The sequence below is a fragment of the Streptomyces sp. NPDC014764 genome (assembly GCF_043082785.1).
Classification (GTDB): domain Bacteria; phylum Actinomycetota; class Actinomycetes; order Streptomycetales; family Streptomycetaceae; genus Streptomyces; species Streptomyces althioticus.
On record NZ_JBIBXY010000007.1, the window covers coordinates 330,521 to 439,970 of the forward strand.

The 109,450-nt window shown below is 73.5% G+C and carries 106 protein-coding genes and 2 pseudogenes (1 of these 108 only partly in view); 49 read left to right on the forward strand and 59 right to left on the reverse strand.

The window, feature by feature from the left end:
• Positions 1-118: 118 nt before the first annotated feature.
• Positions 119-874, reverse strand: coding sequence for a ferredoxin reductase (locus ACF1AG_RS20320; RefSeq protein WP_359603611.1), 756 nt, complete (start codon positions 872-874; stop codon positions 119-121).
• A 4-nt stretch (positions 875-878) separates the two neighbouring features.
• Positions 879-1,484, reverse strand: coding sequence for a sulfite oxidase-like oxidoreductase (locus ACF1AG_RS20325; RefSeq protein ID WP_391810143.1), 606 nt, complete (start codon positions 1,482-1,484; stop codon positions 879-881).
• A gap of 486 nt (positions 1,485-1,970) precedes the next feature.
• Here ACF1AG_RS20325 and ACF1AG_RS20330 point away from each other — a divergent pair, with 486 nt between their 5' ends.
• Positions 1,971-2,783 carry a putative protein N(5)-glutamine methyltransferase gene (locus ACF1AG_RS20330; RefSeq protein ID WP_391810144.1) on the forward strand — a complete coding sequence of 271 codons (813 nt, stop codon included), beginning with the start codon at positions 1,971-1,973 and terminating at the stop codon, positions 2,781-2,783.
• 152 nt (positions 2,784-2,935) lie between these two features.
• On the opposite strand, the gene ACF1AG_RS20335 is transcribed toward ACF1AG_RS20330, so the two are convergent.
• Entirely contained in the window at positions 2,936-5,005 is a 2,070-nt protein-coding gene (locus tag ACF1AG_RS20335; protein ID WP_359603575.1) for a SpoIIE family protein phosphatase, read from the reverse strand.
• 254 nt (positions 5,006-5,259) lie between these two features.
• Between ACF1AG_RS20335 and ACF1AG_RS20340 the strand changes: the two genes are divergently transcribed.
• From ACF1AG_RS20340 to ACF1AG_RS20350, 3 genes are all read left to right on the forward strand, one after another.
• The gene (locus tag ACF1AG_RS20340; protein WP_359603577.1) at positions 5,260-5,631 is read left to right on the forward strand and encodes a hypothetical protein; all 372 of its coding nucleotides are present in this window, start codon (positions 5,260-5,262) and stop codon (positions 5,629-5,631) included.
• 122 nt (positions 5,632-5,753) lie between these two features.
• The gene (locus ACF1AG_RS20345) at positions 5,754-7,769 is read left to right on the forward strand and encodes an FAD-dependent oxidoreductase (protein ID WP_391810145.1); all 2,016 of its coding nucleotides are present in this window, start codon (positions 5,754-5,756) and stop codon (positions 7,767-7,769) included.
• 31 nt (positions 7,770-7,800) lie between these two features.
• Positions 7,801-8,352 (forward strand): PadR family transcriptional regulator, encoded by a 552-nt coding sequence (locus ACF1AG_RS20350; protein ID WP_359603581.1) that lies wholly within the window; start codon positions 7,801-7,803, stop codon positions 8,350-8,352.
• A 179-nt stretch (positions 8,353-8,531) separates the two neighbouring features.
• On the opposite strand, the gene ACF1AG_RS20355 is transcribed toward ACF1AG_RS20350, so the two are convergent.
• Together ACF1AG_RS20355 and ACF1AG_RS20360 are read right to left on the reverse strand one after the other, a co-directional pair.
• Complete coding sequence (locus ACF1AG_RS20355; protein ID WP_359603583.1) at positions 8,532-9,068, reverse strand: hypothetical protein; 537 nt, start codon at positions 9,066-9,068, stop codon at positions 8,532-8,534.
• A gap of 172 nt (positions 9,069-9,240) precedes the next feature.
• On the reverse strand, positions 9,241-10,239 hold the full coding sequence (locus ACF1AG_RS20360) for a fibronectin type III domain-containing protein (RefSeq protein WP_391810146.1): 999 nt from the start codon (positions 10,237-10,239) through the stop codon (positions 9,241-9,243).
• A gap of 392 nt (positions 10,240-10,631) precedes the next feature.
• Between ACF1AG_RS20360 and ACF1AG_RS20365 the strand changes: the two genes are divergently transcribed.
• Positions 10,632-11,639 (forward strand): glycoside hydrolase family 75 protein, encoded by a 1,008-nt coding sequence (locus ACF1AG_RS20365; protein WP_391810147.1) that lies wholly within the window; start codon positions 10,632-10,634, stop codon positions 11,637-11,639.
• Positions 11,640-11,667: 28 nt separating this feature from the next.
• On the opposite strand, the gene ACF1AG_RS20370 is transcribed toward ACF1AG_RS20365, so the two are convergent.
• From ACF1AG_RS20370 to ACF1AG_RS20385, 4 genes are all read right to left on the reverse strand, one after another.
• Positions 11,668-12,078 (reverse strand): PTS fructose transporter subunit IIA, encoded by a 411-nt coding sequence (locus ACF1AG_RS20370; protein WP_359603589.1) that lies wholly within the window; start codon positions 12,076-12,078, stop codon positions 11,668-11,670.
• A gap of 1 nt (position 12,079) precedes the next feature.
• Entirely contained in the window at positions 12,080-12,697 is a 618-nt protein-coding gene (dhaL, locus tag ACF1AG_RS20375) for a dihydroxyacetone kinase subunit DhaL (RefSeq protein ID WP_359603591.1), read from the reverse strand.
• Positions 12,698-12,761: 64 nt separating this feature from the next.
• Entirely contained in the window at positions 12,762-13,754 is a 993-nt protein-coding gene (dhaK, locus tag ACF1AG_RS20380; RefSeq protein ID WP_359603593.1) for a dihydroxyacetone kinase subunit DhaK, read from the reverse strand.
• A gap of 569 nt (positions 13,755-14,323) precedes the next feature.
• Complete coding sequence (locus tag ACF1AG_RS20385) at positions 14,324-14,611, reverse strand: DUF1876 domain-containing protein (protein ID WP_391810148.1); 288 nt, start codon at positions 14,609-14,611, stop codon at positions 14,324-14,326.
• Between the two features lie 105 nt (positions 14,612-14,716).
• Between ACF1AG_RS20385 and ACF1AG_RS20390 the strand changes: the two genes are divergently transcribed.
• The gene (locus ACF1AG_RS20390) at positions 14,717-14,905 is read left to right on the forward strand and encodes a hypothetical protein (protein ID WP_359603612.1); all 189 of its coding nucleotides are present in this window, start codon (positions 14,717-14,719) and stop codon (positions 14,903-14,905) included.
• Between the two features lie 172 nt (positions 14,906-15,077).
• Here ACF1AG_RS20390 and ACF1AG_RS20395 read toward each other — a convergent pair.
• The 4 genes and pseudogenes from ACF1AG_RS20395 to ACF1AG_RS20410 all read right to left on the reverse strand — a co-directional run.
• Positions 15,078-15,206, reverse strand: a pseudogene (locus ACF1AG_RS20395) (hypothetical protein); the annotation flags it as partial.
• Positions 15,167-15,445, reverse strand: coding sequence for a CBS domain-containing protein (locus ACF1AG_RS20400; RefSeq protein WP_359603597.1), 279 nt, complete (start codon positions 15,443-15,445; stop codon positions 15,167-15,169). The pseudogene ACF1AG_RS20395 and the gene ACF1AG_RS20400, both read right to left, overlap by 40 nt.
• 211 nt (positions 15,446-15,656) lie before the next feature.
• Positions 15,657-15,860, reverse strand: a complete 204-nt coding sequence (locus tag ACF1AG_RS20405) for a hypothetical protein (RefSeq protein ID WP_391810149.1) — start codon at positions 15,858-15,860, stop codon at positions 15,657-15,659.
• Between the two features lie 31 nt (positions 15,861-15,891).
• The gene (locus ACF1AG_RS20410) at positions 15,892-16,188 is read right to left on the reverse strand and encodes a metal-sensitive transcriptional regulator (RefSeq protein ID WP_359603601.1); all 297 of its coding nucleotides are present in this window, start codon (positions 16,186-16,188) and stop codon (positions 15,892-15,894) included.
• A 112-nt stretch (positions 16,189-16,300) separates the two neighbouring features.
• On the opposite strand from ACF1AG_RS20410, the gene ACF1AG_RS20415 reads away from it, so the two are divergent.
• The gene (locus ACF1AG_RS20415; protein ID WP_359603602.1) at positions 16,301-16,888 is read left to right on the forward strand and encodes a rhodanese-like domain-containing protein; all 588 of its coding nucleotides are present in this window, start codon (positions 16,301-16,303) and stop codon (positions 16,886-16,888) included.
• 150 nt (positions 16,889-17,038) lie between these two features.
• Here ACF1AG_RS20415 and ACF1AG_RS20420 read toward each other — a convergent pair whose 3' ends face one another.
• A complete protein-coding gene (locus tag ACF1AG_RS20420; RefSeq protein WP_359603604.1) occupies positions 17,039-17,944 on the reverse strand; it encodes a universal stress protein in 906 nt (301 codons plus the stop codon).
• Positions 17,945-18,199: 255 nt separating this feature from the next.
• Between ACF1AG_RS20420 and putP the strand changes: the two genes are divergently transcribed.
• Positions 18,200-21,757 (forward strand): sodium/proline symporter PutP, encoded by a 3,558-nt coding sequence (putP, locus tag ACF1AG_RS20425; RefSeq protein WP_391810150.1) that lies wholly within the window; start codon positions 18,200-18,202, stop codon positions 21,755-21,757.
• 16 nt (positions 21,758-21,773) lie between these two features.
• Here the strand turns inward: putP and ACF1AG_RS20430 are convergent, their stop codons facing one another.
• Positions 21,774-22,706, reverse strand: a complete 933-nt coding sequence (locus tag ACF1AG_RS20430) for a zinc-binding dehydrogenase (protein ID WP_391810151.1) — start codon at positions 22,704-22,706, stop codon at positions 21,774-21,776.
• A 119-nt stretch (positions 22,707-22,825) separates the two neighbouring features.
• Between ACF1AG_RS20430 and ACF1AG_RS20435 the strand changes: the two genes are divergently transcribed.
• The 4 genes from ACF1AG_RS20435 (at position 22,826) to ACF1AG_RS20450 (ending at position 29,113) form a co-directional block, all read left to right on the forward strand.
• Positions 22,826-23,434: a TetR family transcriptional regulator gene (locus ACF1AG_RS20435; protein WP_359603607.1), complete on the forward strand. Its 609-nt coding sequence runs from the start codon at positions 22,826-22,828 to the stop codon at positions 23,432-23,434.
• 702 nt (positions 23,435-24,136) lie between these two features.
• Entirely contained in the window at positions 24,137-26,521 is a 2,385-nt protein-coding gene (locus ACF1AG_RS20440; RefSeq protein ID WP_387796992.1) for a phosphoketolase, read from the forward strand.
• Between the two features lie 235 nt (positions 26,522-26,756).
• Positions 26,757-28,091: a hemolysin family protein gene (locus ACF1AG_RS20445; RefSeq protein ID WP_359603609.1), complete on the forward strand. Its 1,335-nt coding sequence runs from the start codon at positions 26,757-26,759 to the stop codon at positions 28,089-28,091.
• The gene (locus tag ACF1AG_RS20450; RefSeq protein WP_359603610.1) at positions 28,088-29,113 is read left to right on the forward strand and encodes a hemolysin family protein; all 1,026 of its coding nucleotides are present in this window, start codon (positions 28,088-28,090) and stop codon (positions 29,111-29,113) included. Before ACF1AG_RS20445 ends, ACF1AG_RS20450 begins: the two co-directional genes overlap by 4 nt.
• 76 nt (positions 29,114-29,189) lie before the next feature.
• On the opposite strand, the gene ACF1AG_RS20455 is transcribed toward ACF1AG_RS20450, so the two are convergent.
• From ACF1AG_RS20455 to ACF1AG_RS20475, 5 genes are all read right to left on the reverse strand, one after another.
• Complete coding sequence (locus ACF1AG_RS20455) at positions 29,190-29,483, reverse strand: hypothetical protein (RefSeq protein WP_359605995.1); 294 nt, start codon at positions 29,481-29,483, stop codon at positions 29,190-29,192.
• 156 nt (positions 29,484-29,639) lie between these two features.
• Complete coding sequence (locus ACF1AG_RS20460) at positions 29,640-30,911, reverse strand: hypothetical protein (protein ID WP_391810152.1); 1,272 nt, start codon at positions 30,909-30,911, stop codon at positions 29,640-29,642.
• A complete protein-coding gene (locus tag ACF1AG_RS20465; RefSeq protein WP_391810153.1) occupies positions 30,908-32,158 on the reverse strand; it encodes a glycosyltransferase in 1,251 nt (416 codons plus the stop codon). Before ACF1AG_RS20465 ends, ACF1AG_RS20460 begins: the two co-directional genes overlap by 4 nt.
• Positions 32,159-32,311: 153 nt before the next feature.
• Positions 32,312-32,785, reverse strand: a complete 474-nt coding sequence (locus ACF1AG_RS20470) for a cellulase (RefSeq protein WP_387796985.1) — start codon at positions 32,783-32,785, stop codon at positions 32,312-32,314.
• 11 nt (positions 32,786-32,796) lie between these two features.
• Positions 32,797-33,303 (reverse strand): SigE family RNA polymerase sigma factor, encoded by a 507-nt coding sequence (locus tag ACF1AG_RS20475; protein WP_048456550.1) that lies wholly within the window; start codon positions 33,301-33,303, stop codon positions 32,797-32,799.
• 143 nt (positions 33,304-33,446) lie between these two features.
• Here ACF1AG_RS20475 and ACF1AG_RS20480 point away from each other — a divergent pair, with 143 nt between their 5' ends.
• The gene (locus tag ACF1AG_RS20480) at positions 33,447-33,947 is read left to right on the forward strand and encodes an NUDIX hydrolase (protein ID WP_391810154.1); all 501 of its coding nucleotides are present in this window, start codon (positions 33,447-33,449) and stop codon (positions 33,945-33,947) included.
• A gap of 174 nt (positions 33,948-34,121) precedes the next feature.
• On the opposite strand, the gene ACF1AG_RS20485 is transcribed toward ACF1AG_RS20480, so the two are convergent.
• Complete coding sequence (locus ACF1AG_RS20485; RefSeq protein ID WP_391810155.1) at positions 34,122-34,484, reverse strand: DUF6479 family protein; 363 nt, start codon at positions 34,482-34,484, stop codon at positions 34,122-34,124.
• A 146-nt stretch (positions 34,485-34,630) separates the two neighbouring features.
• Between ACF1AG_RS20485 and ACF1AG_RS20490 the strand changes: the two genes are divergently transcribed.
• From ACF1AG_RS20490 to ACF1AG_RS20500, 3 genes are all read left to right on the forward strand, one after another.
• Positions 34,631-35,002, forward strand: coding sequence for a ferredoxin (locus ACF1AG_RS20490; protein WP_037638103.1), 372 nt, complete (start codon positions 34,631-34,633; stop codon positions 35,000-35,002).
• Between the two features lie 118 nt (positions 35,003-35,120).
• Positions 35,121-37,298: a tetratricopeptide repeat protein gene (locus tag ACF1AG_RS20495; RefSeq protein ID WP_391810156.1), complete on the forward strand. Its 2,178-nt coding sequence runs from the start codon at positions 35,121-35,123 to the stop codon at positions 37,296-37,298.
• Between the two features lie 43 nt (positions 37,299-37,341).
• Complete coding sequence (locus ACF1AG_RS20500) at positions 37,342-38,946, forward strand: phytoene desaturase family protein (protein WP_391810185.1); 1,605 nt, start codon at positions 37,342-37,344, stop codon at positions 38,944-38,946.
• Between the two features lie 531 nt (positions 38,947-39,477).
• On the opposite strand, the gene ACF1AG_RS20505 is transcribed toward ACF1AG_RS20500, so the two are convergent.
• A complete protein-coding gene (locus tag ACF1AG_RS20505) occupies positions 39,478-41,235 on the reverse strand; it encodes a serine hydrolase (RefSeq protein WP_391810157.1) in 1,758 nt (585 codons plus the stop codon).
• Between the two features lie 324 nt (positions 41,236-41,559).
• Positions 41,560-42,861, reverse strand: a complete 1,302-nt coding sequence (gene paaK / locus ACF1AG_RS20510; protein WP_359605980.1) for a phenylacetate--CoA ligase PaaK — start codon at positions 42,859-42,861, stop codon at positions 41,560-41,562.
• Positions 42,862-43,159: 298 nt separating this feature from the next.
• On the opposite strand from paaK, the gene ACF1AG_RS20515 reads away from it, so the two are divergent.
• The 3 genes from ACF1AG_RS20515 to ACF1AG_RS20525 all read left to right on the forward strand — a co-directional run bounded on the left by ACF1AG_RS20515 (position 43,160) and on the right by ACF1AG_RS20525 (position 45,014).
• Positions 43,160-43,402, forward strand: a complete 243-nt coding sequence (locus ACF1AG_RS20515) for a DUF397 domain-containing protein (protein ID WP_359605978.1) — start codon at positions 43,160-43,162, stop codon at positions 43,400-43,402.
• Between the two features lie 115 nt (positions 43,403-43,517).
• Entirely contained in the window at positions 43,518-44,426 is a 909-nt protein-coding gene (locus ACF1AG_RS20520; protein ID WP_391810158.1) for a universal stress protein, read from the forward strand.
• Between the two features lie 90 nt (positions 44,427-44,516).
• Positions 44,517-45,014, forward strand: a complete 498-nt coding sequence (locus tag ACF1AG_RS20525) for a hypothetical protein (RefSeq protein WP_359605974.1) — start codon at positions 44,517-44,519, stop codon at positions 45,012-45,014.
• Between the two features lie 78 nt (positions 45,015-45,092).
• On the opposite strand, the gene ACF1AG_RS20530 is transcribed toward ACF1AG_RS20525, so the two are convergent.
• Entirely contained in the window at positions 45,093-47,057 is a 1,965-nt protein-coding gene (locus tag ACF1AG_RS20530; protein WP_391810159.1) for an N-acetylmuramoyl-L-alanine amidase, read from the reverse strand.
• A gap of 484 nt (positions 47,058-47,541) precedes the next feature.
• Entirely contained in the window at positions 47,542-48,681 is a 1,140-nt protein-coding gene (locus ACF1AG_RS20535; RefSeq protein WP_359603485.1) for an aminoglycoside phosphotransferase family protein, read from the reverse strand.
• 235 nt (positions 48,682-48,916) lie between these two features.
• Here ACF1AG_RS20535 and ACF1AG_RS20540 point away from each other — a divergent pair, with 235 nt between their 5' ends.
• Complete coding sequence (locus ACF1AG_RS20540) at positions 48,917-50,407, forward strand: hypothetical protein (protein WP_391810160.1); 1,491 nt, start codon at positions 48,917-48,919, stop codon at positions 50,405-50,407.
• A 48-nt stretch (positions 50,408-50,455) separates the two neighbouring features.
• On the opposite strand, the gene ACF1AG_RS20545 is transcribed toward ACF1AG_RS20540, so the two are convergent.
• Positions 50,456-51,871, reverse strand: a complete 1,416-nt coding sequence (locus ACF1AG_RS20545; protein ID WP_359603481.1) for a SpoIIE family protein phosphatase — start codon at positions 51,869-51,871, stop codon at positions 50,456-50,458.
• 319 nt (positions 51,872-52,190) lie between these two features.
• Positions 52,191-53,285: a chemotaxis protein gene (locus ACF1AG_RS20550; protein WP_391810161.1), complete on the reverse strand. Its 1,095-nt coding sequence runs from the start codon at positions 53,283-53,285 to the stop codon at positions 52,191-52,193.
• A gap of 111 nt (positions 53,286-53,396) precedes the next feature.
• Between ACF1AG_RS20550 and ACF1AG_RS20555 the strand changes: the two genes are divergently transcribed.
• Positions 53,397-53,801, forward strand: a complete 405-nt coding sequence (locus tag ACF1AG_RS20555) for a hypothetical protein (RefSeq protein WP_359603478.1) — start codon at positions 53,397-53,399, stop codon at positions 53,799-53,801.
• A 42-nt stretch (positions 53,802-53,843) separates the two neighbouring features.
• Here the strand turns inward: ACF1AG_RS20555 and ACF1AG_RS20560 are convergent, their stop codons facing one another.
• Positions 53,844-55,487, reverse strand: a complete 1,644-nt coding sequence (locus ACF1AG_RS20560; protein ID WP_359603476.1) for an alpha/beta hydrolase — start codon at positions 55,485-55,487, stop codon at positions 53,844-53,846.
• A gap of 272 nt (positions 55,488-55,759) precedes the next feature.
• Here ACF1AG_RS20560 and ACF1AG_RS20565 point away from each other — a divergent pair, with 272 nt between their 5' ends.
• Positions 55,760-56,428 (forward strand): chaplin, encoded by a 669-nt coding sequence (locus ACF1AG_RS20565; RefSeq protein ID WP_359603474.1) that lies wholly within the window; start codon positions 55,760-55,762, stop codon positions 56,426-56,428.
• 76 nt (positions 56,429-56,504) lie between these two features.
• On the opposite strand, the gene ACF1AG_RS20570 is transcribed toward ACF1AG_RS20565, so the two are convergent.
• Complete coding sequence (locus tag ACF1AG_RS20570; protein WP_359603472.1) at positions 56,505-56,990, reverse strand: nucleoside deaminase; 486 nt, start codon at positions 56,988-56,990, stop codon at positions 56,505-56,507.
• An 82-nt stretch (positions 56,991-57,072) separates the two neighbouring features.
• Here ACF1AG_RS20570 and ACF1AG_RS20575 point away from each other — a divergent pair, with 82 nt between their 5' ends.
• On the forward strand, positions 57,073-57,870 hold the full coding sequence (locus tag ACF1AG_RS20575; protein WP_387796970.1) for a GNAT family N-acetyltransferase: 798 nt from the start codon (positions 57,073-57,075) through the stop codon (positions 57,868-57,870).
• A gap of 105 nt (positions 57,871-57,975) precedes the next feature.
• Here ACF1AG_RS20575 and ACF1AG_RS20580 read toward each other — a convergent pair whose 3' ends face one another.
• Together ACF1AG_RS20580 and ACF1AG_RS20585 are read right to left on the reverse strand one after the other, a co-directional pair.
• Positions 57,976-58,239, reverse strand: coding sequence for a GlsB/YeaQ/YmgE family stress response membrane protein (locus tag ACF1AG_RS20580; RefSeq protein ID WP_354758925.1), 264 nt, complete (start codon positions 58,237-58,239; stop codon positions 57,976-57,978).
• 126 nt (positions 58,240-58,365) lie between these two features.
• Positions 58,366-58,809: an SPW repeat protein gene (locus ACF1AG_RS20585; RefSeq protein ID WP_359603468.1), complete on the reverse strand. Its 444-nt coding sequence runs from the start codon at positions 58,807-58,809 to the stop codon at positions 58,366-58,368.
• Between the two features lie 339 nt (positions 58,810-59,148).
• On the opposite strand from ACF1AG_RS20585, the gene ACF1AG_RS20590 reads away from it, so the two are divergent.
• The 4 genes from ACF1AG_RS20590 to ACF1AG_RS20605 all read left to right on the forward strand — a co-directional run bounded on the left by ACF1AG_RS20590 (position 59,149) and on the right by ACF1AG_RS20605 (position 63,145).
• Positions 59,149-60,054 (forward strand): glycoside hydrolase family 19 protein, encoded by a 906-nt coding sequence (locus ACF1AG_RS20590; protein ID WP_387796968.1) that lies wholly within the window; start codon positions 59,149-59,151, stop codon positions 60,052-60,054.
• Positions 60,055-60,146: 92 nt separating this feature from the next.
• Positions 60,147-61,523 (forward strand): phospholipase, encoded by a 1,377-nt coding sequence (locus ACF1AG_RS20595; protein WP_391810162.1) that lies wholly within the window; start codon positions 60,147-60,149, stop codon positions 61,521-61,523.
• Between the two features lie 101 nt (positions 61,524-61,624).
• Positions 61,625-62,017: a VOC family protein gene (locus ACF1AG_RS20600; RefSeq protein WP_359603465.1), complete on the forward strand. Its 393-nt coding sequence runs from the start codon at positions 61,625-61,627 to the stop codon at positions 62,015-62,017.
• Between the two features lie 48 nt (positions 62,018-62,065).
• On the forward strand, positions 62,066-63,145 hold the full coding sequence (locus ACF1AG_RS20605) for an adenosine deaminase (RefSeq protein ID WP_387796964.1): 1,080 nt from the start codon (positions 62,066-62,068) through the stop codon (positions 63,143-63,145).
• Here ACF1AG_RS20605 and ACF1AG_RS20610 read toward each other — a convergent pair.
• A complete protein-coding gene (locus tag ACF1AG_RS20610; protein ID WP_359744606.1) occupies positions 63,127-63,642 on the reverse strand; it encodes a DUF664 domain-containing protein in 516 nt (171 codons plus the stop codon). The genes ACF1AG_RS20605 and ACF1AG_RS20610 overlap by 19 nt on opposite strands.
• 14 nt (positions 63,643-63,656) lie before the next feature.
• Positions 63,657-64,553, reverse strand: a complete 897-nt coding sequence (locus tag ACF1AG_RS20615; RefSeq protein ID WP_391810163.1) for a LysR substrate-binding domain-containing protein — start codon at positions 64,551-64,553, stop codon at positions 63,657-63,659.
• 138 nt (positions 64,554-64,691) lie between these two features.
• Here ACF1AG_RS20615 and ACF1AG_RS20620 point away from each other — a divergent pair, with 138 nt between their 5' ends.
• Positions 64,692-65,684: an aldo/keto reductase gene (locus ACF1AG_RS20620; protein ID WP_391810164.1), complete on the forward strand. Its 993-nt coding sequence runs from the start codon at positions 64,692-64,694 to the stop codon at positions 65,682-65,684.
• Between the two features lie 295 nt (positions 65,685-65,979).
• Entirely contained in the window at positions 65,980-66,390 is a 411-nt protein-coding gene (locus ACF1AG_RS20625) for a hypothetical protein (RefSeq protein WP_359603456.1), read from the forward strand.
• 14 nt (positions 66,391-66,404) lie between these two features.
• Here the strand turns inward: ACF1AG_RS20625 and ACF1AG_RS20630 are convergent, their stop codons facing one another.
• A complete protein-coding gene (locus tag ACF1AG_RS20630; RefSeq protein WP_359603454.1) occupies positions 66,405-67,664 on the reverse strand; it encodes a streptophobe family protein in 1,260 nt (419 codons plus the stop codon).
• A gap of 349 nt (positions 67,665-68,013) precedes the next feature.
• Here ACF1AG_RS20630 and ACF1AG_RS20635 point away from each other — a divergent pair, with 349 nt between their 5' ends.
• On the forward strand, positions 68,014-68,469 hold the full coding sequence (locus tag ACF1AG_RS20635) for an ATP-binding protein (protein ID WP_359603452.1): 456 nt from the start codon (positions 68,014-68,016) through the stop codon (positions 68,467-68,469).
• Between the two features lie 86 nt (positions 68,470-68,555).
• Here the strand turns inward: ACF1AG_RS20635 and ACF1AG_RS20640 are convergent, their stop codons facing one another.
• The gene (locus tag ACF1AG_RS20640) at positions 68,556-69,440 is read right to left on the reverse strand and encodes a SigB/SigF/SigG family RNA polymerase sigma factor (protein WP_359603450.1); all 885 of its coding nucleotides are present in this window, start codon (positions 69,438-69,440) and stop codon (positions 68,556-68,558) included.
• Positions 69,441-69,715: 275 nt separating this feature from the next.
• Here ACF1AG_RS20640 and ACF1AG_RS20645 point away from each other — a divergent pair, with 275 nt between their 5' ends.
• Positions 69,716-70,150: a helix-turn-helix transcriptional regulator gene (locus ACF1AG_RS20645; protein WP_359603448.1), complete on the forward strand. Its 435-nt coding sequence runs from the start codon at positions 69,716-69,718 to the stop codon at positions 70,148-70,150.
• 36 nt (positions 70,151-70,186) lie between these two features.
• On the opposite strand, the gene ACF1AG_RS20650 is transcribed toward ACF1AG_RS20645, so the two are convergent.
• Positions 70,187-70,789: a ClpP family protease gene (locus tag ACF1AG_RS20650; protein WP_387796956.1), complete on the reverse strand. Its 603-nt coding sequence runs from the start codon at positions 70,787-70,789 to the stop codon at positions 70,187-70,189.
• Complete coding sequence (locus tag ACF1AG_RS20655; RefSeq protein ID WP_359603444.1) at positions 70,789-71,442, reverse strand: ATP-dependent Clp protease proteolytic subunit; 654 nt, start codon at positions 71,440-71,442, stop codon at positions 70,789-70,791. Before ACF1AG_RS20655 ends, ACF1AG_RS20650 begins: the two co-directional genes overlap by 1 nt.
• 235 nt (positions 71,443-71,677) lie before the next feature.
• Here ACF1AG_RS20655 and ACF1AG_RS20660 point away from each other — a divergent pair, with 235 nt between their 5' ends.
• The 6 genes and pseudogenes from ACF1AG_RS20660 (at position 71,678) to ACF1AG_RS20685 (ending at position 76,266) form a co-directional block, all read left to right on the forward strand.
• On the forward strand, positions 71,678-72,163 hold the full coding sequence (locus ACF1AG_RS20660; RefSeq protein ID WP_391810165.1) for a VOC family protein: 486 nt from the start codon (positions 71,678-71,680) through the stop codon (positions 72,161-72,163).
• Positions 72,164-72,237: 74 nt separating this feature from the next.
• Positions 72,238-72,567, forward strand: a complete 330-nt coding sequence (locus ACF1AG_RS20665) for a nuclear transport factor 2 family protein (RefSeq protein WP_252541473.1) — start codon at positions 72,238-72,240, stop codon at positions 72,565-72,567.
• A gap of 150 nt (positions 72,568-72,717) precedes the next feature.
• Entirely contained in the window at positions 72,718-73,644 is a 927-nt protein-coding gene (locus ACF1AG_RS20670) for a helix-turn-helix domain-containing protein (protein ID WP_391810166.1), read from the forward strand.
• A gap of 39 nt (positions 73,645-73,683) precedes the next feature.
• Positions 73,684-74,482 (forward strand): annotated as a pseudogene (locus ACF1AG_RS20675) (VOC family protein).
• Between the two features lie 30 nt (positions 74,483-74,512).
• Positions 74,513-75,220: a ribonuclease H gene (locus tag ACF1AG_RS20680; protein ID WP_359603437.1), complete on the forward strand. Its 708-nt coding sequence runs from the start codon at positions 74,513-74,515 to the stop codon at positions 75,218-75,220.
• A gap of 62 nt (positions 75,221-75,282) precedes the next feature.
• Positions 75,283-76,266: an aldo/keto reductase gene (locus ACF1AG_RS20685; protein ID WP_359603436.1), complete on the forward strand. Its 984-nt coding sequence runs from the start codon at positions 75,283-75,285 to the stop codon at positions 76,264-76,266.
• 10 nt (positions 76,267-76,276) lie between these two features.
• Here ACF1AG_RS20685 and ACF1AG_RS20690 read toward each other — a convergent pair whose 3' ends face one another.
• The gene (locus tag ACF1AG_RS20690; protein WP_387796953.1) at positions 76,277-76,618 is read right to left on the reverse strand and encodes a hypothetical protein; all 342 of its coding nucleotides are present in this window, start codon (positions 76,616-76,618) and stop codon (positions 76,277-76,279) included.
• Between the two features lie 140 nt (positions 76,619-76,758).
• Between ACF1AG_RS20690 and ACF1AG_RS20695 the strand changes: the two genes are divergently transcribed.
• Positions 76,759-77,256 carry a DUF6328 family protein gene (locus tag ACF1AG_RS20695; protein WP_359601479.1) on the forward strand — a complete coding sequence of 166 codons (498 nt, stop codon included), beginning with the start codon at positions 76,759-76,761 and terminating at the stop codon, positions 77,254-77,256.
• 21 nt (positions 77,257-77,277) lie between these two features.
• On the opposite strand, the gene ACF1AG_RS20700 is transcribed toward ACF1AG_RS20695, so the two are convergent.
• Together ACF1AG_RS20700 and ACF1AG_RS20705 are read right to left on the reverse strand one after the other, a co-directional pair.
• Complete coding sequence (locus ACF1AG_RS20700) at positions 77,278-77,703, reverse strand: SsgA family sporulation/cell division regulator (RefSeq protein WP_359601478.1); 426 nt, start codon at positions 77,701-77,703, stop codon at positions 77,278-77,280.
• Positions 77,704-77,806: 103 nt separating this feature from the next.
• Positions 77,807-78,778 (reverse strand): LLM class F420-dependent oxidoreductase, encoded by a 972-nt coding sequence (locus ACF1AG_RS20705; RefSeq protein ID WP_391810167.1) that lies wholly within the window; start codon positions 78,776-78,778, stop codon positions 77,807-77,809.
• 72 nt (positions 78,779-78,850) lie between these two features.
• Here ACF1AG_RS20705 and ACF1AG_RS20710 point away from each other — a divergent pair, with 72 nt between their 5' ends.
• Positions 78,851-80,287 (forward strand): serine hydrolase domain-containing protein, encoded by a 1,437-nt coding sequence (locus ACF1AG_RS20710; RefSeq protein ID WP_359601476.1) that lies wholly within the window; start codon positions 78,851-78,853, stop codon positions 80,285-80,287.
• A gap of 22 nt (positions 80,288-80,309) precedes the next feature.
• Here ACF1AG_RS20710 and ACF1AG_RS20715 read toward each other — a convergent pair whose 3' ends face one another.
• The 7 genes from ACF1AG_RS20715 to ACF1AG_RS20745 all read right to left on the reverse strand — a co-directional run bounded on the left by ACF1AG_RS20715 (position 80,310) and on the right by ACF1AG_RS20745 (position 88,799).
• On the reverse strand, positions 80,310-81,926 hold the full coding sequence (locus ACF1AG_RS20715) for a serine/threonine-protein kinase (protein WP_359601475.1): 1,617 nt from the start codon (positions 81,924-81,926) through the stop codon (positions 80,310-80,312).
• Positions 81,927-82,044: 118 nt separating this feature from the next.
• Positions 82,045-83,004, reverse strand: coding sequence for a threonine/serine dehydratase (locus tag ACF1AG_RS20720; RefSeq protein ID WP_387796947.1), 960 nt, complete (start codon positions 83,002-83,004; stop codon positions 82,045-82,047).
• A gap of 80 nt (positions 83,005-83,084) precedes the next feature.
• The gene (locus ACF1AG_RS20725) at positions 83,085-83,762 is read right to left on the reverse strand and encodes an AIM24 family protein (RefSeq protein WP_359601473.1); all 678 of its coding nucleotides are present in this window, start codon (positions 83,760-83,762) and stop codon (positions 83,085-83,087) included.
• Between the two features lie 78 nt (positions 83,763-83,840).
• Positions 83,841-85,220 (reverse strand): CAP domain-containing protein, encoded by a 1,380-nt coding sequence (locus ACF1AG_RS20730; protein ID WP_391810168.1) that lies wholly within the window; start codon positions 85,218-85,220, stop codon positions 83,841-83,843.
• A gap of 95 nt (positions 85,221-85,315) precedes the next feature.
• The gene (locus ACF1AG_RS20735; RefSeq protein WP_391810169.1) at positions 85,316-85,669 is read right to left on the reverse strand and encodes a UBP-type zinc finger domain-containing protein; all 354 of its coding nucleotides are present in this window, start codon (positions 85,667-85,669) and stop codon (positions 85,316-85,318) included.
• Positions 85,666-87,129: an ATP-binding protein gene (locus ACF1AG_RS20740; protein WP_359744567.1), complete on the reverse strand. Its 1,464-nt coding sequence runs from the start codon at positions 87,127-87,129 to the stop codon at positions 85,666-85,668. Before ACF1AG_RS20740 ends, ACF1AG_RS20735 begins: the two co-directional genes overlap by 4 nt.
• Positions 87,126-88,799, reverse strand: a complete 1,674-nt coding sequence (locus ACF1AG_RS20745) for an FAD-dependent oxidoreductase (RefSeq protein ID WP_387796941.1) — start codon at positions 88,797-88,799, stop codon at positions 87,126-87,128. Before ACF1AG_RS20745 ends, ACF1AG_RS20740 begins: the two co-directional genes overlap by 4 nt.
• A 233-nt stretch (positions 88,800-89,032) precedes the next feature.
• Here ACF1AG_RS20745 and ACF1AG_RS20750 point away from each other — a divergent pair, with 233 nt between their 5' ends.
• Positions 89,033-89,905, forward strand: coding sequence for a universal stress protein (locus ACF1AG_RS20750; RefSeq protein WP_359601468.1), 873 nt, complete (start codon positions 89,033-89,035; stop codon positions 89,903-89,905).
• Between the two features lie 14 nt (positions 89,906-89,919).
• Here ACF1AG_RS20750 and ACF1AG_RS20755 read toward each other — a convergent pair whose 3' ends face one another.
• From ACF1AG_RS20755 to ACF1AG_RS20765, 3 genes are all read right to left on the reverse strand, one after another.
• Complete coding sequence (locus ACF1AG_RS20755) at positions 89,920-91,152, reverse strand: DUF4032 domain-containing protein (RefSeq protein ID WP_359601467.1); 1,233 nt, start codon at positions 91,150-91,152, stop codon at positions 89,920-89,922.
• A 53-nt stretch (positions 91,153-91,205) separates the two neighbouring features.
• Positions 91,206-91,961, reverse strand: coding sequence for an MBL fold metallo-hydrolase (locus ACF1AG_RS20760; protein WP_359601466.1), 756 nt, complete (start codon positions 91,959-91,961; stop codon positions 91,206-91,208).
• Positions 91,962-92,230: 269 nt separating this feature from the next.
• Positions 92,231-92,869, reverse strand: a complete 639-nt coding sequence (locus ACF1AG_RS20765; protein ID WP_359601465.1) for an alpha-ketoglutarate-dependent dioxygenase AlkB — start codon at positions 92,867-92,869, stop codon at positions 92,231-92,233.
• A gap of 136 nt (positions 92,870-93,005) precedes the next feature.
• On the opposite strand from ACF1AG_RS20765, the gene ACF1AG_RS20770 reads away from it, so the two are divergent.
• Both ACF1AG_RS20770 and ACF1AG_RS20775 read left to right on the forward strand, forming a co-directional pair.
• A complete protein-coding gene (locus ACF1AG_RS20770; RefSeq protein ID WP_359601464.1) occupies positions 93,006-93,611 on the forward strand; it encodes a TetR family transcriptional regulator in 606 nt (201 codons plus the stop codon).
• A 47-nt stretch (positions 93,612-93,658) separates the two neighbouring features.
• A complete protein-coding gene (locus ACF1AG_RS20775) occupies positions 93,659-95,332 on the forward strand; it encodes an FAD-binding dehydrogenase (RefSeq protein ID WP_391810170.1) in 1,674 nt (557 codons plus the stop codon).
• A 19-nt stretch (positions 95,333-95,351) separates the two neighbouring features.
• Here ACF1AG_RS20775 and ACF1AG_RS20780 read toward each other — a convergent pair whose 3' ends face one another.
• The 3 genes from ACF1AG_RS20780 to ACF1AG_RS20790 form a co-directional block, all read right to left on the reverse strand.
• Entirely contained in the window at positions 95,352-95,702 is a 351-nt protein-coding gene (locus ACF1AG_RS20780; protein ID WP_391810171.1) for a DUF488 domain-containing protein, read from the reverse strand.
• 167 nt (positions 95,703-95,869) lie between these two features.
• Positions 95,870-96,127, reverse strand: a complete 258-nt coding sequence (locus ACF1AG_RS20785) for a WhiB family transcriptional regulator (protein ID WP_359601461.1) — start codon at positions 96,125-96,127, stop codon at positions 95,870-95,872.
• Positions 96,128-96,234: 107 nt separating this feature from the next.
• On the reverse strand, positions 96,235-97,455 hold the full coding sequence (locus ACF1AG_RS20790; RefSeq protein WP_359601460.1) for a saccharopine dehydrogenase C-terminal domain-containing protein: 1,221 nt from the start codon (positions 97,453-97,455) through the stop codon (positions 96,235-96,237).
• A 140-nt stretch (positions 97,456-97,595) separates the two neighbouring features.
• On the opposite strand from ACF1AG_RS20790, the gene ACF1AG_RS20795 reads away from it, so the two are divergent.
• On the forward strand, positions 97,596-98,333 hold the full coding sequence (locus ACF1AG_RS20795; RefSeq protein ID WP_359601459.1) for a TetR/AcrR family transcriptional regulator: 738 nt from the start codon (positions 97,596-97,598) through the stop codon (positions 98,331-98,333).
• On the opposite strand, the gene ACF1AG_RS20800 is transcribed toward ACF1AG_RS20795, so the two are convergent.
• Positions 98,299-99,195 carry a LysR family transcriptional regulator ArgP gene (locus ACF1AG_RS20800; RefSeq protein WP_359601483.1) on the reverse strand — a complete coding sequence of 299 codons (897 nt, stop codon included), beginning with the start codon at positions 99,193-99,195 and terminating at the stop codon, positions 98,299-98,301. The two genes, ACF1AG_RS20795 and ACF1AG_RS20800, sit on opposite strands and share 35 nt — an antisense overlap.
• A gap of 70 nt (positions 99,196-99,265) precedes the next feature.
• On the opposite strand from ACF1AG_RS20800, the gene ACF1AG_RS20805 reads away from it, so the two are divergent.
• Both ACF1AG_RS20805 and ACF1AG_RS20810 read left to right on the forward strand, forming a co-directional pair.
• Entirely contained in the window at positions 99,266-99,886 is a 621-nt protein-coding gene (locus ACF1AG_RS20805) for a LysE/ArgO family amino acid transporter (protein ID WP_391810172.1), read from the forward strand.
• 71 nt (positions 99,887-99,957) lie between these two features.
• On the forward strand, positions 99,958-101,256 hold the full coding sequence (locus ACF1AG_RS20810) for an MFS transporter (RefSeq protein WP_387796924.1): 1,299 nt from the start codon (positions 99,958-99,960) through the stop codon (positions 101,254-101,256).
• A gap of 31 nt (positions 101,257-101,287) precedes the next feature.
• On the opposite strand, the gene ACF1AG_RS20815 is transcribed toward ACF1AG_RS20810, so the two are convergent.
• Together ACF1AG_RS20815 and ACF1AG_RS20820 are read right to left on the reverse strand one after the other, a co-directional pair.
• Positions 101,288-101,743, reverse strand: coding sequence for a cyclic nucleotide-binding domain-containing protein (locus ACF1AG_RS20815; RefSeq protein WP_359601456.1), 456 nt, complete (start codon positions 101,741-101,743; stop codon positions 101,288-101,290).
• 369 nt (positions 101,744-102,112) lie between these two features.
• Complete coding sequence (locus ACF1AG_RS20820) at positions 102,113-102,343, reverse strand: hypothetical protein (protein WP_391810173.1); 231 nt, start codon at positions 102,341-102,343, stop codon at positions 102,113-102,115.
• A gap of 143 nt (positions 102,344-102,486) precedes the next feature.
• Here ACF1AG_RS20820 and ACF1AG_RS20825 point away from each other — a divergent pair, with 143 nt between their 5' ends.
• The 4 genes from ACF1AG_RS20825 to ACF1AG_RS20840 all read left to right on the forward strand — a co-directional run bounded on the left by ACF1AG_RS20825 (position 102,487) and on the right by ACF1AG_RS20840 (position 104,735).
• Positions 102,487-102,930 (forward strand): ATP-binding protein, encoded by a 444-nt coding sequence (locus ACF1AG_RS20825; protein WP_359601454.1) that lies wholly within the window; start codon positions 102,487-102,489, stop codon positions 102,928-102,930.
• 219 nt (positions 102,931-103,149) lie between these two features.
• The gene (locus ACF1AG_RS20830) at positions 103,150-104,004 is read left to right on the forward strand and encodes a SigB/SigF/SigG family RNA polymerase sigma factor (RefSeq protein WP_033276401.1); all 855 of its coding nucleotides are present in this window, start codon (positions 103,150-103,152) and stop codon (positions 104,002-104,004) included.
• Between the two features lie 49 nt (positions 104,005-104,053).
• A complete protein-coding gene (locus ACF1AG_RS20835; protein WP_359601453.1) occupies positions 104,054-104,275 on the forward strand; it encodes a DUF5133 domain-containing protein in 222 nt (73 codons plus the stop codon).
• 28 nt (positions 104,276-104,303) lie between these two features.
• Positions 104,304-104,735, forward strand: a complete 432-nt coding sequence (locus ACF1AG_RS20840; protein ID WP_359601452.1) for a hypothetical protein — start codon at positions 104,304-104,306, stop codon at positions 104,733-104,735.
• A gap of 403 nt (positions 104,736-105,138) precedes the next feature.
• Here ACF1AG_RS20840 and ACF1AG_RS20845 read toward each other — a convergent pair whose 3' ends face one another.
• The 3 genes from ACF1AG_RS20845 to ACF1AG_RS20855 form a co-directional block, all read right to left on the reverse strand.
• Positions 105,139-107,370 (reverse strand): FUSC family protein, encoded by a 2,232-nt coding sequence (locus ACF1AG_RS20845; protein ID WP_391810174.1) that lies wholly within the window; start codon positions 107,368-107,370, stop codon positions 105,139-105,141.
• 61 nt (positions 107,371-107,431) lie between these two features.
• On the reverse strand, positions 107,432-108,805 hold the full coding sequence (locus ACF1AG_RS20850) for an NAD(P)/FAD-dependent oxidoreductase (RefSeq protein ID WP_359601482.1): 1,374 nt from the start codon (positions 108,803-108,805) through the stop codon (positions 107,432-107,434).
• Positions 108,806-108,935: 130 nt separating this feature from the next.
• On the reverse strand, positions 108,936-109,450 hold the 3' portion of the coding sequence (locus tag ACF1AG_RS20855; protein WP_359601451.1) for a GAF domain-containing SpoIIE family protein phosphatase. It continues 1,207 nt past the right edge of the window; only the last 515 of its 1,722 coding nucleotides appear in the window; its start codon lies off the right edge, out of view; its stop codon occupies positions 108,936-108,938.

Below are 109,450 nucleotides of genomic sequence, written 5' to 3' on the forward strand. Positions count from 1 at the left end.
GCGGCTCCGGAACTCGTCTCATCACGTCGCGCGCGGAACTGGTGCGGGCCGGGTGCCCCCGCGGCGGGCGCGCGAAACGACGCGGGCCGCGGGTCCCCCGTACGGCGGTGAGGCCGGGTCAGCCGAAGCGCTCGATGCGGATGCGCTCCACCGGCTGACCGGCGGCCACCAGCAGCCGGGAGGCGTGCTCGGCGAACGAGTTGGAGCCGCACACATAGGCCTCCCACCCGCCGGGAGGCTGCTCGGCCAGGAGCGGCGCCACATGTGCGGCGGCCATACGTCCGACGGCCGTGCCCTCCGGGGCGCTGCGGGTGAACACCGGTGCGGTCTCCGGACCGTACTCGCCGGCGTAGATCAGGTCCTCGGGGCTCCGCGCCGACACCAGCAGGCGCAGGGGCAGGTTAATACCGCGGGCGCGGTGGTGCCGCACCATCGACATCAGCGGAACCACGCCGGAGCCGGCGCCCAGCAGCAGTGCGGGCCGGTCGCCCGGCCAGGCGAAGAAGCCGCTGAGCGGGCCGCGCATCTCGATCCGGTCGCCGGGACGGGCCACCGTGTGGAACCAGCCGGAGACCTCGCCGTCCCGCACATGGTCGAGGGTCAGCTCGATGTGCCCGGAGTCGTCCGGCGCCGAGGCGATCGAGTAGTGGCGCTGGGCCGTGTACCCGTCCTCCGAGACCAGCCGCACCAACAGGTGCTGGCCCGGCACATGCCCCGGCCAGCCCGGCACCGCGAACCGGAAGGTCGACACGCGGGGCGTCTCCCGGCGGATCTCCGTCAGCGTGGCCGTCCGCCACACCGACGCGGTCCGCTCGCTCACGCCGATGCGCCCGGGCACGGCGAACCGTGTGGCCGGCGTCGCCGGCCGCGTCATCTGCTCAGTCACCGGAGTACCGCTGTTCCTCCCACGGGTTGCCCCGCGCGTGATAGCCGTTGCCCTCCCAGAAGCCCGGCTCGTCGTGGTCCAGCAGCCGCAGCCCGGCGATCCATTTGGCGCTCTTCCAGAAGTACAGGTGCGGCACGATCAGCCGCGCCGGGCCGCCGTGCTCGGCGGGCAGCGGCTCGCCGCCGTACTCCCATACGATCCAGGCCCGACCGCCGGTCACGTCGGCGAGGGGGAGGTTCGTGGTGTACCCGGTGTGCGAGTACGCCACCACGTGCGAGGCGGACGGCAGAGGCCGGACCTGGTCCAGGAAGGCGTCCAGCGAGACGCCCCCGAACCGCACGCCGAACTTCGACCAGCCCGTCACACAGTGGATGTCGCCCTCGTACGCGTCGGCGGGCAGCGCGTGGGCCTGTCCCCAGTCCCAGGTGCGGGGCTCGGCCACCAGGCCGTCGATCCGGAAGGTCCAGTCCTCGGGCGTCAGGTCGGGGGTGACCTCGGCGGACAGGACGGGCCACTCGTCCCGCGCGTCGTACTGGCCGGGCGGCAGCCCGGGGTTGTGCACGCGGGGACGGCCGGTGAAGCCGCGGGTGATGTTCACGTGATCGGCGATTCCGTTGCGGGTGGTGCTGATGCGTTTCCTGGCCCAACGGTACGTGGTGTGCGAGAGGCGTGCGGTACGGGGCGGTGTGGCGCTGTGCGTCCGGGGCGAGGCGCGTTGCCGCCGATCCGCTGCCGTGGAGGGGCGGCTGCGGGCCGTGGTGGGCCGAGCGCACAGTTCCCCGCGCCCCTGCAGCGCGCTGCACCGGCTGCGGCGCAGTGAGGGCGGGCGAGGAGCCCGTACCCGCCGCCGAGCTGGGGGCCGTCGGCGGCTTGTCGCGCAGTTCCCCGCGGCCCTGGAGGGCGCCTCACCGCCGGGGTGATCGTCGGGTAAGGTTGCCGTCCGGCCGCGGACCGACCCGGCCTCGACCAGGGAGGTGAGACCCATTACCGCTTGTCAGGTCGGGTGCTCTCGCCTCGGAGCGACACGGTCCACCCGGAGCGGGTGACCACGGGAGCGCCCTTCGGACCCCGAAAGGCCAGGCTCTTGCCCCACCGTTCCGACCCTTCTGCTCATTCTCCCGTCCTCCCGTCCCGTGACGCGGTCGCGGCCACGCTGCGCGTGGCGGGCTGCGTCTTCGCCGAGGACGAGGCCGACCTGATCCTCGCCGCGGCGAACGGCGACCCCGGCGCCGTCGAGGGGATGGCCGCACGCCGCGCCGCCGGACTGCCCCTCGAACTCGTCGTCGGCTGGGCCGAGTTCGCCGGCCTGCGGATCTTCGTGGAACCGGGCGTCTTCGTACCCCGCCGGCGCACCGAGTTCCTCGTCGAGCAGGCGCTCACCCTCGCGCCGGACGCCTCCGTCGTCGTGGACCTGTGCTGCGGCTCGGGCGCGGTCGGCGCGGCGCTGACGGTCGCGCTGGGCGCGGCGGACCTGCACGCCGCCGACATCGACCCGGCAGCGGTGAGCTGCGCCCGCCGCAACGTCGCGTCCCTCGGCGGCCACGTCCACCAGGGCGACCTGTTCGACGCGCTGCCCGCGCGGCTGCGGGGCCGGGTGGACGTCCTCGCGGCCAACGTCCCGTACGTGCCCAGCGACGAGATCGCGCTCCTCCCCGCGGAGGCCCGCGACCACGAGCCCCGCGTCGCCCTGGACGGCGGCGCGGACGGCCTCGACATCCTCCGCCGCGTCGCTGCCGAGGCCCCGGGGTGGCTCGCCCCGGGCGGCCACCTCCTGATCGAAACGAGCCCGCGCCAGGCCCCGGAGGCCCTGTCGGCCTTCATCGAGTCGGGCCTCGAAGCCAGCCTCGCGGTCTGCCGGGAACGCGCGGCACGGGTGGTGACCGGCAGACGGCCGTAAGGGTGGGGCACGCCGACACGTCCGGACGCCGGCGTCGGGTGTCCCTCACGGCTGCGCCCGGCCCGTGAGCCAGAGACTCGGGCACGCGGCTCGGCGGCGCTCGGGGCCGGAGGTGGCCCGAGGCCCGTGACAGGGCGCCGCGCCCCGCGTTCTCAGTCCCCGGGTGCCGTCACCCGGGCGATCAGCAGGGCCACGTCGTCGAAGTTGTCCGGCTCGTGCAGCGTGCGGAGGAGGAGTTCACAGACGTCGTCCAGGGAGCGGGACGGGGTGTCGAGGAGGTCGAGGAGGCGGTCCAGGCGGGCGTCCAGCGGGTCCCGGCGGGTCTCCACCAGGCCGTCGGTGTAGAAGACCAGGCGGTCGCCCGGCTCCAGGTCGACCTCGGTCGTGGCGAAGGCGACCCCGCCCACTCCCAGCGGCACGCCCGTGGGCAGGTCCAGCAGCTCGGGCGTCCCGCCGGCGCGGATGCGGGCCGGGGGGAGATGACCGGCGTTGGCGATGACGCAGCGCCGCTCGCGGGGGTCGTGGACGGCGTAGACGCAGGTGGCGATGGCCTCGTCGAGTTCGACGGTGATGCGGTTCAGGTGTTCCAGCAGCACCGCCGGGTCGAGGCCCAGGGACGCCAGCGTGTGGGTGGCGGTCCGCAGGCGGCCCATCGTGGCGGCGGCCGGGATGCCGCTGCCCATCACGTCGCCGACGACGAGCGCCGTACGGTCGTCGTCCAGTGGGATCACGTCGAACCAGTCGCCGCCGACCTCGCTGGTGGCGCCCGCCGGCTGGTAGCGGGAGGCGACCTCGAGTCCGCCCGTCACGGACGGATGGCTGGGCAGCAGGCTGCGCTGGAGCGTGAGCGCGGTGTCGCGGGCGTTCTGGTACCAGCGGGCGTTGTCGATCTGCACGGCCGCCCGCGAGGCCAGCTCCCGGGCGAGCAGCAGGTCGTCCTCGTCGAACGGCCGGGGGTTGCGCGTCCGGATCAGGTCGATCGCCCCCAGCACCTCCCCGCGCGCGATCAACGGCACGGCCAGGTACGAGTGGACGCCTGCCCGGGCGAGTATCTCGGCGGCCTCCGGGGAGCGGGCGATCCGCAGCAGGTCCTCGTCCTTGGCCTGCGGCACCATCACCGGCAGCCCCGTGCGCACGCACTCGGTGATCAGCCGGTCCGGCGCGTACCGGATCACCTCACCCGGCGGGTCGGCGGCCGGCACGGCGTCGGACGCGTCGACCCAGCGCACCGCCAGCGCCCTCATCAGCGCCGGCTCGGCCGGGCCGAGGACGGTGCGCCGGCCCCGTACGACCGCGTCGAGCAGGTCCACCGCGGCCGCGTCGGCCAGCTCCGGGACGGCCACGTCGGCCAGCTCGCCGGACGTACGGTCCAGATCCAGCGTGGTGCCGATCCGCGCGGAGGCGTCGGCGATCAGCGCGATCCGGCGGCGCGCCGTCTCCGCCTCGGCGTTCGCCCGGTACTGGTCGGTTATGTCCACGACCGAAACGGCCACGCCCAGCACCGTGCCGAGGGCGTTCTCCAGCCGGTACAGGGACACCGTCCAGGCGTGGTCGGCGTCCGGGTCGGCCGGGGTACGGCCGGTCATCGAGCGGTCCACCACGGGACGTCCGGTCCGCAGCACCTCCCGGGCCGCCTCCTCGATGTCCGCCGCGTCCACCAGCGGCAGCACCTCCCGCATCGTGCGGCCCAGATGCTCGTCGGCCGTCAGGCCGTCCATCTGCTCCAGCGCCGGGTTCACCGACACGTACCGCAGATCCGAGTCGAGGACCGCGAGACCGATGGGGGACTGGGCGACGATCCGGGTGGACAGCGCCACGTCCTGCTCCAGCCGCCGCACCGTGGACTGGTCGACCGCGAGACCGAGGGCGTAGACCTGACCCTCGTCGTCCAGCAGCCGCATGTTGCGGAACTCCACCAGCCGGGTCCCGCCGTCCCTGCGCCGGATCGGGAAGGCCCCCGCCCAGCTCCGCCCGGTTCGCATGACCTCGGTGAACAGCTCCTTCACCAGGTCGAGGTGCTCCTCGTGCACCATGATCCGGGCGGCGTACCGGCCCAGCGCCTCCTGGGCGGTGTAGCCGAACAACTCCTCCGCCTGGGGACTCCACAGCACGATCCGACCCTCGGCGTCCAGGACGATCGAGGCCACGCGCAGGACGTCGAGCAGCCCGCTGGGACGCGCCGGACCGTCCCCGCCGGCCGGGAGTGACCACGCTGCGCTCATCCCACGCCCCGCCTTCGCCGAGTCCGCGGCACGCCGTCGCCGCGCCGCCGTCCCTTTGTTGTACCGCGCGCGAGGGCGATTTTCCGCCGCTCCTGCCGTCCCGTTCCTGCTCTCCCCCCATCCTGGCCGGTGACCGCGGCCACGTCATCGTGGAAGGAGCGCGCGGGGGGTGCGCGGGTAGTGCGTTCCGGCGTGCGGTGCTTTGCTGAGGTAGGGCGGGGGACGGTGGAGTGACCACGAGAGGAGCGATCACGATGGTCAGCGAGCCCACGCACCCGGAATCCGTGTCGGTCGAGATCAGCGGATGCAGCAAGGACGACGCCCGGATCGTCTTCGACACCCTGTGCGCCTGCTTCTCGTCGGACCGGTGCGCCGACGACGTGCCCGAGGAGCTGCACGAGACCCGGCCCACGGTCTGGCTCGGCACGTTCGACGTGGCCGACGCGGGCGAAGGGAAGGCCCGTCCCGCACGGCTGTCCTCCTCGGTCGACGCCGACGCGCACGGCGGCTACTGGGCGATCGACCGGTTCCGCACCACGCTGGACGACCTGTTCCGGGTGAGTGACCTGAGCAAGGTGTCCGGCGACCAGGAGCGCGAACTGCACGTCCGCCTCGAGAGCAGGTGAGTGCCTGCGGATGAGCCGGGACGGAACGCTGTGCCCTCCGTCACCTCCATTATGCAACTAGTTGCATAAGCCGGTGCGCGTGCCCTACAACTACAGGCACCACACCGCGCACGGAGGGCCAGATGAGCCGTTATCCCCACCTGCTGACCCCCCTGGACCTGGGCTTCACCACGCTGCCCAACCGGGTCCTCATGGGTTCCATGCACGTCGGCCTCGAGGAGGCCGAGGGCGGCTTCTCCCGCATGGCCGAGTTCTACGCCGCGCGCGCCCGCGGCGGCGTCGGCCTCATCGTCACCGGTGGCATCGCCCCCAACGACGAGGGGCGCCCCTACGAGGGCGGCGCCAAGCTCACCAGCGACGAGGAGGCCGAGCAGCACCGGGTCGTCACCGCGGCCGTCCACCGTGAGGGCGGCCGTATCGCCCTGCAGATCCTGCACTTCGGCCGCTACGCCTACCACCAGGACCTGGTCGCCCCCAGCCCCCTCCAGGCGCCCATCAGCCCCTTCCCGCCGCGCGAGCTCACCGACGCCGACGTCGAGCGGACCATCGACGACTACGTCCGCGCCGCCCGCCTCGCCCGCCAGGCCGGCTACGACGGCGTCGAGATCATGGGCTCCGAGGGCTACCTCATCAACGAGTTCATCGCCCGCCGTACCAACCACCGCACCGACCGCTGGGGCGGCTCCTACGAGAACCGGATGCGCTTCCCGGTCGAGATCGTCCGCCGTGTCCGCGAGGCGGTCGGCGACGACTTCATCCTGATCTACCGGCTGTCCATGCTCGACCTGGTGCCCGACGGCTCCACCCTGGACGAGGTCGTCGCCCTCGCCAAGGCGGTCGAGGCGGCCGGCGCCACGATCATCAACACCGGCATCGGCTGGCACGAGGCCCGCATCCCCACCATCGCCACCTCGGTGCCGCGCGGCGCCTACACCTGGGTCACCAAGCGGCTCATGGGCGAGGTGTCCGTCCCGCTGGTCACCACCAACCGCATCAACACCCCCGAGCTGGCCGAGCAACTGCTCGCCGACGGCACCGCGGACATGGTGTCCATGGCCCGCCCGATGCTCGCCGACCCCGACTTCGTCGCCAAGGCCGCCGACGGCCGTCCCGAGGCGATCAACACCTGCATCGGCTGCAACCAGGCCTGCCTCGACCACACCTTCAGCGGCCAGATCACCTCCTGCCTGGTCAACCCCCGCGCCTGCCACGAGACCGAGCTGGTGCTCTCCCCGACCCGCCGCCGCAAGCGCGTCGCCGTCGTCGGAGCCGGACCGGCCGGCCTCGCCTGCGCGGTCTCCGCCGCCGAACGCGGCCACGACGTCACCCTCTTCGACGCCGCGAGCGAGATAGGCGGGCAGCTCAACGTCGCCCGCAAGGTCCCCGGCAAGCAGGAGTTCGACGAGACCCTGCGCTACTTCCGCACCCGCCTCGCCGACCTCACCGTCGACGTCCGCCTCGGCACGCGCGTCACCGCCGACGACGTCACCGGGTACGACGAGGTCGTCGTCGCCACCGGCGTCAGCCCCCGCGTTCCCGACATCCCCGGCGTCGACCACCCGAGCGTCGTCGGCTACCTCGACGTCCTGCGCGACGGCGCGCCCGTCGGTGACCGCGTCGCGATCCTCGGCGCGGGCGGCATCGGCTTCGACGTCGCCGAGTTCCTCACCGACGGCGGCGACAAGGCGCACGAGGACCCCGGGACGTACCTCCGCCAGTGGGGCGTCGACCTCGACTACCGCGCGCCCGGCGGCCTCGCCGCCCCCGAGCGGCCCGCCCCGCCGCGCACCGTCCACCTGCTCCAGCGCAAGACCTCCAAGGTCGGCGCGGGGCTCGGCAAGACCACCGGCTGGATCCACCGCGCGGAGCTGCGGCACCGCGGCGTCACCATGGTCCCCGGTGTGCGCTACGACCGGATCGACGACGCCGGGCTGCACGTCACCGTCGGCGAGGAGAGCACCGTCCTCGAGGTCGACACCATCGTGCTGTGCACGGGGCAGGAACCGCGCCGGGACCTCTACGAGGAGCTGGTGGCGGCGGGCAGCCCCGTCCACCTCATCGGCGGCGCCGACGTGGCCGCCGAACTGGACGCCAAGCGCGCCATCAAGCAGGGCACCGAGCTCGCGGCGGCCCTCTAGGGCGGGCCCGTCCCGTCCCTAGGATGAGCGCATGTCACTCCCGCACGCGATCCTCACCGCCCTGCTCGAGAAGCCGTCGTCGGGACTGGAGCTGACCCGCCGCTTCGACCGGTCGATCGGCTACTTCTGGTCCGCGACGCATCAGCAGATCTACCGGGAGCTGGGGAAGCTGGAGGCGGAGGGCCTGATCCGGGCCCTCCCTTCGGAGCAGCCCGCGCGGGGGCAGAAGAAGGCGTACGAGGTGCTGGCGGCGGGGCGGGAGGAGCTGGCCCGCTGGACCGCGGCGGCGCAGGATCCCAAGCCGCAGCGGGACGCGCTGCTGTTGCGGCTGCGGGCCGCCGCCGTGGTGGGGACGGAGGGGCTGGAGGACGATCTCCGGCGTCACCGGGAGCTGCATGCGCGGCAGTTGGAGACGTACCGGGAGATCGAGCGGAGGGACTTCCCTCCGGGGAGGGGCGGGGCGGAGGATCGGCTGCGGCATCTTGTGCTGCGGGCCGGGATCGATCTGGAGACGTTCTGGACCCAGTGGCTTGATCACGCGTTGGCGGAGTTCGCGGAGTTGGATGTGCGGGGGCGGGAGTAGTCGCCCGGGTGCGGGTGCGTGCGGGGAGGGCTGGTCGCGCAGTTCCCCGCGCCCCTGGAGGGTGTCGCCCTTCCGTGGGTGTTGTCGTCCCGAACGTGAAACCCCCCGTGCCCTGAGGGCGCGGGGGGTTGTGACGGCGGCGGCCGGCCGGAGCGCGTCGGACGGGCGCCGACGCCGGTCTAGAGGTGGGTCGGGCGGGCCGTGTTGCGGCGCCGCAGGTACAGCACGGTGCCGAGGACGCCGGCGCCGACCAGCGCGCCGCCCGCCACCGCCGTGACCGTGCCGTAGTCCTTCGAACCGCCGCCGACCCCGCCCATCACACCGCGCGACGGCGACGCCGTGGGGGAGGCGGACGGGCTGGAGACCGGAGACACGACCACGGACTGGGTGCCCGCGGTGCTGCCGTTGGAGCACACCACGATCACCGTGTACGTGCCCGCGCTGACGTTGGACCAGGCCGCGGACTGGCCCGAGGACGTCCCGGACAGTGCCACCTGGCGGCCCTGCGAGAAGTTCGCCTGACCGCTGCTGAGCAGCGAGGCGGTGCCCCAGTGGCCGTTGATCTGGGTGCACGCGGTGGTGCTCACCGAGACCGTGTTCCCGGTGGTGCTGACGGAGATGCCGTCCGCGGCCGCCGGTCCGGCCGGCATCAGGGCGAGCGCGGCGGCGGCTGCCACGGTCGGTCCGAGGCGGAGCAGAGGCTTCGAGATGCTCATGTGGACTGCCTTCCGGCGGCACGGCCGGCGGTACATCCCTTGCGCCGCCGAGGTCGGGGAGCGCCCGTGCTGCCACGACGTCAGCCAACGGGCAGCCCGCCCGCCGCGCACTCCGGCCGCATCCGTGCAGGTGACGGGGTCCTCCGGGCGGCTCAGCGGGGCTGTGCCGCCGTCAGCCGCCGCTGCCCGTCGTCACCGTCCGCTCGGCCGAGAAGGCGCCCCACGTGCCGTCCGGCAGCAGCGCCCTGATCCGCACCCGGTGCGTGACTCCCGCCTCCTCGCCCGCGTAGAAGCGGTACGTGGCCCGGTCGCGCGGCGCCTCGCCGCCGTACACCAGCGAGGTGACGGGGCGTCCGTCCAGCCGCACCTCGTACTCGGCGACCGTCCCGTCGACGCGCGGCGGTGTCCACGAGAGCACGATGTCGTACGCCCCGCCCGACCTGCGGGCCGCCGCGCGGAAGTCGGTGGGAGCGGTGGCCGTCGCGCCGCCGTCCGCGCCGTCGGCGGTGGTGAGGCGGACGGTGGGGGCGGGCGGTGAGAGGTTGTCCGCCGCGTCCCGGGCGCGGACGGTGAAGACGTACCGGGTGCCGGGCCGCAGCCCCGTGACCACGGCAGCCGTCTGGTTGCCGCCCACGCTGTGGATCTTCGACGTGCCCTGGTAGATGTCGTACGACAGCACACCGCGGTCGTCCCGCGCCGCGGTCCAGGAGAGCTGGGCCGCCCGGCTGCCGGCCGCGCGTCCCTCCAGGGCCCCGGGGGCGGTGGGCGGCGCGGTGTCCGCCCGCGCCGCCGCGGGGGTCGTGGCCCGCACCTCCCGGCTGGGCGGACCGAGCCGCCCGTCCGCGTCACGGGCGCGCACCGTGAAGACGTAGGCGGTGGCGGGGCGGAGGCCGGTGACGTCCACCATGTGCGTGGATGCGGGCACCTGCTCGACCCTGGTGCGGCCCCGGTACACCTCGTAGCCGGCCACCACGGATCCGGCGGCGCGGTTCCACATGACGTGGACGCTGCGGGCGCTGCCCGCCTGTGCGGTGACGCCCGTGGGCGCCCCGGGCGGCCGTTCGCCGCCGGCGTCGTCCTGGCCGCCCCAGCGGCAGGAGACGGTCAGCAGCACGAGCGCGCAGAGCGCGAGCAGGCGGCGCGATGACGCGGTTGGGGTAACGCCACGCACGACTTCGCCTCCTGGGGGTCCACGGAGGACCGTTCCGCCGAAAGGTCCGTACCAATATGAGCTTGCTGACGCGCCCACATCAAGAGGGTGGTGCGGGTCGAATGCGGTGGCGGGTTACGTATCCTGGACGCCTTACGGGCCGAACAGCCCCTGAGAAGCGGGGTGTTCGAGCTCGAGGCGCGGACCGCTGTCGTCGCTGATCCCGCGCCGTCACGGGTGGCTGGACGGCCCGGGTGGACGCGCGCCCGGGTCTCCGGCGCCTTCCGCCTCCGTCGGCCCCCGGGTGCCCCGTCCGGCCCCTTTCGGGGCGGTCACCCTCCTCGCACTCGGGCGAAATGGGGCAAAGTGCCCTGGGTGTGCGTCCCTGTTCCCGACGAGAGGCTCATCTGACCGTGTCCCGTGTCCAGACGCTCACCGTCGCCGTGGCCGGCGTGGCACTGCTGGCCCCCTCCGCGTCCTCCGCCGCCGAGTCGGTCCACCTCCGGCCGTCCAGGACCGAGGCGCGGCGCGTCGCCGCCGGCCCCGCGGCCGGCTCCGCCCTCCCCACCGCCCTGGCGCACGTCGCCGTACCCCACCGGGGCCGCGTCGAGCCGGTCGCCCGGGGCGGCACGCGGGAGGTGCTGACGCGGGGCGCAGGCCCCGGCGGTCCGGCGGCTCCGGGACCGGCGACACCCGCGCCGGACGGCTCCGGTTCCGCGGTCGCGGATGGCGCGGCCTCGGACGCCGCCGCGTCCGACGCGGCGACGACCACGGGCTCCGCGGCCCCCGCCCCCACGGACGCCGGCCCCTCCCCGTCGGACCCCGGGCCCTCGGCCCCCGTCACCGCGGCCGACCTGCTGGCCCGGGTGAACGGCTGCACCCCCGTCTCCAAGGGCCGCTACCGCAAGGACCGCGGCCGCGCGGCCACCGTCCCGGTGTGCGGCACGCGCGAGGCGGTGTACTGGAAGGCGGACATGGACATCGACTGCGACGGCCGCCCGGGCCGCCACTGCAACGCCGCCACCGACCCGCACTTCTCCTCCTCCACGGCCTTCGCGCAGTCCGACGGCCGCGCGCTCAGCTCCGAGAAGCTGCCCTACGTCGTGGTCCCCGCGCCCAGCTCCCTCTGGGACTACCGCGAGCACGGCGTGCGCGGCGGATCGGTCGCGGCCGTCGTCTACCGCGACCGCGTCAGTTACGCGGTCGTCGGCGACACCGGCCCGGCCGACATCATCGGCGAGGCGTCCTACGCGGCGGCCAAGACCCTGGGCATCGACCCGGACCCGCGCTCCGGCGGTACCCCCTCCGGGGTGACGTACATCGTGTTCAAGAACAGCCGGGTCACCCCGCTGGAGGACCGGGAGGCCGCGGAGACCCGGGGGGAGCGGCTGGCCCGGGAGTTCGTCGACTCCGCGGACTGACCCCTCCGTACGGGACCCGCCGGGCACCTCACACCTTCCGGTACCCGTACGCCTCCGAGGCCGCCGCCGCCACCGCGGCGAGGTCAGCGCCCGTGGAGGCGGTGACCACCGCGGCCACCGCGCCCTCCAGGAACGGCGCGTCCACCAGCTGCGTGTTCTCCGGGAGTTCGTCGCCCTCGGCCAGCAGTGCCTTCACGGTGAGCACCGCGCTGCCCAGGTCGGTGAGCACCGCGACGCCCGCGCCCCGGTCCACGGACGCCGCAGCCGCCGCGATCAGCTCCGCGCTGGTGCCCAGCTCGCCGCTCCCGGTGCCGCCCGCGGGCGCGACCGGCACCGACGCGCCCGCTCCGGAGAGCCCTTGCGCCAGCTCCGCCACGGAGGCCGCGACCGCCGCGCTGTGCGACACCAGGACGATCCCGACCAGCTTCCCGTCGCTCACCTCACTCACCGCCGTCCGCGTCGCCGGGCCCGGCCTCCAGCAGGGCCGCGACCAGCAGCGCCGACGAGGTGGCGCCGGGGTCCTGGTGCCCGATGCTGCGGTCGCCGAGATAGCTCGCCCTGCCCTTGCGGGCGAGCATCGGCGTCGTCGCGACCGCGCCGTCCCGTGCCGCGTCACGCGCCGCCGCGAACGACTCGCCGAGCGCGTCCACCGCGGGAAGCAGCGCGTCGATCATCGTCTTGTCGCCCGGCGCCGCCCCGCCCAGCTTCATCACGGCGTCCACCCCGGCCCGCAGCGCCTCGGCCAGCTGCTGCCGGTCCACCTCGGTGGCCTCGCCCAGCGTCTTCCCGGCGCGGCGCAGCAGCGTCCCGTACAGCGGGCCGGACGCGCCGCCCACCGTGGACACCAGCACGCGTCCGGCCTGGGTGAGCACCGCGCCGGGCGTGGCGGGCGGCTCCTTGTCCAGCGCGTCCTTCACCGCCCGGAATCCGCGCTGCAGATTGCTGCCGTGATCGGCGTCGCCGATCTCCGAGTCGAGGGCGGTGAGCCGTTCCGCCTCGCTGTCCACGGACGCGGCGGTGACCGTCATCCAACGGCGGAAGAAGTCGGCGTCCAGCACGGGAACTCCTCGCGTGGTAGGTGACCGGGGCGCAGGCCCCGGTGCTGATCTGGCCCGGAGTGGATCACATACCCCAGCGCAGCCCGGGCGTACTCACCGGCGCGTCGTACAGACGCAGCAGCTCCTCGTCGACCTGGCAGAGGGTGACGGAGGCGCCCGCCATGTCCAGGGACGTGACGTAGTTGCCGACGAGGACCCGGGCGACCGGCACGCCGCGCTCGGCGAGGACGCGCTGCACCTCGGCGTTGAAGCCGTACAGCTCCAGCAACGGAGTGGCGCCCATACCGTTGACCAGCACCAGGACCGGGTTGCGCGGGGTGAGGTCGTCGAGGATCGCGCCGACGGCGAAGTCCGCGATCTCGCCGGACGTCATCATCGGGCGCCGCTCGCGGCCCGGTTCGCCGTGGATGCCGATGCCCAGCTCCAGCTCGCCGGCCGGCAGATCGAACGTCGGCGAGCCCTTGGCGGGCGTGGTGACCGCGCTGAGCGCCACGCCGAAGCTGCGGGAGTTCTCGTTCACCTGCTGCGCGAGCGCCGCCACCCGCTCCAGCGGCTGGCCCTCGTCGGCCGCCGCACCCGCGATCTTCTCCACGTACAGCGTCGCCCCGGTGCCCCGGCGCCCCGCCGTGTACAGGCTGTCGGTGACCGCCACGTCATCGTTGACCAGCACCTTCGCGACCTGGATGCCCTCGTCCTCGGCGAGTTCGGCCGCCATGTCGAAGTTGAGCACGTCGCCGGTGTAGTTCTTCACGATGAACAGCACCCCGGCGCCGCTGTCCACGGCCGCCGCGGCCCGCACCATCTGGTCGGGCACCGGGGAGGTGAACACCTCGCCGGGACAGGCCGCCGACAGCATCCCCGGGCCCACGAAGCCGCCGTGCAGCGGCTCGTGCCCCGAACCGCCGCCGGACACCAGGCCCACCTTGCCCGTCACCGGGGCGTCCTTGCGGACCACCACCCGGTTCTCCACGTCCACCGTCAGCTCGGGATGGGCCGCCGCCATACCGCGCAGCGCGTCCGCCACCACGGTCTCCGGAACGTTGATCAGCATCTTCATGGGTACCTCCTGGGGGCTGAGCAGGTGGGTCGTCGGACCTGTGGTGCCGGTCGGGCGGCCGGTGAAGGCGTCGCTGAGCTGTCGCAGGGCGACTGTGAAGCGGTAGGAGCCCTACAGGGGCAGTATCGGCCTTGCGCCCGAAGAGGGCACGTGAGACGGCGTCCGGCGAGCCGGACGATCTCGGCGGCCGACACGGCCACAGCTCAGGATCGGCCCTGCGCCGGTGCGTTCCAAGGGGGCGTCGCCGCCTTTCGCTCGCGGTGTCCCGTCACGGCGTGCACTCCCGCGGTCGTACGCGCGGCCGCGGAAAGACTCCTGCCGTGAGCCTGTGAGCCGTACCTTGCCCCGGCTGCGCCGCGGCATCCCCCGGCCCCAGCCGCCACCCCTCGCGAACGCCGTGGCTGCGGAATGGTGGGCGGTCCGGGCGCGTGGCCGTTACCGGCGCCGCTTGTGGGATTCGGCAGTCCCTTGGCGGGAGCGGCGACCGTGCTGCGGAGGCGGGAAGCCTGACACACGCGGCGGCGGGCCGGGGATCCGGCACGCCGCCTCCCCGTGCGCCGGGTTCTCGTTCACAGGGACCAGCCCAGGACCGGGCCGGTCTCCGCGCCGCTCGGCGCGTCCACGCCCTCGATGTCACGGTCCGCGATGTCGAGAAGCTGTCGGCCCAGGTCGCGCAGGGCGCGGCCCGCGGCCAGCTCGTCGCCGATCTCAGGGACGTCCGGGTCCGCCGGGTTCCGGTGGGCTGCGCCGTGACCGGCGAGGGTCGTCGTCCCGGTGTCGAGGGTGGCGCGCGCCTTCGTCGTTCCGTCCTCCTCGAAAAGGTGGAGACGGGTCTTCCATTCCAGGGTGTGCGACATGACTGCCTCCTCGATCGGGACGGCTCGGACGTGCCGGTCGCCTCATCTCCACCGTCCGGCTCCGGCGGACGCGAAGCAGGGGGCCGAAGGTCCCGGGAAACGTCCGTGGGACCCGGGTACCCCGGCAACCCCGGCGCCGGTCATGTCCCGGCCACCGTCTCCTCGGCCTCGGCGGCCGCCCAAGCCGCGCGGGCGGCGAGCCAGATCGACGATGTGGTCGCGGTCGACGACCAACTGTCGTACCGGATGGCCGACACGCCTCCGCCTCGTCGACGCCGCTGCAGCCTGCTGTGACGGTCACCACGCCATCCTCGACGGCCACGGCGAGCGCCCGCGACGTCAGCCGGAGCATCGTCCCGAGGACGTCCCTGCGCATCGCGCGCTCGATGTCGCCGTCGGTGCGCAGCACGGCCGGCAACAGGTCGCCGCGCGTGACGATGCCGACGATCCGCTGCTCGTCGTTCATCACCGGCAGCCGTTCGACCCCGTGCCCGGTCATGCAGGACACCTCGGCGACGGTGGCACGCGCCCTCGAGGTGACCGCGGGGGCGGTCATCACACCGCTCGCGGTGCGGGCCCGGCCCAGGCCGGGCATGCTGCTGAACAGGCGGACCGATCAGGGAAAGGCGTGCCGCGCGGCCTCGGCGCGTGAGGGCGGGAGCGCGCCAGGTCCGACGTGGAGACCAAGCCGATCACGCGGTCCCCCTCGTCCGTCACCGGAAGGCCGCCCACGCGGCGCTCCCCGAGTGCGAGAAGCAAGTCCTCGAGCGGAGTGCAGTGCGCGACGGTTACCACGTCCGCGGTCATGACGGCGCCGACCTCGGTGGCCTTCATCGCCGAAGCCCCTGGCCGCTCGCGGAGGCTGGCCCGGCCCGCACCTTCCGTCGCAGCACCGTCAACGCCCTCGCCGCACTGCTCCTGGCGCGCCGGCACGCTGGAGCGACTGGACTGGACTGGGCCGTGGCCGGACCCTTCACGGGGGCGGCCGTGCCCGGTGCCTCGGGGGCCGGTGGCCGTCCGCGCGGCTTCCGGGCAGCGTGCTGCGTCAGGCCTTCGCGGTGACGCCGTGAGGCCGTCCGCCGTCCGCGCGCAGCGGTCCCGTGGGCGTCAGCAGTCCCTCGCGGTGATGCTCCCGCGCGCCGGTGCCCCGCGCGGGCCGGACCGCGCCGGAGCCGGGCCTTTCGTACCGTCCGCGGATGTCGTCGACGCTCTCCGGCAGCCCGCCACGCCGCGCCTCAGTCGAGGCCACCGGCCGTGCGCGGGCCGCAGGCTCAGGGGCGTCACGCCAGTGACAGGAACAGCTTCTCCAGCCGGGCCCGCATCTGCTCCGCGCTCTCGCCGTTCTCCCCGTTCACGCGGCCGGACTCGATGTCCGCCACGCACCTCTGCAGGCCCGTGGCGATGATCGCGAAACCGGCCCGGTCCAGGGCGCGGGAGGCCGCGGCGAGCTGGGTGATCACGTCTTCGCAGTCGCGCCCCTCCTCGATCATCCGGATCACGCCGGAGATCTGACCCTGCGCCCGGCGCAGCCTGTTCAGCACGGATTTCAGCTCCGCGCCCGCGAGATCCAAGTCCACGTCCACTCCCTGACGAAATACCCCGTGGGGTACTCTACGTCCGCTTCCGCCGCCACGTCGAGCGACCGCCACCCCCCACCGATGGCCGAGAGAGAAGGAACACACACCCGCCATGACCACCCCCGTCACCCCGGACACCCTGACCGTCGCCCAGGCCGCCGCCCGACTGGACGGCTTCACCGTCATCGACGTCCGCACCCCCGCCGAGTACGCCGCCGGGCACCTGCCCGGCGCGGTGAACGTCCCCCTGGACCAGGTCAAGCGTGCCCTGCCCGAGATCCGGCAGGCCGCCGAGCGCGCCGACCTCCTCGTCGTGTGCGCCTCCGGGGCGCGCTCGGAGAAGGCGTCCGGAATCATCGCCGCCGACGGTGTGCCCGCCGCCACCCTCGCCGGGGGCACCACCGCCTGGGCGTCCGACGGCCGGGACCTCGAGCGCCCCGCGGCCTGCGACACCCGCGCGGTGTGGGGCATGGAGCGGCAGGTGCGCTTCACCGCCGGCACGCTGGTGCTGCTCGGTCTGGTGCTCGGCCTGCTGGTGCACCCGGCGTTCCAGCTCCTGTCCGCGGCCATCGCGGGCGGACTGGTCTTCTCCGCCCTCACCGACACCTGCGGCATGGCCGTCGTCCTCGGCAAGCTGCCACACAACCGCCCGCGCGGCACGAACCTCGAGGCCGCCCTCGCCGCGCTGCGGGGCAACTGACGCTCCCCTCCGCACGGGGACGTCCGGGCCCCGGCGCGGGACCCGTGGTCACTGGGACCGCGCCGGGGCCCGGAGGCGACTCGGCTTGCTGCTCGCGCCGGGGATCCCCGCACCGGACCCCGCTCGGGCCGGCCGGGGACGCCCCGCACCTCACGGCGAGGCTGATCCGGGCTGGAAATCCTGGCCGCCCCGTACCACCGCCACCGGCGACGGCGCGTGATGCAGCAGGGCCTGGCTGACGGACCCCAGCATGAGACCCGTGAAGCCGCCGCGCCCCCGCGCTCCGACCACCGTCAGCTGGGCGCCCCGGCCGGCCTCGATGAGGGCCTCGCGGGTGGGGCCGTGAACCACCCTCGGCTCCACCACGACATCGGGACGCAGTTCGCGATGGCCCGCCAGCGCCTCCGCAAGCAGCCGTTCCTCCGCCTCCGCGAGGGCGCCCGGCGGGCTCGCGTACGGCTCCGCGGGGTCCTGCGGCTCCGGCACGGGCGCGTTCCACGCGGTCCAGGCGTGCACGGCCACCAGCGTCGTCCCGCGCAGCTCCGCCTCCTGGAAGGCGAAGTCCACCGCCCGCTCGCCGGCGGCGGAGCCGTCCACGCCCACCACCACCGGACCCTCCGTGCGCACGTCGCCGCGCACCACCAGCACCGGACACCGCCCGTGCGCCGCCAGATGCACGGCCGTCGAGCCGACCATCAGGCCGACGAAACCGCCCATGCCGCGCGACCCGACCACCACCAGTCCGGCGGCCCTGGACTGCGCCTCCAGGACGGTGAGCGCCTCGCCCGTCACCACCGAACCGGTCACCTCCACCCCGGGCGCGGTGGCCTCGGCGCGCTCCACGGCCTCCGCCACCAGCCGCTCCACCATGGTCCGCAGCCCGCCCTCGGGCGGGCCGAGCGGGGAAGGGCCCAGCGGGACGTGCATCGCGGGCCACATGAACGCGTGCACCACCTTCAACGACGCGCCCCGCAGCCGCGCCTCCCGCGCCGCCGCCTCCACCGCGGCCAGGGCCGACGCCGACCCGTCCACTCCGACGACCACCACTCCGGCCACCGTGCCTCCATGCGTTCTCGTACCGGCCCCCACCGCTTCCGCAGCCACCTTCCCCCGGCCCGGCGCCTCCCGCATGGGCCGTCCGCCGTACGGCCGAGGGGCCGAGGATCCCCGTGACCGCACGGCCGGACGTCCCGGCGCCGGCGTTCCCCTGGTTGGAGTGGCATGACCTGAGTAGATTTGGCGCCGAAGTCATGTTTTGCCCGCCGGACCGAGGGTGTGCCGCGCATCGCGGGACTTCCGGGCGAGGACCACATGTTCCAGCTGAGCGCGCCGATCGTCGCCACGTTCGTCCTGTACGTGCTCGCCCTGATCGGGACGGGGATCCGGGCCTACACGCGCACGCACACCTTCGAGGACTTCGCCCTCGGCGGCCGCCGCTTCGGCCCCTGGGTGGCCGCGCTGTCCGCGGGCGCCAGCGACATGTCCGGCTGGCTGTTCCTGGCGCTGCCCGGCGCCGTCTACGCGGCCGGGCTCGGCTCCGTGTGGCTCCCCGTCGGACTGGCCGTGGGGACGTACCTGAACTGGCTGTTCGTCGCGCCACGCCTGCGGACCTACACCGAGCGCGCCGGGAACGCGGTGACCCTCTCCGGGTATCTGGAGGAGCGGTTCGAGGACCGCACCCGCATGCTGCGGCTGGTCTCCGCCGCGGTCACCCTCGTCTTCTTCACCGTGTACGTCGCCAGCGGCCTGGTGGCGGGCGGGCTGCTGTTCGAGACCGTCTTCGACCTGCGCTTCACCGTCGGCGTCACCCTCACCGGGCTGCTGATCGTCATCTACTCGTGCCTGGGCGGCTTCCTCGCGGTGAGCCTCACGCACGTGCTGCAGGCCTCGCTGATGCTGCTCGGCCTGATCGTGCTGCCTGCCGTCGCGATCGCGCGGCTCGGCGGCTTCGGCGCCCTCGGGGAGGCCCTCGACGGCAGACAGCCCGCGCTGCGCGAGTTCAGCTCCCGCGTCGCGTACTCGGGGGAGTCCTGGACGGCGGGGGGACCGCTCGGGATGGTGGCGATCATCTCGCTGCTCGCCTGGGGGCTCGGCTACTTCGGCCAGCCGCACATCCTGGCCCGCTTCATGAGCATCCGCAGCACCCGGGACGTCCCCGCCGCCCGCCGCATCGGCACCGGCTGGGTGGTCCTCGTCCTCACCGGCGCCACCCTCGTGGGTCTCGCCGGTATCGGCGAGCTGACCCCGGCGCTGTCCTCCCCGGACACCGTCTACATCGCGCTCAGCCGCCTGCTGCTCGACCCGTGGATCGCCGGCATCCTGCTGATCGCGGTGCTCGCCGCCATCGTGTCCACCGCGGACAGCCAGCTGCTGGTGTCCTCCGTGGCCCTCACCGAGGACTTCTACCGGGCGTTCCTCCACCGCCGGGCCCCCGATCGGGTGCTGGTCTGGGTGGGGCGCGCCACCGTCGTCCTGGTCATCGTGGTGGCGTACGTGATCGCCCTCAGAGGCGGCGGGCTGCTGAACATCGTCGCCGAGGCCTGGGCCGGGTTCGGCGCCGCGTTCGGCCCGGTCGTACTGCTCTCGCTGTACTGGCCCCGCATGACCTCGGCCGGCGCCATGGCCGGCATCGTCGCGGGCGCCGGCACGGTCCTGGCCTGGGACTGGGTCAACCCGCTGCTCGGCCCGTTCCGGACCGGCGTCTACGAGATGGTCCCGGGCGTCATCGCCGCCACGGTCGCCGCCCTCCTCTTCGGCCGGTACGTCGGGCGGCCGCCGAAACGCGCCTTCTGGCGGATGCCCGGCGGCGGCACCAGCTCGGTGGTGCTCACCCCCTTCCTCACCCGCGCACCCGTCGGCCTGGCCATGCTCGACACGGACCTGCGGTACGTGTGGGTGAACGAACCTCTCGCCCGGCTGATCCCCCTGGAGCAGCGCATCGGACGGCGCCTCACCGAACTGAAGCCGACCCCTCCCTACCGGCGCTTCGAGGAGCAGATGCGGCGCGTGCTGGAGACCGGCGAGCCCGTCATGGACTGGGAGTTCCGCAGCGAGGAGGAGGAGCCCAAGGACGCCCGCGCGGTCTCCGTGTCGTTCTTCGGCGTGACCGACCGGCACGACACCACCGTCGGCGTCCTGTACATGGTCGTCGACGTCACCGAACGGTGGCGGGCGCAGAGCAGACTCGCCCTGCTGAACGACGTCGGCGCCCGCATCGGCAGCACCCTCGACGTCCGCCGCACGGCGCAGGAACTCGCCGACGAGGCCGTGCCCACCGTGGCCGACTTCGTCGCCGTGGACCTGCTGGACACCGTGATGCGCGGCGAGGAACCCGCGCCCGGACCCGTCGGCCTGTCCCCGGTCATCCGCCGCGCCGGGCAGACGTCAGGGCGGGACGGCGGCTGCGGCGGCAGTCTCGCTCTCGGGGAGGCCGTCCGGCGCGCCCCCTCCTCGCCCGTCACCCGCTGCCTCATGGAGAGCCGCACCCTCGTCGAACGCACCCTCGACCGCGAGACCAGCCCCTGGGTCACCGAGGACCCCTCGATCGGCGCGTCCATCCTCAGGTACGGCTACGCCTCCCTGATGGTCGTGCCCGTCCGGGCCCGGGGCGTCACCCTCGGCGTGGCGACCTTCGCCCGTACCGAACGGTCCGGCCCCTTCGACGACGACGACGTGCGGCTCGCGGAGGAGATCGTCTCCCGCGCCGCGGTGGCCGTCGACAACGCCCGCCGCTACACCCGCGAGCGGACCGCCGCCCGCGCCATGCAGCAGGCGCTGCTGCCGCAGGCGCTCACCGGCGGCTCCGCGGTGGACGTGGCGTCCTGGTACCAGCCGGCCGACGCCCCGAACGGCGTCGGCGGCGACTGGTTCGACGTCATCCCGCTGTCCGGCGCCCGCGTCGCCCTCGTCGTCGGCGACGTCGTCGGACACGGCATGGACGCCGCCGCGACCATGGGACGCCTGCGCACCGCCGTGCGGACCCTCGCCAACCTCGACATGCCGCCCGACGAACTCCTCGCCCACCTCGACGACCTGGTCATCGGGCTGATGGGCGCCCACGACGACCACGAGCCCGCCGCCGCGGGCGCCGCCTTCCTGGGCGCGACGTGCCTGTACGCCGTGTACGACCCGGTCAGCGGGCGGTGCTCGATGGCCCGCGCCGGCCATCTCCCGCCCGTCCTCGTCAGCCCGGGCGGCACGGCCGAGGTCATGGACCTGCCGGCCGGGCCGCCGCTAGGGCTCGGCTACCTGACCTTCGAGTCGTGCGAGCGGGAGCTGGACGAGGGCAGCCTGCTGGCGTTCTACACCGACGGACTCGTCGAGACCCCGGACCGGGACATCGACGAGGGGATCGCCCGGCTGGGTGCCGCCCTCGCCGAACCGCGCCCCACCCTGCGTGAGATCGGGCGGGGCGTGGTCGACACCCTGCTCACCGGGCCGCCGCCGGACGACGCGGCGCTGCTGCTCGCCCGCACCCGCTCGCTGCCGGCGGACCGGGTCGCGTCCTGGGACCTGCCCAGCGACCCGGCGGCCGTCGGCACCGCCCGCACGGCCGCCGTACGGCAGCTGACGGAGTGGGGCCTGGACGACCTGGCGTTCACCACGGAACTCGTCGTCAGCGAACTCGTCACCAACGCCATCCGGCACGCGTCCGGGCCGGTCTCCCTGCGGCTGATCCGCGACCGCGCCCTGATCTGCGAGGTCGCCGACGGCAGCGGCACGTCACCCCGCCCACGCCACGCCCGCACCACGGACGAGGGCGGCCGCGGCCTGATGATCGTGGCCCAGCTGGCCCACAGGTGGGGGACCCGGCACACGGCGACCGGCAAGATCATCTGGACGGAACAGCCGTTCGTGGCGGAGTCCTGAGGGTGGACGGGGGCCGTCACTCCACGTCGAGGACGGCCTTGCCGTGCAGGCGCCCCTGGAGCAGTGGCTGTACGGCCTCCGCGTGGCGCGTCCAGGGGACGCGCAGGCTGATGCCCGGGTCGAGGCGGCCCCCGGCGACCTCGTGCGCCAGCCAGGTCAGGTCCGCGGAGAAGTCGGGGGCGGGGTCGCCGAAGAGGTAGAAGGTGCGGATCGACCGGTCGTGCCGCCCGCCGTCGCCGAGCAGGGCGTGCGGCGGCAGCACGGTGTCGGCCCCGGAGGAGCGGCCCACGCTGACGAGGGTGCCGCCGGCGCCGAGCGCGGCGAAGGCGTCGACGAGGTACGGCCCGCCGACGTTGTCGACCACGGCCGATACGGACCCCCGCATGGCGCCGGGCTCCGGGTGCACCTCGGAGGCGCCCAGTTCCCGCAGTTCCTCGGCCCGTCCGGGATCCCGGCTCACGGCGACGACGTGCGCTCCCGCACGGGCGGCCAGTTGGACGGCGTAACGGCCGACCCCGCCGGAGGCGCCGGTGACCATGACGCGGCGGCCGAGCAGCGGGCCGGTCCGGCGCAGGGCGTGCAGAGCGCTCAGCCCGGCCACCGGAAGGGTCCCGAGCGCGCCGGGGTCGGCACCCTCGGGTGCGGTGCCGATCAGGGCGGCGGGGACGGCCCGCAGCTCGGCCCATCCCGCATGGCCGACGGTGACGACCTGCTCACCCTCGGCCGGACCGGACCCGTCGGCCGCCGCCCGTACGACGACACCGGCCGCGTCCCAGCCGAGCCGGGTGCCGTCCGGGGTGTCGGGCCGGGTCGCGGTGTGGATCTCGCCGGAGTTCAGCGAGAAGGACCGCACCCGGACGAGCGTCTCGTGCGGGGCGGGCCGAGGGTCGGGCACGTCGGTCAGCGTGAGGTGTCCGGGTGAGGCGTGGTCGACGACGAGTGCGCGCACGGAAGTCCCTTCCGGGGTGTCGAGGCATGGAGTGTCGCTGCGGACAGAAAGTGCCACAGTGTGGCATGAGCGCCAGTAGAGCATATGCGCGTGTCGGGCGCATCCGCTACAGTGCGCGGATGGCACCGACCACTTCCTCGCCCGAGCAGCCCGCGACTCTGCGCGAACGCAAGAAGCTGCGGACGCGCAAGGCGCTGGCCGACACGGCCGTCACGCTCTTCGGCGAGCGCGGTTTCGACGGCACACCGCTGGACGCGCTGCTGGAGCTGGTGGAGGTCTCGCGGCGGACCTTCTTCCGGAACTTCCGCTCCAAGGAGGACGTGGCGCTCACGGCCGTCAAGGAGCTGTGGGACACGTATCTGGAGGCCGTGGACGCAGCCGAGAAGTCGGGACCGCTTGTCGACGTGCTCCTCGGCGCCATGCTGACCACCCTGGAGCGCATGGACGAGGACTGGTACCGGCGCTTCCCTCCTACGCTCCGCCTCGTCGCCGGCTCACCCGCGCTCGACGGTCACGCCCTGCGTCACTGCGCCGAGACCCAGGCCGAACTCGTCCGTCGGCTGGGCGTACCGGACTCCCTCGAGCTCCGTCTCTCGATCGAGTTCTTCGTGGCCGCATGGCGCTGCGCCCTCGACGAGTGGCTCCCTGACTGCCCCTCGGGTGAACTCCCGGTCATCCTGCGCCGCGCCTGCGCCTTGATGGGGCCGTCCTTGGCCCTGAAGCTGTGAGGGAGCCGGGGCCGGGGTCGGGGCCCGTCCCGCACCGGGACGAACCGCTGACGTGGAGACCGGGAACACCGGCGACGCCGTCATCGGCCGTGGGGCCGACGGCAGGAACACCGGCGGCTCCCTAAGGCGCTCCGCCGTCGGGGAGGAACGCACCCGCATGGCTCGCACGGCCCAATGGGTGTGACAGCGGGGCGTTCGGTCGGCCTGCCGGGGTGCCCGGCGCGTCCGGTTTGCTGCGCTCGCCCTGCCTGGCCCTCCGGCTCGGCCTGGCCGGCCCGGCCACCCGGCAGACTCGCCGGCCTGACCCGCTGGCTGAGCTCACCTGGCCCGCGCAGCTCGCGGGCGCGAGGACTGCCTGGCCCGCCACAGCCTGCTCCACCGCCTCATCGGCCTCCCGGCCTCCCCATGACCCCCATGGCCCTCCCGGCCCGCCGGGCCCGACCGCGCGCCGGCGGTCGGCAGGCCGGGGCCGCGGGCCCGGCCCCTGCGGGGACCTTGCCAGGGCGGCGCCCAAGGGCATCCCACCCGCGCCCGCGCCTCGCCCGGACCCCCGTCCGCCGCGCCGTGCCCCCTCAATGGCCCACGTTGCCCTGTCGGGACCTCCCCGTCCCGGGGAAGGTGAGGAGGGTACACACCTCCACGGACCCTCACGTGCCCCCGCCCTCACCCACCCCGACCCCCCCGACGTGGAAGGACACCACGATGTCCGTCGACACGCACCAGGCCTCCGACCCGCTCGGTGACGACGAGCTGAGGACGCTGGACGCGCACTGGCGCGCCGCGAACTACCTGGCCGTCGGCCAGATCTACCTCATGGCGAACCCCCTGCTCACCGAGCCGCTGCGCCCGGAGCACGTGAAGCCGCGCCTGCTCGGCCACTGGGGCACCTCGCCCGGTCTGAACCTCGTCTACACCCACCTCAACCGGGTGATCCGGGCCCGCGACCTGGACGCCCTGTGCGTGTGGGGGCCGGGGCACGGAGGGCCGGCCGTGGTCGCCGGGTCCTGGCTGGAGGGGTCGTACACCGAGACGTATCCCGACATCACCCGCGACGCTGCGGGGATGGGGCGGCTCTTCAAGCAGTTCTCGTTCCCCGGCGGCGTCCCCAGCCACGTCGCCCCCGAGACGCCCGGCTCCATCCACGAGGGCGGCGAGCTCGGCTACTCCCTGTCGCACGCGTACGGCGCGGCGCTCGACCACCCCGACCTGGTGGTGGCCTGTGTGGTCGGTGACGGCGAGGCGGAGACCGGGCCGCTGGCGACCTCCTGGCACTCCAACAAGTTCCTCGATCCCGTCCACGACGGGGCCGTCCTGCCGATCCTGCACCTCAACGGCTACAAGATCGCCAACCCGGCCGTGCTGGCCCGCATCCCCGACGACGAGCTGGACGCGCTGCTCAAGGGCTACGGTCACGACCCCCTGCACGTGATCGGCGACGACCCGGCCGCCGTGCACCAGTCGATGGCGCGCGCCATGGACGCCGCCCTCGACCGCATCGCCGCCATCCGGCGCGCCGCCCGCGAGGACGGCGCGACCGAACGCCCCCGCTGGCCGATGATCGTGCTGCGCACCCCGAAGGGCTGGACGGGGCCGGCCGAGGTCGACGGGCTGCCCGTGGAGAACACCTGGCGCTCCCACCAGGTGCCGCTGCCCGGCGTCCGCGACAACCCCGACCATCTGCGGCAGCTGGAGGCGTGGCTGCGGTCGTACCGGCCCCGGGAGCTGTTCGACGAGGACGGCCGGCCCCGCGCCGACGTCCTGGCCTGCGTCCCCGCCGGCGCCCGTCGCCTCGGCTCCACGCCGTACGCCAACGGCGGGCTGATGCTCCGCGAGCTGCCGATGCCGCCGCTGGAACGGCACGCCGTCCCCGTCGACAAGCCGGGCGCGACGATGCACGAGCCGACCCGCGTCCTCGGCGACCTCCTCCAGGACGTCATGCGGGCCACCGCGGACCGCCGCGACTTCCGGCTGGTCGGCCCCGACGAGACCGCCTCCAACCGCCTCCAGGCCGTGTACGAGGCGAGCGGCAAGGCGTGGCAGGCCCGCACGTACGACGTGGACGAGGACCTCGACCGGCACGGCCGGGTGATGGAGATCCTCTCCGAGCACACCTGTCAGGGCTGGCTGGAGGGCTACCTCCTCACCGGCCGGCACGGCCTGTTCTCCTGCTACGAGGCGTTCGTGCACATCGTCGACTCGATGGTCAACCAGCACATCAAGTGGCTGCGCGTCACCCGCCGCCTGCCCTGGCGCGCCCCGATCGCCTCCCTGAACTACCTGCTGACCTCGCACGTCTGGCGCCAGGACCACAACGGCTTCTCCCACCAGGACCCCGGCTTCGTCGACCACATCCTCAACAAGAGCCAGGAGGCCGTACGGGTCTACCTGCCGCCGGACGCCAACACCCTGCTGTCGGTGGCCGACCACTGTCTGCGCAGCCGCGACTACGTCAACGTGATCGTGGCCGGCAAGCAGCCCTGCTTCGACTGGCTGTCCATGGAGGACGCGCGGACGCACTGTGCGCGCGGCGCCGGCATCTGGGACTGGGCCGGCACGGAGACCGGCGACCGCGAACCCGACGTGGTGCTGGCCTGCGCGGGCGACGTCCCGACCCAGGAGGTCATGGCTGCCGCGCAGCTGCTGCGCCGGCACCTGCCCGAGCTGGCCGTGCGGGTCGTCAACGTCGTCGACATCGCCCGGCTGCTGCCCCGCGCGGAGCACCCGCACGGCATGTCCGACTTCGAGTACGACGGCCTGTTCACCGCGGACAAGCCGGTGATCTTCGCGTACCACGGCTACCCGTGGCTGATCCACCGGCTCGCCTACAGCCGTACCGGGCACCACCACCTGCACGTGCGCGGCTACAAGGAGATCGGCACCACGACCACGCCGTTCGACATGGTGGTCCGCAACGACCTGGACCGCTACCGGCTGGTGATGGACGTCATCGACCGCGTCCCCGGCCTCGCGGTGCGGGCCGCCGCGGTACGGCAGCGGATGGAGGACGTCCGCCTGCGCCACCACGACTGGATCCGCGAACACGGCACCGACCTGCCCGAGGTCGCCGACTGGACCTGGGACGGCTGACCCGAGCGGCACGCCCTCCGGCCGTGCCGCTCCTCCCCGCACAGGAAGGCACGCGCGAGCGGGATGTTTTGCGGGTCCTTTACAGTTGGCGTGTAAGCAGTCCATTCTGCTTCCACACATCTTCGTACTGTTCGAAAAGGAGCGACGGTCCCCCGATGGGTGATCCTCCCAGTAGTAGCCGTGCCACCACCCGCAGTCCGCGTCATGCGGCCGTTCAGGGAGCGGGGGTGGCACGGTGACCGAGATCCTGCTGCTCCTGCTCGCCCTGCTGCTGACGCTTGCCTGCGCGGTGTTCGTCGCGGCCGAGTTCTCCCTCACCACCGTCGAGCGCGCGGAACTCGAGCGCGCCGCGGACGCGGGTGAGCGCGGCGCGGCCGGTGCGCTGGCCGCCGTACGCCGCCTGACGGTCCAGCTGTCAGGCGCCCAGCTCGGCATCACGGTCACCTCCCTGGTGATCGGCATGCTCGCCGAGCCGTCCCTCGCCGCGCTGCTGCGCGGCCCGCTGCGGGCGGCCGGCCTCGGCTCCGCCGCCCCGACCGTGGCGACCCTGCTCGGCGTGGCCCTGTCCACGGTGGTGCTGATGGTGATCGGCGAGCTGGTCCCCAAGAACTGGGCCATCTCGCGCCCCGCGGCGGTCGCCAAGGTCGTCGCCGGACCGCAGCGCGCCTTCACGGCCGCGTTCGGCCCGTTCATCTCCCACCTCAACGGCACCGCGAACCGCTTCGTGCGACGCTTCGGCCTCGAGCCCGCGGAGGAGCTGGCGTCCGCCCGCACCGCCGAGGAGCTGGGCGCGCTCGCCCGGCACTCCGCCGCCGAGGGCGCCCTGGAGGCCGACTCCGCGGAGCTCTTCGTGCGCACCCTGCACCTGAGCGAGCTGACCGCCGAGAACGTCATGACCCCGCGCGTCGACGTCCGCGCCCTGGAGGTGCACGCCACCGCCGCCGACGCCGCCACGCTCAGCCACGCCACCGGCCTGTCCCGCTTCCCGGTGTACCGCGACAGCCTCGACGAGGTCGTCGGCACCGTCCACATCCGGGACGTGCTCGCCCTGGAGCCGGAGCGGCGCGCCGCCACGCCCGTCACCGAGCTGACCACGCCGCCGCTGCTGGTCCCCGACAGCCTCCCCGCCGACCGGCTGCTGGAACGCATGCGCTCCCACCGCGCCATGGCCGTCGTCATCGACGAGTACGGCGGCACGGCCGGCGTCGCCACCGTGGAGGACATCGTCGAGGAGGTCGTCGGCGAGGTCCGCGACGAGCACGACCCGGTCGAGGTGCCCGAACTGGCGCCCGCACTCCCCACCGACGACGGCCGCAAGGTGTGGGAGGCCGACGGCGGCCTCCGCCTCGACCGGCTCACCGCCCTGGGCCTCACCGCCCCGGACGGCCCGTACGAGACGGTCGCCGGACTGATCGCCACCCGCCTCGCCCGCATCCCCGTCACGGGTGACTCCGTGGACGTGGACGGCTGGCGGCTCGACGTGCTCGCGGTCGAGCACCACCGCGCCGACCGCATACGCGTCACCGCCCCGGCCCCCGTACGGGCCGAGGTCCTGGAGGAAGCCCGATGACCGTCCTGCAACTCGCCATCGGCCTCCTCACCCTGCTCACCAACGCGTTCTTCGTGGGCGCCGAGTTCGCCCTGATCTCGGTGCGCCGCAGCCAGATCGAGCCGCGCGCCCTCGCGGGCGAGAAGCGCGCGAAGATGACGCTCTGGGCGTTGGAACACCTGTCCGCGATGATGGCCACCGCCCAGCTCGGCATCACGGTGTCGTCGCTGGTGCTCGGCGCGGTCGCCGAACCGGCCATCGCGCATCTGCTGGAGCCGCCGTTCGAGGCGGTCAACGTCCCGGACGCGCTGGTCCACCCGATCGCGTTCGTGATCGCCCTGACCCTCGCCACGTATCTGCACATGCTGATCGGCGAGATGGTGCCGAAGAACATCGCCCTCGCCGCGCCCGTGCCCAGCGCGCTGCTGCTGGGCCCGCCGCTGGTGTGGCTGACCCGGGCGCTGCGGCCCTTCGTGTTCGGCATCAACGCCTTCGCCAACGTGCTGCTGCGGCTGCTGCGGGTCGAGCCGAAGGACGAGGTGGAGTCGGTGTTCACCGACGACCAGCTCGCCCGGATGGTCGTCGACTCCAGCGAGGCCGGACTGCTCACCCCGGCGGACGGGGAGCGGCTGCGGGACGCGCTGGAGCTGGGCACCCGCCCGGTCGGAGAGATCCTCGTCCCGGCCGGGAAGATGCACACCGTCGACCACACGGTCACCCCGGCGCGGCTGGAGCGGGTGGCCGCGGGTGCGGGCCTGTCCCGCTTCCCGGTCACCGGGCCCGACGGCGCGCTCCTGGGCTACCTGCACATCAAGGACACCCTCGGCGTGACCGAACGGGACCGCCCGTTCCCGCGCACGGCCCTGCACAAGGTCACCCGGGTCCGCATCGACACCCCGCTCGACGACACGCTCACCGCGCTCCGCGCGGAGGGCAGCCACCTCGCGGCGGCCGTCGGCGAGAACGGCAAGGTCATCGGCTTCGTGACGATGGAGGACGTCCTGACCGAACTGGTCGGCCCGGCGGCCCCGGCCCCGGCCTGACCTCGGTCCCGACGACACCTCGCGGCCCCGGCCGGACACCTGTCCGGCCGGGGCCGCGAGGCTGTGTCACGGGCCGTCACTCGTCCAAGCGCCGCCGCCGCTCGTTGTGCCAGGCGATCGCGCGGCGGATGTCGGGCTCGTCCAGGCCCGTACGGCAAGCCAGTTCGGTCATGCCGAGGACCGGCGGGCCGGCCGTCAGGACGCGGCCGATCTTGCCCGCCCAGAGTTCCTCCTGCACGAAGGGCCGCCGCCGGTAGGCGGTGCGGATCAGCTCCAGGTGCGCCTCGCAGCACGCGGTGACGCGGCGCAGGCCGTCGTGCAGGGGGTCGTCCGGGTGAACGGCCGAGGAGTCGGCCACATGCCCGCGCACCGCCTCCTCGACAGGGAACGTCCTCCCGCACAGATCGCACAACTCCGGTGCGACGGGGGCGGATCGACGGACGTGCTTCCTGCGTTTCCACATGGAAAGCTCCCGGTGGCCGACTGCGCTCAGCGTACTGCGCCGGACCGTCGCCCACCCGGTGGCCTAGGGCACGCCCAGCTCGAACAGCACGTACCCCGCGTACGACCCCGAGGCCACCGCCGCCGTGCCCAGCACCGCGGCCAGCACGGGCCCGCTCAGCCGCCGCATGGCCAGGGCGAGCGGCACGAACAGCGGGAACAGCGGCAGCAGATAGCGCGAGACGTTGCCGAAGTACTGCTGCGTGCCCATCACCGTCAGATAGGACAGCACCGTGTACACGACCAGCACGGACGGCGGACGCAGCCGCACCAGCAGCACGGTCAGCACCGGCACCAGCAGCACCACCCCGACGCCGATCGTGTCCTCCATCGGCATGGCGAAGAGGTAGTCGAAATGGCCCACCGGCACGGAGGTCAGCACGTCGAGGCTGTGCCGGCCCCAGTCGAAGGTGTGGCCCCAGGCGCCCTCCTGGAGCTTGGTGTAGCCGCCCCAGTCGCCCATCCGGTACCCCACCCAGGCCAGGTAGCCGGCCACACCGAGCGGGGCGATCACCACGGCGGCCAGCGGCTGCCGCCAGTCCTCCCGCCGCCGGACCACCGCGGCCAGCCCCGCGACGGCCAGCGCCGCGACCAGGGCGACCGCCGTCGGCCGGGTCAGCCCGGCGGCGAAGACCAGCACCCCGGCGGCCGCCCAGCGGCGGGTCGCGACGGCCCAGCACGCCCAGGCGGCCAGTGCCGTGTACAGCGACTCGGAGTACACCGCCCACTCCGTGCCCGACCCCGGCCACACCGCCCACAGGCCGACGGCGACCAGCCCCGCCCGGCGCCCGCCGAGACGCGCGGTCACGGCGTGGATGCCCAGCGCGGCGACGAACGAGCACACCACGGACACGGCCATCCCCGCGCCGTACGGGCCGAGTCCGGTGACCTCCGAGACCAGCCGCATCAGCGCCGGGTACAGCGGGAAGAACGCCGCCGAGTTGCCTTCCAGAGTGATCATCCCGGTCGCCCCGGGAACCGGCTCCAGAGCAGGGTCGTAGCTGTGCAGGGCGATCTGCTGGTACCACCAGCCGTCCCAGCTCCCCAGCACGTCCCACGGGCGTGCCCCGCCGCCGAACCGGGGGTGCTTCTCCCGGAAGTCGCCGGCCGAGTCCAGCAGCACCATGAAGACGGTGAAGCCCGCCAGCTTGAGCACGCCGTACACGGCGAGGACGGGCCCGAAGCGGGCGGCGAGACGGCGCAGTCGCTCGCGCGGGCGGCCGGGCGCGGGTTCGGCAGGCGCGGGGGAGGGGGTTGCCGCCGGTCCGGGCTCGCGGGCCGTCGCTGTGGCACTCATGAGGCGGAGGTTCCTGTCGTGCGGCGGGAGCGGCGGCCGGGGAGGACACAGGCGCGCAGCAGGTGGAAGCGGAGCAGGGCGGCGGCGAGGTTCGCGGCGGTCAGCACCGACAGCTCCGCGCCGGCGCCGGCGCCGGGGGCGGCGCGGTGCAGGGCGGCCAGCGCGGCGCCGGTGACGGCGAGACCGGCCAGCAGGGCCGTCAGCCCGCCCAGGTGATGGGCGGGCAGCCCCGCCCGTCCGCGCACGCCGAAGGTGAAGCGCCGGTTGGCCGCGGTGTTGAGGACGGTGCACAGGAGCAGGGCGAGCGCGTTGCCCGCCTGTGCCCCGGCGGCCGGCCGCAGCAGGAGGTACAGGCCGAGGTGCAGCAGCGTGGCGGCGGCGCCCACGGCGGCGAAGCGGAGCAACTGGGCGAGCCGGCCGGGCGGCCGGACCGGGGCGGTGCCGGCCGTCGTCGCGGCGCTGCCGAGCGCGGCCAGCGGCAGCCGTCCGTGCGCCAGGGCCCGCCCCAGCCGGGCCATGCCGCGCAGATCGGCGAGCGCCGTGGGGAGCAGGTCCACCCGGCTGTCGGGGTCGTCCACCCAGTCCACCGGCACCTCGTGGATGCGCAGCCCGGCCCGCTCGGCGATCACCAGCAGCTCCGTGTCGAAGAACCACTCGCGGTCCTCCACCATCGGCAGCAGCCGCTCGGCCACCTCCCGCCGGACCGCCTTGAACCCGCACTGCGCGTCGGTGAACCCGACGGAGAGCGTGCCGCGCAGCAGCCCGTTGTAGCAGCGGGAGATGATCTCCCGCTTCGGCCCGCGCACCACCCGGGAGCCCGGGGCGAGACGCGTGCCGATCGCGAGGTCCGAGTGGCCGGAGATCAGCGGGGCGACCAGCGGCAGCAGCGCCGCGAGGTCGGTGGACAGGTCCACGTCGAGATACGCCAGCACGGGGGCGGAGGAGCGGGACCAGGCGGTGTGCAGGGCGCGTCCGCGTCCCTTCTCCTCCAGCCGCACCCACTGGGTTCCGGGGAGCTCACCGGCCAGACGGGCGGCGATCCACGGGGTCCGGTCGGTGCTGGCGTTGTCCGCGACCGTGATCCGGAACGGGTACGGGAAGGTCTCCGCGAGGTGCGTGTGGAGCCGCCGGACGCAGGCTTCGAGGTCGTGCTCCTCGTTGTGCACGGGCACGACCACCTCCAGGACTGGCTCGGGGTGGGGGAGCCCCGGATCGAGGGGCCGTGCCGGCCGCCGGGCGGTTCTCATGAGGGCGGGTCCCTTTCCGGCGTACGCCTGGGGTCGAGGGGTGGAAGCAAGGTCGGTAGATCTTGGTATGGGCATGCCAAATGCGCCCGTCGGGTGGTCCGCGGTGCGGGAGGCAGAGGGATGCGGAGGCGGGTCCACTGCCGCCTCCGGTGGTCACCCGCTCGGCGGCGGGTAGGTCGGGGTGCCGTTCACGTCGGGTTCGGAGGTCCCGGACTCCGTCGACTCCGGGGGGTCGGATCGTGAGGCCGTCGAGCTGGGGTCCGTCATGGCCGGTCCGGTCGTCGTGGAGCCGTCCGGAGTGCCGGACTCCGTGCTCCGGGTCGGCGGCGCCGACGAGCTCGGATCCGCCGTGCCGGTGGGCCCGCCCGAGCGTGGGGGAGCCGTCGACCCGGTCGCGGGCAGCGGCAGGTCGGCCGGCGCGGGGCCGGAGCCGAGGTGCGGCAGGAACGCCAGGCCGACGCTCAGCCCGGCCACGGCGAGCGCGGAACCGCCCGCCCGCACCAGCACCCGCGTCCGGCGGCGGGCCCGGATGCCTTCGTGCAGGCGAGCGCGGTGACCCGGGTCGAAGGGGGTGTGCGCCCGGCCCTCGCGCATCATGCGTGTCAGCTCACGCTCGAAGTCGTCCATCGCTGCTCCCCTCACTTCACGGGCCGGGCGGAGTCGGACAGGATCTCCCGCAGCCTCGCCACACCGCGGGACGCGTGGGAGCGGGCAGTGCCCACGGGGCAGCCGAGGGCCTGCGCCACCTGACCCTCGGGCAGGTCCTCGTAGTACCGCAGCACCACGGCCGCCCGCTGGCGGGGCGTCAGCAGGGCCAGCGCCGCCTCGAGACGCGAGCGCTCGGCGACGGCCGCGGACACGTCGCCCGGTCCCGGACGGTCGGGAAGCTCACCCACCGGGCGTTCACCCCACCAGCGCCGGCGGGCCGAGCGGGCGGCCAGCCGCACCAGAACCTGACGGACGTACGCCTCCGGCGCCTGCTCGGCGACCTTCGGCCAGGCGAACCACAGCTTCACCAGGGACTCCTGCACCAGGTCCTCGGCGCGCTGGCGGTCGCCGCCGGTGAGGAGACGCGCGACATGCAGCAGCGCCGACCAGCGGGCGGCCACGAACTCGTCGAAGCCGTCGGCCCGAAACCGCTGCATCCCTTACCGCCCCGTGTCGTACAAGCCCTTGCATCTGGAAGAAGGCACTGGGGAGGGGGAAACGATGCAGCACAGTGCTGTGACCCGCCTCACGTCCGGAAACACGCATGACAGTGCCCGGAGGAACGCGTCAGGCTGATCCGATGCGCACACCCAGAAGAGCAGCACGCGTCGCAGTGCTGGACCCCGCGGGATCGGTCTTCCTGTTCCGCTACGACAACCCCGAGGTCGGCGTCCACTGGGCGATGCCGGGCGGCGGCATCGAGCCGGGCGAGTCACCGCTGGAGGCGGCCGAGCGGGAGGTGCGGGAGGAGACCGGGTGGAGCGACCTCGTGATCGAGGACGGCGTGCTGTGTCTGTGGGAGCACGACTTCACCCGGGCCGGGGTGCCCGTCCGCCAGCACGAGCACATCTACCTCGCGTACGCCCCGCACCGGGAGCCGGCCGGGGACCTCACGGCCGCGCACGCGGAGGACAGGATCGAGCGGTGGCGGTGGTGGTCACCGGCCGAACTCGCGGCCGGACACGAGCCGCTGTGGCCACCGCAGCTGCCGGAACTGCTGACCGAGGTGCGGAGGTCGGGCGCTCCGGCCACCCCGGTCGACCTCGGCTTCGTACCGAACGGGCCGGTCGTCGGGGCCTGAGCCGTGCGGCATGACACGGCGACCGCCCCGGGACAGGACGGCCTCTCGTGACAAGGCGCCCCACGCGACACGGTGGCCTCGTGCCGGTACACGCGGCGGCACGGTGACCTCGTGCGGCACGACGCCACGGTGACACGAGAACGGCCCCGGCGGATGCCGGGGCCGTTTCGCGGGTCAGTGGGCGCCGGGCCCGCCGCTGCCGAAGCCGCCGCTGCCACCCTCGTCCCAGCGGGGGCCGCCCTCGGCGGTGCCGGTGCGGGTGCCGGCGTTGCCGTGGCCCTTCAGCTCGTGCGGGGTCAGCCGCTCGTCGGTCCGGGGCATCGCCTCCGGCTCCCGGTGCTCCTGCACCTCGCGGACCGGGCCGCCTTCGGGCATCCGGGGCTGCTCGTCGGGCCGGGGCCGCCGGGAGTCGTTGTCGCGTACCTTGCGGCTGCCGAGCAGGAACATGCCGATCAGCAGGGCCAGGACCACGATCCCCGCCACCACCAGTCCGACGCCGAGGGCACCGCGTCCCGCCGCCAGGTCGGCTGTCTCCATCGCGTTCATCATGTCCTCGCGGGTACCCCGGGACCTCGCCCCGAACCAGCCCGCCCCCGACCGACCCGCCCACGGGAGGCCGCGGAACCCTCGCGGCGACGGGGCGGACCGGGTTTGACCCCCCGAACGGCGGCAACCCGCGCGGTGTGACGACGACATCGCAGGAGGAGCTGTTCCGGTTCCTGGAGGACCGGTTCGCCTGCGCCCAGGCCTGCACCGAGTGCGCCCGGGCCTGCGCGACCCGGGCCGGCCTCGTGGACCCCGACGGCGCCGAGAACCAGGAACTCGTACGACGCAAGGGCATCATGTGCGCGGAGGTCTGCGACGCGACCTGCCGGGTGCTGTCCGAGCAGAACCAGGCCGACGAGGCCACCATCCGGATGCAGGTCGAGTGGTGCCGACAGGTGTGCCTGGAGAGCGCTCACGTCTTCGACGGACACCCCGGCGCCGAGCGTACGGCGGAGGCCTGCCGCGCCTGCGCCCGGGCCTGCACCGAATTCCTCGACACCCTCAACTGACCCACCGCTCCCACACCGTCCCCGCCGCCCCCGGCCCCGTACAAACTCGGGCGAGTTGTCGCCATACTGGACGAGACAGGGGGAGGGCGGACGGACTACGACGGGGGCGGCGTAGGACATGGGGGACCACGAACGGCTGATCGGCGGCCGGTACAGACTGCTGGACCGCATCGGACGCGGCGGCATGGGGGAGGTCTGGCGGGCGCGGGACGATTCGCTCGGCCGGCAGGTCGCGGTGAAGTGCCTCGACCCGCTCGGCCCGCAGCGCGACCCGTCGTTCGGGCGGGTCCTGCGCGAGCGGTTCCGGCGCGAGGCGCGGGTGGCGGCCTCGCTCCAGCACCGCGGGATCACCGTGGTGCACGACTTCGGCGAATCGGACGGCGTGCTCTACCTGGTCATGGAGCTGCTCCAGGGCCGTGACCTCAGCCGGCTCCTGGAGGACGCCAAGCACCGTCCGCTGCCGGTCGACGAGGTGGTGGAGGTGGCCGCGCAGGTCGCCGCCGCCCTCGCCTACACGCACGACCAGGGTGTCGTGCACCGCGACCTGAAGCCCGCCAACATCGTGCGGCTCGACGACGGCACGGTGAAGATCTGCGACTTCGGCATCGCCCGCCTCGGGCACGACATCGGCTTCACCTCCCGGCTCACCGGCACCGGCGTCGCCATGGGCACCCCGCACTACATGTCGCCGGAGCAGATCGCCGGGGAGGAGGTCGACCGGCGCAGCGACCTGTACTCCTTCGGATGCGTGCTCTACGAGATCGCCACCGGCGTGCCCCCGTTCGACCTGGACGACGCCTGGGCGGTCCTCGTCGGCCACCGCGACACCCCGCCCCGGCCGCCGCGCAGCCACCGCGCGGACCTGCCCGGGCGGCTGGACCGCGTCATCCTCGACCTGCTGGCCAAGGACCCGGACGACCGGCCTGACGGCGCCCTCGAAGTCGCCGCGCGCATCGTCGAGTTGCGCTCCGCTCCGGACACGGCCGGACGCCCGGTGCCCCCCGGCCCTGCCGACGGCCCTCCCGCGGGACGCACGGCCGGCGCGGGACGCCCCGAACGGCTGCCGTCCTGGACGCGCGGCGTGAACGCCGTTCGCGCCGCCGGAGCCCCGCCGCACGCCTCCGCCGGTGCCCCCCGGCCCACCCCGTCGGCGGCCGTGCCCACCGCACTCGCCGAGCGCCACCACGCCGCCCTCCGCCTCGGCCGCATCGGACGCTGGGACGAGGCCGGCGAACTGCACGGCGAGGTCGCCGCCGAGCGCGAGCGCCTCCTGGGCCCGGAGCACCCGGACACCCTTGCCAGCCGTTACGAGGTGGCGTTCACCCTCAGCCGTACCGGCCGGCCCGCCGACGCCCTGCGCGCCTACAAGAACGTCGCCGAGGCCCGGATCCGCGTCCTCGGACCCGATCACCCCGACACCCTCGCCGCGCGCCAGGAGATGGGGTACGTCCTCGCCCAGCTGGGCCGCCCGGCCGACGCGCACCGCGTGTACCTGTCGGTGCTGGAGGCGCGCGAACGGACCATGGGCCCCGGCCACCCAGACACCCTGCGCTGCCGTCACAACCTCGCCTTCAGCCTCAGCAGACTCGGCCGCCTGGAGGACGCCCACACCATGGCGTGCGAGGTGGCCGGGGCGCGCTCCCGGGTGCTCGGGCCCGAGCACCCCGACACCCTCGTCACCCGCTGCGAGGTCGCCTACGTCCTCGGCCGCCTGGGCCGCTGGAAGGCGGCCCTGGAGACCTACCGCGACGTGGCCGTGATCCGCACCCGGGTCCTCGGCCCGGACCACGCCGACACCCTCGCCGCCCGGCACGAGGTGGGCGTCGCCCTCGGCCGCCTCGGCCGCGTCGGGCAGGCCCTCGACGTGTACCGCCGCCTGGTCGCCGACCGCACCCGGGTGCACGGCCCCCACGACCCCGGGACGCTGCGCGCCCGGCACGGCGCCGGCGTCAGCCTCGGCCGGCTGGGCCGGTGGACGGACGCCCTCGCCGAGTCCCGCGAGGTGGCCGCCCTGCGCGAACGGGTGCTCGGGGCGGAGCATCCCGACACCCTGGTCAGCCGCAGGGAGGTCGCCGTCGCGCTGGGCTGGCTGGGCGACTGGGCCCACGCGCTCGCCGAGTACCGGAGGGTCGCCGACGCCCGGGAACGGATCCTCGGCGCCGACCACCCCGACACGCTGGCCGCCCGCGAGGACGAGGCGCACTGCCTGGAGCGCCTCGGCCACCTGAAGGAGGCGGCGGACCTGTACGGGCGGGTGGCGTCGGCGCGGGGGCACGGCCTGGCCGGAGGCGCGTAGTCCGGTTCATGGCCGGCCCTGGCCCTCTCCCTCGCGGTCACCTCTGGCCGCGGACGATCATCACGTGTTACGAAGAGGCATGACCGCCGCTCAGGAGTCCCGGACGTACGACGTCGTCATCGTCGGAGGAGGCCACAACGGTCTCACCGCCGCCGCCTATCTCGCCCGTGCCGGGCGCTCCGTACTGGTGCTGGAGCGGCTGGACCACACCGGCGGCGCGGCGATCTCCACCCGCCCCTTCGCCGGCGTCGACGCACGCCTGTCCCGGTACTCGTACCTGGTCAGCCTGCTGCCCCGGAAGATCCTCACCGACCTGGGGCTCGACGTCCGGCTCGGCACCCGCAGCATCTCCTCGTACACGCCCACCGAGCGCGACGGCCGGCCCACCGGCCTCCTCGTCGGCGGCGGCGAGGAACGCACCCGCGAGGCGTTCGTCCGGCTCACCGGCTCCGACCGCGAGTACCGGTCCTGGCAGAGCTTCTACGGCCTGACCGGCCGGGTCGCCCGCCGGGTGTTCCCGACGCTCACCGAGCCGCTGCCCACCCGTGAGGAGCTGCGCCGCACGGTGGACGACGAGGAGGCCTGGCGGATCCTCTTCGAGGAGCCCCTGGGCGTCGCCGTCGAGGCCCGCTTCTCCGACGACCTGGTGCGCGGCGTCGTCCTCACCGACGCGCTCATCGGCACCTTCGCCGACGCCCATGACCCGTCCCTGAAGCAGAACCGCTGCTTCCTGTACCACGTCATCGGCGGCGGCACCGGCGCCTGGGACGTCCCGGTCGGCGGCATGGGCGCGGTCACCGACGCGCTCGCCGACGCCGCCCGCAAGGCCGGCGCCGTCATCGCCACCGGCCACGAGGCCGTACGCATCGAGACGGACGGCCGCACCGCCGAGGTCACCCACCGCACGGCCGACGGCGAGGGCGTCGTCACCGCGGGCCACGTCCTCGTAAACGCCTCCCCGGAGGAGCTGGCGCGGCTCACCGGCGACACGCCCCCGCCGCACGCCGAGGGCGCGCAGCTCAAGGTGAACATGCTGCTCAAGCGGCTGCCCCGGCTGCGTGACAGTTCCGTCGACCCGCGTGAGGCGTTCGCCGGCACCTTCCACATCGCCGAGGGTTACCAGCAGCTGGCCACCGCCCACGCGCAGGCCGACGCGGGCCGGCTGCCCGACGCGCCGCCCTCGGAAATCTACTGTCACTCGCTCACCGACCCGTCCATCCTCGGGCCCGAGCTCGCGGCACAGGGCTACCAGACCCTCACCCTGTTCGGACTGCACACGCCCGCGCGGCTGTTCGAGCGCGACAACGACGCGGTGCGTGAGGAACTGCTGAGGGCGACGATCGCCCAGCTGGACGCCCATCTGGCCGAGCCGATCGCCGACTGCCTCGCCACGGACGCCGACGGCCGCCCCTGCATCGAGGCCAGGTCGCCCCTCGACCTGGAACGCGACCTGGGGCTGCCCGGCGGCAACATCTTCCACCGCGACCTCACCTGGCCCCACGCCCAGGACGGCACCGGCCGCTGGGGCGTGGAGACGCTCCACGCCAACGTGCTGCTCTGCGGCGCCGGAGCGGTACGCGGCGGCGGAGTCAGCGGGGTGCCGGGCCACAACGCGGCGATGGCGGTGCTGGAGTCCGTCCAGGCCTGACGCCCTGGCGGGCCCCAGCCGCCTTCCCGGCACCGGCCGTCGGCCCTGCACCGGCCGCCTTCCCTGCGCGGGCCGCGTTACCGGCGGCACCGGCCGCCTTCCCGCACCGGCCGCGTTACCGGAGGAACCCGCCGCCTTCCCGGCGCGGGGGCTGCCTTCCCGGCACCGGTCGTCGGCCCGGCACCCGCCGCCTTCCCGGCGCGAGGGCCGCCTTCCCGGCACCGGTCGTCGGCCCGACGCCGGGTGGGGCGTCGGCGGGCAGGTTTTGCCTGCGAAGAGCCGCGCCCGTCGAACAGGCGGTCCGTCGTGAGCCGCCGGTGGACGACGAGGCCGGGCGGTCGGCCAGGTCCGTGATCGACAGGCTGACCGGGCGGAAGTCCGCTCAGTCGTACTCCCGACTCCTGTAGGCGGATCCGCGACGGATGGTGTCCGCCAGACGGCGTGCAGGCCGGGGCGTGCGGGCCGGGGCATGCGGGCCGGGGCATGCGGGCCGGAACCGTGGGTGACGCCCCGGCCGGCCGGGTGGCAACCTCAGCCGTCCTCCCGGCTCCAGCCCTCCGCGAGGAGCCGTGTCGCGTCGGCGGGGCGGGACTCGTCGAAGAGACGGCGGCGGCCCTTCTCGACGCGCAGGCCGTCGACGTAGGCGCCGCGCCCGACGTACAGCCGGTCCGTGGTGTACCGCCAGCGCACGACCAGGCCGGGAGCGGCCGGCAGGTCGGCGGTCAGGTCGTGCCAGACGCGGCCCGACCAGCCGGTGGCCGTGCCCGTCGGGTGCTGCTCGGCGGAGCCGCCCCGCCGCCGGGTCGTGAACGGCACCGGCTCCCAGGTCGTCCCGCCGTCCGCCGAGGACTCCAGCACCAGGACGTCGGCCTTCGGCTCGGTGTCCCACCACAGCGCGCAGCTCAGCCTGGCCGCGCCGGACGCGGTGTCCAGCGCCGGCAGCGCGAGGGTCGCGGTGGCCGCGCTCGCCATTCCCGAGAACCACGCCGTGCGCCCTCGTGCCGGGCGCACCGGCACCGCGCGGGCCAGCTGGTTGGCGGCAGCCACCCGGGGCGCCGAACCGGACCGCCAACTGCGCACCGGATGCACCGAGTTGCCGAGGACGACGAGGAAGGAGTCGGTGGTCGGGTCGAGCACCAGCGCGGTGCCGGTGAACCCGGTGTGCCCGGCCGTGCGCGGGGTGGCCATCGCGCCCATGTACCAGTGCTGGTAGAGCTCGAAGCCCAGGCCGTGCTCGTCGCCCGGGAACGCGGTGTTGAAGTCGGTGAACATCAGCTCCACCGACTCCGGCCGCAGGATCCGGTTGCGCCCGCTGACACCGCCGTCGAGCAGCGTCCGCGCGAGGACCGCCAGGTCCCACGCGTCGGAGAACACGCCCGCGTGACCCGCGACCCCGCCGAGGCTGTACGCGTTCTCGTCGTGGACCTCGCCCCACACCAGCCCCCTGTCCAGCCCGGCCCACGGCTTGCGGGCGTCCTCGGTGGCCGCGATCTTCGGCTTCCAGGACGCCGGGGGGTTGTAGCGGGTGCGGCGCATCCCGAGCGGCTCGGTGATCTCCTCGCGGAGCAGTACGTCCAGCCGCCGCCCGGTGACCTGCTCCAGCACCAGCTGGAGCGAGATCAGGTTCAGGTCGGAGTACAGGTACGTGGTGCCCGGCGGGCTCGCGAGCGCCTCGTCGTAGACGCGCTGCACCTTCTCCTCGTACGTCGGCGCCTCGTACAGCGGGATCCACGCCCGGAAGCCGGACGTGTGCGTCAGCAGCTGGCGTATCGTCACGTCCTGCTTCCCGGCCCGGCCGAAGTCCGGCAGGTACGAGGCGACCGGCGCCTCCAGCTCGACACGGCCCCGCTCGATCTGCTGCACGGCGAGGATCGAGGTGAACAGCTTCGACACCGACGCCAGGTCGAAGACGGTGTCCTCGGCCATCGGGATCCGCTGGTCCGGCGGGAACTCGACGCCGGTGTCGGTCTCCTCGTCGTAGGCCTGGTAGCGCACGGCCATGCCGATAGGTTTGTGCAGCGCCACCGTGCGTCCGCGACCGGCGAGCAGAACGGCCCCCGCGAACCAGGGGTGTTCAGGGGACGGCTGGAGGAACGCCTCGGCGTCGGTGACGAGTTGCTTCAGCGGACCGGGCAGCAGCCCCGCCTCCCGCGCCGACCCGTGCCGCAGCGCGGGTCGGCCGTCCCCGCGGGACGAGGCGGCCGCGGCGGCCGGATCCGCGGGCAGCGACGCGAACGCCAGCCCGCCTCCCAGAGCCAGCGCCCCCAACCCCACTTGACGCCTGCTCATCCCTCTCGCGTCCGCCATCCGTCCACCCTCCCGAGTCCGGTCCCCGAGCTCTTTGAAAGTAACTTCCGGGGATCATCGCGCCGAATGAAACTTTCCTGTCAGGGGTGCCGGATGTCAATGGCTGTGGACAGAGGAGCATGAGGCGCAGAAGGCCGTCGAACTGCCCCACCTCGCCCTGGACCGGCCGACCGTCGAACAGCTCGCCCTGCCGGACGTGTTCACGCCCGAGGAGCTGGACCGGCCGGTCACCGCCGCGGCCGAGCGGATCGTGACGGATGAGCGCATCCTGGCCGACGAGCGGTGACCCCGGCCTCCGGGTGAGGATCAGCCGCGCCGCTCCCGCAGATCCACGATCCGCCGGATCTTGCCCACCGATCGCTCCAGCGACTCGGGGTCGACGATCTCCGCCCCGACCGAGACGCCGATGCCGTCCTTCACCGCCTGCACGATCGACCGGGCCGCCGCCTCACGGGTCGCCGCGTCCGCATCCGGACGGGCCTCCGCGCGCACCGTCAACGCGTCCATACGGCCGCTCGTCGTCAGCCGCAACTGGAAGTGCGGCGCCACGCCCGGCGTGCGCAGCACGATCTCCTCGATCTGTGTGGGGAAGAGGTTCACCCCGCGCAGGATCACCATGTCGTCGCTGCGCCCGGTCACCTTCTCCATGCGCCGGAACACCCTGGCCGTGCCCGGCAGCAACCGGGTCAGGTCCCGCGTCCGGTAGCGGACGATCGGCATGGCCTCCTTGGTGAGCGAGGTGAACACCAGCTCGCCCTGCTCGCCCTCGGGCAGCACCTCGCCGGTGATCGGGTCGACGACCTCCGGGAAGAAGTGGTCCTCCCAGACGTGCAGCCCGTCCTTGGTCTCCACGCACTCCTGGGCGACGCCCGGGCCTATCACCTCGGACAGGCCGTAGATGTCCACCGCGTCGATCGCGAACCGCTCCTCGATCTCCCGCCGCATGTCCTGGGTCCACGGCTCGGCGCCGAAGACGCCCACCCGCAGCGACGTGGAGCGCGGGTCCACGCCCTGCCGCTCGAATTCGTCGAGCAGGGTGAGCATGTAGGACGGGGTCACCATGATGATGGACGGCTGGAGGTCCTGGATCAGCGTGACCTGACGTGACGTCATCCCGCCGGACGCGGGGATCACCGTGCAGCCGAGCCGCTCGGCGCCGTAGTGCGCGCCCAGCCCGCCCGTGAACAGGCCGTACCCGTACGCGATGTGCGCGATGTCGCCGGGCCTGCCGCCCGCCGCGCGCAGCGACCGGGCGACCATGTCGGCCCACATGGACAGGTCGTTCTCCGTGTAGCCCACGACCGTGGGGCGGCCGGTGGTGCCGCTGGAGGCGTGCAGCCGGCGGATCCGCTCCTGTGGGACGGCGAACATCCCGTACGGGTAGTTCGCCCGCAGGTCCGCCTTGGTGGTGAAGGGGAAGCGGGACAGGTCGGACAGTGAACGGCAGTCGTCCGGGTGGACGCCCGCCTTGTCGAAGGACTCCCGGTAGAACGGCACGTTCTCGTACGCGTGCCGCAAGGAGTTCCGCAGCCGCTCCAGCTGGAGGGCCCGCAACCCGTCGAGGTCGAGCCGCTCCGCCGGGTCCAGCAGGTCCGCCGCCTGAGTCATCAGGACCTTCCCTTCACCATCCCATTCCGGACGACCGATCATTCGGTCGTTTGCGTCGGGCCCCAGTAACGCAGCCGACCACCCTCCGGTGCAAGAGCCGGGCCTGCACTTCTCCCGGCGGATGGTGTCAGGGACACGGCGACCGCGACGCCCTGAGGGGCGCGGGGAACTGCGCGACAGGCTCCCACCGGCCCGCAGCCGTCACCGGCGCCCTTCCCACATCCCCCTTCCGCGGCCTGTCCGCAGGACAAACCCCTCGCTAGGCTGGCCGCCGACGGCAACAGGGAGGAGCACGGACGTGGCCGAGAGCACCACCCAGCGGCGCCCGCTCACAGGCTGGGACAAGCCCGAGCTGGACCTCAGCAACGCACAGTGGCAGTCCGGCAGCAAGGGTCTGGGCGACGTCCAGATCGCCTTCGTGGAGGGCTTCATCGCCATGCGCAACAGCGGCCGGCCGGAAAGCCACTCCCTGATCTTCACCCCTGCGGAGTGGGGCGCCTTCGTGTCGGGCGCACGGGAGGGCGACTTCGACCTGACCTGACGCGCACCGCCCGGCGACGTGTGCCGCGCGTTTTTCCGGACACGCGATCAGCAGAAAGCCGCGCCGGACCGTGAGGGACGGCGTGGACCCGATGCCGTATCCGGAGGCGAGGCACATGGACGACCAGCCGGTGGTCGCCGCGGTGGACGGTTCCACGGACGGACTGCGCGCCCTGGAGTGGGCCCTGGACGCCGCCCGGCGGCACAGGGCCACCCTGCGCGTCCTGCACGTCCGCGCGGACCCGCTCCGCACCCGGCAGGACCCGCAGGACACCGGGCCGCCCGACGCGGACGAGGACCCGGTGCTCGCGCAGGCCCGCGCCCGGGTGGACGAACTGGGCGGCACGCCGTCCGCCGAGTACGTCGTCACCGAGGGAATGCCGAGCGCGCTGCTGCCCGAGACCGGCACGGAGGCCCGGCTGCTGGTACTGGGCTCGCGGGGCCGTGGAGGCTTCACCAGCCTGCTGCTCGGCTCGAACTCCCTGGCCGCCGCCAGGGACGCCGGATGCCCGGTCGTGGTGGTGCCCCGGCCGGGACGCGGCGGCGAGGAGCGCGAGGAGTCGCCGGTGCACCGGGAAGGCCCCGTGGTCGTCGGGACGAGCGCCGACAGCCCCGACACGGCGACGCTGGACTTCGCCTTCACCGAGGCCGCCCTGCGCCGCTCCGGCCTGCGGGTCGTGACCGCCTACCCGTGGCCGCTGCAGACGATGCTGCTGCCCGGCGAGGTGGCGCCCGCGCAGGTCGACCAGGAGGCCGTGGAGCACGAGACGCGCGTCCTCGCCGAGGGCCTGCTCGCCCCGCTCCGGAAGCAGCACCCGGAAGTCGAAGCCGAGGCCGTCGTGGTGCCCGGGGACGCGGCCGGTCACCTGGTCGGCGAGTCCCGGGACGCCTCACTGGTCGTGGTGGGCCGCCACCGTCGCCGGCTGTTCGCGCCCGCCCGCATGATGGGCTCCGTCACCCAGGCGGTCCTGCTGCACGCGCACAGCCCGGTCGCGGTGGTCCCGCCCGCACCCGCCGAGGAGTGAGCGGGAAGCCCCGGACCGGGCGGGCGGACGAGGACCGCGGGGCTCCCGTCCGACCGTCCGAACCGGGCTTCGGCCACGTACCATGGCGGCATGTCGTTCCTCCGCCGCCGAAGCGCCACACCCGCCGGGCCCGAATTCGACGTACTGGCCATGGACCCGGGCGACTGGCCCGGCAACCTGGGCGCGGGTCTGCTGCCCGCCCCCGACGGAACCTGCCAGGGCGTTTTCCTGCGCTACGACCTGTTCGGCGGCCGCGGTCCCGCGATGATCATCGGCAACCTCCCCGAGGGCTCACCTGCGCGTGACGTCCCCGAGGGCGAGGTGCCCTTCGAGGTCGGTCAGCTGCTGCTGGCGCTGGAGAACGACGAGGAGGTCACCGTCGCCTCCACGGAGGACGTGCCCGTGATGCAGGGCGACAACCTGCTGATCGTGCGCCGCGTCAAGCTGTCCGAGAGCCGGATCTCCTGCGTGCAGTTCGACCGCAGCGACAACGTCCTGGTGACCATCGCCGCCTGGGACCGCCCGATCACCGACGACCTGTACGCCCTCCTCAAGCCGCTGCCGGCGGAGCTGTTCCAGCAGGGCTGACCCTACTCACGGACGATGACGGGCGCCCCCGGACCGCAGAGGTCCGGGGGCGCCCGTCGTGTGGTGCGCGCTCCCGTGTTACGACGGCACCACCGTCACGTCCGCGGCCCGCACGAAGCCGACGCGGTGGCCGAACTGGATCTCGTAGTACTGGTCCTTGCCGCGCACCACCTGGTGCGAGGCCGCGTCGAAGGTCACCGCGTAGTAGTACTCGCCCGGCACCTTGCCGCCGGTCACGTACCGCTGCCCGGCGAGCACCTTGTACGGCAGCGGCGACACCGTCTGCGCCGGCACCCCCTCCGGGTAGGCCGCCGCCTCCGGGTACGCGCGCCCGTACACGGGGACGGTGTCCAGGCCCTTGCGCGGGGTGATCACCTTGGCCTTGGCGGGCACGGCGGTGGGCTTCTCCGCCGGGTTCCGGAACCAGGCCTTCTGGCCGAGGTACCAGATCGCCGTCCAGTCGCCCCAGCGGTCCGCCACGGCGTACTGCTGGCCCGTGGACACCCGCGAGGACAGGTCGTTCACCCCGGTGGTGGGCGTGGAGCCGAGGCCGATGTCCTTGATGAGCGGGGAGTTCACGTCGTGGTCCGAGTACAGCCTCACCGCGCTCGACCCGTGCGGGGCGCAGGGCTCCCCGGCGGTCTCGCAGCCGGTGAACACCGGCCGGTGGGTGTCGTAGTCGGGCCGGATCGTGACGGCGCCGGCGTTCTTCGCGCCTGAGGCCTCGAGCGGGGCGCCGAGCAGTTCGAAGTAGTGGCGCCAGTCCCAGTACGGGCCGGGGTCGGTGTGCATGCCCGGGATGGTGGCCGTGGTGGTGCCCGGCACCGTGTCGTGGCCGAGGATGTGCTGCCGGTCCAGCGGGATGCCGTGCTTGTCGGACAGGTACTTCACCAGCCGCGCCGAGGAGCGGTACATGGCCTCCGTGTACCAGGCGTCCGGGTCGGTGAGGAAACCTTCGTGCTCCAGGCCGATCGACGCCGCGTTGACGTACCAGTTGCCCGCGTGCCAGGCGACGTCCTTCGCCTTCACGTGCTGGGCGATGTGGCCGTCGGTGGAGCGCAGGCTGTACTGCCACGACACGTACGTCGGGTCCTGGACCATGTCGAGGACGCCCTCCCAGGCGCCCTCCGTGTCGTGCACGACGATGTACCGGATCCGCTGCGAGGCGGGACGGTTCCCCAGGTCGTGGTTGCCGTAGTCGCCGTCGCCGAACTCCTCGTACGGCGCCGGGATCCACTCGCAGGACACCGTCCGCGGGCACTCCGTGCCGGCCGCGGAACCCTTGCGCAGCCCGGCGCGCTCCAGCGCCGACGGATCGGGCGCCAGATCCGGGCTCGCGTCCAGGGCGACCCGCTGCCCGGCGTCCGTGACCCGTTCCTCGCCGTCCCTGATCACCGCGAACACCTCGTTCGCGTACGCGGTCGCCGAGGCGCGGTCGTCGGCGCCGGAGAACAGCGCCACCGCCCCGAACCAGTCGGCCGGGTCGTCGCTGGCCGGCGCGCCCAGCCGGCGCTGCGCCTCGGCCAGCAGGGCGGCGCCGCCCGCCACGTTCGCCGCCGGGTCCTCGCGCAGCGTCCCGGCGTCCAGCCCGGTCAGCCGGGCCGCCCTCGGCAGGGTCGTCAGCCGGTCCGGCAGCTTCGCGGTGTCCGGGCCGAGCTCCGAGGGGCGCAGCGCGGGACGGGCGTCGTCGCCGCGCGGGTCCTCGGCGCCGGTGGAGTGGTGCCCGGCGGAGGCGAGCGCGGTCCGGGCGTCGGTCAGGTGCATCGGCCCGTAGCCACCGGTGACGCTCGGGGCGCCGCCGTGCGCGTCCCAGCGGGACTGCAGGTAGGAGACGCCCAGCAGCACGCTCTGCGGGACGTCGTACGCGGCCGCCGCGGAGGCGAACGCCTGTTGCAGCCGGGCGGTGGCCGGCGGGGCCGGGTCGGGCGCCGCGCCCAACAGGGGCAGCGTCAACGCGGCTGCGGCCAGGGCGCCGAGGGCGCCCCGGACGGCGCGTCGGGACGGCCCGGCCGCATGGCCGGGCTCGGTGGCGAGATCTCGCAATGCAGCCTCCTGTGGACGGTCGTGCGACCCGTCAGTGGTACCGGCAGGCCGATGATCCGTCAATCATGCCCAGGAGGGCGAGAATTACCTTGTCAATCGGGGTGTGGCGAGATTTCGTGGCGGGTCCCGGCGGACCTGCGGCGCGTCACCGGTCTATACCGGTGGCACGCCCCCGCGACGCCCGCGCCCTGGCTGTATACCGATGCCGGGAGACGGCCCCCGTGCCCACTGGAGAGGCCGCCTACGGCAGTCGTGCCGATGCCGAGGGACGGCCCGCAGGCACGCTGCGAGGGTGGGCGCCCGAAGGGTGCCGCCGCTTCGTCGAGCCGGCCGCGCGTTCCCGCGCCTGCGGTCGGCGTCGGGCCGGCGCCCTGACGGCTCCGTCGCTGTCGCGGCGGTCGAGGTGCGCGGCGCCCGTCACGGGCCTCCGGCCGTGCCGGAGATCAGGACCCGCACGGGTGCGCCAGCCGCAGCGGCCGTCGGCTCAGCGGGTGCCGACCGCCGCGCGCACGGCCTTCCGGGCCATCTGGCAGTCGTCGTGCAGCCGGCGCAGCAGCAGCCTCTGCTCCTCACCGGACGGCGTGCCACCCGGCTGGCCCCCCGCGGGCGCCGGCGCCGACTCGTGCATCGAACGCTGCACGGCCGTCTCGTAGGTGCGGATCTCCCGGGTCAGTACGAGCATGAGGTTCACCAGGAACGCGTCGCGCGAGGCGGGGCCCGCCGACTGGGCGATCTGGCTGATCTGACGCCGGGCCGCCGGGGCGTCCCCGAGCACCGACCACAGCGTCGCCAGGTCGTAGCCCGGCAGGTACCAGCCCGCGTGCTCCCAGTCCACCAGCACCGGACCGGCCGGTGAGATCAGGATGTTGGAGAGCAGCGCGTCGCCGTGGCAGAACTGGCCCATGCCCTGCCGGCCCGCCGCCACGGCGATGCCGTGCAACAGCTTCTGCAGGTCCCCGAGGTCCCGGTCGGTGAGCAGACCCAGCTCGTGGTACCGGTTGATCCGGGCCGCGTAGTCCAGCGGCGCGTCGAACGTCCCGGCGGGCGGCCGCCAGGAGTTGAGCCGGCAGATCGCGCCGAGTGCCGCCCTGATGTCCGCCCGGGGTGGCGCCTCCACCGGGTGCCGCTGGAGCGCCACCACCCGGCCGGGCAGGCGCTCGATGACCAGCGTGCAGTTGTCCGGGTCCGCTGCGATCAGCCGGGGCGCCCGCACGGGCGGACGCTGCCGGACGAACGAGCGGTATGCCGCTATTTCGTGCCGGATGCGCTCGCTCCAGGCGGGGGAGTGGTCCAGTAAGCACTTGGCGACCGCCGTGCTGCGGCCCGTCGTGCCGACCAGGAGGACCGACCGGCCGGTGCGGCGCAGCACCTGGACCGGCGCGAACTCCGGACAGATGCGGTGCACCGACGCGAGCGCCGTGCGCAGTTGCGCGCCCTGTGCGCCGGACAGGTCGAGCCTCCCGCTGAGCGGCTGGTTGCCCGGTCCCGCGAGACGCCGTGCGTTGCCCGCGCCGAGCACAGGGGCGGCCGCCGGGCGTGCGGGGGCGAGGTAGGGGCCGCTGTCCGACGGACGCGCACGCAGCGGCCGGGGCGGGGCGGACACGGAGGACGATGCTGCGTACATGGGTGATACAGATCCCTTCGTGTGCCTGCGACGTCAGCGCACCACCCAACCCGGCCGCCCGGCCGCACCCTGGGGGAATGCCCCTGCGGCGACGGGGTCGTGGTGGCGCGTTCCTACTCGACACCCGAGGGCCCCTGGCACACCATCTGGCGGACCCTGGCGAACCCTGGCGAATAGTCGCCCGGCACTGCCCACCGGGCTACTGTCAACTCAGCCGAGAACCTGGGGGCTTGACGTGAGCGGACAACCCAACACCCGGCTCGCGGACCTGTTCGGCCTGGCCGGCTGGTCCAAGGGCGAACTCGCGAGGCTGGTGAACCGGCAGGCGGCGGCCATGGGCCATCCGCAGCTGGCGACCGACACCTCCCGGGTGCGGCGGTGGATCGACATGGGAGAGATCCCGCGCGATCCGGTGCCGCGGGTGCTGGCGGCTCTGTTCACCGAGCGTCTCGGCCGTGTCGTGACCATCGAGGATCTCGGTCTGGTCCGGCACGGGCGTACGGGGAAACGGCCACGCGCCGGGAGTGCGGAACATCCCGACGGAATGCCGTGGGCGCCCGAGCGGACGGCCGAGGTCCTCACCGAATTCACGGGAATGGACCTCATGCTCAACCGACGCGGCCTGGTGGGTGCGGGCGCCGCCCTCACCGCGGGCTCCGCACTCAGCAGCGCCATGCACGACTGGCTGCACACCGATCCGGCTCTCACCGCAGACGCCCCCCGCCTGCACGATCCCCTGCACGCCGAACCCGCCGGGTTCGACCGCTACGAGGCCGCCCCCATCGGGTCGCAGGAGATCGAGGAACTGGAGCGCTCCGTGGAGGTGTTCCGTGCCTGGGACGCCGCCCGCGGCGGCGGCCTCCAGCGCAAGGCGGTCGTGGGACAGCTCAACGAGGTGGGCGGCATGCTCGCCTACCACCATCCGCCCCATCTCCAGCGGCGCCTGTGGGGCGTCGCCGCCAACCTGGCGGTCCTCGCCGGCTGGATGTCGCACGACGTCGGCATGGAACCGACGGCGCAGAAGTACTTCGTCATCGCCGCCCACGCGGCACGGGAGGGCGGCGACCGCCCGCGCGCCGGCGAGGCACTGTCCCGCGCGGCCCGTCAGATGGTGCACCTGGGCAAGCCCGACGAGGCGCTCGACCTGATGAAACTCGCCCAGTCCGGCTCGGGCGAGCGGGTGCTGCCGCGCACCCGCGCCATGTTCCACACCATCGAGGCGTGGGCGCAGGCGTCCATGGGCAAGGGCCAGGCGATGCGCCGCACCCTCGGCCGGGCGGAGGACCTGTTCGTCTCGGACAAGGAGGACGCGCCGCCGCCGAACTGGATGCAGCTGTTCAACGAGGCGGACCTGTACGGCATGCAGGCCCTCGCCTACCGCACGCTCGCGGAGTTCGAGCCGGGCGCGGCCGTCCACGCCCAGCACTACGCGGACAAGGCGCTGGCGCTGCGGGTGGACGCCCAGCAGCGGTCGAAGATCTTCGACTTCCTGTCGATGGCCTCCGCGTGCTTCATCGCCGACGATCCCGAGCAGGCCGACCGCTTCGCGCGGCTCGCCCTGGTGTCGATGGGCCAGAACTCCTCGCGCCGCACCTGGGACCGGCTGCGCCAGATGTACCGGCTGACCGCCGAGTACTCCTCGTACCCGAGGATCCAGGAGCTGCGGGAGGAGATCGAGCTGGCGCTGCCCAGGCCGCGGGGCAAGGGCGGGACCGCGAAGGCCTGAGGGGCACGCGGCCCTCGTCAGGGGTCACTTGTCACGTGCGCGCCCCTGTCAGGAGGCGACGCGCGCCACCAGCACACAGGCGTGCTCCGCACGCTCTCCTTCACCGAACTCCCGTACGACCTCCCGGACGCAGTCCTGGGCGGAACGGCCCCCGGCGAACCGGGGCGCCAGGGCGAGGAGCCGGTGGACGACGGCCGTCCCGGTGTGCCCGGGCACCAGGCCGTCGGTGTGCAGCAGAAGCAGGTCACCGACCTCGAGGGTCTCCTCGGCCTGCTCGTGTGCGGAGCCCGGGGCGGCGCCCAGCAGCGTCCCCCGCGGCGCGTCGAGCGCCCGCCCCGCCCGGCCGCGGTAGAGCAGCGGGGCGGGGTGGCCGGCCCGCGCCCACACCGCGGTGCGGGTGTCGTGCCGGTAGCGCAGGCAGACGGCGCCGGCCAGGACCGGCTGGGCGGTGGTGTCGAGCAGCCGGTCGAGGCAGTCGAGGAGGGGGCCGGGCGCGGTGCCGGCCAGCGCCATGCCCCGTACGGCGCCCAGCAGCATGGCCACACCGGACGCGGCGCCCACGCCCTGTCCGGTGAGCTCGCCGACGCCCAGCAGGGTCGCTTCGTCGGACAGTTCGAGGGCGTCGTACCAGTCGCCGCCGACCGACGCGTGCGTGGAGGGCGGCAGATGGGCGGCGGCCACGTCCAGGGCGCGCGGGCCGCGCCGCGGGAACCGCAGGGAGCCGTGCCACGCCGGTCGCACGGCCTCCTGCAGTTCGACCGCGAGCCGGTGCTCACTCCGTGCGGCGGCGTGTCGGTGCCGGTGCAGCGAGTCACGGGTCTCGCTCACCGCCCTTCGGCAGCGGCGCAGTTCGCTGACGTCGCGCAGGACCGCCCACATGGAGACGGTGCTCCCGTCGGCGCCGAGCACGGGTTCGCCCATCATGTGCACGGTCCGTATGTCGTCGGCCGCGTGCAGCACGCGGAACTCCCCGTCGATGGGGTGGCCGTCGACCAGGCAGCCGGTGACCATCCGGGTCAGCCGGGGCCGGTCCTCGTCGCACACGAGGGAGGGCAGTTCGTCGAGGGTGAGCGGGGGAGCGGCCGGGTCGCGGCCGAGGATCCGGTACAGCTCGCCGGACCAGCTCACCGCGTCGGTCAGGAGGTCCCACTCGGCGCTGCCGACCCGGCTGAGCAGGGCGGAGCGGGGCGGGGCCGGCGGCGCGGGCAACTCCTCGGCGGGCGCGGGCGGCGGGTCGTCGCGCAGCTGCGCCAGGTGCTCGTCCAGGTCGTCGAGCTGGTGCATCGCCAGGTCGTACAGCGCCCGGCGCCAGCGCTCCCGGGGGTCCCCCGCGTCGGCCGGGGTGTCGCGGCGGACGGCGTCGACATCGCCCTTGAGCCGCCGGGTCTGCGAGATGAGGGCGTCGACCTGGCCGCCTCCCGGCGGCCGGGAGGCGGGGCGGTCCGCGGAGAGAGGGGACGGCATGACGCACTCCGATGCGGGACGGTACGGCCTTCGGGCGGGCGGAGGGACCGTTACGACTGTTGCACAGCCCGCCACGGCCTGTAAGGGATTTGGCAACACACGATAAGGTGGTGCCTTTGGCATATGCCACCGTCTTCACGGAGTTACCTCGAGGTGATCACGAGATGCCCGTCGGACACCCCAACTCTCATGGTACGCAGGTGAACTGACGGGGCGTCAGGTGCCCCGTCGTGATTCACTCAAACGTTCGAGGATCGGGTGTCAGTTCGACGTCGGGACGCGGTGACCCGGTGATCTCTCCGCGTCCCGACGCCGCCCGTCAGTAGCGCAGCACCGCCGCCATGCCCTGTGCGTCCCCCAGTGCGCCGTCGGGCACGAACCGCACGTCGGCGCCGGTCTCCAGGCATTGCTCGACGATCTCGTCCACGATGTCCTCGCGGGCGTCGAGGTCGTCGTCCTCGGCGACGATCAGATGCTCACCGTCGTCACGGACGGTGATCCGGTAGTTCTCCTCGACGGCCAGCAGCCGGATCCGCCCCTCGCGGGCGTTCTGCCACAGCTCGTCGACACCGGCCGCGAACTCCTTGCGGCTGCGCGCGGACTCCAGCTCCCGCGCCACCTCCTCGGCGCGCTTGCGGTCCTGCTCCTCGAGCGCGGGCCGCACCGCCTGCCACACCATCTCCGGCGTCCCGTGCGCCAGTCCGCCGCGCGGCACCTGCACGGCGTCCTTGCAGACGCCGCCGAACTCGCACAGCAGCGACAGTGCCGCCGGCTCGCCGGTGATGTACAGCTGCCTCGGGTGGGCCCGCACCAGGGACGCCAGCGCCGTCGCCGCCTCCTTCAGGAAGCGACGGGTGTCCTCGTCCCGGTAGTTGCTGGGCTGGTCCCCGACCCGCTCCAGCCGCTCGGGGTCGAAGTTGGGCTCCTCACGGACCAGCGGGAAGCCGCCGGCGTGTTCCTCGACCACCCGGTCCGGGCCGCCGCTCCACAGCGAGGCCCGGTCGGCGGCGACGGACAGCACCCAGAACGGGCGCTCCGCCGTCTGCGCGGAGACCAGGTTGCGGGTCAGGAAGGTGTCCGAGAGCACCACGCGCTCAGGGACGCTGCGCGCCAGCGACCACACCTGGTGCTCGCCGGGGGCGGCGAAGATGACCAGGCCGTCCTCGGCGTGCGCCAGATCGACCTCGGCCAGGGCCCGGTCCAGCTGGGCGGCCACGTCGGCGCGCCGGTCCCGGGGGACCGCGGGATCGGACTCCAGCTTCTTCTTCGCCTCGGCCACCATGGTGCGCAGCCGCACCGCGTCCTCGGTGCTCAGCGGGTCGCGGCGGTGGGTCGGCGTCAGCACCGACACCGCCGGGTAGGGGCGCGGCCGACGGAGTTCGGCGAGGGCGGAGGGACTCAGATCGTGCTCCATGACAGCACCATAGGGCGGAATCCGCGGTAGGGCATTCGGGGCAAAATGCCCGCCGGGCGCGCTGCGGTCCTGCGGGCCGCGGGTGCACGCTGGTGGGGGAGGTGACCGCCGATGGCGCGTTTGGCCGTGGAGCGGGACGCGGACGGGTGGGCCGTCGTCGTCCGGCTGGCGTGGTGGGAGGCGCTGCTCGCCCGCCGCCGCGCGGTACGGGTGCCGCGGGCGTGGGTGGCGGCGGCCGGGGTGGAGCCCGACTGGTGGCGCGCGATGCGCGGTACGCCGGTGGTCGGGCGCTGCCGGCCGGGGCGGTTCTGCGTGGGGGAGCGGGAGCACGTGCTGGGCCGCGACTTCGTCGCCGTACGGGCAGGTGTCCCGGTGGTGGTCCTGGACCTGAGGCCCCCGGCGCCGTTCGTGCGGCTCGCGGTGTCCGTGCCGGACGCGGGGGAGGCCGCCGGGTCGCTGCGGTCCGGCGGGGACGCGGACGAGGAGGACGACGGTGTCGAGGAGGCCTCCGGCTGAGGACGGCGCCGACGGACACTCCGGCCGACGGGACGGCCCGCGTCAGATCCGGTCCTCGTCCTCCGTGCCGCAGGAGCTGCCGCTCGGCGGGAGGGAGCCGTAGAGCAGGAAGTCGTCGACCTTGCGGTGGACGCACTCGGACGAACCGTAGCCCGTGTGGCCCTCGTTGCGGTTGTCCAGCACCACGGCCGACGGACCCAGCCGCCTCGCCGTCTGCTCCGTCCAGTAGTACGGGGTGGCGGGGTCGCCGCGGGTGCCGACCAGCAGCATCTTCGGGGTGTCCAGGTCCTTGACCTTCTCCCGGATGTAGTCGGTCCCCCTGGGACGGCCGTGGCACAGCACCACCTGCGCCAGCCGGTACGGCCCGAACACCGGCGAGGCCTCCTCGTACGCGGCGCGCAAGCGGGCCAGGTCCCCGGTGAGTTGTTTCTCGTCCGGGCGGTCCGGGTCGTCGGCGCAGTTCACCGCCATCAGCGCCGCCGGGAGGTTGTCCAGCGGGACGTCCTCCTCGTCGGCGAGCGGCTCGTCGTCGCGTGCCGGGGCGGGAGCCGGGGACGGCGCGGGCGGCGGGGCGGGCACGGGGGCCGACCCGCCGGACGCGAGGGCCTCCACGCCGCTGGTGTCGCCGTCCTCCATGAGCTGGGCGAGCACCCGCTGGAGCACCGGCCACATCTCCTTGGTGTACAGGCCCTGCGCGATGGCGCCTGCCAGGTCCTGGCCGGTGAACTCGTAGCCGAAGTCGGTCGGCACGGGGGTGTCGTCGAGGGAGCGCACCAGGTCGACGACGTGCTCGCGGGCGGCGCGCGCGTCCTGCCCGAACGGGCAGGCGAGCTCCTCGGTGCACCAGGTGAGGAAGTTCTCCAGCGCCGTCTGCTGCCCGCGCGCGCTGGCCAGACCCTGCTCGGCCAGCGGCTCGGTCAGCGTGTCCACGCCGTCCAAGGCCATCCGGCCCACCTTGTCGGGGAACCGGGCCGCGTACACCGCGCCGAGCCGGGTCCCGTAGGAGAAGCCGAGGTAGTTGAGCTTCTTGTCGCCCAGCGCTTGACGCATCACGTCCAGGTCGCGGGCCACGTCGACGGTGCCCATGTGGGCGAGGACCGGGCCGGAGTGCTTCTCGCACTCGGCCGCCACCTCGCGCAACTGCCGCAGCGCGTCGCGCGGATCGCCCGTCTCCTCGCCGTCGGTCGCCTCCAGCGCACGGCTCGTCGCGTCGGCCCCGCAGCTCACGGGGGAGGAACGGCCCACGCCCCGCGGGTCGAACGACACCACGTCGTAGTCGTCGGTCAGACCGAGGAAGTCCTTGCGGCCGTACGCCAGGCCCTGCACCCCGGAGCCGCCGGGACCGCCGAAGTTCAGCACGACCGAGCCGCGCGGGTCGTCGGAGGACGCGCGGTAACGGGCGAGCGCCAGCTCCAGGCTGCCCTTGCCGGGGTCGGCGTAGTCGAGCGGCACGGTGAGCGTCCCGCACTGGAGGTCCTTCGGCAGCTCCGTGCCCTCGCAGGCCGCCCACTCGATCTCCTGGCCGTAGAACCGGCCCAGATCGGGTTCGTCGCGCGCGGTGGCCGTCAGGCCCGTCGCCAGCAGGACCAGCCCGACCGCTCCGGCCGCCGCGCCGCGCCGGAAGGAGGGCGGCAGCGCGTTCGCGTGGTGACCGCCCCGGAATCGCTCGGACAGCTCGCCCAGCATCGAAGCCTCCCAAGGCGCCCGACCGGCGCCCTCGCCCACCATAAGCGGGCCCCGCCCCGCCCGCCCGTCGGCCGTGCGGCGCCGGCGACGGGCCGCGTCCGTGCGTTCGGGCACCGCGAGTTCGACGGACTTTGCCGGAGGTTCGAACCTCGGGACCCCCTATGGGGTGAACCGGCTGCGGCATACGGAGGAGCCATAACCCGGATGCCACGCCCGCGTTCTACCCGGTGGCGGGCGAACGCTCGCGACCAAGTCTGGAAGGCAGGGAACTCATGCGAAGGGTGACCCGAAACGGTGTGATCGCCGTCGCCGCCGCGTCCGGCGCGATGGCCGTGGCGATGCCGGCGTACGCCGATTCCGGGGCGGAGGGCGTCGCGGCCGGGTCGCCCGGAGTGGCGTCCGGGAACAGCGTTCAGCTCCCGGTGCACGTGCCGGTGAACGTGTGCGGGAACACGGTGAACGTGGTGGGCCTCCTCAACCCCGCGGCGGGCAACACCTGCGTCAACGAGGACGTACGGCACGAGGCGGCTGCCGGTTCCTCCAAGGGGACGTCCGGCGCTTCCGGCACGTCGGGCGCGGCCGCCGAGGGCGACGCGCACGGCTCGCCGGGGCTGCTGTCCGGCAACGGCGTTCAGCTCCCGGTGCACGTGCCGGTCAACGTGACGGGGAACAGCGTGAACGTGGTCGGCATCGGCAACCCGTCGACGGACAACAGCTCCGTCAACGACTCCGGCGAGCGCCCGGAGCCCGCGCCCGAGCGGACCGTGCCGGCCCGCACCCTGCCCGCCCCCGTGGAAGAGCAGGAGGCGGCCCCCGCCGAGCAGGTCGCACTCGCCGAGACCGGAGCCGACCACACGGTCCCGGTGCTCGCCACCGGCGCCGCGATGTTCCTGGGCGGAGTCGCCCTGTACCGTCGCGCCCGGCTCCGCACGGGCGTCTGACCGCCCCACGGAAACGCTCCGCCCGCCCCCGCCCCCGGGTCCGCCGCGCGCCGGCCGAACCCGGGGGCGGGTCGCGTCAGCCGTTCCGTCGATGGAACCGCCGGTGCAGGGCGGCGATGTCGTCGGTCAGTTCCGGCACGGGTCCGTCAACGGTGACGTCCGGGGCGATCGCGGAGACCGGCAGCGGCCGCACGGGCGGCTCGGGAACTCCCAGCTCCGCCAGCCAGGACGTCAGCTGCTCGGACGAGGCCACGTACACGATGCGGCCCAGGCCCACCCAGGCGTGGGCGGCGGCGCACATCGGGCAGTGCTCGCCCGAGGTGTAGACGGTGGCGGCGGCCCGCTCCCCGGGCGCCATGTGTGCCGCCGCCCAGCGCGCCAGCTCGAACTCGGGGTGCCGGGTGCGGTCGCCGGAGGCCACCCGGTTGTGGTCCTCGGCGAGCACGGCGCCGTCCCCGGACACCAGCACGGAGCCGAACGGCTCGTCGCCCGCCGCCAGCGCCTCGGCGGCGAGCTCCACGCAGCGGCGCAGGTGGGGCAGTTCGTCGTCCCGTACGGCCATGGTCCCGTCCTTCCTGGGCGGCTTGATCGTCGGCAACGATAATCCCGTTGCCCGGCCGGGAGCCGGATGATGCACTCCCGGCATGCCTGCCACCACCGCACCGGCCGTCCTGCTCGCCCGCTACGACCGTGAGATGCGTCTGCACGCCCGCCCGGACGGACCCGATGTCGTCGTCGAACGCGTCGGCCGGGTGGTCCGCCGCACGGCCCCCGCCCACGGCTGGAACGGAGTCGTGTGGTCCGGCTTCACCGCGGCGCAAGAAGCGGACGAGGCGATCGCCGACCAGATCGCGCACTACACGTCCCGGCGCCTGTCCTTCGAGTGGAAGCTGTACGCGCACGACGAGCCGGCGGACCTGGGCGGCCGCCTCTCGGCGGCCGGTTTCACCGCCGAGCCGGACGAGACGCTGATGGCGGCGGAGACCGACGCGCTCGGCCCGGACAACGCCGTCCCCGACGGCGTACGCGTCGTCCCGGTCACGGACGCGGCCGGCGTCGACCAGGCCGCCGAGGTGCACGAACGCGCCTTCGGCGACGACGCGTCCCGCTTCCGCCGCCAGCTCCTCGACGCCTTGTCCGCCACTCCGGACACGGTCGCCGCCGTCCTCGCCCTCGCGGGTGACGTCCCGGTCAGCGCGGCCCGTATGGAGCTGACCCCCGGCACGAGCTTCGCGGGCCTGTGGGGCGGCGGCACGGTTCCGGAGTGGCGGGGCCGAGGCATCTACCGTGCCCTGGTCACCCACCGGGCCCGCATCGCGGCGGCCCGCGGCTACCGCGTCCTCCACGTGGACGCGTCCCCGCAGAGCCGCCCCATCCTGCGACGCCTCGGTTTCACCCCGCTGACGGTGACGACCCCGTACGTGTACGAGCCGCCCCGGTAGGCCGGGGCGCGGCCGGCCAGGACGCACAAGAGCGGTGACCGGCCCGACGGGGGTGGACACTCACCACCCGTGGGACAGTCACCGCTCCACGGCAAGCCCTCCGCGTCAGCGGTTCAGCTTGGCCCGGTCCAGGGCCGCCACGCCCACCGCCGCGAGCGCGATCTGGATCAGCCACTCCACCCAGTCGACGCCCTTGGTGTCCGCCACGCCGAGGGCCGAAGCGAGGGCCGAGCCGATGAGGGCGGCGGCGATGCCGACGAGGATCGTCCACAGGATGCCGATGCGCTGACGGCCCGGGACGACCAGGCGGCCGAGGACGCCGATCACGATGCCGATGACCAGGGCGCTGATGATGCCGTCGATCTCCATGTCTCCCCTTTCCCTGTCCTCCGCTGAGAAGCGTCTGCCCGCCGGCAGCGGCGGCAGTCGCACAGAAGGGGCCGGTCCGCGAGATCACGCGGACCGGCCGGGGGGAGGGAGAGTCGCCGTGGGTTCCTACGACGCCTTGGATGCCGCCCTGGCCGCCGTGGCGGCGCACGCGGTGCCCAGGATCACGGTGAGGGCGCCGATGACGACGTTGTTCCAGATCACCCCGGCGTCGGGGTTGGTGCCCACGACCCATGGAGAGATGATCATCCAGATGCCCAGCGCGCACATGGCTCCACTGAGGCCGTACATGCGTGAGGGGGCCGCCGTGAACCCGAGGGCCAGCAGACCGATCGCGATGCCGACGATCAGGTTGTGCGTCACGAGCGGTGGCTGACTCGTCGTGTAGTGGAGGATCCACGGTGACACTGCGCAGTAGAGGCCGAGCAGGAACACCGGGCCGTCCACGAAAGCGACGTCACGGCTGCCGAGGACGCGCTCGTAGCGTGCCCGCATCTCCGGTGCATCCGGATGGCTGGAAAGATCTCCACGCTGGTGTGAGACGTTGGCCATGGTCGTCTCCTTTGACTAGCAGGCCTGACCGCGTCTGGGTGCGGTATGCGGTACGCGCCGCGTATGTCCCATTGTGCTCTTATTTCCCCTTTATGTGTAATCGGGGGCGGGGTTCTTTCGCGTCCGCCGGCTGAAGGACTTCCTTCAGCGACATGTACGCGCCACTGTGACTGGTCCAGACCCTTGACTGGTACAGACCAAAGCGCTTGAGTGTGCTGCACACCCCCCACCACGGCCGCCCCCACGCCGTGACCGGCCCCGCCGGCGCGTGCGGGCGAGGTCTCGCCCCGGCATGTCCTCGTCGCGGGAGCGGCCGTGTTCCGCAAAGGAGTTGATCCCTTGTCGAGACGCCGTATCGCCGCCGTCACCGCAGCCCTCGTCCTCGCCGGAAGCGCGCCGATGCTGCTCCCCGCGGCGGCCACCACCGCCTCGGCCGCCACGACGGCCGCGTGTTCCAGTTACCCCGCCTGGGCCGCCGGGCAGTGGTACGAGGCGGGCGCGATCGTCCGCTACACCGACGGCAAGGCGTACATCGCCGAGCACGCCAACCCGGGCTACGACCCGACCATCAGCACCTGGTACTGGGAGCCCTACGCCTGTGACAACGGGCCCGGGACGCCCGTCGGGAACTTCGTCGTGACCGAGGCGCAGTTCAACCAGATGTTCCCGAACCGGAACCCCTTCTACACCTACAGCGGCCTCACCGCCGCGCTCAGCGCCTACCCCGGTTTCGCCAACACCGGCAGCGACACGGTGAAGAAGCAGGAGGCGGCCGCCTTCCTCGCCAACGTCAGCCACGAGACCGGTGGTCTGGTGCACGTGGTGGAGCAGAACCAGGCCAACTACCCGCACTACTGCGACTGGGGACAGCCGTACGGCTGCCCGGCCGGCCAGGCCGCGTATTACGGCCGCGGTCCGATCCAGCTCAGCTGGAACTTCAACTACAAGGCCGCGGGCGACGCGTTGGGCATCGACCTGCTGAACAACCCCTGGCTGGTGCAGAACGACGCGGCCGTCGCCTGGAAGACCGCCCTCTGGTACTGGAACACCCAGTCCGGTCCGGGCAGCATGACCGGCCACGCCGCCATGGTGAACGGGGCCGGCTTCGGCCAGACGATCCGCAGCATCAACGGCACCCTGGAGTGCGACGGCAGGAACCCGGCGCAGGTCCAGAGCCGGGTGACGAAGTATCAGCAGTTCACCCAGATCCTCGGGACGACCCCCGGCGGCAACCTGTACTGCTGACGCGGACGGCGCGACGTGGTGTCATGCACCTGACCGTGACTCCGGGCCCGCCCCGGAGTCACGGCCCGCCCCCTCCGGACGAAGGGAACCGCATGCGCACCCCCCACGCCCTGTTCGCCATCGCCGTCACGACCGCCGCGCTCGCCGCGGCGGCCGTGACGCCCGCGCCCGCCGCGCCCGCCGACGCCGTACCGCGGCCCGGCACGTACTACGTCCAGAACGCCGTCACCGGCCTCAACGCCGCCGACGCCTCCGGGACGGTCGAACAGCACCGCCCGCGCGGCAACGAGGACCGCCAGCAGTGGAGCCTGCGCCCCGACGGCGCCCACCACCTGCTGGAGAACACCGACACCCCCGGCGCCTGCCTCGGACGCGCCGGCGACCGGGCCCGCACCGTCTCCTGCGCTTCCGCCGAGGCGCGCTGGCAGATCACCCCGCTCGGCGCCGACCGGTACGCGCTCGCCGCCCCCGGCACCGACCGGCGCCTCACCGTCGCGCCCAAGCCCGTCGGCGCCACCCACCCCGCTCCGCTGTCGATCGGCGGCGCCGGCGACCTCGCCGCCTGGTACCTCACCCCCGCCGACGCGCCCGGGGGCCCCATGCCGCCCAGGGAGCAGCGCACCCTCGACGAGGTCACGTTCCTCACCGCCCACAACGCCTACGCGAACGGCGTCGACGGCGGTTTCGCCCCGCCCTTCGTCGACCTCTTCCCCAACCAGAGCCGGGGCATCGAACAACAACTCCGTGACGGTGTGCGCGGGTTCATGCTGGACATCCACCAGACGCCGGACGGCGCCATCCTCTGCCACAACAGCTGCACCCTGGTGCGCAGACCCGTCGCCCTGTGGGTCGACCTCCAGCGGATCACCGACTTCCTGCGCGCCCACCCGGACGAGTTCGTCACCGTCTTCCTGGAGGACTACGTCGACCCCGGTGTCCTGCGCGCCGAACTGGACCGCGTACAAGGGCTGTCGGACGTGCTCTACCGCCCCGACCGCACCGGGGTGCGGGAGAACGGCTGGCCCACCATGGGCGAACTGGCCGCTGCCGGACACCGGTTGCTGATCTTCACCGATCACAGCAAGGACGCCGACCGCTCGGCCGGGCTGACCCGGGACACCTTCGGCGTGATGTACCAGCGCGACTGGACCGTCGAGAATCACTGGTCCATGGGCCCGGGCATCGGCTCCTCCGACTGGTCCTGCTACAGCCGATGGTACGACGCGAACACCACGATCCCGCTCACCCGCACCGAGCCCGGCTTCCGGCCCCTCTTCGTCATGAACCACTTCCGGGACGCCGCCGTCGCCTCCACCGCCACCACCGACAACACCAAGCTCGCCGACCGCGCCCGCCGCTTCTGCCAGCCGGCCGCCCGCAAGAAGCCCACCTACCTCGCCGTCGACCGCTACGACCTGGGTGATCCCACGGCCGCCGTCGACGCGCTGAACACCTACACCTACCCGTAGCGGATCTCGTGGTCCCGCCCCGGAAGGGCCGCCGGGGCGGGACTGGCGTTTCCCGCAGTTTTACGTATAACCTCTCCGGTCAACCCCTCCGAGAGGTGACGATGAGACGCATTGCCCTGGTCACCCTCGTCGTCCACGACTACGACGAGGCGATCCGCTTCTACACCGAGGCCCTCGGCTTCCGGCTCGCCGAGGACGCGCCCCGGCCCGACGGCGGCCGCTGGGTCGTCGTCGAGCCGGACGCCGGGCACACCGGCGCCGCGCTGCTGCTGGCCCGCGCCGCGGGGGAGGAGCAGCGGGCCAGGGTGGGCGACCAGACCGGCGGACGTGTGGGCTTCTTCCTGCACACCGACGACTTCGCCCGCGACCACGCCCGCATGACCGCCGCCGGAGTGACCTTCCTGGAGGAGCCGCGCCACGAGCCGTACGGCTCGGTCGCCGTCTTCCAGGACCTCTACGGCAATCGCTGGGACCTGCTCCAGCCCGCCGGCTGACCCGCCACGACCCACCATGCCGAACCACACGCCGAGGAACCGCACGCCATGACATCTACGCGCATAGACGCCGACGTGATCCGTCGCCTCCCGAAGGCGGTCCTGCACGACCACCTCGACGGCGGTCTGCGCCCCGCCACGGTGGTGGAGCTGGCCGGGGCCGTCGGCCACACCCTGCCCACCACCGACCCGGACGAGCTCGCCGCCTGGTACGTGGAAGCCGCCAACTCCGGCGACCTGGTGCGCTACATCGCCACGTTCGAACACACCCTGGCCGTGATGCAGACCCGCGAGGGCCTGCTGCGCACCGCCGAGGAGTACGTCCTCGACCTCGCAGCCGACGGCGTCGTCTACGGCGAGGTCCGCTACGCCCCCGAGCTGAACACCCGCGGCGGGCTCACCATGGCCGAGGTCGTGGAGACCGTCCAGGAAGGGCTGGCCGCCGGCATGGCCAAGGCGGCCGCTGCCGGGACGCCCGTCCGGGTCGGCACGCTGCTGTGCGGCATGCGGATGTTCGACCGGGTCCGCGAGGCCGCCGACCTGGCCGTCGCCTTCCGTGATGCGGGTGTCGTCGGCTTCGACATCGCCGGCGCCGAGGACGGCTTCCCGGCCGCCGACCACCTCGCCGCCTTCGAGCACCTGCGCCGCGAGAACGTGCCGTTCACCATCCACGCGGGCGAGGCCCACGGGCTGCCCAGCATCCACCAGGCCGTCCAGGTGTGCGGCGCCCAGCGCATCGGGCACGGCGTGCGCCTCACCGAGGACATCCCGGACCTCGCGGGCGGCAAGCTCGGCCGGCTCGCCTCCTGGGTCCGCGACCGCCGTATCGCTCTGGAGATGTGCCCGACCTCCAACCTCCAGACCGGCGCCGCGACCTCGATCGCCGAGCACCCGGTCACCCCGCTGAAGGACCTCGGCTTCCGCGTCACCGTCAACACCGACAACCGTCTGGTCTCCGGCACCACCATGACCCGCGAGATGACCCTGCTGGTGGAGCAGGCCGGCTGGACCGCCGAGGACCTGCGCACGGTCACCCTCAACGCGGTGAAGAGCGCGTTCCTGCCGTACGACGAGCGCGTCGCGCTGATCCGGGACGTCGTCCTGCCGGGTTACGACGCGGCGCTCTGAAGCAGCCCCCGGGCGTAGGCGGCCTGTCCGACGTGCTGGAGGTCGTCGGACAGGACGCTGACCAGCCGTACGCCCAGGGTGACCGGCGGGTCCCAGTTCTCGTCCACGACGCGTTCCAGGTCCTTCGCGGTGAGCGTCCGCAGCGCGCCGAGGGTCTGCGCGTGGACGGCGTCGTGGTAGCCGGTCAGCAGGTCGGGGGAGTCCACGCGCACCTCGGCCACCTGCGCCGGGGTGTGCCCGAACCCGGTCGCGCCGCGTGGCAGGCCGAGCCCGAACCGCTTCTCCCAGCCGTCGGCGAGCCACACCTGGTCCAGGCCGAAGGCGTCCGCGACGTGGTCGTCCTGGACCCGGGTGAGATGCCACACCAGCCACGCGACGCTGTTCGCCTCCGGCGTGGGCCGGGCGGCGAGCTCGTCGGGCCCGAGCCCTCCAACGGCGGCGTGGACCTCTTCCCGGATGCGTCCGTAACCTTCGATGAGGATGTCCTTGGCATGCATGCCTCCAGACTCGCTCAGCTTCCGGCGTCACGCGCCCCGGTGTCCAGCAGCTCCATGAGCGCCCGGGCCGCCGGACTCGTGGCGCGCGGCGACGGCACCAGCGCCACCGTCTCGTACGCGGCCTCGCCGGTGTCCTTGAGCGGCAGCGCGGTGAGCGAGGGACGCTTGTGGCGGAAGTGGCGCGGCACCACCGCCACGCCGAGGTTCTCGTCGACCAGGTCGAGCAGGCTGTGCACGTCGTTCACCTCCAGAGCCACCGTGCGCCGTACGCCCGCGACCGCGAACGCCGCGTCGGTGGCGCGGCGCGGCCCCCAGTCGGGGTGGAAGTCGACGAACACCTCGTCGGCCAGGTCCCGCGGGGTGACCGGCGCCCCGGCGCGGGCGAGCAGGTGGTCGGGGTGGCACAGCACCGTCATCGGCTCGCCGGTCAGCGGCACGACGCGCAGCTGGTCCGGTTCGGCGTCGACGCGGTAGGCGAAGGCGAGGTCCAGCCGCCCGGCCGCGACCTCCTCGGCGAGCGCGGCCGAGCCCCACTGGCGCAGCCGTATCTCCACGTCCGGGTGGCGGTGGCGGAACGCGGCGAGCAGCTCCGCCACGTGCACCCCGGCGATGCACTGCTCCGTCCCCACCGCGAGGGTGCCGCGCAGCACCCCCTGCACCGCCGCGACCGCCTCGTGCGCGGCCCGCACCTGTGCCAGGATGCGTTCTGCCTCCGCGAGCAGCGCCCGCCCCGCCTCGGTCAGCGTCACCCTGCGGGTGGTGCGCACGAACAGCGGCGTCTGCAGCTCGCGCTCCAGCGCCCGGATGGACGCCGACAGGCCCGACTGGGAGACCATCAGCCGTTCCGCCGCACGGGTGAAGTGCTGGTCCTCGGCGACGGCCACGAAGTGCTGGAGATGGCGCAGTTCCATGATTGAGAAGCCTAGCCGCTGAATTGCATCGGATTCTTCTGTTGGACCACTCCCCGCAGGTCACGACAGAGTGGACGGGCGGTCCGACGAACCGCCACGACGAACGTCAAGACGTGTGCCAACCCCTCTGGAGTCGCGTTGTACACCGCACACCCCGACCGCTACGCGGACATGCCCTACCGGCGCACCGGACGCAGCGGCCTGAAGTTCCCCGCGCTCTCGCTCGGCCTGTGGCACAACTTCGGTCCCGACCGTCCGGCCGAGACCCAGCGGGCCATCCTGCGCCGCGCCTTCGACCTGGGCGTCACCCACTTCGACCTCGCCAACAACTACGGCCCGCCGCCCGGCGCCGCCGAGTCCGTCCTCGGCGAGGCCCTGAAGGCCGACTTCGCGCGGTACCGGGACGAGCTGGTGATCTCCACCAAAGCCGGCTACCTGATGTGGCCGGGTCCGTACGGCGAATGGGGTTCGCGCAAGTCCCTGCTGTCCTCGCTGGACCAGAGCCTCAGCCGCATGGGCCTGGACCACGTCGACATCTTCTACTCGCACCGCTTCGACCCGGACACCCCGCTCGAGGAGACGATGGGCGCCCTGCACACGGCGGTGCAGCAGGGCAAGGCGCTCTACGTCGGCGTTTCCAACTACAACGCCGAGCAGACCCGCGAGGCCGCCCGCATCCTCGGCGACCTGGGCACCCCGCTGCTGATCAACCAGCCCCGCTACTCGATGCTCGACCGCCGCCCGGAGGACGAGGGCCTGATGGACGCCCTCGACGAACTCCAGGTCGGCTCCATCGCGTACTCCCCGCTGGAGCAGGGCCTGCTGACGTCCCGCTACCTGGACGGCATCCCCGAGGACTCCCGCGCCGCGAGCGACAGCCCCTTCCTGAACACCGACGCCCTCACCGAGGAACTGGTGGGCCGGCTGCGCGCGCTCCACGACATCGCCTCCGCCCGCGGCCAGAGCCTGGCGCAGATGGCCCTGTCCTGGGTGCTGCGCGGCGGCCGCCTCACCTCCGCGCTGGTCGGTGCGAGCAGTCCCCGCCAGCTGGAGGACAGCGTCGCCGCCACCCGCAACCTCGACTTCTCCGACGAGGAGCTGACGCGGATCGACGCGATCGTCAAGCAGTAAGCGGCTTCCGTCACCGGCCGTCACCCCCGTCCACGGGGGCGGCGGCCGGTGCTTTCGTCTTCCGGCAGACCGGTCACCTCGGCCGATGCGCCCACCCGTGCCGTTTCGGCCAGGACGGGGCCCGCATATGCCAGGAGACTGGCCGGAAACACATGGTGACAGTGATTCAGCGGTGAACATACTCGACACGAGAGCGCTTCACACCGAGCGACTGCGCCCTCACGCACAGCACGCGAGCCACGGAGCGGGCAGCCGGCCCGGAACCGGCGGGCGAGCACGCAGCGGGGGAGGGAACGTGCACGACGAATTCCTGTGCCACGTCACGGCGTACGGGGTCTGCGACGGCCGGCGCATCGGGGTCCCGCTGGGCACCTACCGGGCCCCGACCCTCGCGCTCGCCCTGTGGTGGCTGCGTGACCGCGCCCTCTGGATCGCCGAGCGGCTCGACCCGCAGCCCGAATCCGAGCACTTACCCCCGGGCGCGCTCGTCCCCGTCGCCGACGACGTGACCGACGTGCCCACCGTGCTCCGCACCTGGTGCGGCGACGTCGACCGGCAGGAGGAAGTCGCCGAGGCGCTCGCCGCCGGACGGATGGTGCGGGTCGCCACCGGCGACGAAACGACGGAGTACGAACTCCTCGCCGAGTCCGTCGACGCCCTGCGGATGCAGCGGGCCGCCCGGGTGCTCGGCGTCCCGGTCGCCTGAGCCCGGACCGCCCGTCAGCGTCTCCACCGCCGCAGACCCCGTACGGCCCACGCCCCCGCGAACCCCGCCACCAGGCCCCACAGCAGGGCCAGTCCCAGCGCGCCCCACAGCTGCGGCTCCAGCAGCACCTGCCCGGTCAGCCCTTCGCCCAGGTCGCCGATGCCGAGCACCGACAGGCCGATCCGCGCGGAGACCCGGGCGGTCGGACCGACCGTCAGCACCGCCAGCGCCAGCGCCGCCGCCAGCCGCAGCGCGTGCTGCCAGGGCGGCACCCGGGCGGGAGAGGCGGCCGCCATGGCGCAGGCCGCACCGGCCACCAGCACCGCCGCACCCACCAGCAGCCACCACCAGCGGCCGCCGTCGTGGTCGACGAGCGAGCCCAGGTTCAGCTCCGAGACGTCCGGGGTGCGCAGCACCTCGTCCAGCACCTGCGGCATGGGCAGCCCGAACGGCCCCTGCACCCGGCCCTCCCAGGTCGCCCCCAGTCCCACGGTCAGCCCCAGCCAGGCCACGTTGGGCAACCCCAGCAGGATCACGGCGAACGTCTCGGCGGCGTGCCCCTTCGTGGCGGCCACGACCAGCGCGACGACCAGCGCCACGGCCACGGCGGCCAGCAGCAGCCCCAGCGTCGCGCGCGCCGCGGGCCGCGCCCCCGCCTGGAACCGCATCAGCTCGGGAGGCAGCGGCGCGCCGCGCGACACCAAAATCGCCACCACCAGCACGCCCGCCAGCCACACCAGTCCGATCAGCACGGTCGGCAGCACGTCCGCCGCGAAGCCGACGGTCGGCCTCACCCCGAACAGCTCGCCCAGATCGCCGAGCAGATCGTCCCCGAGGGACACCTCGAACGTGCGCCGGGCGGCCAGGGCCAGACCGAGGACGGCGAGCAGCCACAGCACCGCGATCCGCGCCGCCCACCCCGCCAGCCCGGGCGCGCCCACCACCGTCCGGCGGTGCAGCGGCCGCAGGAAGAACCAACCGAGCAGCAGCGCCCCGGTGAGGGTGACGGTCAGCGGGATCGCGGTCAGACCGCCCTCGGTACCGGCCAGACCGCCGGCGTCCCCGGAGAGCCGCACCGTCCCGCCGACGGCGAGCACCAGAACGGCGGCGAGCACCGGACCGAAGGCGCCCTCCGGAAGATCGGCGGCCCCGGCCGCCCAGACCCCCAGGGCCGCCACCACGGTCATCGCGGCCAGCGAGCCGACCACCGCGACCAGCGCGGGAACCCAGCCGTGCAGGGGGGACCGCGGAGGGGAAGGGGAGTGTGCGCTCACGCGAGCACGCTAATCAGCGGGGGCGTGGGGCGCCCGCCGACGGGGTCCGTCCGCGCGCTCGCCCTCGCCGGCTCGTCAGCGCGGAACTGCGCGACACCCCCTACGGTTACCGGGGTGCCGGGGGCTGCTCGTCGCCGGGAGCGGGCCGTGCGCGGCTGGTCGCGCAGTTCCCCGCGCCCTTGGGGGTGTTCCGTCGCGGCGCTGGAAAAGGGCCCCGCGCGCTCCGTCAGGCATACCCTCACCCCCCACGGGGAAGTCGATTCCGGATCAGTGGGACTGCCCCGCCCGACTCGGGGTACCAGGACCGGTGCGGATCGTCCGGCCGACCCGGCGTCGCAGAGAGAAACGCATGACCTATCGCTTGGACGGGGTAGTGATACCGACTGGTTTCGACGTGCCCGTGGAACCGCTGCGGCGGGCGGCACACTTCACCGGCGAGCCGGGCTGCATCGCCGAGGCGCGGCATTTCGCGGCGCAGTTCCTCGACCAGCTGAGGACCGAGTGGTGCGCCACGATCGACGCCAAGGCGGAAGGAGCCGTGCTGCTGGTGGTGAGCGAGCTGGTCACCAACGCCGACCGGCACAGCACCGGTCCGTACATCCTGGAGCTGGAGGGCACGGACACCACCCTCACGGTGGCCGTCTACGACAGCAACGGCACCCTGCCCCGCGTGTTCCCGCGCGACCCGCAGCGGATCGGACGCCACGGTCTGGAGATCGTGCGCGCGCTGGCGCAGGAGGTCGGCGTGGAACGCGTACCGGTGGGCAAGCGCGTCCGCGCGGTGATCGACCTCACCGGCGGCTGAACGACGGACACGCCCCTGTTCTCACAGCAGCGCCCCTGAAGCGTCAGGGGCGCCTTCGGTGTGCCGGGGGACGGTGGGCACCGCCGTCAGGCGCAGCCCAGCTCGCCCAGCATGCCCGTCCGCAGCCGGGTGATGATCCGCTTGATCAGCCGGGACACGTGCATCTGCGTGCAGCCCAGCCGCTCGCCGATCTCCGCCTGCGTGGCCTCCTCGACGAACCGCATGTGCAGGATCTCGCGGTCGCGGTCGCTCAGCTCCGCCATCAGCGGGGCCAGCGCGTGGAAGTCCTCCACCAGGGCCAGCCGCTCCTCCTCGACGCCGATGAAGTCGGCGAGGACGGCCTCACCGTGCTCCGGACCGTCGCCGGTGAGCGCAGCGTCCAAGGAGGAGGAGTTGTAGCCGTTCGCGGCGATCTGGCCCTCGACGACCTGCTGCTCGCTGATGTTCATCAGGGTCGCCAGCTCGGCGACGGTGGGCTCGCGGTCCAGCCGGCTCGACAGCTCCTCGCGGGCCTTGGCCAGCTCCACACGCAGCTCCTGCAGCCGCCGCGGCACGTGCACGGCCCAGGTGGTGTCACGGAAGAAGCGCTTGATCTCGCCGACGATGTACGGCAGCGCGAAGGAGGTGAACTCGACCTCGCGGGACAGCTCGAACCGGTCGATGGCCTTGATCAGGCCGATCATGCCGGTCTGCACGACGTCGTCCATGTCGTCGCCCCGGCCGCGGAACCGCCCTGCCGCGAAGCGCACGAGGGACATGTTCATCTCGATGAGCGTGCTCCGCGCGTACTGGTACTCGCGGGTGCCTTCCTCCAGCTCCGCGAGACGGCGGAAGAACTGCCGGGAGAGTTCGCGGGCGTCGCGGGGCGCGACGGCGCGCGGGTCGGCGGGATCGTGAAGGTCCTCGCTCCCGGCGGCCCCGGTGTGCCCGTCGACGGTCCGCTCCTGCGACCGGATCACGGCGGTCGTCATTGCCCTCTCCCCACGAACGTCATGGCTGCCACGAGACTGGAAGCACCCGGATACCCCGGTTCCGTGGACCTATGCCTGTCTTCTCCGTGACGGACCGCACACGACCGCTCGGGGAGACCCGGTCCGCACCGGCCGTCACGCCTGTCGTCCGATGGTACGGCCGACGGTGCGGCGCGGCACCATCAGGGCGGAGGAAAGTCGTCCGCTTCTTCGGCTTCACTCAGGGCGGAATCCCGCTCCCTTGCCCGCGGGAGCGGGATTCCTAGGCTGAGGACGTGACCGATCACGCGCCGAACGAAGCCCGCGTCATTCCCCTGCGACCCGGCCCGGCCGCCTCGGGCCCGCCGGCCCCGCCCGCCGCCGCGCCCAGAGAGCCGCTCTGGCGGCACCTCGTCGGCGACGTGCTGCGCAAGGAGCGGCAGGCCCAGGAGCGGACCCTCAAGGACGTCGCCGACGCGGCGCGGATCTCCATGCCCTATCTGTCGGAGGTGGAGCGCGGCCGCAAGGAGGCCTCCTCGGAGGTCCTCGCGGCCGCCGCCGGGGCGCTCGGCCTGGGCCTCGGCGACCTGCTCGCCCGCACGCACGCGGAGCTGGTCCGGGTCACGTCGCGCCGGTCCGCCGTCCCCGCCGGCTCCGTGCGGAACGGTTCCCTGCACGACGGCTCGGCGCGGAACGGCGCCGCGCACGGCGGGCTCTGCCTGGCCGCCTGAGCGGGACGCGCCCGCACCGCACGGCCCGGCGGCCGCTCACACCGGAGCGGGCCGCCGGGTCAGCACCTCGTCGGCCAGGCCGTACGCCACGGCCTCCTGCGCGGTGAACACCTTGTCCCGGTCCATGTCCGCCCGCAGGGTCGCCACGTCGTGGTGCGTGTGCCGGGCCAGCACCTCCTCGACCTGCGCCCGGATCCGGGTCATCTCCTTCGCGCGCAGCGCCAGGTCGGACGCCGTGCCCTGCATCCCGCCGGAGGCCGGCTGGCCGAGCAGCACCCGCGCGTGCTCCAGCACGAACCGGCGCCCCGGGTCCCCGCCGGCCAGCAGCACGGCCGCAGTGGACGCCGCCTGCCCCACGCAGAACGTGGAGATCGGGGCCCGCACGAACGTCATGGTGTCGTAGATCGCCATGAGCGAGGTGTACGAGCCGCCGGGGGAGTTGAGGTACACCGCGATCTCGTTCTCCGGCGCCTCCGACTCCAGGTGCAGCAGTTGTGCGACGACCACGTTGGCCACGCCGTCGTCGATCTCCGTGCCCAGGAAGACGATCCGCTCGGCCAGCAGCCTGCTGAACACGTCGTAGGACCGCTCGCCGCGCGCGGTGCGCTCGACGACGTTCGGAATCGTGTACGTCCCCATCAGCGCAGCCCCATCCTCGGTCGGGTGGCCGCCGGACGGACGTCGTCCAGCGAGTCCAGCACCCGGTCGACCATCCCGTACGCACGGGCCTGCTCGGCCGTGAACCAGCGGTCCCGGTCGCCGTCCCGCGAGATGGTCTCCGGGGTCTGGCCGGTGTGCTCGGCGGTGATCCGCTCGATGGTCCGCTTGGTGAACTCCAGGTTCTCCGCCTGGATCTCGATGTCGGCCGCGGTGCCGCCGATGCCGCCCGACGGCTGGTGCATCATGATCCGCGCGTTCGGCAGGGCGTAGCGCTTGCCGGGCGTGCCGACACAGAGCAGGAACTGCCCCATGCTGGCCGCGAAGCCCATGGCCAGGGTGGCGACGTCGTTGGGGATCAGCCGCATCGTGTCGTAGATGGCGAGCCCGGCGTGCACCGAGCCTCCGGGGCTGTTGATGTACAGGCTGATGTCGGTGCGCGGGTCCTCCGCGGACAGGAGCAGCAGCTGCGCGCACACCCGGTTCGCGGACACCTCGTCGACCTGGGTGCCGAGCACCACGATCCGTTGAGCGAGCAGCTGGGCGGCGAGGTGGTCGTCGAAGCGGGACGGCGGGGTGTCGCCGTCCTCCGCCCGCGGCTGGGCCGGCCCGGGGCCGGCGATGAGTGGTGACATGGACGCTCCCGTGGATCACTGGTCGGAGCACGGCCGGACGGCCGTGTGCGTCCACTGTCGGCGCGCGGGACCGCCGCCGGGGGAATCTCTGCCCGCGGCAGATTCGCCCAGGGCAGAGCGGTCACGGACGGGCCGTGCACAGTGGATTTCGGACCCACCGATGACTTCTGTCGCCGCGGCCGGTCTTCACCGGTGACCGCGTTCCCTCGAGGGGCGCCCCACACGGGAGGTACTCATGGACACCGACGGATTCACCACCTGCCTCTGGTTCGACGGCCAGGCGGAGGAGGCGGCCCAGTTCTACGTCTCCGTCTTCGGCAACTCCAAGCTCGGCGACGTGGTCCGCAACACCGGGGCCACCCCGGGTGAGGAGGACTCGGTACTCACCGTGGAGTTCACGGCCAACGGCCAGAGGTTCGTGGCCCTGAACGGCGGACCGGAGTTCACGTTCAACGAGGCGGTCTCCTTCCAGCTCGACTGCGACGACCAGGCGGAGATCGACCATTACTGGGAGAAGCTGGTGGAGAGCGGCGGCGAGCACGGCCCGTGCGGCTGGCTCAAGGACCGCTACGGCGTCTCCTGGCAGGTCAACGCCAAGCGGCTCACGCAGATGATCGGCGACCCGGACCGCGAGAAGGCGAACCGCGCGTTGCGGTCCATGATGACGATGGGCAAGCTGGACATCGCGGAACTGGAGAAGGCGTACGCGGGCGAGGCGTGAGGGCGGCGCGGGGCGTGCCCGCGGACCCACGCCCCCGCGCCGGCCCGGCCGGCATGCTGCGAGGAAGGAACCGGATGTCCACTCCCGATCTCCCGGACGCCATCCGTACGTTCGTCGAGGCCACCAACCGCGGTGACAGCGACGCCTTCGTGGCCGCTTTCACCGAGGACGCCTACCTCAACGACTGGGGACGTGAGTTCCACGGCCACGACGGGGTGCGGTCCTGGAACCGCACGGACAACATCGGCGTCCAGTCGCACTTCGGCACGGAGGGGGTCGAACCCGGCCCGGACCCGGACAGCTACGTCGTCACGCTCGCGGTCACCGGGAACGGGTACAACGGAACGGGCCCGATGACCTTCCACCTGCGCGACGGCCTGATCGCGAGCGTGCGGATCGGCTGAGCGGACGGGGCCGGCCGCCCCCACGCCCCCTGGCCGGACGGCACTGCGGGACGGGCCGGAGCACGCCATGGACCCCCGGCGCGGCCGGCGGACTCCTGTAGGCCACGCGGTGGACAGGTACGACTGCACGCCGCCTGGGATACTTCACGCATGAGCATCGCCTGGTCGTCGTCGTCGGAGCTCGGCGCCTTCCTCCGGAACCGGCGTGCGGCGCTCACACCCGAGGAGGCCGGTCTGCCGTCGTCCGGGCAGCGCAGGGTGCCCGGCCTCCGGAGGGAAGAACTGGCCGAGCTCGCCGGCATCAGCGTCACCTACTACACCCGCCTGGAACGGGGGGAGAGCCACCAGGTCTCCGACTCGGTCCTGGCCTCCCTCTCGCGGGTCCTGAGACTGAGCCCGGACGAGCAGGCCTACCTCGCCCGTCTGGTCAGACCGGGCCGGACTGCCGGCGCAGGGAACGGCACAGGCGAGCCCGAACGCCTGCGCCCTGCCGTACAGGCGCTCGTGGACGCCGCCGACAGCCAGGCGGTCCTCGTCGTCGGCCGGCGCGCCGACGTCCTCGGCGGAAACCGGCTGGGCTTCGCCCTGTGGGGTCTGCCCGCACCCGACGAGGCCCCCGGCGGACCCCGGCCGAACATCGCCCGCATGACCTTCCTCGATCCCTCGACCCGGGACCTGCTCCTCGACTGGGAAGCACAGGCGAGGGACATCACCGGATACCTGCGCCACGCGGCCGCCCAGCACCCCGACGACCAGGAACTGCACGCGCTGATCGGTGAGCTGCGCGCCCGCAGCCCCGACTTCGTGCGCATCTGGTCCGCCCACCCGGTGAGCGACTGCCTGTACTCCAAGCGCGGCTACCGCCACCCCCGGGTCGGCACCCTCCTCCTGGACGAGGAGGTGCTGCGGCTGACCGACGCCCCTGGCGTGCGGGTCATCTTCAGCGGCGCGGAGGAGAACACCGAGTCCGCCGAACGGCTGCGCCTCCTCGCCACGCCGGACCAGGGCTCTTCATCCGCTTCGTCGGGGACCTCTCCGCGTCCGGCGCGCGGGTCCGCCCGGCCGTGGCTGGCGTGAGGGGACGACAGTCCACCCGTGACACGGAGGGCCGCAGCCATGGCCGTAGCACCCGAAGGGACGCCCTGCTGGGCCGACGCCGTGTTCGACGACCTCGACCGGGCCAAGGACTTCCACGGCCACGTCCTCGGCTGGACCTTCGGCGAGACCTCGCCCGAACAGGGCGGCTAGCTACACCCAGGCGTACGCCGACGGCAAGGCGGTGGCCGCCGTGGTGCCGCCCATGCCCGGGCAGGACGGCACCTCCCAGTGGTGCGTCCACCTCGCCGCCCGGGACGCCTCCGCCACCGCCGCCCGTATCCGCGAGCAGGGCGGCGAACTGCTGATGGAGCCCGTGCAGGTCGCCGACCACGGCACGATGTGTCTCGCCCGTGACCCCGGCGGGGTCGTCTTCGGGGTGTGGCAGTCCGGCACCCACGATGGGTTCCAGGCGACGGAGATACCGGGCGCGTACTGCTGGGCGGAGGTCTGCACCCGCGAGCCGGAGAAGTCCGACGCGTTCTTCCCGGCCGTCTTCGGCTACCGCTCGAAGCAGCTCGAGGGCGAGATGGACTTCCGCGTCTTCGACCTGGGGGAGCGCAGCGTCCTCGGCCGGATGCGGATGACCGACGACTTCCCGCCCGAGGCGCCCCCGTACGTCAACGTGTACTTCACCGTCGACGACTGCGACGCCGCCGTGGCCCGCGCGGCCGAACGCGGCGGGGTGCTGCGCTTCGGGCCGATGGACTCGCCGTTCGGCCGGTTCGCGGCGGTCGGCGACCCGCAGGGCGCCGATTTCTCGGTCATCGACCTCACCACCGCCAAGGGCGGGATGCCGGGCACCGAACCCGTCGGCTGACCGGAACCGGGACACCCGCCCGGCCATGGCATGATCGGTCGCATGCGTGAACGTGTGGTGGCCGCCTGCGACGGGGCCTCGAAGGGAAACCCCGGACCCGCCGGATGGGCCTGGGTGATCGCGGACGGCTCCGGGACGCCGGACCGCTGGGAGGCCGGCGCCCTCGGCACCGCCACCAACAACGTCGCCGAACTCACCGCCCTGGAGCGACTCCTCGCGGCGACCGACCCCGGTGTGCCGCTCGAGGTGCGGATGGACTCGCAGTACGCCATGAAGGCCGTCACCACCTGGCTGCCCGGCTGGAAGCGCAACGGCTGGCGCACCGCCGCCGGGAAGCCCGTCGCCAACCAGGAGCTCGTCGTCCGCATCGACGGCCTGCTCCAGGACCGCTCCGTCGAGTTCCGCTACGTGCCCGCCCACCAGGTCGACGGCGACCGGCTCAACGACTTCGCCGACCGCGCCGCCAGCCAGGCGGCCTCCGCCCAGCAGGACGCGGGCAGCGCGCAGGGCTCGCCCGAGCCGCCGCCGTCCGTGCCACGCCCGTCCTCCGGCGGTTCCTCCCGCCGTGCCTCGGGCGGCGCCAAGTCCGCCCGCAAATCCGGGAGTTCCTCCCGCACCATCAAGGCGAAGTTCCCCGGCCGCTGCCCGTGCGGACGGTCGTACGCGGCCGGCGAGCCCATCGCCAGGAACGACAAGGGCTGGGGCCACCCCGAGTGCCGGACGGCCGTGAGCGCCTGAGCCGCCGCCCCGGCGGGGGAGCCGCCGGTCGCCGGGCCGGGACGGATGACAGACTGACCGGCATGGAAGAGCGCACTTTCGACAGGTCGGGTCAGCACGCCTCCGTGATCGGCCTCGGTACATGGCAGCTCGGCGCCGACTGGGGCGACGTCGACGACAAGGACGCCCTCGCGGTGCTGGAGGCCGCCGCCGAGTCGGGCGTCACCTTCTTCGACACCGCCGACGTCTACGGCGACGGACGCAGCGAGGAGACCATCGCGTCGTTCCTCGGCGGACGGCCCGACCTGCACGTGCTGGTCGCCACCAAGATGGGCCGCCGTGTCGACCAGATCCCCGAGAACTACGTCCTGGACAACTTCCGCGACTGGAACGACCGCTCCCGGCGCAACCTGGGCGTCGACCGCATCGACCTGGTGCAGCTGCACTGCCCGCCCACCCCCGTCTACTCCACCGACGAGGTCTTCGACGCCCTCGACACCCTCGTCGAGGAGGAGCGCATCGCGGCCTACGGCGTGAGCGTGGAGACCTGCGCCGAGGCGCTGACCGCCATCGCCCGGCCGAACGTGGCCAGCGTGCAGATCATCCTCAACCCGTTCCGCATGAAGCCGCTGCTCGAGGTGCTCCCGGCCGCCCGCGAGGCCGGCGTCGGCATCATCGCCCGCGTCCCGCTGGCCTCGGGGCTGCTGTCCGGCAAGTACACCAAGGACACCGTCTTCGCGGAGAACGACCACCGCACCTTCAACCGGCACGGCGAGGCCTTCGACCAGGGCGAGACCTTCTCCGGCGTGGACTACGCGACCGGTGTCGAGGCCGCCGCCGAGTTCGCCGCGCTGGCCCCCGAGGGGTACACCCCGGCCCAGCTCGCGCTGCGCTGGATCGTCCAGCAGCCCGGCGTGACCACCGTCATCCCCGGCGCCCGCTCGCCCGAGCAGGCCCGCGCCAACGCGGCCGCCGCCCGGCTGCCGGAGCTGTCCGACGCCACCCTGTCCGCGATCGCCGGCCTGTACGACCGGCGGATCCGCGAGCAGGTGGAGGGCCGCTGGTAGCGAAGGCGCCTCAGGACTCCAGCACGAGCTGACGCTCCTGCTCCTGGTCGCCGGCGGCGGCGCCCTCGTCGCGGGCCGTGAAGGCCCGCGACAGCGCGTCGCTCGCCCGGCGTACCGCCTCGGGGGTGCCCTGCACGGTGACGGTCACCGGTTCCGACAGGGGTCGGCGACCGTCCTCCGGCGCGCCCGTGCCTTCCCCTTCGCCGCCGAACGTCGCCATGCGGACGGTCGCGTCCGTGTCCGAGGGCCGCTCCTGCGGCGGTCCGAACGTGCCTTCGAGCGCCCCGACGACCGCCCGGGCGTCGTCGGCGTCCCCGCCGCTGAGTGTCAGGGTGAGCTGGGTGTCCGGCATGTGTCCCACTTTCGTCCGGCCTGGTCGTGTCGCCGACCGTGTAACCGTGCCCCGCGCGGCCAAACCGGCGGTGGGGGGCAGCTCTCTTTTCCGGGAAAGCGGGGAAACCGGGAGGGGGAAACCCGATCGAAGGAGGCACCGTGCCGGACGCGGAGCAGGACGGGAGCAGGCGCCGGGGGCGCAACGAGACCGAGGAGGAGAGAGCGGACCGGATGTGGACCGAGCTCATCCAGGAGGTCCGTGTGGCCCAGATGGGCGTGCAGATCCTGTTCGGTTTCCTTCTGACGGTCGTGTTCACCCCGACCTACGAGGACCTGTCCGGCACCGACAAGACCATCTACATCGTCACGGTGGTGCTGGGCGCCTGCGCGACCGGGGCACTGATCGGCCCGGTGTCGCTGCACCGGCTCGTCAGCGGACGGCGCATCAAACCCCAGGCGGTCCAGTGGGCCTCACGGCTCACCCTGCTGGGACTGGCGCTCCTGCTGGTCACCACCAGCTCCTCGCTGCTGCTCATCCTGCGTGTGGCCACCCACGACGACTTCGTGCCGTACCTGGTGGCCGGGGTGGTGTTCTGGTACCTGCTGTGCTGGTTCGGGCTGCCCCTGTGGGCGCGCTACCGCCACACCACGCGCTGACCCGCGACGGCTCACGAGGGTTCACCTGTTGGCCAGGACGTCCGCGAGGAAGTCGTCCACCCGGACCTCCTCGCACCCCGGCGGCACCATCCGGTGGGTCTCGGTCAGGAACTCCCCGACGGCCTCCGCCCAGGCGAACACGACCGCGTGGTGCCGGCCGCCGTCCGGGCGCGCCTCGCCCAGGAACTCCATCCGCAGCTCCCGCCCCACCCCGCGGGCCTGCGGACGCAGCCGTACGTCGCCGATGCCGACCGGGCGGCTCAGCCCGTCGGTGACCATCTCCCGGTCCAGCTGCCAGCGAGCCAGCACGCGGCCGTCGAGGGTGAAGACGGCCGTGACGGCGAACGGGTCCGACGGGTCGTAACTCAGGTGGGCGAGCACGGGAAAGCGCTCCGTGTCGCCCGCCTGGAGCTCCACCACCAGGGTCTTGTGCACGAACGAGTTCACCTAGTGCCTCCGGGACGTACCGACGTAGAGCCCTCTAGTACCCCGGATCCCGGAGAGATGCTCAGCTCTCCGGGTGAATCCGTCACACCTCACGCACGGACCGTCAGCCGAAGGCCTTCCGCAGCGCCGGCAGCAGCGTCCGCTCCGCCCAGTCCAGGTACGCCGACTGCGACTCCCCGCCGATCTGCACCAGGGCGATCTCCGTGAAACCGGCCTCGGCGTACGGGCGGACCGCCTCGACGAAGTCGTCCGGGTCGCTGCCGCAGGGGATCGAGGAGGCGACGTCGTCGGTCCGTACGAACTGGGTCGCCGACGCGAAGGAGTCCGGGTGCGGCAGCTCGGAGTTCACCTTCCAGCCGTTGCCGAACCAGCGGAACTGGGCGTGCGCCCGCTCCACGGCGGTGTCCCGGTCCGGGTCGTAGCTCACCGGCAGCTGGCCCACGCGCGGCTTTCCCTCACCGCCGTGCTCGTCGAACATCTCCAGCAGCTTCGGCTTCGGCTCGGTGGCGATCATAAGGTCGGCGTGGTGCCCCGCGAGGGCGCACGACCGCTTGCCCGAGACCGCGATCCCGATCGGCGGCGGCTGGTCCGGCAGGTCCCACAGCTTGGCCGACTCCACGTCGAAGTGCTCGCCCCGGTAGTTCACATGACCGCCCTCGAACAGCGCCTGGATGATCTCCACCGCCTCCTCGAGCATCTTGTGGCGTACGTCCACCGGCGGCCAGCCGCCGCCCACCACGTGCTCGTTGAGGTTCTCGCCGGACCCCAGTCCCAGCCGGAACCGGCCGTCCGACAGCAGCTGCATCGTCGCCGCCTTCTGCGCCACCACCGCCGGGTGGTACCGCTTCGTCGGACACGTCACGTACGTCATCAGCGGGATCCGTGAGGTGGCCTGCGCGGCCGCACCCAGCACGCTCCACGCGTACGGCGAGTGGCCCTGCTCGGCCAGCCAGGGGAAGTAGTGGTCCGAGGTCACCGAGAAGTCGAAGCCCGCGTTCTCGGCGCGCACCACGTGCTCCACCAGCTCACGCGGGCCGGCCTGCTCGGTCATCATCGTGTACCCGAATTGCACCATGGCGTCCGGGTCCCCCGCGGCGACCGGCGAAAACGGTGGATCACCCGCCGGTGCCCCGGGCAGGATGCCCCCATGACCCACCGAGCCCTCCCGACCGCAGCCCCCGCGACCCAGGGCGTCGACGCGTCCGGCGTCCACGCCTTCCTCGACGCGCTCGAGGCCGACCCGGACATCGAACCGCACGGCGTGACGATCGTGCGCCACGGCAAGGTCGTGGCCTCCGGCTCGTGGGCGCCCTGGACCGCCGAACGCCCTCATCTGCTGTACTCGCTCAGCAAGAGCTTCGCCTCGACCGCGGCCGGGCTCGCCGAGGGGGAGGGGCTGATCGACTTCGACGCCTCCGTGCTGTCGTACTTCCCGGAGATCGACGCCGACATCACCGACCCGCGCAGCCGGGCGATGCTGGTGCGTCACGTGGCGTCCATGGCCAGCGGACACGACCACGAGACCGTCGACGAGGCGTTCGGCGCCGACCCGGCCGAACCGGTGCGCGGCTTCCTGCTCCAGCCGCCCCAGCGCGACCCGGGCACCCTGTTCACCTACAACCAGCCCTGCACGTACGCCCTCGCCGCGATCGTGCAGCGGGTCACCGGGCAGACCCTCGTGGAGTATCTGCGGCCGCGGCTGTTCGACCCGCTGGGCATCGACGAGGCGCTGTGGTCCCGTGACCGCGCCGGACGCGAGATCGGCTTCGCCGGACTGCACACCACCACCGACGCGATAGCGAGGTTCGGCCTGCTGTATCTGAACGACGGCGTCTGGCAGGGCGAGCGGCTGCTGCCCGAGGGATGGGTGGAGCGCGCCACCCGTGCCCACATCGACACCGCCGGCGCCATGGGCGGCGACGACCGCCCCGACTGGGACCAGGGCTACGGCTACCAGTTCTGGCGGGGCCGGCACGGCTACCGCGGCGACGGGGCCTACGGCCAGTTCTGTGTCGTGCTGCCCGAGCACGACGCGGTGATCGCCGCGACGTCCGCCACCGCGGAGATGCAGCGCTACCTCGAACTGGTGTGGCGGCACCTGCTGCCCGCATTCGGCGACACCCCGCTGACCGGGCGCGACGCCGAGGACACGGCCCTCCGCGAGCGTCTGGAGCGCCTCGCCCTGCCGGCGACGGACGGCGCTCCCGCGCCGGGGACCGGTGACTGGGCCGGGGCGGCCTTCGCCGCGGAGGGCGGGCTCGTCGCCGAGCAGCCGAAGCTGACTGCCGCCGAACTCACGGCGGACGACGGCGGCGGCTGGACGCTGACCCTCGAGGAGGGCGGCCACCGGCTGGCGGCCCGCTGGACCGGCACGGACTGGACGGTCACCGAGGGCGCGGTGCCGGTCGCGGTCACCGGCGGCTGGCACGGACCCGACACGCTCACCGTCGACGTCGCCTTCCTGGAGACCCCGCACCGGCTGCGCGTCACCTGCGCCCTCACCGACCGCACCTTCCGCGCGCACTGGCTCACCACACCGCTGGTCCCCTGGCCCCTGCGCGCACTGCGGGCCCCGCGCGGCTAGGGCCCCTGGACGAAGGGCCGCCCTACGCCGCCGTGCCGGGCCGGAAGGTGCGCAGGACCGTGCGCAGGGTCTCCTGGCTGTCGGCGTTCGTCCAGTCGGCGGCCGGGGTGGTCCAGCGCAGGGAGAAGCCCCGGCCGCCGCCCAGCAGGAAGCCTCGGCCGAAGGTGCGTACCCGGGCGCCGTCGTCCGCGGTGATCCACTGCATGTCGGCGGCCTCACGGCCCTGGTACGTCGTGGCCTCGATGGCGCCGATCCGCCGATAGGCGCCGGCGCGCGCGAGGCCCGGTTCCACGGTGTCCCGCCACACGGCGACGGGGTCCGCCCCCACGCGCTCGCTGTAGGTGACGGCGAGGGTGCGCGGGTCGTCCTCGGAGCCGAACGTGACGCGGTAGGACAGCTCCGCGGCGCGGGAGGTCCGCTGCCGCTCCCAGCCCCCGGGCAGCGCGACGGAGAACCCCTCCGGAGCCCGGTAGGTGCGGAAGCCCGCCGGCAGGCCGCCGGGGTCGGACGGGGACGGCGAGGCGGACCCGGACGGAGAGGGCGGCGGGGGAGAGGAGGGAGGCGTGGACGACGGAGGGGCGGCGCCGGCCGAGGGCGGGACCCGCGGGGCGGTGTCCGCCGCCCCGGCCCCTCCGGCCGGTGCGGACGCCGACGCGGCGGGACCGCCGCCGGCCCGGTCGTCGCCGCCGTCGGGCAGACCGGTCGCCGCCGCGACCACGGCCGCCGTCACCGTGAGCACCGCGAGGGGCGTCCCGACGAGCACACCCTTCCGCTTCCACCCCCGCCCGGCCGTCGCGTACGCCTCGCCCGGCTCGGCGCCGCAGCCCGGGGCCTCCCGCAGCACCCGGGTCAGTACGTCCCGCACCACCTGGCGGCCCGGGCGCTCCCGTGGCTCCTTGCGCAGCAGGCCCGTGACGACCTCGGTGAGCGGCCCGCAGCGCACCGGCGGGCGCAGCGGCAGCCGGTCCACCCCGCGCAGCGTGGCCGCGACCCTGCCCCGGTCCCGGAACGGCGGGCGCCCCTCCAGCATCGTGTAGAGGATCGCGCCCAGCGCCCACAGATCGGCGGCCGGGCCGACCTGCTCGTTCCGCGCCTGTTCCGGCGCCGCGTACGACGGCGCGGTGAGTCGGGGCGCCGATGTCGTGCCCGCCACGCCGTAGCCGGTGACGATCACCGGGCCGGTCTCGCGCAGATGAAGCTGGCCCGGGCTCAGCTCGCCGTGGGTGACGGCCTCCGCGTGCGCCGCGTCCAGCACGTCGAGCAGGTCCAGGGCGACGCGCGCCGCCCGCGCGGGTGCGAACGTGCCCTGCTGGAGCAGGACGTCGTCCAGCGGGGCGCCGTCGATCCACGCCGTGACCGTCCACAGGCAGCCGCCCTCGCCGACCGCGTCGACGACGTCCGCGATCCGGTCCGGGCAGAGCCGGGCCACGTTCTCGGTGGCCCGAAGGATCCGGGAAGGCGCGCGGCGGACGCCCTCCGAGGCGGCCGCGGGCAGCTCGATGCGGGTGGCCAGACAGGGCCGGCCCGTCACCAGGTCGTCGGCGTACCAGCTGACCCGGTTGGTCTCGCGGTGCGTGATCTCGACCAGCCGGTAGCGGCCGGCGACCGGCCGGTCGGTGGAGGCGTGCGCCCAGCCCATTGGTGATCCCTCGTCCGGTGATCCCTCGTCGAACCGCTGACTTCCGTCCCCCCTGATACGGAGGAGAGGGGGCGGAGCGTTCAACGGCCGGGCGCACGCCTCGCGCGGACCGCCGCGTTCAGCGCAGGGAGAAGTGGTCCGTCCACGCCATCATGTCGGTAGTGGTGGCGTTCCCGCCGCACACCACGAGACCCAGGCTGGCGTCCTCGCCGACCCGCTCCAGCACCCGGCGGGCGGCCGGGAGCAGACAGCCGGCGGCAGGCTCCGCCCACACCTTGGCGTGATCCGCCAGGTCCAGCGAGCCCTGCACCGCCTCCCGGTCCGGCACCACCAGCACCTCCGTGACCAGCTCCGCGACATGGTCGTACGTCAGTTGCGACACGGCGGGCGCGCTGAGCGTGGAGACGATCGAGGACAGCGCGACCGGCACCGGCCCGCCCGCCGCCAGCGCCTCGGACATCGCCTGCGCCCCCTCGGTCTCCACGCCCCACACCCGCACCCCGGGCCGCCGGGCGCGCAGCGCCGCCGCGACCCCGGCGATCAGCCCTCCGCCGCCGATGCTCACCAGCACGTCGGTCAGCTCACCGGCGTCCTCGGCGAACTCCAGTCCCACGGTCCCCTGACCGGCGATCACCACCGGGTCGTCGAAGGGGTGCACCAGGGTCAGGCCCTCCTCCCGCAGCTCCGCGGTGAGGGCGAACGCCCCGGCCATGTCGTCCGTGACCCGCACCGTGGCGCCCGACGCCTGCGCGATCTCCACGGCCCGCACGGGCGCCGAACGCGGCATCACCACGGTCGCCTTCACATCGAGCGCGGCGGCCGTCACCGCCAGCGCGATGCCGTGGTTGCCGCCGCTCACCGCGACCACTCCGGCGGCCCGCTCCGCCCCGCCCAGCGCCAGCAGCTTCGCCGCCGCACCGCGCACCTTGAACGACCCGGTGTGCTGGAGCAGCTCCAGCTTGGCCGTCACCGGCACCCCGAGCAGTGCCGAAAGGCCGGGGCTCGGCACGGTCGGTGTGCGCACCACGTGCCCGGCGATCCGCTCGGCGGCGGTTTCGATGTCGGCGATCTCGATCACGACTGTCACCTTTCCGGCGCGGGGGCGTGATCCGCGCCGTGCCCCAGCCTCACCCGGCGGACGGCCGGGGTCAACGAGGTTCAGCGCTGCTGCGCCTTGTGCGGCGGCGCCTCGCTCGGCCGGACCACGACGTGTCCCTGACCCTGGAGCAGCAGCTGCACCGCCTCGCCCGAGCCGCCGCGCAGCATCGAGCCCAGCGACTGGGAGCGGTGCAGCGAGGTGGACAGGCCCGCCGTCCAGCCGACGATCGCGTCGGTGTCCACGTACACCGGGCTCTGCGGCGTCACCGGGATCACCAGCGGGCTGCCCTCGCAGACCAGGCCCAGCTTGCCGTGCCCGGTGAAGACGCTGTTGAACAGGCCCCCGCCCGTGATGCCGGCGCCTTTCACGGTGGCGATGCGGTAGGACAGCGTGGCGTCGAAGCACAGCACGTTGCGGCCGTTGACGGTGAACTCGTCGCCGGGGCCGATCTCGACGACGAAGCAGTTCTGCGCCTCCTGCGCGAACCAGGCCTCGCCCTGCCCGCGCACGGCCATCAGCGGCAGCCCCTCACCGGTCACCGCGCGCTTGAGCATGCCGCCCACGCCCTGGCCCTTGCGCTCGAACTGGAGGTTGCCGCGGTAGGCGACCATCGCGCCCTGGCGGGCGAGCATCTCGCCGTCGACGGTGTAGCGCAGGCATTTGGCGTTCTCCACCGTCATGCCCGGGGCCGCGGCCGGCTGCACCATGTGCTCACTGGAAAACAGGTCACCCTTCATGGGGGCCATCCTCGCCCGCCCCCCGGCGCCCCGGCCAGAACCGGGCACGTACGACACGACACGAATTCGGCCGCGCGCTCAGCCGCCGAACAACTGCGTCCAGTACGTGCCCGCCCGGCCGCCGCCCGCGAAGCCGACGCCGATGTGCGTGAACCCCGGCCCGAGGATGTTCGCGCGGTGCCCCGGGCTGTTCATCCAGCCGCGCACCACCTCGGCGGCGGACCGCTGCCCGCACGCGATGTTCTCGCCGACCGTGCGGCACCGGGAGCCCGCGGCGGCGGCACGGTCCCAGGGCTTGCTCCCGTCCGGGGCCGTGTGCGCGTAGAAGTCCCGCGCCACCATGTCGCCGCTGTGCGCCTGCGCGGCCGTGGTCAGCAGCGGGTCGCGGGACAACGGCGGCAGACCGGCCCGCGTGCGCTCCCTGTTGGTCAGCTCGACGACCTCCGCCGCAGTGCGGTCCAGGCCCTCCGGGGTGAGCGGACGCGCCCACAGCGCCGTCCAGTACGTGTCCCCGCCGCCCTCGCAGGAGGCCACGGCGGCGTGTGTGAACGCCGGATCGCACACCGTGCGGCGGGCCGCCTCGTGCCGCAGGCAGTGGCCCACGAACCGGTCCACGGACAGCGGCCCGGACACCAGGTGCTCGCCGACGGTGAGGTACGGGTACCCGGCGGCCACCACGCGCCGGTACACCGGCACGCCGTCCGGGCCCTCCACGCCGAGCCGTCCGCCGCGCGCCATCGCCCGCGCGTGCCGGCGGGCCGCCTCGGCCAGCCGCCCGTCGTGCGACACCGGCGGCGAACCGGCTGCTCCGCGCGCGGAGTTGACCAGGTCCAGGAAGTCGCCCCCGGCGGACGGCGGGGCCGCGGGGCGGGGCGGGACGGCCGGGTGCGTCCGCGGGGCGGCCCGGACCACCGGGGCGGGGCTCACCGGCGCCCTGCCGGTGACGACCGGGGCGGTACGGGTGGACACCGCTCCCTCGTCGTCCTCCACGTCGACGCCGAAGTCCCGGGCGAGACCGGCCAGTCCGTCCGCGTACCCCTGACCCAGCGCGCGCAGCTTCCAGCCGTCGCCGCGCCGGTAGACCTCCGCGAGCAGCAGCACCGTCTCCCGGTCGGGGCGCGGCGGCCGGAAGCGGGCCAGCGCGCGTCCGCCGGGGCCGGTGACCTCCAGGACAGGGGAGGGCAGCGCGCTGAGCGGGGTGCCGGGCTCCTCGGGGCTGACGGCGACCGTGACCCGGGTGGCGCCCGCGCGCAGCGCCGCCGGGTCGACGACGAGCGTGTCCCCGCCGAGCCGCGCGCCCGGCGCGGAGGGCTGGTTGTAGAAGACGAAGTCGGCGTCCCCCGACACCTTCCGGCCGTCGTCCGTGACCAGCGCGGACACGTCGAACGGCCCGGGCACCCGGACGGTCACCGCACCACCTGGGAGCGGGATGTTGCCGCCGGGGATCAACTCGCTCATGACACCGCCCTGTTCGCCGTCGTCCGACAGGTGTGGGGTGTCCGGACAACGACGGACGGGGCCCGCGGGTTCCCGGGCCGCCGGAAGGCTGCGGCTCAGCGGTGCAGGGCCCGCGTCCAGTCGGCGGGCACCCGGTCCGCGGGTCCGGGCGCGGGCTGCTCGGCCGGGTGGCTCACCGGCGGCGCCAGCGACGGCCCCGACTCGTACAGCTCGTTGGTGGCGTAGTTCCAGAACCAGTCCTCGCCCGGCTCGTAACTGCTGACCACAGGGTGCCCGGTGGCCCCGAAGTGGGCGGTGGCGTGCTGTCCCGGTGAGCTGTCGCAGCAGCCGACGTGGCCGCACTGCGCGCACCGCCGCAGATGGAACCACCAGCCGCCCGAGGCGTCACAGTCGGCGCAGCCCGCGCCCGAGGGCGGCACGCTGGGGTCGATGGCGTGTTCGGTGGTCATACGGACTCCTCCTGTAGGGGGTCGTCGGAGGCGGGGGAAGTGAGCGGCAGGAGCACCTGGAAGCGGGTGTCGCCCGGCTCGGACTCGAACCGGAGACTGCCGTGGTGCTTGTTGACCACGATCCGCCAGGAGATGTCCAGGCCCAGCCCGGTGCCCTCGCCCACGGGCTTGGTCGTGAAGAACGGGTCGAACACCCGGTCGCGGATCTCCGCGGGGATGCCGGGTCCGGTGTCGCCGAACTCCACCAGCAGGCGGTCGTCCTCCCGCGCCGTGCGCACCGTCAGCGTGCCCTCCCCGTCCGCCTCGCGCATCGCCGCGACCGCGTTGTCCACGAGGTTGGTCCACACCTGGTTCAGCTCCGCCGGGTACGCCGGGACGCGCGGCAGGGTGCGGTCGTACTCCTTGACGACGCGAATGGCCTTGCCCAGCTTCCCCGACAGCATCAGCAGGGTGCTGTCGAGGAGTTCGTGCACGTCGGCGACCTGGAAGGGGGCGCGGTCGAGCTGCGAGTACTGTTTCGCGGCGTCGACCAGGTGGGAGATGCGGGCCGCGCTGTCCTGGATCTCGTTCATGAGCAGCTCGGTCTCGACGGTGTAGTTGAGCCACCCGACCGCGCTCGGCAGCATCTCCTCGTCCACGGCCGCTGCCACCTGCTCCAGCCAGTCCGTGTCCAGTCCCGCCTGCACGAACGTGGGGGCGACCCGCCAGCCCTCGGTCACGCCGTGGTCGTCCAGCCAGTCGGACAGGAGGTCCTCCCGGTCGGACGCCTCCAGCGGGCCGAGCACCGGCGCCTTGGCGACCCGCTCGGCCGTGCGCTCCTGGATCTCGATCAGCCCCGCCAGCGTCTCCCGGTCGTAGGCGCCCTCCGAGATCACGCGCAGCTTGCGGCGCATCTTCGCCACCCGCTCCCGCAGCGAGGCCGTCGCCCGCACGGCCGCCGCGGCCGGGTTGTTCAGCTCGTGCGTGAGCCCCGCGGACAGCGACCCGAGGGCCAGCAGCCGCTCCCGCTGGCCGACCGCCTGCTGGGCGTTCTTCACCCCGAAGAACAGCCCTTCCAGCAGATGCACCGCCATCGGGAACCAGTCCTGCATGATGTCCGCGAAGGTGTCCGCGGGCAGCACGAAGAACCGCGTCGGCTCCGTCACCCGGAGCGAGTTGTTGTAGACCTGCGGCACCCGGTCGCCGAGGTACGCCTGCATCGCCCCCGCGTACACCCCGCGCTGCGAGGTGCGGGTGACCTCCACGTCGTCCCCGCCGACCCGCCGGGACAGCACGACCGTGCCCTCCACCATCACGTAGAAACAGGTGGCAGGGTCGCCCTCGGCGTAGACGGCGCCCGGCTCGTACTGCTCCACCCGGCCGGCCTCGCACAGCCGCCCGAGCTGCTCGGGGGTGAGCTTCTCGAACAGGAACAGGGAGCCGATCTCTTCCGGCAGGCACTCCACCGGCCGCGCGCTCACGACTGCTCCAGGTAACGGTGGACGAGCATCACGGCCATGGCTCCCTCTCCGACGGCGGAGGCGACACGCTTGGCCGACTCCGCGCGCGCGTCGCCCGCGACGAACACGCCGGGCACGTTGGTCTCCAGGTGGTACGGCGGCCGGTCCAGCTCCCAGCCGGCCGGCGGGCGCCCGTCGGCCGTCAGGTCGGGCCCGGCCAGGATGAAGCCGCGCCCGTCGCGCAGCACGGTGCCGTCCAGCCAGTCGGTCAGCGGGGCGGCCCCGATGAACACGAACAGCCACTGCGCGTCCACCACGTCGGTGCCGCCGGCCGTCTCGCGCAGTGTCAGCCGCTCCAGATGGCCGTCGCCGTGCGCCTCCTCGACGACCGTGCCGCACCGCACCGCGATGTTCGGCACCCGGCGGATCTGCTCGATCAGGTAGTACGACATCGACGCGGCCAGGTCAGGACCGCGTACCAGCAGCGTCACCTGCTTGGCGAACCGGGACAGGTACATCGCCGCCTGCCCGGCCGAGTTGGCGCCGCCCACGATGTACACGTCCTGGCCCTGGCAGGCGGGCGCCTCGGTCAGCGAGGAACCGTAGTAGACGCCGCAGCCGCCCAATTCGTCGCAGCCCGGCGCCGTGAGCCGCCGGTAGGACACCCCGGTCGCAAGGATCACGCTGTGCGCGGCGACCTGCGACCCGTCGTCGAACCGCACCACCCGGGCCGCGCCGCCCACGTCCAGGCCGGTCACCTCCCGGGCGCTGAGGATCTCCGCGCCGAACCGGGTGGCCTGCCGCCGAGCCCGATCGGTGAGCTGCGCCCCCGACACGCCGTCGGGGAAGCCCAGGTAGTTCTCGATCCGCGAGCTCTGCCCCGCCTGCCCGCCGGTCGCCGACCGTTCCACCAGCACCGTGCGCAGACCCTCCGACGCCCCGTACACGGCCGCGCCCAGCCCCGCCGGGCCGCCGCCGATCACCACCAGGTCGTAGAAGTCGGCCGCCGGCGTGGTGGCGAGACCCACGTGCGCGGCCAGGTCGGCGGGGTCCGGGTCCACCAGGGGCGTCCCGTCCGGCGTGATCACCAGAGGCAGCCGCATCCCGTCCTCCTCCGCCGCCGCCAGCAGCCGCCGCCCCTCGGGCTCGTCGCACGAGTACCAGCGGTAGGGCACCTGGTTGCGGGCGAGGAACTCCCGCACGTCGGAGGAGCGCGCCGACCAGCGGTGCCCGACCACCTTGGTGCTGGGCACCGGCCGGTGGTCGCTGCGTTTCCACGCCTCCAGCAGGTCGTCCACCACCGGGTACAGCTTCTCCTCCGGCGGGTCCCACGGCTTGAGGAGGTAGTGGTCGAGGTCGACGACGTTGATCGCGTCGATGGCGGCGCCGGTGTCCGCGTACGCGGTGAGCAGCACCCGGCGGGCCTCCGGATGCACGTCCATGGCGCGCTCCAGGAACTCGATGCCGTTCATCCGCGGCATCCGGTAGTCGGCGAGGATCACCGCCACCAGATCGCCGCGCAGCTTCAGTTCGCGCAGCGCCTCCAGGGCTGACTCGCCGGACTCGGCGCGCACGATGCGGTACGACGCCCCGTAGCGCCGCCTGAGGTCCCGCGCCACGGCGCGCGATACACCCGGGTCGTCGTCCACGGTCATGATGACGGTCCGGGCGGCGTCGGCGGGCTGTGACATGCGACCCCCACAGCGTGGTCGGATCCCCGGCGCGGCGGACCGACTCCGTGTCGCGTCCTCCGCACCGGCCCGTGCCCATCGTATGTGCGGGGGCCGCCGGGCGCGCGGGCGTGCGCGAGGTCCGCACGGGAAGGCGAGGACGCGGGGGCGTCGTACGAGGTGACCGCGGTGCGGGGGCGGCGGCCCGGTAGGGGAGACTGGTCGCGCAGGAACACGACTCCGGGAGGAACGGCATGACGCGCCCGATCACGGCAGGGATCGACGGCACCGAGGAGAGCCTCGCGGCGCTGGCCTGGGCGGCCAGGGAGGCGGTCCGCCGGGACCTGCCGCTCAGGGTGGTGCACGCCTGGCGGTACGAGGCGCACGACGCGCTGGAGACCGGGGACAGGGCCGCCCAGGAGCAGTGGGTACGGGACGCCGCCGAGGAGGCGGTGCGCGCCGCCCGGGAACGCCACGGCGGCCTGGACGTCACCACGGACGTGCTTGAGGGCGACGCCGTGGAGACACTGACGGCCGCCGCGGCCGACGCCGGGATGCTGGTGCTGGGCTCGCGCGGGCACGGGCGGCTCGTGGGGTTCCTGGTGGGCTCCGTCGGCCAGCAGGTGATCGTGGACGCCGCGTGCCCGGTGGTGTTCGTCCGGGCCGGCGACAAGGCCTCGGACGAGGTGGCCGGACGCGAGATCGTGGTCGGCCAGGAGGGCGACCCGGAGGACAGCGCCGCCGCGCTCGGTTTCGCCTTCGAGACCGCGGCCCGCCGTGGCGCCACCGTGCGGGCCGTGCGCGCCTGGACGCTGCCGCCGGTGTTCGCGTACAGCCCCGCCTCCCTGCAGCTCCTCGACGAGGCCGGCGGCCTCGAGCCGTTCGAGCGGAAGAACCTGGCGGCCGCCCTCGCGCCGTGGCGCGAGCGCTACCCGGACGTGCGCGTCGTGGAGCACGTGGAGATGGGCAGCGCCGGACAGGTGCTGCTGTCGGTGTCGGGCACGGCCCAGCTGATGGTGGTCGGCCGCCGCGCCCGCCGCTCGGCCGTGGGCGCGCGGATCGGCTCCGTCGCGGGCGGCGTGCTGCACCACGCGGACTGCCCGGTGGCGGTCGTGCCGCCCGCCTGACCCCGGTCGCCCGGCTACTCCTCCGCGGGCCGCAGCGGCTCCCGCCGCTTCGGCAGCACCCGCCGGATGTAGTCCTCGACGGCGGTGTCCAGCCCGATGTCGTGCTGGGCCCGCTCGGACAGGTACCAGCGGTGCTCCAGCAACTCGTGGTAGATCTGCGCGGGGTCCATCTGCCCGCGCAGCTCCGGCGGCACGGACCGCACGGTGGGCCGGAACACCTCGCGCACCCAGCGGTGGGCGAGCACTTCGGGACGGGCGCCGAGGGGGTCGCCCGGGGCGTAGTCGTCCTGGGTGGCCATCCAGCTCTCCAGGTCGTTCAGCAGCCTCCTGGCCTGGTTCTCCTCGGTGTCCAGACCGGTCAGCCGCAGCAGCTGGCGCTGGTGGTGCCCGGCGTCCACCACCTTCGGCACGAAGGTGACCGAGTCGCCGTTGGAGGCGTGTTCGATCTGCATCTCGGCCACGTCGAAGCCGAGTTCGTTCAGGCGGCGGATGCGGCGCTCGATGTAGTGGTGCTTGCCGGCCGGGTACACCGAGGTGCGGGTCAGCTCCTTCCACAGCTCCTGGTAGCGGGCGCAGATCTCGGTGCCGAAGTCGATCGGGTCGACGGAGGGGTGCAGCGCGCCGGAGGCCTCCAGGTCGAGCAGCTCGCCGCTGATGTTGACCCGCGCCAGGTCCAGGTCGTACTCCCGCTGACCGCGCGTGAGTTCGGGGTGCAGGTCGCCGGTCTCGGCGTCCACCAGATAGGCGGCGAAGGCGCCCGCGTCACGCCGGAACAGCGTGTTGGACAGCGAGCAGTCGCCCCAGGCGAAGCCGGCCAGGTGCAGCCGCACCAGCAGCACGGCGAGCGCGTCCATCAGCCGGTGCATGGTGGCCGGCCGCATCGTCGTCTCGAACATCGACCGGTACGGCATGGAGCCGCCGAGGTGCCGGGTGATCAGCACGCACTCCAGTGGCTCCCCGTCCGGGTCGGTGCGGCCGGTCACCACGGCGAGCGGGTCCACCGCGGGGATGCCGATCCGGTCCAGGTCGCGCAGCAGCTCGTACTCGCGCAGCGCGGGGCGCCGGGCGAGCTCCTTCACCGCGACGACCTCGTCGCCGGCGCGGGCGTAGCGCACGACGTGCCGGGAGATGCCGCGCGGCAGCGGCACCAGGTACTTGTCGGGCCACTCCTCCAGCGGCAGGTGCCACGGCAGTTCCAACAGGAGCGCGGGGTGCTCCGGGTTGGTGGCGTTGATCTGCAGTGCCATGGCGGCGGTGTCCTCGTCTCGAAGGTGATCGTCCCGTGAGTGATCGTCTCAGCCTATTGCGCGCGCTCCCGGGCGAGCAGGGCGGCGTCCCGCACAGGGCCCCGGTGGAGCGGGCCGTGCCCGGGCAGCAGCAGGTCGCCTTCCAGCTCCGCCAGCACGTCCAGCGACCGCACGGCGCGGGCGCGCTCACGGTGGAACATGTCGGTCAGCAACTGCGGGCCCTGGACACGGGAGACGGGGTGCCCGCTGACCAGGGCGTCGCCGGACACCACCGCCCCGACGTGCGGCAGGTGGAAGGCGCAGTGCCCGGCGGTGTGGCCGGGCGTGTGCACCGGCACGGGCCGGCCCGGCAGGTCGAGCGGTTCACCGTCGCCGGACACCGGGAACGGCTGGGGCGAGGTGACCGCCACGTTCGCCGTGCCGCCGGCGCGCAGGGCGTGCGCGGCCCACGGCAGCACGCCGGGACGCCAGCCGTTGCGCAGCACCCGCGCCGCGGTCACCTGGTGCAGGAAGTCCCGGCGGGCGTGCGGCACTTCCTCCTTGTGCGTGTACACCGGGGTGCCGTAGGTCGCGTTCAGGAACTCGGCCGACCCCAGGTGGTCGTTGTGCGCGTGCGTGATCAGCACGGCCGCCACCGCCTCCGGCGCGGCACCGACCTCCGCGAGCGATCCGAGCAGTCCCTCGCGGTCGCGGGGGTAGCCGGTGTCGATCAGTGTGACGGCGTCCCCCTCGGTGAGGATCACCCAGTTCGTGCTCGTGCCGTGCACCAGAAAGGTGCCGTCCGCCACCTGCCGCACCGTTGTCTTCATGGTCGCCTCGCCAGTCGTGCCTCGTACCGGTCGAACGAGCACAGAAAAGCAGATCAGGGGGCGTGCGGGCGCGGTCGTCCACCCTTCGGGCATGCCGTCGGCCGGGTCCCGGACAGCCACCGCGTCACCGCCCACCGCCGCACCCCGGGCCCGGACCCCGCGCCCGGCGGCCCCGTGTCGGCGGCCGTCGCTCCTCCCCGCCCGGGTGGACCCGGTGCGGGGGAGGCCCGGCTGGGGAGGACAGGCTTCCGCCGTGGTCCCGGACGGGGTCAGTTCACCCCGCGCGGGCGGAACTGGATGCTGATGCGCGGCCCGGCGGCCTTGTTGCTCTTCGGCACGCAGTGCTCCCACGTGCGCTGGCAGGAGCCGCCCATGACGACCAGGTCGCCGTGGCCCAGCGGGCGGCGCACGGTCTCGCCGCCGCCGACCGGGCGCAGCAGCAGGTCGCGGGGCGCGCCCACGGACAGGATGGCGACCATCGTGTCCTCGCGGGCGCCCCGGCCGATCCGGTCACCGTGCCAGGCGACGCTGTCCCGGCCGTCCCGGTAGTAGCAGAGTCCGGCCGTGGCGAACGGCTCGCCCAGCTCCTCCGCGTAACGGGCGCTGAGCGCGTCGCGGGCTTCGGCGAGGACCGGGTGGGGGAGCGGGGCGCCGACGCCGTAGTACGCCAGGAGCCGCGGCACGGCGACGACCTGGTCGTACATCTGGCGCCGCTCGGCCCGCCAGGGGGCCTCGGAGGCCAGGTGGTCGAAGAGCGCGTCGGAGCCGTGCAGCCAGCCGGGAAGCAGGTCGATCCAGGCGCCCCGGCCGAGTTCGGTGCGGCGCACCCCGTCGAGCGTGCCGAGCCGCAGCTCGTCGTCCTGGTCGAAGAGCGAGCCCTGGAGCGCCGTGAGGTGGTGCGTGCTCATGGGAGCCAGCGTACCCCTAATCGAAAATACGTTCTAGAAAGACCTTCGTCCGGACGGCTGCCCTGCTCCGGGGGGTGTTCGATACACCGGTGTATCGGATACGTTCCCGTATCGGACGGCGGGGAGGGGGCACGGCATGGCGGACACCGGGACCGGGCGCGTCACCGCACGCCGGCTGCGCACCCGCGCCCACCTGCTGGACGCCGCCTTCACCGTCTTCGCGGCCAAGGGCTTCGGGCGCGTCTCCATTGAGGAGATCTGCGAGGCCGCCGGTTACACCCGCGGCGCCTTCTACTCCAACTTCGCCGGCTTGGACGAGCTGTTCTTCGCGCTCTACGCCCAGCGCGCCGACCTGATCGCCGAGCAGGTGGCCGGCGCCCTCGCCTCCGACGGGCCCGACCTCGACGTGGCCGCCGCTGTCCACCGGGTCTCCGAGGTGCTCCTGCTCGACCGCGAGTGGCTGCTGGTGAAGACCGACTTCCTGGTGCACGCCGCCCGCGACCCCCGCGTGGCGCACACGCTCCTCGACCACCGGGCCCGGCTGCGGCGGGCCGTCGCCGACCGCCTGGAGCGGGCCCGCGGCCACACCGCGCTGCCCGCCGTGCTCGGCGACGCCGAGGAAGCCGCGCACGCCGTGGTCGCCGCCTACGACGGCGTCACCACCCAACTGCTGCTGGACCGGGACGTCGAACGCGCCCGGGCCTGGCTGAGACAACTGCTCACCGCGCTGCTCACCGGGTGAAGCCCCGGACGACAGCCTCCGGACGCCACAAGGAAGGGACGGTCGCCATGGATGCCGACGTCATCGTCGTCGGAGCGGGCCTCGCGGGCCTCGTCGCGGCCCACGAACTGACGAGCAAGGGCCGCAGGGTCGCACTCGTCGACCAGGAGAACGCCGCCAACCTCGGCGGCCAGGCCTACTGGTCGTTCGGCGGGCTGTTCCTGGTCGGGTCACCGGAGCAGCGCCGCCTCGGCGTCAAGGACTCCTTCGAGCTGGCGTGGAACGACTGGCAGGGCAGCGCCGCCTTCGACCGGCTCGACGACGAGGACTCCTGGGCCCGGCGCTGGGCGCGCGCCTACGTCGAGTGGGCGGCCGGGGAGAAGCGGTCCTGGCTGGACGGCCACGGCATCACCTTCCTGCCCACCGTCGGCTGGGCCGAGCGCGGCGACCTGCGCGCCGGCGGCCACGGCAACTCCGTGCCCCGCTTCCACATCGCCTGGGGCACCGGCACCGGCGTCGTCGCCCCCTTCACCCGGTACGCCCGTCAGGCGGTGCGCGACCGCCTGCTCACCTTCCACCACCGCCACCGCGTCGACGAACTGGTCCTGGAGAACGGCGCCGCCCGCGGGGTGCGCGGCACCGTGCTGGCCGAAGACGACTCACCGCGCGGCGTCGCCTCCAGCCGCGAGGCCGTCGGCGAGTTCGAACTGACCGCGCAGGCCGTGATCGTCACCAGCGGCGGCATCGGCGCCGACCACGACATCGTCCGGAAGCACTGGCCCGAGCGGCTGGGCACCCCGCCGCGCGAGATGGTCACCGGCGTCCCCGCCTACGTCGACGGGCGGATGCTGGACATCAGCGCCCGCGCGGGCGTCCGGCTGGTCAACCGCGACCGCATGTGGCACTACACCGAGGGCATCCGGAACTGGGACCCGGTCTGGCCGGGCCACGGCATCCGCATCCTGCCCGGCCCGTCCTCCATGTGGTTCGACGCCCTCGGCCGGCGGCTGCCCGAGCCCTGCCTGCCCGGCTACGACACCCTCGGCACGCTCGGGCACCTGCGCACCACCGAGGACATCGCGCCGTACAGCCACTCCTGGTTCGTCCTCACGCAGAAGATCATCGAGAAGGAGTTCGCGCTCTCCGGCTCCGAGCAGAACCCGGACATCACCGCCAAGGACCGCGCCGGCTTCCTGCGCGAACGCGTCCTCGGCAAGGGGGCGCCAGGTCCGGTGGACGCCTTCCTGCGCAAGGGCGCCGATTTCGTCACCGCCGACACCGTCGAGGAACTCGTCGACAAGATGAACGCCCTCACCGACGAGCCGCTGCTCGACGCGGCCCTCGTCCGGCGGCAGATCGAGGCGCGCGACCTGCAGCTCGCCAACGCCTACAGCAAGGACGCCCAGGTGCAGGGCATCCGCAACGCCCGCCGCTACATCGGCGACCGGCTCGGCCGGGTCGCCACCCCGCACCGCATCCTCGACCCGGCGGCGGGCCCGCTGATCGGCGTCAAGCTGCACGTCCTCACCCGCAAGACGCTCGGCGGCATCCAGACCGACCTTGACTCCCGCGCGCTGGGCGTCGACGGCAGCCCGGTCGACGGGCTGTACGCGGCCGGCGAGGTCGCGGGCTTCGGCGGCGGAGGCGTCCACGGCTACAACGCCCTCGAGGGCACCTTCCTCGGCGGTTGCCTCTTCTCGGGCCGCGCGGCGGGCCGGGCGGCGTGCGCGCAGACGGCGTAGCGCCGGCCGGAACGTCGCCTCACTCCGAGAGCAGCCGGGCCAGCACCTCCGCGTGACTGCGCTCCGGCTGCTTGGAGGCGGTCAGCAGGGTCACCGTGCCGTCCCCGGCCAGCTCCCGCACCTGCTCCAGCTGTTCCGCCGCCTCCCGGTCGGCCAGCTCCGCCTCGTAGCGCTCGCGGAACTCCTCGAAGGTGCCCTCGTCGGCGTGGTACCAGCGGCGCAGCTCCGTGGACGGGGTCAGCCCCTTCGGCCACCGGTCGACGTGGGCCGCGTCCTTCGACAGGCCGCGCGGCCACAGCCGGTCGACGAGGACCCGCACCCCGTCGTCGGGCTCGGGCGCTTCGTAGACGCGCCGCACGCGCACGCTCATGGTGGGCCCCTTCCGCCTGGTCGCTGCGAGCCTACTGCGACGCCCGGGCCCGGGCACGGCGAGCGGGACGCCCCGCGCCGTCCCCGGCGGGCGCACACGGAAGCGGCCCCCGGGGAGATCCCCGGGGGCCGCTCGCGCCGTCACTCCCGCACCGCCCGCCTCGTCCGTCAGGCCCTGCCCGACGAACGGCGGGCCGCGATGCGCCGCTTGAGCGCGCGGCGCTCCGTCTCGCTCGTGCCGCCCCACACGCCGATGGACTGCCCCGTCGCCAGGGCCCACTCCAGGCACTGCTCCTGCACGGGGCAGCCGCGGCAGACCGCCTTGGCCTGCTCGGTCTGCAACAGCGCCGGTCCGGAGGTGCCGATCGGGAAGAACAGCTCGGGGTCCTCGGTCCGGCAGGCCGCGCTGTGCCGCCAGTTGTCCATCGAAAGTCACCTGCGTCCGAAGTCGGTGCGCACCCTTTCGGATGCCTTGCTTCCTTTCGGGTGACCTGTCAAGTCGTCGTGAAACAGCGCGATCCGCGTGGAAGCGGTCACTGCTCGCGCAGCCCCCAGGGCGAGCCGTACTCGGTGAGGAGGTCCAGGAACGGTCCGGCCGGGAACGCCTCGGGGCCGAGCACGCCCGCCCCGGACCAGGCGCCGGTCGCCAGCAACTCCAGCGCGACGACCGGGTTGACGGCCGTCTGCCACACCACCGCCTGGCAGCCGTACTCGCTCATCGACCACTGGTTGTCGACCACGTGGTACAGGTACACCTCGCGCGGCGCCCCGTCCTTGGTGCCGCGCACCCAGGTGCCCGCGCAGGTCTTGCCGCGCATGCGGTCGCCGAGGGTCGCCGGGTCGGGCAGGCAGGCCGCGACGACGTCCCGCGGGGAGACCTTCACGGGCCCGTCCGGGCCGGGCACGGTGACCGGCTCGGTGCGGTCCAGGCCCAGCAGATGCAGCGTGCGCAGGGTGTCGGTGAACTCGCGGCCCAGACCGTATTTGAAGGTGACCCGGCCGGCGTCCACCCAGCGGGGGACCAGCAGCACCTCCTCGTGCTCCACGTTCACGCACTCCACCGGGCCGATGCCCTCGGGGAAGTCGAACACCTCGGGCTCGCTGAAGGGTTCGGTGGTGTACCAGCCGCGGTCCTTCTCGTAGACCACGGGCGGGTTGAGGCACTCCTCGATGGTGGTCCAGATGCTGAACGACGGCGCGAAGCCGTAGCCGTCCACCGTGAGGTTCGCGCCGTCGCGGACGCCGATCTCCTCGATCCGGTCGAAGAGTTCGTCGGCCGCGTACCGGGCGAACACGTCCGACAGGCCCGGCTCCACGCCCATGCCGACCAGCGCCAGCAGCCCGGCCTCCTCCCACTCGGCGGCGTGCGCGAACTGCTCGTCGCCCAGCTTCACCCCGCACTCCTCGTACGGCCGTTCGCCGTGGGGACGGGACAGGGACATCGCCATGTCGAGGTAGGCGGCGCCGCCCGCCCGCGCCGCGCGGAACAGCGGCATCACGAAACGGGGATCGGTGGCGTTCAGCAGCACGTCGCAGCCGTGCCGCTCCAGCAGCGCCGTCACCTGCGCCTCGTCGGCGGCGTCGGCCCGCTCGGCACGGAACCGGCCGCCCTCCGGGCCGAGCGCCGCCACCGCGGCCTCGGCGCGGGCGGGGTCGTGGTCGGCCACCACCATCAGCTCGAAGAACGGCCGCCGGGCCGCGATCCGGGTGACGGCGGTGCCCACACCGCCCGCTCCCACCAGCAGTACGCGCATGACGGAGCACTCCCTTTCGTCCTCATGGATCCGCGTGGATCCGGAATGTTCTGCGGGGCCCCTGGCGTGATGAAACGCCGGGGCCGGACGTAAGGTCAATGGCGTTGGCATAAGGGCCGGACGTGACTGGAGGCGGGGACATGGCCAAGCGTGTGGTGCCCGAGGAGCGGCGGAGGCGCCGCAGGCCTACCAGGAGCGGGGTCGTGCTGTCGGAGCGGCTGATCGTGGAGACCGCGCTGCGGCTGCTCCGGGAGCACGGCAGCGCGGGCCTCACCGCCCGCCGCCTGGGACTCGCCCTCGACTGCGACCCGAGCACGCTCTACCGGTACTTCCGCGGCATGGACGACCTGACCCTCGCCATCGGCGACGCGCTGATCGGCCAGGCGCTGGACGGCTGGCACCGCACCGGGCACTGGCGCCAGGACCTGCGCGCCCTCGGCCTGCGCATCCACGCCGCCTACGTCTCCCACCCGCAGGCGGCCGTCCTCACCGCGAGCCGGGTCTCCGGCCGGGCCAACGAACTGGCCGCCGACGAGGCGGTGCTGGACGTGCTGCGCACCGCGGGCTTCCCGCCCGCCGACACCGTCCGCGTCTACCAGGCGTTCATCGACACCACGCTGGCGTTCGCCGCCCTCGACGCCGCCTCCCTCGCGCTGCCCGACGCGGCGCGGCGGGCCGACGAGGACATGTGGCGCTCGACCTACGCCCGGCTGTCCGCCGCCACCCATCCGCGCATCGCCGAGGCCGCTCCGCTGCTCGCGGCCCGCATGGTCGAGAGCGCCTGTCCGACGGCGCTCGACATGCTGCTGTCGAGCGCGGAGCGGGAGCTGGCCGGCCTCACCGTCAGGGGTGCAGAGTCCGGGCCGCCGTCTCCGTGACGGCGTCGGCGACCGCCGCGAGGGCGGGGGAGTTCAGCTTCCACTGCTGCCAGTACAGGGGCGCGTCGGCCTCCCGGCCCGGTGCGAACACCACGACCCGGCCCGCCCGCAGCAGCGGCACCGCCTGCGCCTCCGGCACCATGCCCCAGCCCAGTCCGGCCGCGACCGCCTCGGCGAACCCCTCCGACGTCGGCACGTAGTGGCGCAGGGTGCTCGCCCCCGTGCGGCCCCCGGTGAGTCGGCGCACGAACCCGTCCTGGAAGTCGTCCCGCCGGTCGAACACCACCACCGGCGCGGCGGCCACCGACTCCTCCAGCGGCTCCGTCAGCAGCTCCGCCGCGAACTCCGGGTGCGCCACCGGCAGATAACGCATGGTGCCGAGGCGCCGCACCGAGCAGCCCGGCACCGGGTCGGGGGAGGACGTCACCGCGGCCATCACCGTGCCCTCGCGGAGCAGCGTCGCCGTGTGCGACTCGTCCTCCCGGCGCAGCTCGAAGCAGAGCCGGGACCGGGCGGGGAGCCGGACCAGGGCGTCCAGGAACCAGGTGGCGAGCGAGTCCGCGTTGACCGCGACCGACACCCGCGTCGGCTCCCCGGCGCCGCTCAGCCCCAACTCCGCGTACGCGTCCCGCTCCAGCCGGGCCACCTGCCGGGCCAGGCGCACCAGTACCTCCCCGGACTCGGTGGGCCGCACCGGGCGGGTGCGCAGCAGCAGCACCCTTCCCGTGCGCTGCTCCAGCGCCTTCACCCGCTGGCTGACCGCCGAGGGCGTCACGTGCAGCGCGGCGGCCGCCGCGTCGAACGTCCCCTCGTCGACCACCGCGAGCAGCGTCCGTACCTGGTCCAGCGGAAGGTCCTCCATCACACCGGCTAAGGGTACGTAAGAATCATTAGCTGTACTGAACCACTCCGTCCGGCCTACCGTCGACGCCATGACCAGCGCTTTCGCCCCCGCCTTCGCCGGTTTCGGCACCGGACTGTCCCTCATAGTCGCCATCGGCGCGCAGAACGCCTTCGTGCTGCGCCAGGGGATCCGCAGGGACGCCGTGCTCGCCGTCGTCGGGATCTGCGCCCTCTCCGACGCCGTCCTCATCGCGCTCGGCGTCGGCGGCGTCGGGGCGGTCGTGGTGGCCTGGCCCTCGGCGCTGACGGTGGTGGGCTGGATCGGCGGCGTCTTCCTCCTCTGCTACGGCGCCCTGGCCGCGCGCAGGGTGGTCCGTCCGGCACCCAGGGGCCTCGAGGCGGAGGGCGGGGAGGTGGACGGGTCACGGCGCCGGGCCGTGCTCACCTGTCTCGCTCTGACCTGGCTCAACCCGCACGTCTACCTGGACACGGTGTTCCTCGTCGGCTCGGTCGCCGCCGACCACGGGACCGAACGCTGGACGTTCGGCGTCGGGGCCGTGCTGGCCAGCCTCTGCTGGTTCGCCGCGCTCGGCTTCGGCGCGCGGCTGCTCGGCCGGTTCCTGGCCCGCCCGGCCGCCTGGCGGGTGCTGGACGCCCTGGTGGCCACCACCATGATCGTCCTCGGTGCGACGCTCCTCGCGGGAGCCTGAGGACACGCCGCACGGGCGGCCTGCCATAGTGAGTCCCGGCCAAGTGGATGTAAGCACCAACCAGGACGGTCGTGGACACCAGCGAGAGCAGTACCGAACCCCGGACACCGAAGGCGGAACAGGAGGACGGCCCACCGCGCGGATGGCGCCGGTTCGCCATGGACACCCGTCCACTGCGCCGCCCCGCCTACCGCCGGCTGTGGGCCTCCACCGTGGTCACCGCGGTCGGCAGCCAGCTCACCGCCGTCGCGGTGCCCAAGCAGATCTACGACATCACCGGCTCCTCCGCCTGGGTCGGCGCCGCGAGCCTCGCCGGACTGCTGCCGCTGATCGTGTTCGCCCTGTGGGGCGGCGCGATCGCCGACAGCATGGACCGCCGCAAACTGCTGCTGCTCACCAACACCGGCATCGCGGTCACCTCGCTGCTGTTCTGGGTCCAGGCCTTCGCCGGCCTGGAGTCCGTCTGGACGCTGATGCTGCTGCTCGCGCTCCAGCAGGCCTTCTGGGGACTGAACGCGCCCGCCCGCAGCGCCTCCATCGCCCGACTGGTCCCCGCGGACGAACTGCCCGCCGCCAACGCGCTCGGCTCCACCGTGATGCAGACCGGCCAGATCGCCGGGCCGCTCCTCGCCGGCGCCCTCATCCCCGTGATCGGGCTGGCCGAGCTGTACCTGATCGACGCCCTCGCGCTGTGCGTCACCGTCTGGGCGGTGTACCGCCTGCCCGCTCTGCCGCCGCTCACCGCCGCCAAGGCCGGGAGCGCCGGGCTGCGCGGCGTCCTGGAGGGTTTCCGCTACATCTCGGGGCACGCGGTCCTGCTGCTGTCGTTCCTCGCCGACATCGTCGCCATGGTCCTCGGCATGCCCAGGGCGCTCTTCCCGCAGCTCGCCTCCGAGACGTACGCCCCGTACGGGGAGGGCTTCGCGCTGGGGCTGCTGTTCGCCGCGATCCCGCTCGGCGCGGTGCTGGGCGGGCTCTTCTCCGGCACGTTCTCCCGGGCGCGGCGGCACGGCTGGATGGTGATCGGCTCGGTCGTGGTGTGGGGGCTGGCCGTCGCGGGGTCCGGGCTCAGCGGCAGCTTGTGGCTCGCGGTCGCCTTCCTCGCCCTCGCCGGGGTCGCGGACATGGTGTCCATGGTGTTCCGCGGGGCGATCCTGCTGTCCGCCGCGACCGACGAGATGCGCGGCCGCATGCAGGGCGTCTTCACCGTCGTCGTGGCCGGCGGCCCTCGTCTCGCGGACGTGCTGCACGGCACCGCCGGGTCCGCCTTCGGCCCTCGTACGGCCGTCACGGGCGGCGGGATCCTCGTGGCCGTGGTGATGCTGGCCCTGGCCGCCGCCATGCCGGCACTGCGCCGCTACCGGGTCTGACCGCGTTCCGCAACACGGAGCCCGCGTCGTTCTACAGCACGAAGCCGCGTCGCATCGCGTACTGCTCCATCAGCTGGCCGCGGGTCATCTCCAGCCGGTGCGCGAGCACCTCGGCGACACAGCGGACCAGTGACAGCCCGAGGGCGGTGTCCGCCTCGCACACCTTCAGCACGGTCGCCGCGTCGAACTCGTAGGCCCGGACCGGGGTGAACGCCAGCCCTCCGAAGTCCCACTCGTACGGGGGGAACAGCCAGGACCAGCCCAGCAGGTCGCCCGCGCCGAGCCCGGCGACGGTGATCCGCTGCACCTCGTTCAGCCGCTGGTCCAGGGAGACGGCGCCGGAGCGTATGACCCAGAAGCGGTCGGCGTGCCCTCCGGATTCGAAGATGCGGGTGTCCTCCGGGAAGTACACCTCACGGGCCAGCGTCATCATGCGCTCGCGCTGGTGGTGGGGGAGGGCGGTCAGGAGTTTGATCGCTTTGGTCATGGGACGGGGCTCCTCGCCGGGATGCGGTCCGGGTGCTTTCCCTCCCTACTCATTTCAGCCGCTGCCGCCGTTCGGGGCACCTCGGCGGAGGGATCCGGTCCGGAAACCTGCGGCCGGACCGTGTCACGGCATGAAAAAGCCCTGGCTGGACGGGGGAAGCCAGCCAGGGCCGTAAAGCGGTGGTGTCCGGAGGAGCCTGGTCGACTCCGTCACCACGTATGAGTGAACGATAAACCATTGACCAGAGGTTCGCGTAATCAGGGATCACGCGGCCGCCCGCACGGTCTCGATGCGACCACCCGCACGTGCTCTACGCGACGACCCGCACCGTCTCCAGGTCCGGATCCGTCGCGTCCACCTCGGCTCGCGTCAGCCGGGCGTCCCGTGCTTGCCCGGCGTCAGGATCTCGCCCAGTACCCGCAGCACCACCCCGTACGCCACCGTGCGGATCTCGGCGTCCCGTACCTCGGCGGAGTCCCCAGGACCCTCCCGGCCCAGCCGCTCGCCCCGGGCCCGCCAGGCCCGCTCCTCCTGGGCCGCGCAGGCCCGTGCCCGCTGGATGCGCCGCAGCAGTTCGTCCGAGTCCACCACATCGGTCATGCGACACGGGTACCCGCAGTGGACGAGCGACACGGGGCGGACGGGAAACGGCCCGGGAGGTTTGCCTGAACCGTGACAGGTGAGCCGAAAAGGGAGGTCCGAGGCAAAACCGCCCACTGCTGTCACCTGCCCAGGGAGGCCCCATGAGCGAGGAGCACCTCGTCGAACCCGTTGTCCGGCTGTCCGGCGACCGGCCTTCCGGGCAGCCCTGTCCGTCCCGGCCCGCCGACGTCCGCGAGGCCGTGCTGCGGGCGGTGGCCGAACGCTGTCTGGCCACCCGTACCCCCTGCGACGCCGAGGCGCTGGCCGACGCCCTGCTCGTCGCCTCCGAGCTCACCACCAACGCCATCCTGCACGGCGGGGGAGTCACCGGTTTCGAGGTCGACGTCGACGGCCCCGGCGTCCTGCTGTCCGTCAGCGACCGCAGCGACGCCCTCCCGGTCGCCGTGCCGCCCGTCGACGGCGAGGGCCGGCGCCGCCCCGGCGGCCACGGCTGGCCCATCGTGTGCCGGCTGGCCCGCGACGTCCAGGTGTCCGACCTGCCCTCCGGCGGCAAGCGCATCACCGCCCTCGTCCCCCTGATCTGAGGCGTCCCGGGCGCCCTCCCGGGCCCCGGCAAAGGTCCGCGGCAATTTCCGCGAAGAAGTGGAGTTTGTTCTACCGGGCCGGGGGCAATCGGAGGTTCGTGCTTCGGACCGGAGGCGCGCCGGCGGGAGTGGTACGACCGCACCGGGACCCCTCCGTGCGGTCCCGCGACGACCACCCCGCGGTAGATCCCTGAAACCACCGTTCGGGAGCTGAACCGCATGCTCATTGACACGTCCGCACCACGTCCCGGCTCCTCCGGAACGACCCCCGCCGCGACCCGCCGGCGGCACGACGACGCCCCCGACACCACGACGCTCTTCTCCCGGCTTGCGACCCTCGAGGACGGACCCGAGCGGGAAGCCGTCCGGGACGAGCTCGTCACCGCCTGGCTGCCCATGGCCCACCGGATCGCCGGCCGCTTCCGCGACCGCGGCGAGTCCATCGAGGACCTGCGCCAGGTCGCGGCCCTCGGTCTGGTCAAGGCCATCGACCGGTTCGACCCGAGCCGCGGGGCCTTCGAGAGCTACGCAGTCCCCACCATCACCGGCGAGGTCAAGCGCCACTTCCGGGACCGCATGTGGGCGCTGCGCGTGCCCCGCCGCATCCAGGAGCTGCGCAACAAGGTGCGCGTCGCCCGCCGCGAGCTCACCCAGAACCCCGGCAGCCCCGAACCGTCCGTGGCGGACATCGCCGCCCACACCGGGCTGACCGAGGAGGAGGTGTCCGCCGGCATGGAGGCGCTGGAGAGCTTCAGCACCCTGTCCCTGGACGCGGAACTCTCCACCGACGACGACGGCTACAGCCTCGCCGACACCCTCGGCGCCTCCGACTCCTCCTACGACGTGGTGGTCGACCGCGAGTCGGCCAAGGAGGGCCTGCGGCGTCTGCCGGAGCGGGAGCGCGCCATCCTGTACATGCGCTTCTTCGAGGACATGACCCAGAGCCGGATCGCCGACCGGCTGGGCATCTCCCAGATGCACGTCTCCCGCCTGATCAGCCGCAGCTGCGCCCGCGTGCGCGCCGACGTGCTGGGGCAGCGCGCCGCCCGCGGCGGAGGCCGGCCCACCGCCTGACCCTCTCCACCCCCCACCGTCCGCACCGTTCGCCGAGAAAGCGAGTCCCATGCTCAAGCCCCACCCCACCGTGCTGCGCCGTCTGATCGAGGAGTACGAGACCCTGACGGCGGCCCCGGCCACGGCTCCCGAGTCGCGGATCGCCGACCTGGCCTACACCCTGTGCGTGTCGACCGGTACTCGGGACGTGGGCATGGCGCTTGCCACGGCGCGCGCCTGGCTGACACCGGACGGACGTGACACCGCCGCGGCGGCGCCTGCCGCCGTGTGACCCGACGCAGGAAGGGAACCCGAGGCCCATGAGCGAATCCGAGTTCACCCCGGAGAACCGCCCCGTGGACGTGTATCTCGACCTGCTGCGGGTGCGGATGGACACGGAGGACTACCGGCTTCTGCTCCGACTGGTGGAGCCGGTCCTCGAGGCCATCGACGAGCACCGCCTGTCGGGCCTCGACCTCGCGCTGGACGGCGGGGACGAGGAGCTCCCCCAGGAGGTCCGCGACGAGGCCGCCCTGGTCATCGCCACGGCGGTCACCGGCCGTCTCGACAACGAGGTGGTCGAGCTCGACGTCGACGACGACAGCGGGCCGGTGCGGGTGGTGACCGACGCGGAGACCGCGTCGGACCCCTCGCGGCTGGGCGAGATCGCCGGCATGATCCGCGACCGCCACCGCCAGAACGAGGAGCTGCGAGGCATCGCCGAGGCCAGCGGCCTCCCCACAGACTTCTGAACCACCTCCCTCCCCCTCACCGCCGGGGCCCTGATCCACGGATCAGGGCCCCGGCGCCCGTACAGGGGCGGCGGGGAACTGCGCGAACGGCCTCCACGCCGCCGCGCCCGTTCCTACGGGTGCGGCTGTGCTGAGGGCCGCCGGAGGCCCAGCCCAGCCCTCCAGGGGCGGCGGGGAACTGCGCGAACGACCCCCACGCCGCCGCGCCCGCTCCTGTAGGTGCGGCTGTGCTGAGGGCCGCCCGAGGCCCAGCCCTCCCCTCCAGGGGGCGCGGGGAACTGCGCGAACGGCTCCCACGCCGCCGCACCCGCCCGCTACGGCGAGTCCCGAGCTCGCGGGGCGGGACCGCGACCGCCGCAACACGTGTTGCACACCCTCGGCACCGCGGCCGACGACGGTGCGCTCAGTGGTCCGGTGCCTTCACCGGGACGTCCAGCGGGCGGGCCAGACCCATCACCGCCTCGTCCAGGCGCTCCAGATGGCGGAGCACCCGCCCGGTGATGCGGCCGTAGCGGGACGCGTCGTCGTCGGCGAGGAGCGATGCGATGCTCGGACCCGTCTCGACGGGGGCCGTGACCTCGTCGTCGGCCACGCGGGCGGCGATCGTGCGGATGTTGCGGACCGTGCGGCCCGCCGCGCCCCGCAGGCGGGGGTCCGCCGCGATGGACGGGTGGGTCGGCAGCAGCTCGGCCGTCGCGGCCAGCGAGCGCGCGTGGTACGCGCAGGTCTCCAGCAGGGCCACCACGTACCGCGCCGTGGTGCGCCGGGTCCGCAGCGGGGTGACCGGGTGGGTCAGCGGCTTGGTGGCCGACCGCAGGTCGCCCAGCGCCTGGTCCAGCTCCCGCGCCTTGTCGAGCAGTTCCTCCGCGGGCCCGCCGCTGAGCTGCGTCACGGCGGCGTCGCTGACGTCCGACAGCCGCTCCAGGACCGTCACCAGCAACTCGTTGGTGCGCCGGTCCGTCCGCACCGGCAGCACCAGCGCCGCCGCCACCACCCCGCACAACGCGCCCAGCGCCGTCTCCTCCACCCGCAGCACCAGCACCTCCCAGCTGTAGGTGTGCAGCAGCGTGTACAACAGCCCCAGCATCGCCGTGACGAAGAACGACATCAGGGTGTACGACAACGGCGCCGTGTAGAACATGGCGAAGATCAGCAGCAGCACCAGCACGAACGCCACCACGGTGTTCCCGCCGACCAGACCGGCCAGCAGGATCCCGGCCACCACGCCGAACACCGTGCCGAGGAGCCGCCGGTAGCCCTTCACCAGGATCTCCCCGGTGGATGCGGTGTTGATGAAGACGATCCAGCAGGTCAGCACCGCCCAGTACCAGCGGTCCGTGGACAGCAGCTCCCCGCCGACGATGGCCAGCGTGGAGCCGACGGACACCTGCACGGCCGCCCGCGTGGTGGGCCGCTGCAGCCCCTTCGGCTCGTCGGCCTCCTCCGCCTCCTCGGCGTCGATCGCGGCGTCCTCGGCGTCCAGCTCCTCCCGGGACCTGGCCGTCGCCGGACTGTCGTCCGACTCGTCCTGCGGCCCGTCCAGGGCGATCCGCAGCCCCATCACCGCGCGGGCCGCCTCCCCGATGCCGCGGAACACGTCCCGTACCGGCGCGGAGGCGGCCGGGATGTTCTCCTCGTCCCGGTAGCCGAGCAGCCGGTTCCGCAGCTGGGCCACGCCCGCCCCCGCCGTCCCGGTCCGCAGCACCAGCGCGCGCAGCGCCCGCAGGTCACGGCGCAGCAGCGCGGTCCCCTCCTCGGGGCCCGGCAGCCGCCCCACCTCCGGCGCGGGGGCACCCGGCAGATGCAGCGTCAGGGTGTCCGCACGCTCCGCGCTGCGCGCGGACAGCAGCAGCAGCCCCAGCCGCTCGGAGGCGATCTCCGCGTCGGCGACGCGCCGCTGCACCAGCCGCGCGGTCGGCTCGTCGGGGGTGCCCTCCTCCAGCCGGCTCTGGATCATCAGCGCCGTCTCGTGCAGCCGGGCGGTCCGCTCGCGCAACTCCTCCAGCGCCTTGTCGGCCTCCTCGGGCTCCGCGTCCAGCAGCGCGATCTGCGCCGACACCAGCCGCGCCAGCCGTACCCGGAACGCCTGCCGCAGCCGCACCAGCAGCCCGGTCGGCGTCACCGGCACGACGGCGAACCGCACCACGGCGCTGCTCGCGAAGCCGACCGCCATGACCGCCCACAGGGCGGGAAGCTGTTCGGGCGTCGCGCCCACGAACAGCGACACGAAGTACATCTGGAAGCCGACCAGCCCCAGCGTCGTCCCGCGGTCGCCGAACCGGCGGCCGTACACCGCGCAGAAGATCAGGGCGACGGCGAAGACGTCGCCCACCACCACCCGCTGGCTGAGCAGCGCGCCCAGCGAAACCGACACCAGCGTCACCGGCAGCCCCAGCGCCAGCGTGACCGCCTGCGCCCCGCGCCGCCGCTCCCGGATCGAGAACGTGGCGGCCATCGACGTCATCGCGCCCGCCACGAGATGGGTGATGTCCGCGCCGGACGGGCCGAGCACGGCCAGGGTGAGGGCGATGGCCCCCACCGTGCGCAGCCCGGCGGTCAGCCGCAGCAGCCCGGGGTCGGACGCCGCCAGGTGGTCGCGCAGCCGTGTGCCCGACCGGCGTCCCGCCGCCTTCACGCCCGCGCACACTCCCCCGTCGTCACCGCTCCGTCCCTCGCCCCGGCCTCGTCGCGCCGGGTCACCGAGCCGCCCGGCCCGCTTCCTCGACGTGCGCCCGCACCTGCTCCGGTGTCAGGTAGGCGTCCAGGTACTCGAAGTCGCGCAGGCTGCCCGGCCGGTGCACCTGGAAACCGGTGCGCACGAAGTCGTCGCCGGCGACCGCGTTCAGCAGCCAGTTGGTCATCACCCGGGTCTTGGCGACCCCGGTGCGCAGCGCCGACCAGTGGTAACCGCGGGCCACCACCTGGGCGGGCAGCCCGTGCAGCTCGTAGCCGAGCGGCTTGGACACCGCGTCGGTGCCGCCGAGGTCCACCACGAGCCCCAGGTCCTGGTGCATGTACGGCCGGGTCGACCGGCCCCGCAGGACGGCGATGACGTTCTCCGCGACGTGCCGGCCCTGCCGCAGCGCGTGCTGCGCGGTCGGCGGGCACACCGCGTCGTCACCCTTGGCCAGGTCCGGCACCGCGGCCGAGTCACCGAGCGCGAACACCCCGTCGTACCCCGGCAGCCGCATGTCCGCGTTCACCGCGAGCCGGCCCCGTACGGTCTCCGCGTCGAGCGTGCCGATCAGCGGGCTGGCCACCACCCCGGCGGTCCAGATCAGCGTGCGGGTGGGCACCACCCGGCCGTCGGTGAAGGTGACCTCCTCGGCGCCCGCCTTGGCGATGGACACGCCCAGCGAGATCTCGATGCCGCGCCGGGTGAGGATCTCGTGGGCGCTGCGGCCCAGCTTCTCGCCCAGCTCGGGCATCAGCTTGGGCGCGATGTCGATCAGATGCCACTTGATCAGGCCCGGGTCGAGGCGCGGGTAGCGCTTGACGGCGGCGTGCGTCAGCCGCTGCAGGCAGGCCGCGGTCTCGGTGCCCGCGTAACCGCCGCCGACCACCACGAACTGCAGCCGCGAGGCGCGTACCGCCGGGTCGGTGCAGGCGTCCGCCAGGTCCAGCTGGGAGATCACGTGGTCGCGCAGGTAGGCGGCCTCGGCCAGCGACTTCAGCCCGAAGGCGTGGTCGGTGAGGCCCGGGATGTCGAAGGTCCGGGTGACGCTGCCGGGCGCGAGCACGATGTAGTCGTACGGCTCGTCGACGGTGTCCCCGGCGATGGTCCGGATGACACACACCTTGGCCCGCAGGTCCACGCCGATCGCGCCGCCCGGGATGATCCGGGTCCGGTACTTCTCGCTGCGCCGCAGGGAGAGCGCGATCGACTGGGGGGTCAGCACCCCGGAGGCGACCTGGGGGAGCAGCGGAAGGTACAGCTGGTAGGACATCGGCGTCACCAGCGTCAGCTCCGCCTCGCCCGGGGTGAGCCTGCGCTCGAGCCGCCGCACGCACTCCACACCGGCGAAACCGGCGCCCACCACGAGGATCCTGGGTCGTGTCACGATGTCCATCCCTTCGTGCGGCTTCAGGCGGTCCGCCTCGAACGTCGATGCCTGACGCGTGCCCCTGTTCAGCACCACGATGCCCGCCCCGGCCCTCTACCGCACCGGGAACGGTCGGGGCGGGGGACCCGGCGCGGCCTCAGCCGCGCAGGTGGCAGAGCAGCAGACACACGTCGTCGTCGCGCTCGGAGTCGCTGAGAAGGGGCCGCAGAACGCGGTCCGCCGCGTCCTCCAGGTCGGTGTCCAGTTCCGCGCGGTCGAACGAGGCGAGGGCCGAGCCGAGCCGCTCGATGCCCGGGTCGATGCCCCGGGAGCGCCGCTCCACCAGGCCGTCGGTGTAGAGGGCCAGCGTCGAGCCGGGCGCCAGCCGCTCCGTGTGGTCGGGGATGTCCTGGCTCAGCGGGATGCCCAGCATCGCGCCCGGCTTGGCGTCCAGCGTGCGCACCTCGCCGTCCGGCAGCCGCAGCACCGGCGGCGGATGGCCCGCCGCGGCCCAGGTGAGCGTCCGGTCGTCCGGGTGGAAACGGGCGATGACGGCCGTCGCGAACAGGTCCGGCTGGAGATGGCGCAGATAGCCGTGCAGCCGGGTGAGCAGCCTCCCGGGGCTGTCGCCGTCCACGGCGTAGGCGCGCAACGCGGTGCGCAGCTGGCTCA

What these genes read in the sequence shown, in the direction of transcription:
- ACF1AG_RS20735 (WP_391810169.1), bottom strand. Translation starts at nt 85,669, where the DNA reads ATGACCACCGAACACGCCATCGACCCCAGCGTGCCGCCCTCGGGCGCG.
- ACF1AG_RS20830 (WP_033276401.1), top strand. Translation starts at nt 103,150, where the DNA reads ATGCTCATTGACACGTCCGCACCACGTCCCGGCTCCTCCGGAACGACC.
- ACF1AG_RS20415 (WP_359603602.1), top strand. Translation starts at nt 16,301, where the DNA reads ATGACCACCCCCGTCACCCCGGACACCCTGACCGTCGCCCAGGCCGCC.
- ACF1AG_RS20725 (WP_359601473.1), bottom strand. Translation starts at nt 83,762, where the DNA reads ATGAAGGGTGACCTGTTTTCCAGTGAGCACATGGTGCAGCCGGCCGCG.
- ACF1AG_RS20840 (WP_359601452.1), top strand. Translation starts at nt 104,304, where the DNA reads ATGAGCGAATCCGAGTTCACCCCGGAGAACCGCCCCGTGGACGTGTAT.
- ACF1AG_RS20710 (WP_359601476.1), top strand. Translation starts at nt 78,851, where the DNA reads ATGACCCACCGAGCCCTCCCGACCGCAGCCCCCGCGACCCAGGGCGTC.
- ACF1AG_RS20575 (WP_387796970.1), top strand. Translation starts at nt 57,073, where the DNA reads ATGCCTGCCACCACCGCACCGGCCGTCCTGCTCGCCCGCTACGACCGT.
- ACF1AG_RS20770 (WP_359601464.1), top strand. Translation starts at nt 93,006, where the DNA reads ATGGCGGACACCGGGACCGGGCGCGTCACCGCACGCCGGCTGCGCACC.
- dhaK (WP_359603593.1), bottom strand. Translation starts at nt 13,754, where the DNA reads ATGAAGATGCTGATCAACGTTCCGGAGACCGTGGTGGCGGACGCGCTG.
- ACF1AG_RS20790 (WP_359601460.1), bottom strand. Translation starts at nt 97,455, where the DNA reads ATGCGCGTACTGCTGGTGGGAGCGGGCGGTGTGGGCACCGCCGTCACC.
- ACF1AG_RS20785 (WP_359601461.1), bottom strand. Translation starts at nt 96,127, where the DNA reads ATGGACAACTGGCGGCACAGCGCGGCCTGCCGGACCGAGGACCCCGAG.
- ACF1AG_RS20460 (WP_391810152.1), bottom strand. Translation starts at nt 30,911, where the DNA reads ATGAGTGCCACAGCGACGGCCCGCGAGCCCGGACCGGCGGCAACCCCC.
- ACF1AG_RS20610 (WP_359744606.1), bottom strand. Translation starts at nt 63,642, where the DNA reads ATGCATGCCAAGGACATCCTCATCGAAGGTTACGGACGCATCCGGGAA.
- ACF1AG_RS20475 (WP_048456550.1), bottom strand. Translation starts at nt 33,303, where the DNA reads ATGCAGCGGTTTCGGGCCGACGGCTTCGACGAGTTCGTGGCCGCCCGC.
- ACF1AG_RS20545 (WP_359603481.1), bottom strand. Translation starts at nt 51,871, where the DNA reads ATGCCGTCCCCTCTCTCCGCGGACCGCCCCGCCTCCCGGCCGCCGGGA.
- ACF1AG_RS20400 (WP_359603597.1), bottom strand. Translation starts at nt 15,445, where the DNA reads ATGAAGGCCACCGAGGTCGGCGCCGTCATGACCGCGGACGTGGTAACC.
- ACF1AG_RS20795 (WP_359601459.1), top strand. Translation starts at nt 97,596, where the DNA reads ATGGCCAAGCGTGTGGTGCCCGAGGAGCGGCGGAGGCGCCGCAGGCCT.
- ACF1AG_RS20340 (WP_359603577.1), top strand. Translation starts at nt 5,260, where the DNA reads ATGGTCAGCGAGCCCACGCACCCGGAATCCGTGTCGGTCGAGATCAGC.
- ACF1AG_RS20655 (WP_359603444.1), bottom strand. Translation starts at nt 71,442, where the DNA reads ATGTCACCACTCATCGCCGGCCCCGGGCCGGCCCAGCCGCGGGCGGAG.
- ACF1AG_RS20805 (WP_391810172.1), top strand. Translation starts at nt 99,266, where the DNA reads ATGACCAGCGCTTTCGCCCCCGCCTTCGCCGGTTTCGGCACCGGACTG.
- ACF1AG_RS20585 (WP_359603468.1), bottom strand. Translation starts at nt 58,809, where the DNA reads ATGGCCAACGTCTCACACCAGCGTGGAGATCTTTCCAGCCATCCGGAT.
- ACF1AG_RS20690 (WP_387796953.1), bottom strand. Translation starts at nt 76,618, where the DNA reads ATGCCGGACACCCAGCTCACCCTGACACTCAGCGGCGGGGACGCCGAC.
- ACF1AG_RS20640 (WP_359603450.1), bottom strand. Translation starts at nt 69,440, where the DNA reads ATGACGACCGCCGTGATCCGGTCGCAGGAGCGGACCGTCGACGGGCAC.
- ACF1AG_RS20505 (WP_391810157.1), bottom strand. Translation starts at nt 41,235, where the DNA reads ATGAGCAGGCGTCAAGTGGGGTTGGGGGCGCTGGCTCTGGGAGGCGGG.
- ACF1AG_RS20750 (WP_359601468.1), top strand. Translation starts at nt 89,033, where the DNA reads ATGACGCGCCCGATCACGGCAGGGATCGACGGCACCGAGGAGAGCCTC.
- ACF1AG_RS20450 (WP_359603610.1), top strand. Translation starts at nt 28,088, where the DNA reads ATGACCGTCCTGCAACTCGCCATCGGCCTCCTCACCCTGCTCACCAAC.
- ACF1AG_RS20350 (WP_359603581.1), top strand. Translation starts at nt 7,801, where the DNA reads ATGTCACTCCCGCACGCGATCCTCACCGCCCTGCTCGAGAAGCCGTCG.
- ACF1AG_RS20550 (WP_391810161.1), bottom strand. Translation starts at nt 53,285, where the DNA reads ATGGAGCACGATCTGAGTCCCTCCGCCCTCGCCGAACTCCGTCGGCCG.
- ACF1AG_RS20345 (WP_391810145.1), top strand. Translation starts at nt 5,754, where the DNA reads ATGAGCCGTTATCCCCACCTGCTGACCCCCCTGGACCTGGGCTTCACC.
- ACF1AG_RS20565 (WP_359603474.1), top strand. Translation starts at nt 55,760, where the DNA reads ATGCGAAGGGTGACCCGAAACGGTGTGATCGCCGTCGCCGCCGCGTCC.
- ACF1AG_RS20560 (WP_359603476.1), bottom strand. Translation starts at nt 55,487, where the DNA reads ATGCTGGGCGAGCTGTCCGAGCGATTCCGGGGCGGTCACCACGCGAAC.
- ACF1AG_RS20715 (WP_359601475.1), bottom strand. Translation starts at nt 81,926, where the DNA reads ATGGGCTGGGCGCACGCCTCCACCGACCGGCCGGTCGCCGGCCGCTAC.
- ACF1AG_RS20600 (WP_359603465.1), top strand. Translation starts at nt 61,625, where the DNA reads ATGAGACGCATTGCCCTGGTCACCCTCGTCGTCCACGACTACGACGAG.
- ACF1AG_RS20580 (WP_354758925.1), bottom strand. Translation starts at nt 58,239, where the DNA reads ATGGAGATCGACGGCATCATCAGCGCCCTGGTCATCGGCATCGTGATC.
- ACF1AG_RS20780 (WP_391810171.1), bottom strand. Translation starts at nt 95,702, where the DNA reads ATGAGCGTGCGCGTGCGGCGCGTCTACGAAGCGCCCGAGCCCGACGAC.
- ACF1AG_RS20850 (WP_359601482.1), bottom strand. Translation starts at nt 108,805, where the DNA reads ATGGACATCGTGACACGACCCAGGATCCTCGTGGTGGGCGCCGGTTTC.
- ACF1AG_RS20800 (WP_359601483.1), bottom strand. Translation starts at nt 99,195, where the DNA reads ATGGAGGACCTTCCGCTGGACCAGGTACGGACGCTGCTCGCGGTGGTC.
- ACF1AG_RS20635 (WP_359603452.1), top strand. Translation starts at nt 68,014, where the DNA reads ATGACCTATCGCTTGGACGGGGTAGTGATACCGACTGGTTTCGACGTG.
- ACF1AG_RS20765 (WP_359601465.1), bottom strand. Translation starts at nt 92,869, where the DNA reads ATGAGCACGCACCACCTCACGGCGCTCCAGGGCTCGCTCTTCGACCAG.
- ACF1AG_RS20435 (WP_359603607.1), top strand. Translation starts at nt 22,826, where the DNA reads ATGGCACCGACCACTTCCTCGCCCGAGCAGCCCGCGACTCTGCGCGAA.
- ACF1AG_RS20775 (WP_391810170.1), top strand. Translation starts at nt 93,659, where the DNA reads ATGGATGCCGACGTCATCGTCGTCGGAGCGGGCCTCGCGGGCCTCGTC.
- ACF1AG_RS20385 (WP_391810148.1), bottom strand. Translation starts at nt 14,611, where the DNA reads ATGTCGCACACCCTGGAATGGAAGACCCGTCTCCACCTTTTCGAGGAG.
- ACF1AG_RS20615 (WP_391810163.1), bottom strand. Translation starts at nt 64,553, where the DNA reads ATGGAACTGCGCCATCTCCAGCACTTCGTGGCCGTCGCCGAGGACCAG.
- ACF1AG_RS20355 (WP_359603583.1), bottom strand. Translation starts at nt 9,068, where the DNA reads ATGAGCATCTCGAAGCCTCTGCTCCGCCTCGGACCGACCGTGGCAGCC.
- ACF1AG_RS20525 (WP_359605974.1), top strand. Translation starts at nt 44,517, where the DNA reads ATGTCGTTCCTCCGCCGCCGAAGCGCCACACCCGCCGGGCCCGAATTC.
- ACF1AG_RS20470 (WP_387796985.1), bottom strand. Translation starts at nt 32,785, where the DNA reads ATGGACGACTTCGAGCGTGAGCTGACACGCATGATGCGCGAGGGCCGG.
- ACF1AG_RS20465 (WP_391810153.1), bottom strand. Translation starts at nt 32,158, where the DNA reads ATGAGAACCGCCCGGCGGCCGGCACGGCCCCTCGATCCGGGGCTCCCC.
- ACF1AG_RS20835 (WP_359601453.1), top strand. Translation starts at nt 104,054, where the DNA reads ATGCTCAAGCCCCACCCCACCGTGCTGCGCCGTCTGATCGAGGAGTAC.
- ACF1AG_RS20570 (WP_359603472.1), bottom strand. Translation starts at nt 56,990, where the DNA reads ATGGCCGTACGGGACGACGAACTGCCCCACCTGCGCCGCTGCGTGGAG.
- ACF1AG_RS20665 (WP_252541473.1), top strand. Translation starts at nt 72,238, where the DNA reads ATGTCCACTCCCGATCTCCCGGACGCCATCCGTACGTTCGTCGAGGCC.
- ACF1AG_RS20485 (WP_391810155.1), bottom strand. Translation starts at nt 34,484, where the DNA reads ATGGAGACAGCCGACCTGGCGGCGGGACGCGGTGCCCTCGGCGTCGGA.
- ACF1AG_RS20320 (WP_359603611.1), bottom strand. Translation starts at nt 874, where the DNA reads ATGACGCGGCCGGCGACGCCGGCCACACGGTTCGCCGTGCCCGGGCGC.
- ACF1AG_RS20595 (WP_391810162.1), top strand. Translation starts at nt 60,147, where the DNA reads ATGCGCACCCCCCACGCCCTGTTCGCCATCGCCGTCACGACCGCCGCG.
- ACF1AG_RS20755 (WP_359601467.1), bottom strand. Translation starts at nt 91,152, where the DNA reads ATGGCACTGCAGATCAACGCCACCAACCCGGAGCACCCCGCGCTCCTG.
- ACF1AG_RS20335 (WP_359603575.1), bottom strand. Translation starts at nt 5,005, where the DNA reads ATGAGCGCAGCGTGGTCACTCCCGGCCGGCGGGGACGGTCCGGCGCGT.
- ACF1AG_RS20495 (WP_391810156.1), top strand. Translation starts at nt 35,121, where the DNA reads ATGGGGGACCACGAACGGCTGATCGGCGGCCGGTACAGACTGCTGGAC.
- ACF1AG_RS20440 (WP_387796992.1), top strand. Translation starts at nt 24,137, where the DNA reads ATGTCCGTCGACACGCACCAGGCCTCCGACCCGCTCGGTGACGACGAG.
- ACF1AG_RS20480 (WP_391810154.1), top strand. Translation starts at nt 33,447, where the DNA reads ATGCGCACACCCAGAAGAGCAGCACGCGTCGCAGTGCTGGACCCCGCG.
- ACF1AG_RS20825 (WP_359601454.1), top strand. Translation starts at nt 102,487, where the DNA reads ATGAGCGAGGAGCACCTCGTCGAACCCGTTGTCCGGCTGTCCGGCGAC.
- ACF1AG_RS20650 (WP_387796956.1), bottom strand. Translation starts at nt 70,789, where the DNA reads ATGGGGACGTACACGATTCCGAACGTCGTCGAGCGCACCGCGCGCGGC.
- ACF1AG_RS20820 (WP_391810173.1), bottom strand. Translation starts at nt 102,343, where the DNA reads ATGACCGATGTGGTGGACTCGGACGAACTGCTGCGGCGCATCCAGCGG.
- ACF1AG_RS20685 (WP_359603436.1), top strand. Translation starts at nt 75,283, where the DNA reads ATGGAAGAGCGCACTTTCGACAGGTCGGGTCAGCACGCCTCCGTGATC.
- ACF1AG_RS20705 (WP_391810167.1), bottom strand. Translation starts at nt 78,778, where the DNA reads ATGGTGCAATTCGGGTACACGATGATGACCGAGCAGGCCGGCCCGCGT.
- ACF1AG_RS20520 (WP_391810158.1), top strand. Translation starts at nt 43,518, where the DNA reads ATGGACGACCAGCCGGTGGTCGCCGCGGTGGACGGTTCCACGGACGGA.
- ACF1AG_RS20815 (WP_359601456.1), bottom strand. Translation starts at nt 101,743, where the DNA reads ATGACCAAAGCGATCAAACTCCTGACCGCCCTCCCCCACCACCAGCGC.
- ACF1AG_RS20660 (WP_391810165.1), top strand. Translation starts at nt 71,678, where the DNA reads ATGGACACCGACGGATTCACCACCTGCCTCTGGTTCGACGGCCAGGCG.
- ACF1AG_RS20605 (WP_387796964.1), top strand. Translation starts at nt 62,066, where the DNA reads ATGACATCTACGCGCATAGACGCCGACGTGATCCGTCGCCTCCCGAAG.
- ACF1AG_RS20760 (WP_359601466.1), bottom strand. Translation starts at nt 91,961, where the DNA reads ATGAAGACAACGGTGCGGCAGGTGGCGGACGGCACCTTTCTGGTGCAC.
- ACF1AG_RS20535 (WP_359603485.1), bottom strand. Translation starts at nt 48,681, where the DNA reads ATGTACGCAGCATCGTCCTCCGTGTCCGCCCCGCCCCGGCCGCTGCGT.
- paaK (WP_359605980.1), bottom strand. Translation starts at nt 42,861, where the DNA reads ATGACTCAGGCGGCGGACCTGCTGGACCCGGCGGAGCGGCTCGACCTC.
- ACF1AG_RS20730 (WP_391810168.1), bottom strand. Translation starts at nt 85,220, where the DNA reads ATGAGCGAGTTGATCCCCGGCGGCAACATCCCGCTCCCAGGTGGTGCG.
- putP (WP_391810150.1), top strand. Translation starts at nt 18,200, where the DNA reads ATGTTCCAGCTGAGCGCGCCGATCGTCGCCACGTTCGTCCTGTACGTG.
- ACF1AG_RS20745 (WP_387796941.1), bottom strand. Translation starts at nt 88,799, where the DNA reads ATGTCACAGCCCGCCGACGCCGCCCGGACCGTCATCATGACCGTGGAC.
- ACF1AG_RS20555 (WP_359603478.1), top strand. Translation starts at nt 53,397, where the DNA reads ATGGCGCGTTTGGCCGTGGAGCGGGACGCGGACGGGTGGGCCGTCGTC.
- ACF1AG_RS20680 (WP_359603437.1), top strand. Translation starts at nt 74,513, where the DNA reads ATGATCGGTCGCATGCGTGAACGTGTGGTGGCCGCCTGCGACGGGGCC.
- ACF1AG_RS20670 (WP_391810166.1), top strand. Translation starts at nt 72,718, where the DNA reads ATGAGCATCGCCTGGTCGTCGTCGTCGGAGCTCGGCGCCTTCCTCCGG.